Origin of the sequence: Paenibacillus sp. (assembly GCF_031177825.1) — a bacterium.
Classification (GTDB): Bacteria; Bacillota; Bacilli; order Paenibacillales; family YIM-B00363; genus Paenibacillus_AE.
Map to the genome: position 1 here is coordinate 1 of NZ_JAPSKE010000015.1, position 115,343 is coordinate 115,343.

Here is a 115,343-nt window from a genome sequence, read left to right on the forward strand (position 1 = left end):
GTGTTACTCACCCGTCCGCCGCTAAGCTGTCCCCGAAGGAACAACTCCGCTCGACTTGCATGTATTAGGCACGCCGCCAGCGTTCGTCCTGAGCCAGGATCAAACTCTCCAAAAAGGGTAGTTCAACTGAACTCGTTCACTGCTGGTCTTACTTACGCGTATATCGCTCATGTTCGGTTTTCAAGGTGCAAGCTTTCTTGCTTGTCCGGACACGTTTTTCACGGCCGAGATATTATATTAATACAAATCTCATTGCAAGAGCAAGAACTAATTTCTACCAATCGGCTGTTTCTTTTTCTAAAGACAGCCGGATGACTAATATACCCTGTTTAATAAACATAATCAAGTGGAATTTCCTGCCATCCCAAAACATAAATCCACATTTCCATCCTCCCGTTCGGGTTAGAAAAAAAAGCCAAAGCTCCTTGCAGGGCAACGGGTTTCGCATTTCAACAATGCTCTCCCAATGCGAGTTAACAGCCCCCATGACTAGAAGTGTCACCATAATAGAGCCCCATCAATTTCTGTGCAGGGTGCGACAAACAGCTTGCCAAACGGCAATGTTTTGCATAGTTTTTGTTCTTCATGGCTTGTATTTGCACTGGCGCAAAGAAAAAAGCACCCTGTTACGGGTGCTTTGTGGTTTCTGGTCATGTTAGTAAATGTCGATTCTTGCGGCGGTTTCCCGCAATTATATCAAGCGCATGAGCTGTAGAGACAAGCCGTCTCGCTTCACTTAGTTAAGTACCTTTCCGTTTGAAAATATCTTCCTGCCACGCATGGAACCCATATATAACAATGCCAAGTGCAGATCCCTAACATGTTACAGTATGCACTATGTGTTTGGTAATCATTCCAGTTAAAGGTGATTGTATAATCTGTTGCCGTTTAAGGCGGTGTATTTTTCGTTTTCGAAAATACATCTTGTGGTCAAGATCAAATCATATCTTCCCCATACAGCAAAAAAAGCCTTATGAATCAAGGCTTTTCCCACTTAAAATCTATATGGACTCTAGGGGGATCGAACCCCTGACCTCGTCGCTGCCAGCGACGCGCTCTCCCAGCTGAGCTAAGAGCCCGAAACGACAAAATCAATAATATCACGCTCGGCGGGCTCTGTCAATGCAGGATTACGTCTTGTTCAGCAGCGTCGAAAGCTCCTTCATAAACATGTCGATGTCCTTGAACTGGCGGTACACGGAGGCGAAGCGGACGTAAGCGACCTCGTCCACCTTGTACAGCTGCCCCATCATCAACTCCCCGATGTCGCGGCTCTCGATCTCGGTGCTGGCCGTCTGGCGAAGCTCCCGCTCCACCTCGTCGACGATCTGCTCCAGCCGTTCGACCGATACAGGGCGCTTCTCGCACGCCCGGACGAGGCCTCGAAGCAGCTTCTCGCGGCTGAACTCTTCCCGGCTGCCGTCCTTCTTGACGATCATCAGCGGCGCTTCCTCCACCGTTTCGAACGTGGTGAAGCGGCGCGCGCATCGCTCGCATTCTCTGCGGCGGCGGATCGATTTGTTATCGTTCACGGGACGAGAGTCGAGCACCTTCGTTCCGTCATGATCGCAGTATGGACATCTCACAACCAAGTCGCTCCTTCCGCTTCAACCTATGAATCGATTTTACCATACAATCCCTGTTTTGAACTTTAGAGAAGCGCACATAATACTATCACCAACGACGAGGAGGTGAAACACATGGGTACAGGTTCTCAAAGCTCGAACGACTTGGTCGTCCCTCAAGCGAACCAAGCGCTGGAGCAACTGAAGTTCGAAGTAGCGCAGGAGCTGGGCATTCAAATCCCGAATGACGGCTACTACGGTCACATGGCTACTCGCGACACGGGTGCGATCGGTGGTCACATCACTCGCCGCCTGGTGCAAATCGCCGAGCAGCAACTTGCCGGCCAATTCAAGTAATCTTTCGCTTCATGAAACATCGGGAGGTTGCGCGGGATACCGCGCAGCCTTTCCGATGTTTTTATTTTGGGTTCGACGTCAGTTCCGGATACGTCTGCTCGTACTTTACATAATAATAATACACTCGATGGACGTAGTGTCTCGTCTCGCCGAACGGAATATCGTCGGCTCGATCCAACGTGCCGTCCCATCGTCCTTCGGACAGCCACCGCTCGACGTTGCCCGGTCCGGCGTTATACGCCGCCGCGACGCGCGCGATCGCGTCGCGCTTCGCTTCGCCGTTCGACGCGAACTGCTGCTGCAGCGACCGCACGTACCATGTCCCGTACCGGATATTCCGCTCCGCATCCTGCAGCCGTTCCGGTTCCGCGGGCTCGTCCCCTTCCTGCTTCGCGATCCATTCGGCCGTCGGCGGCATCAGCTGCATGAGTCCGATCGCGCCCTTGGGCGACGTCTTGGTCGGGCGGAAGTTGCTCTCCACGCGGATGATCGAAGCGATCAAGTACGGATCCACGCCGTACGTCTGCGATTGCTCCACGATCTGCGCTTCGTATTGAAGCGGATACATCCACTTCCCGAGCAGCGCCCGGTCGAAGTATAACACCAGCAAAATCAAAAGCAATAAAACCGCGTATAACCTCTTCCTGCGGTACCACGCCCGTTCGCTCGTTCCGACCATTACGTCGAACCCGTCTTCCCGGCGACGTACGCTTCGACCTGCCGCTCCGTCTCGGCGAGCGAGCCGCTGTTGTCGATCACGACGTCGGCTCGCTTCCGCTTCTCCTCGATCGGCATCTGGGCGTCGATGCGTCGTTCCGCGTCCTCCCGCGACATCCCGTCCCGCGCCATGAGGCGCTCGAGCTGCACTTCGCGCGGCACATACACGACGAGCACGTCTTCGAACGCGTAGAGCTTGTCCAACCCGGACTCGTACAACAACGGAATGTCGGCGACGACGAGCCGATCGGGCTCCTTCTCGTTCCATTCCGACATCTGCCTGGCCATCTCCGCGCGAATGCGCGGATGGGTGATCGCTTCGAGCTTCCGCCGCGCCGACTCGTCGCCGAACACGATCGAGCCGAGGCGCTTGCGATCCAGCGTTCCGTCCGGCGCGATCACGTCTTCGCCGAACGTCTCTCGGATGTCGAGAAGCGCCGGCCGCCCGGGGAGCACGACCTCGCGAGCGATCCGGTCCGCGTCCACGATGGCTGCGCCGCGCGCTTCCAGCATCCGGGATACCCTCGATTTGCCGCAGGCGATGCCGCCTGTAAGTCCGACGTTCAACCGAATTTCCCCTCTACATTAATTTCATGAATCCCATCACGATCAAGATGCAGCCCGGCAGCAGCGTCAGCTTGCCGATCCATCGCCAGCCGGAGAGCAGAAAGCCCAGCTTGACGCCGATCGCGATGCACGCGCCGCATGCGGCGCCGATCATCAGCGAGGTCGCCACCGGCGGAAACCCGATCAAGGCCGCGCCGACGCCCGCGCCGAGGCTGTCGAGCGACAGCGCGATGCCGAGCAGCACCGCCTCGGAAGCGGTGATCACGCCCGAACGGTCCATGTCCGCCATCGACGGCGTGCGCCAAATGCGAATAATGAGCCCGAGCTGACGAATTTCCCACTGCAGCAGCGTCTTTTCGGCTTCTGCCGGCTCGCCCGCACCGGCCGAAGCCAGTTGGTCGGCGTCGGACGCGGATTCCCGGCGCGACGTCAACAACATCTGCACGATCGCCCACACGCCGATCGCGATCAGGATGGCCGCCCCCGTCCAACGCGCCGCCCGTTCCGGCAGCCACTCCACGAACAAGCCGCCGACCGCCATCGACCCGAACAAGACGAACGCCGATAACAACGATACGATTCCTATGGAATACGCCGGAATGCGGATCTTCCGAATTCCGTACATCATGCCGGCGCTCAAGCCGTCCAAGCTGACGGCCAGCGCCAGCGCAAGCATCGACCCAAAGGCTACCACGTTCGATCCCTCCCGAAGGCATCCGCCTATGTTGGATACCTTCACTATATGGAGAGACGCCGTCAGGTGTGCTTCGGCCCCCGGCCCGGCTTCGCGCGGCTTCGCTTCTTCGGTTGGCACCGCGGACAAATATGCGTGCCGCGGCCGCCGACGACGAACTTCTCGATGACGCCGCCGCAGCCGGCCGGACACGGTTCGCCTTCCCGCCCGTAGGCGCGCAGGCTGAACTGATAAGCCCCTTGCTCGCCCTGGCCGTTCACGTACGACTTGACGGACGAGCCGCCCGCCTCGACCGACGCGGATAACGTCGCCACGATTGTATCGTGCAGCCGCGCGAGCTCCGCGCGGGAGAGCCCGTCGGCCGGCCGCTCGGGATGGATGCCGGCGGCGTGCAGCGCTTCGTCGACGTAGATGTTGCCGATGCCGACCACGACTTCTTGGTTCAGCAGCAGCGGCTTGATTTTCGTCTTCTTCGCGCCGAGCGCCGCCCGGAACGCGGACAGCGTGAACGTCTCGTCGAGCGGCTCGAGCCCGAGCTTCGACAACGGTCCTTCCCGCGTCTCCTCGCCCGGCTTGTACAAGTCCATCGTGCCGAACTGCCGAACGTCGCGGTATCGCAGCTCCGTGCCGTCCGTGAATCGGAAGATGACGTGCGTATGAAGCTCCGTTTCGTCCTTCGCGTCGTACAAGCCGTAGCGGCCTTCCATGCGCAGGTGGGAGAGGAGCAATACTTCGCCTAGATCGAATTTCAGAAATTTGCCTCGCCGTTCGACGCCGCGGATCGTCAGCCCTTCGAGCGCTCTCGCGAACGCCTCGGGCTCCGCCGGACGGCGAATAATGCGCGGCAGCCGAACGTCGACCGACTCGATCGTCTTGCCCGCCACGAGACGCTGCAGCGTTCTTCGGACGGTTTCTACCTCGGGTAATTCAGGCATCGCTCTATCACCTCAATACCCCGATTATACCGCATGAGAGGGCTGTTAGCCTCTATTTCGCCTCGTACCAATTGCTGCCTTCGCTGACCTCGACCTTAAGCGGCACGTCGAGCGCGAGCGCGTTCTCCATCGTCTCCCGCACCATGGCGCGCATCGTCTCGAGCTCCTCCGTCGGCACCTCGAACACCAATTCGTCATGCACCTGAAGCAGCATGCGGCTCTTCACGCCCGCTTCGCGCATCCGCTCGTCGAGCCGCACCATCGCCAGCTTGATGATGTCCGCGGCCGTGCCTTGGATCGGCGTATTCATCGCCGTCCGCTCGGCGAACGAGCGGATGTTGAAGTTCGAAGCGTGAATTTCCGGCAAATACCGGCGGCGATTCAGCAGCGTAGTAACGTACCCATCCTTGCGCGCCTGCTTCTTAATGTCGTCCATGAACCGCCTTACCCCGCTGAACACGTCCAAGTATTGCTCGATGAACTGCGCCGCGTCCTTGCGGTTGATCCCGAGGTTGTTGGACAAGCCGAAGTCGCTGATGCCGTAGACGATGCCGAAGTTGACGGCCTTCGCCTGTCGGCGCATATTCGCGTCGACCGCGTCCGCGCTCACGCCGAACACGTCCATCGCCGTCTTCGTATGGATGTCCATGTCGTTCCGGAACGCTTCCTTCATCCGCTCGTCGCCCGAGATGTGCGCGAGGACGCGCAGCTCGATCTGCGAGTAGTCGGCCGCGAGAATACGCCAGCCCGGCTCGGAGGGCACGAACATCTTGCGCAGCTTGCGGCCTTCCTCGGTGCGGATCGGGATGTTCTGCAGGTTCGGGAACTGGCTGCTGAGCCGACCCGTCGCCGCGATCGTCTGACGGTAATACGTATGAATTTTGCCGGTCGATCGCACTTCCTTCTGCAGCCCTTCCACGTACGTCGACTGCAGCTTCGAGAGCGTGCGATAGTGAAGCAGGTTGCTGACGATCTCGTGGTACGGCGCCAGCTTCTCCAGCACCTCCGCGTCCGTCGAGTAGCCTGTCTTCGTCTTCTTCACCGGCGGCAACCCCAATTTTTCGAAGAGGATTTCCCCGAGCTGCTTCGTCGAGTTCAGGTTGAACTCCGTGCCGGCCTGCTCGTATATCGTCGCGACCAGCTTGTCGAGCGCTTCGGTCAATTCGACGCCGTACCGCTTCAGCTCGTCAACGTCGACCTTGACCCCTTGCAGTTCCATGCGCGCGAGCACGAACGACAGCGGCAGCTCCAGCTCGTACATGAGCGGCTCCATCTCGTGTTCGGTCAGCTTCTTGCGCTGCCGCTCGGCGAGCTCCGCCACCGCCCGCGCCTTGCGGCCGAGATGCTCCGCGATTTTCTCCGGCTCGGGCAGCTTAAACTTCGCGCCCTTGCCGAACACGTCGTCGTCGGAAGGAACCGCGATGCCGTCCTTCCCCGCGATGTCGCTTAGGGCGTGGCTCGATTCCGTCGGATCGAGCAAATACGCCGCGAGAATCGTATCGAATGCGACGCCGCGCAGCTCGAGGCCTTGCCAGGCGAGCGCGAGCTCCGCCTTATGCGCGTCGTGGATCGTCTTGCGCGCGTTCGCGTCCGCGAGCCAGGAACGGAGCGGGGCCGCCGCCTCGTCATGGACGAGGAAGGAGATCGGCGCGAAATACGTCCGCTCCTCGTCGGCGTAGAGGGCGAGACCGAGCACTTCCGCGCCGTGCGGATTTTCGCCGATCGATTCGACATGCACGCCTCGAACGTCCGGAAGCGCCGCGACGAGGGCGTCGACGGTCGACGGGTCGACCGTCGTCACCTGAATGGCGGCCGCCTCGGACGCCGCGGCAGCGGCGTCGCCTCCGCCGATCGCGAGGCGCTCCAGCAGCGACTTGAACTCGAGCTTCTGGAACATCGTCCGCATGCCGTTCGCGTCGAAGCCCTCGAACGCCAGCTCGTCCCAGCCGGCGTCATACGGCACTTCGCGGAAGATCGTCGCGATGTCCTTGCTCATGCGGGCGCTGTCCGCATGCTCCTTAATCGTCTCCTTCATCTTGCCTTTGATCTCTTCGACGTGCTCCAGCACGCCTTCGACCGAGCCGAATTGATGAAGCAGCTTCAGCGCCGTCTTCTCGCCGACGCCGGGAACGCCGGGAATGTTATCGCTCGCGTCGCCCATAAGTCCCTTCAGGTCGATGATTTGCCGCGGCGTCAATTGATATTTTTCATGGATGTATGCCGGGTCGTACATCTCCGTCTCGCTGATGCCCTTGCGGGTCAGCGCGATGCGCACGCGATCGGAGGCGAGCTGCAGCATGTCCTTGTCGCCGGACACGACGATCGTCTCGATGCCTTCCTCGTCCGCGCGCTTCGTGAGCGTCCCGATGATGTCGTCCGCTTCGTAACCCTCGATTTCGAATTGCTTCACGTTCATAGCCTGCAGCAGTTCCTTCAGCAGCGGGAACTGCTCGGACAGCTCCGACGGCGTCTTCGAACGTCCGCCCTTGTAGTCGCCGTACTCCTCATGCCGGAACGTGCGCTTGCCCGCGTCGAACGCGACAAGCAGATGGGTCGGCTTCTCCTCTTCGATGATGCGCAGCAGCATCGTGGTGAAGCCGTACACCGCGTTCGTATGGAGACCGGCTCCGTTCGTCAGCGGCGGCAGCGCGTAGAACGCGCGGTTAATAATGCTGTTGCCGTCGATCAATAAACACTTGGCCACGGAAAACACCTCAATGTGTTCGAAACTAGCTTCATCATAGCATAGCGCGAAATGGGATGCATAATTTTAGAACAAGACGAAGGAGGGGATCGAATGGTGCCGGTGCGCAAGGAAGGCGCGCGGCGCGCGGCCGCCGTCGTATGCTTCGACCTGAGCGGGACGCTGGTGGCTTGGAACGCGGCGTACGAGGCCGCGCTGCGCGAGGCGATGGGAGAGTGGGTCGGACGATGGGGCGACGAAGGCGCGGCCGAAGCGTTGATCGAAGAGGCGTTGCTACATTATAAGAAGTCCAGAAGCCGGGGGAAGAGCAAAACCGCCGGCATTCGCGACGCGGTCGCCGTGCTGCAGACCGAATCTAGCGAGCGGACGGCGCGGCATATCGCGAAAGAAGCGCGGCGGCTGCAGCCGCGGAAGGCGGCGTTCGTCTCGGGCGCGGAGGAGACGCTGCGGCAGCTCTCCGGACGCTATCGGCTGGCCATCCTCACGAACCTGGACGCGGCGACCGCCAAGGAGCTGTGGCTGCGGCTGAAGCTGCACCGGTTCGTGCAGGAGACGGACGTCTTCGCCGCGCCGGCTGGCATGAAGAAGCCGGAACAGCGCCTGTTTCGCGCCGTCGCCGCGGCGCTCGGGACGCCGCCCCGGCACTGCGTCATGGTCGGCGATTCGTACCGCCGCGACGTCGTCGGCGCGATGCGGTCCGGCTGGCAGGCGGTATGGATCCGCTCGTCGAACGCGAGTCCGGCGTCGCCGCGGTCGGCGCTCGGCCGGCAGCTTCGCATCGCGCCGTCGATTACGGCGCTGCCGCGGCTGATCCGCCCGGCGGGACGGACGGATCCGACAGGCCCAAAGGATGCATAGCGGCGATCGCGGCGGAAGCGACGGCGTTGCCGTCCTTCGCCTTCGCCTGCCGCTTGCAATCCGCGGCCGTGCGCGAGATCGCGTCCGCCGACGCGCGCGACGGATCTTCCACGCGGACGAGGGCGATCGAGACGCTTAAAGCTTCGACGTCGCGCGTGCGGCCGTACCGGTCCTGCACCGTCGTCCCTTGCGGCTGACCGTCGTAGAATGCGTCGATTCCCAGCTGAAACCGCCGGATGATCTCCTCGGCGACCGTCTCCGGCGCATTCGCGCCGGTGATGACGATGAAGTCGTCGCCGCCGATATGGCCGACGAAGTCGCGCGGGCGGCCGCAGACGGCGACCGATCGGCGGATGACGTCCGCCGTCAGCTGGATCGCCTCGTCTCCCCGTTGGAAGCCGTACAGGTCGTTGAACCACTTGAAGAAGTCGATATCGACGTACAAGACGGAGAACGGTTCCCCCTCCATGACCCGCCGCTGCAGCTCGCGCTGGATTTGCATGTTGCCGGGCAGTCCGGTAAGCGGATTCGCCACCCTCGCGTGCTCCATGCGGATGCTCGTCATATGCTCGAGGATGTCCCGCACCGTCACGACGCCCGCGAGCTCGCCGCGCTCCGTCACGACGACGAGGTCGTACAGCTTGCCCGATTCCCGCATCGTCGCCAGCGAAGACACCGTCTCGAGCGGCGTGTCGACGTCGACCGTCAACGGACTCAAGTCGGCGACCACCTTCACGGGCTTCGACCAGAACAAGGAGATGCCGTACTGGACGGACAGCTTGCGGAACAGCTCGTCCCGCATCAGCAGCCCGACGGGACGCGAGCCCTCCACGACGACCGCCCCGAACTGATCCGGATGATCGCGGAAGTACGTCGCCGCGAAGGACACCGGATCGTCCGCCTGGAACGTCTTCGCCGTCGCCGCGACGTCTCCGACGGTCCGCAGGCCCGCGATTCCCGCGAGGCGGGTCGCCGCGTAGATCGTCGCCTTCGCCTCGGGCGACACCGGCTTCAGCGCCGCGTCCGGGCGCCCTAGGTAATAGCCTTGCGCGTAATGAACGCCCAGGCGAATAAGCTTCTCCAGCTCCTCCGCTTCCTCGATCCCTTCGGCGATCACCTTGATGTTGAGCCGCTTCGCGAACCAGACGAACGTCTCCAATATGTATTCCTTCACCTTGTCCCGGTGGATGCCCTGCACGAGCGATCGGTCCACCTTAATGTAGTCCGGCTGAATTTCCGCGATCGCTTGCAGGGACGAATAGCCGGCGCCCGCGTCGTCGATCGCGATCCGGTACCCTTGACTCCGGTAGTGCTCGATCACCTTCTTCGCGGTGGAGAAATCCTCGATGGAGCTGCGCTCCGTAATTTCGAGCACGACGTTGTTCGGCGTAAGCCCCCGCCGCTGCAGCAGCGCGAGCGTCTGGCCCGGGGAAAAATCCGGATCGTGCAAAATTTGGGCCGGAATATTCAGGAAGATGCGTTGATGCCGTTCCAAGCCGTCGATGCCGAGAATCGCCTGCTCTCGCGTCAGCTTATCGAGCGCGTACAGCTTGTCCGCCCGCTCCGCCAGCTCGAACAGCTTCACCGGCGAATGGAGCGGGGAAGCGGCCGGGCCTCGGCTCAGCGCCTCGTACCCGAACACCTCGCCCCCCTCGATCGAGACGATCGGCTGGTAGACGGACGCCACATGACGGCTTTCCAGGATCGAATAAAACTCCTGCATATGCGTGATGCGCTCCGGATCGACGGTTCGCTCCCTCGCATGCCGAATCGCCTGCTTCATCGCCGTGTACATGACCGCTTCGAGCTCCCGCTCCTCCGATTCGCGGAGCAGCGCGCAGCCGAAGTCGATCCGCGCCTCGGCCGCCTCGGGGCGGTCCTGCCGGATCGTCCCTTCCAAGTCGTCGCGCAGCGCTTCGGCTATCCGTTCGAGCTCGGCGTACGCATGATGCGCCGGCACGTCGCCGAGCGCGACGTACAGGAAGAAGTCGTCGCCGAACCGCTTCTGATCGAGCACGTTCGGGAACGTCGAGCGGAGCTCGTCGATCCGCCGGCGCACGAAGAGCAGCAGCTCCTCCGCGCAGGCGCGGCCGTGTCTGCCTTCGATCCGCTCGAGCGTCGAGACGTCAAGGTAAATCAATCCGACCGCGCCTTTCGACAACCGAGACGTGATCGTCTGCAACAAGCGCACCTGCAAGGACGCTAGATGAATCAAGTGGGCCCTCTCCCCCGATGTTAAAGCTGCCGCGTTACTGGTTCAAATCCGGACGCTTGCCCATGACGAGGTATACGACGCTTTCCCCGATATTCGTCGCATGGTCGGCCATTCGCTCGAGATGGCGGCTCACGAAGCAGAGGAGCATCGCTTGGTTGATCGTCTTCGGATTGTCCGCCATCAGCCCCATCAGCTCGCGAAGAATTTGGCTGTTCAGATGGTCGACGTCGTCGTCCATCTTCGCCATGCGGTACGCCAGATCGACGTTCTCCTCGGTGTAGGCGCGCAAGCAGTCGTTCGTCATCGTCTGCACGATTTCCGTCATGCGCGGAATGTCGACGAGCGGCTTCATGAGCGGTTCGCCGTTAATGCGGCGGACGACCTTCGCGATGTCGACGGCGAGGTCCGCCATCCGCTCGAGATCGGTCGCCATGCGGAACGCGACGAGCACGCGGCGCAAATCCTTGGCCACGGGCTGCTGCAGGGCGATCAGGTTCGTCCCCATCTCGATGATTTTTTCCTCGGCTTCGTTGACCGCCTTATCGTTCGCGATGACGTCCTCCGCCATCTTCAGGTCGTTGTCCCGAAGCGCGATGACGGAATTGAGGATCGCCGTTTCCACCTTTTCCCCCATATCGATCAGAGCTTTGCGGAGCTCCTGAAGCGCTGCGTCGAATTGTTGCCGTTGTAACGCCATGTAGGTTCAAACCCCTTTATCCGAAAATGAAAAGCCTCTTGCGCCCGCCTACCCGAAGCGGCCGCTGATGTAATCCTCCGTGCGCTGGTCCCGCGGGTTGGAGAACAGCTTCACCGTCTCGTTGAACTCGACGACCTCGCCGTTCAGGAAGAACGCCGTATCGTTGGACACGCGCGCGGCCTGCTGCATGTTATGCGTCACGATGATAATCGTGTATTGATCCTTCAACTCTTGGATCAGCTCTTCGATCTTCAGCGTCGAGATCGGGTCGAGCGCCGACGTCGGTTCGTCCATCAGCAAAATTTCCGGACCGACGGCGAGCGCCCGCGCGATGCAGAGCCGCTGCTGCTGACCGCCGGACAGACCGTACGCGCTCTTCTTCAGATTCGCCTTGACTTCGTCCCAGAGCGCCGCGCCGCGAAGGCTGCGTTCGACGATGTCGTCGAGCTCCGCCTTCTTGGTTACGCCGTGAATCCGAGGACCGTAGGCGATGTTATCGTAGATCGACTTCGGGAACGGATTCGGCTGTTGAAACACCATGCCGATTTTTTTCCGAAGCAGCTCGACGTTCACCGCCGGATGGTAGATGTCGGTGCCGTCGATTTCGAGCCGGCCGGAAATGCGGACGCCCTTGATCATGTCGTTCATCCGGTTCAGCGTACGGAGCAGCGTCGACTTGCCGCAGCCCGACGGACCGATGAACGCGGTCACCGACTTCGGCTGAATGTGCATCTCTACCGACTTCAACGCATGGAAATTCGTATAGTATAAATCCAGATTCGAAATGTTTACGATCGAGTTTGCGCTCAAGGATGTGACCCTCCTATTGAATCAGGCATTTACAGTCTCTTTTGAAATTTGTTGCGCAGGATGATCGCCGCGGCGTTCATGCCGAGCAGGATCACGAGCAGTACGAGAATCGCGGCCGCGGAGATGTTCTGGAACTCGGCTTGCGGCTGGCTCGACCACGTATAAATTTGGATCGGGAGCACCGTGAACTGCGACAGCAGATGCTCCGGCGGACGAACGATGAACGCCGCCGCGCCGACGACGATGAGCGGCGCGGTCTCCCCGATCGCGCGGGACAACGATAAGATCGAGCCGGTCAATATGCCGGGCATCGACGACGGAAGCACGACGCGAACGATCGTCTGCCATCGATTCGCCCCGAGGGCGAACGACGCGTGCCGGAGACTGCCGGGCACCGCCTTGATCGCTTCCTGCGCCGCGACGATGATGACCGGCAGCACAAGCAGCGTCATCGTCAGCGCGCCGGAGAGGATGCTCTGACCGAAGGCGAAGATGCGGACGAAGATGGTCAAGCCGAGAATGCCGTAGACGATCGACGGCACGCCCGCCAAATTCGCGATGTTCGTCTGGATGATTCGCGATATTTTCGTGTCCTTCGCGTATTCCTCCAAGTAAATCGCGGTCCCTACGCCGATCACGAACGTCAACGGCGCTACGATCGCCATGAGCCACAGCGTGCCGATGAGCGCCGTATAGATGCCGGACCGCTCCGGCCTGCGGGAGGAGTTGTTCGTGAGGAAATCCCAATTAAGCCATCCGATCCCTTGGGAGACGACTTGATATATAAGCAAGACGAGAGCTACGACCCCGATCAGGGTGGAGGCGAAGAACAGCCCGTGGAATATGGCGTTTTTCCGCTTCCGGCTGGCGATCCGAAGCTCTTCTTTCGTACGCGCCATCTTAGTATTCCTCCCTGAATTTTCTAGAGATGTAGCCTGCCAATATATTCATGATCAATGTAATGACGAACAGAATGAAGCCGACGGAATACATCGTTAAATATTGCGCGCTGCCGAACGTCGTATCGCCGCTGGAGACGGATACGATATAAGCGGTCAGCGTCTGCACGCTCTGCAGCGGATTGATGGACATGCTGGGCAGCGCTCCGGCGGCGAGCGTGACGATCATCGTTTCGCCGACCGCGCGGGACAGTCCGAGCACGAAGGAGGCGACGATTCCGGAAAACGCGGCGGGCACGACGATCTGCAGCGCCACCTCGAGCCTCGTCGCGCCTAACGCGTAGGCCGCGTTGCGCAGGCTGTTCGGAACGGCGCTCATCGCGTCCTCGCTGAGCGACGAGATCATCGGAATGATCATAATGCCGACGACGATGCCGGCGCTAAGGGCGTTAAACACTTTCGTTTGGGGCAGCAGCTGTTGGATAATCGGCGTCACGAACGTAAGTGCGAAGAAGCCGTAGACGATCGTAGGAATGCCCGCCAGAATTTCAAGCACAGGCTTCAAGATCGCGCGCACCCGATCGGGCGCGTACTCGCTCAAATAAATCGCGCTGCCGAGCCCGAGCGGCAGCGCCACGATGCTGGCGATGACCGTAATGACCATCGTCCCCGTCACTAGCGGCAGCACGCCGTAATGCGGATCGGAGAAGAGCGGCGTCCACTTCGTGCCCGTAATGAATTCTAGGAACGGCACCTGCCGGAAAAACTGGAACGACTCCTCAAGCAATACGAACACGATTCCGACCGTCGTAAGAATCGAGATCGCCGCGATCAGGAGCAGCACCTTCGGCATGATGGAATCCGAGGAGAACAGGCTTCTGCGACCGGTAATGGATGAATTCTCTCTTGTATTTTCCATATTTGGCTCCAATCGTAAATTCGTTCGAACAAGTCGATAACCGTGACGAAACATGAGGTTCATGTTATCGCCACGGCTTATCCACTTCTACTTCTATCATTTATAGCTTGTTTTCACTTGAGTATTCCGGCTGTTATTGCGGAAGCAGCGCGAGGTTCGCGTCGCGAGTCGCTTGGTCGAGCGGCACGTAGCCGACTTCGCCAGCCAGCGCGGAGCCCTCTTCGCTCATGTAGAACTTAACGAATTCTTGAATCTCCGGACGCTCCAACGTGCTCTTGAGCGGGTACATATAGATGAAGCGGGACAGCGGCTTGTAAGAGAAGTCGCCGATCGTCTCGAGCGAAGGCAGGATCGCCGGCGCGTCCGCGTTTTCTTTGACCGCTACGGCCTTCAATTTGTCCATGTTCTCTTCGTAGTATGCGAAACCGAAGTAGCTCATCGCGTATTTGTCGCCTGCTACGCCTTGCACCAATACGTTGTCGTCTTCCGAAGCCGTTACGTCTTCGCGGGCGACCTTCGCTTCGCCGTTGATCGCTTCCGTGAAGTATTCGAACGTACCGGAAGCCGCGCCTGGCGCGAACAACGTGATCGGCTCGTTCGGCCAGCCTTCGCGAACGTCGGCCCACGTTTTCACCGTGCTGTCTTTCACCCAAATCTTCTTCAGTTCTTCGACCGTCATTTCCGTCGCCCAATCGTTCTCCGGGTGGATGACGACCGTGATGCCGTCGTATGCGACCGGCATTTCGACGACGTCGTCGCCCTTCGCTTTAATTTGCTCGACTTCCGAATCCTTAATCAAGCGCGATGCGTTCGCGATGTCCGCTTCGCCGTTGATGATCGCCTTGATGCCGTTGGACGAACCGGACAAGCCGACCGTCACGTTCACGCCGCCGTGAATATTCATGAACTCTTCCGCGACCGCTTGGGCGATCGGATATACCGTAGAGGAACCGTCAAGCTTGATTTCGCCGCTGATTTCCGCCGCCGGCTCGTTCGCCGGAGCTTCCGTCGCCGGCGTCTCCGCAGGCGTCTCCGCCGGGGTTGCAGCCGGAGCCGAACCTTGCGTTGCGTCATCTCCTGCATTGTTGTTGCCGCAAGCCGCGACCACGAACGCGAACGCGACCGCTAGCAGCAACATCCAACTTTTCCGCGCCAAACCTTTCGACACTCAAGACCACTCCTCGAAATAAGTTATGTTTTTGACTTCCTGTACCTAATACTAACCCCCCATTGTTAACGCTATTCCGAAGTTTTGTTAAACGATTGTAAAATCGAATCGAGCGGATCCGGGCCGATTCGACTCGTTTTGACATTGCGTTTACATTTCGTAAATCTTCCTCTAATATGCATTCGCTACAATTCTATTTGTACGAATACATAAACGATCGTCATTGGGGAGGAAGTCGGAGTGAGACGTTTTTCGCTGGCTTTGAAGTTGACGTTAGGATTTGCCATCGTGTTGTTCCTATTCACCGCCGTCTCCGTCTTTACCGCGCTTCGACTGGAACAGCTGAACGCGAAGGACACCGAGCTCCGCGCCTTGGCGGAGCGGCAGGAGACCGCTCTTACGCTCAAGAGCCTGGTCGAACAGATGGACGCCATCGCTTCCGGGTACATGATCTCGGGCAAGCCGGAGCTGGAGAAGCAGTATATGGAAAAGGTACCGGAGCTGACCCGCTTAACGGAGCTTGTCGGCGCCTCCGCCGAGACGAGGGACCAGCGCAACTGGCGCGCCCGGTTGACCATGGTGTCTCAAGAGTTCGTCGATCACTTCGAACGGTCGGCGGCCATCGTGGCCGACGCGTCGACGGACGCCGCCGCGAAGCAGCCGAAAATCGCCGCCGCCTTCAATGCGTCGCAAATCCATAAACAAGTCATCTTCGAGCTCGTTCAATCGTTCTACGACGATTACTCAAGGGCGGAAGGGGAAGCTCGAGCGGAATACAGCGCATTAATCGAAGGCACTCGCGCCGTAGCGTTGGTATCGACCGGCGCCGCCTTCGCGGTCGCGGCCGCGATCGCCGCCGTCGTCGTCCGCTCCTTGACCGCCGGCGTGAGGCGGTTGCGCCTCGGGATCGAGCGGGTGAAGTCCGGCGACTTGTCCCGGGATATCGCCGCGGCGACGAAGGACGAGCTCGGGGCGCTGAGCGACGACTTCGACGCGAGCGTCGCCGCGGTTCGCGGCATGCTCGCGCGGACGAAGGGCATCGCCGAAGCGCTGCAAGCGCACAGCGCGCGCCTACGCGACGTCGCCGGCTCGACGAAGGACGCTAACGCTTCGATCGTACGGGCGATGGAGGAAATCTCGGCCGGCTCCGCGAAGCAGGCGGAGCAGACCGAGCAGGGCGTAGCGGCGATTTCGGAGTTGGAGGAGCGAATGGACGGCGTCTTGTCCGCGACGAGCGTGTTGACGGACGCAAGCGATCGCGCCAAGACGTCTTTGCGAGACGGAGAGACGACGGTGCGGGAGCTCGAGGCGCGTTCGGAGCGGACGGGGGAAGCGCTCCGCGACATGTCGGCCGCGCTCACGGCGCTCGAATCGCGCGCGGCCGACATCTTCGGCATGACGAACGCGATCCACGACATCTCGCAGCAGACGAACATCTTGGCGCTGAACGCCTCCATCGAAGCGGCGCGCGCCGGGGAGCACGGCCGCGGCTTCTCGGTCATCGCCGAGGAGGTTCGCCTGCTGTCGCTGCAGGCGACCGAGGCGTCCCGCCGCATCGACGACATGCTGTCGCCGCTGCAGAGCGGCATGCAGGAAGCCGCGCGGTCGCTCGCGTCCACCGCCGACAGCTTCGCGGATCAGCGGCGCGCCGTATCCGACGCGGGCGCGGCGTTCGAGGGGATCGTCCGCATCCTCGGCGTCTTCGAAGCGGAGACCCGGCGGATCGGCGAACGGGTGAACGAGGCGAAGCGGAAGCAAGCGGAGTTGGTCGGCTCGGTCCACGTCGTCGCCTCGGTCGCGCAGCAGACCGCCGCCGGCGTAGAGGAGACAGCCTCCGCGGCCGCGATGCAGGACGAAGCGGTCGGCCGCGTCGCCGAGGAGGCGACCGAGCTGCACGAGCTTGCGGAGACGCTGTTCGGGGAGATCGACAAGTTCAGAGTATGACCTTGCATGTCCGCGAGTCTTTTCTAACCTGATTCCCTTGCCTCAAAACCTGAGCGGAAGACATTACGTTAGAAAGGACCGGCTAGAGCGACACCTGGTGCCCCGACTATATGTCCGAGACTCCTTTCTAACCTGATTCCCTTGCCTCAGGACCTGAGCAGACGACATCACGTTGGAAAGGACCGCCAAGAGCGACACTTGGTGCCTCGATTATATGTCCACGGCTTCTTTCTAACCTGATTCCCCTTGCCTCAGAACCTGAGCGGAAGACATTACGTTAGAAAGGACCGGCCGGAGGGACACCCGGAGCTCCCGCTCCGCGAAGCAAAAAAGGGTCTTCCCGCCGATGCGGGAAGACCCTCTTTTTTCATAATGCCGACAGCAACTCTTCGATCACCGGAAACAGGTCGTCCCTGAGCGGCTTGCCGGCGCGCTTCAAGCAGATGCACGACTTGCCGTCGAGCTGACCGGCCAGCCGATCGCGGTATGAAGCGACGAGCTCCGGACGCATGATATACAGCATGAGCCCCTTCTTCCGATGCGCGATGCCGACGACCGGCTCTCGCCGCACGCAGTAGAGGGGGAAGCCGTGCCCGAACCCTTCTTCCGCATGGGGAAGCCGTTCGAGCACCAGCTCCCGGAGGAGAAGAACGGCCCGTTTGTGATGCGGCTTCAAGTTGCCGACGTATTCCGCTACCGCTTCATGCACGCGTACGCCCCCTCCAGCCCGTTAGTTCCACACGAGCAGCGTCGCCGAACGAGCCGGCAGCGCGATCTCGGACGCCCCGCCTTCGCCGGTCGACAGCTGCGGCGTCACGCGTTGCAGCCGCTCGTCGGCCGAGAAACGATACGCCTCGGGTTGTCCCGCAAGGGCGACATTGGCGGTCAGCGAGGCATTCCGGTCGACCGTGTCCTTATTAAACAAGAGCACGTACACTTCGCCGTTCGCCCCCTCGATCGTATAGGCCCCGACCGCATCGACGTTCGACGTCGACGTCTTGACGCTCGTGCCTTCGATCTTGCCGCCTTGCCCATCGTAGTTCAGATACATCGCGAACGCGTCTTCGATCGGCGTGCCCGCCTTGAAGTTGCCGAAGCGCGTCGCCAGATCGACGCCTTCGCGGCCGAAGATGGCCAACGCCTCCGCTTGCGCGAGACCCGCCGTGAGCCCGTCGCCGTTGCCGAAGTTGTATTCGGTGATGGCGAGCTTCATGTCCGGGTTGTATTTCGCGATCATCTCCTTCATCCGGGGGATGAGTCGAATCGGTTCCTGAATCCAGGAATTGTCGACGAAGGTCGGATGATACAGCGACTTGAGCGATTGCAGACGCCGCTTCTGCACGTACGACGATTCGTTATCCTCGGCGATGCCGCCCTCTTGCGGATAGAAGTGAATATCCAAGTAGTCGACCAGCTGCGTCCCGTTCGGGTCGGAATCTTCGTAGTCTTTCACTTGCTTCAAGTACCATTCCAGGAACGGCAAGCCGTCGTGCGACTGGCGGTCCGCGCCGTCCGTGCAGTAATCCGCCGAAGAATAGAAGTATGCGCACCAGCCCCACGACACCGGACCGAAAATCTGCGCGTCCGGGTCGGCCGCCTTAATGGCCGAGGCGTACTCTTCCGTGAAGTTCCAGATGTCGTCGTACGTCGTCGGTTCCGGACGCAGGTCGCGGTGGGTGACGTACCAAATTTCCGGCTCGTTGTCGAGCGCATAGAAATTTACTTTATCCCCGTTGTTTTTCAGATGCTCGATCCACTCGACGACGAAATCCGGTCCGATCTCGACCGACGTGTCGTGCGGGTCGTTGATCGGCTCCATCCAATCGCCGTTCGGCAACTCGCCGTTGCCGGCGTCCGGACGTCCGTCCACCGCCGCCGTGCTGCGCTGCGGTCCGTACTTCTCGACGGAGAAGCCCCAGCTGACTTCGCGATCCTTGGCCGTCCAGCCGATCGTCGGAATCGTCAGCAGCACCTCGTCGCCGCGGGCGTCTACGCGATCGATCAATTGATCGGTTTCCGTGCCGTCGGAGTCGTCGTACGGAATGTTCATGAAGTACCAGTCGGAAGCGCGGTTCGTCGTATCCAGCTTCCAATTGTACCGCGTCGTATTGTTTCCGCCCCACCGCTCGACCGGGAACGGAAGCGTCGACGTCGTCGGGTGCATGTCGTCGTAATTGATGCCGTAAATATTCTCGTCGATCGGCTTCCGATCCGACGCCGTGTCGATGTCGACGGATACCGTCGGCAGCTCCGGCTGCGGGAGAGACACCGGCGACGTATTGCGCAGAAACGAGACGTCGTCGATATAGACGACCGGTTGATTTTGCTCCGTGCCGGCTTGGAATACGATGCCCGTGAACGCCCCGTCGGTTACGCCGAAGTCCGCCGCGTTCAGCGTCACTTCCTGCCATTCGCCCGCGGCGAGCGCGCCGTTCGGCAGATGGTCGTTCAGCTCGGCCGTACCGACATAGCCTTGAGCTTCGTACAGATGCACAAGGATTCGCTGCCCGCCCGTCGCGCCGCCGTGAATCCAGAATCGTACGCCGTAGGTCTCTCCGAACCGTCGCTCCTGATCCCCGTTCAGCCAGACGCCGTCCCAGCCGCCGGGCATGAACTCGATCGAGAGCCGGCCGCTGTGCGCTTCGGCTTCGCTCAAGAGGTTCTTCTCGTGCCAGCTCCAGTTCGATGCGCCGGGCTCGAGGCCGTCGCGGTACAACGGCACCTCTTCGATGTCGGCGACCTGCACGTACGCGGATGCCGATTGCGCGCCGAGCGTACCCGTAATCTTGGCGACGCCTTCGCTCACGCCGACGACGCGGCCGCCTTCCACCGACACGATGCTCGGCGCGTCGCTGACCCAGGCCGCCTGGTCGCTGACGACTTTATCCGTGCCGTCCGCATAGAACGCCGTCATCTCGAGCGGCTGCGACTCGCCGGCCAGCAGCACGACTTGATGCTTATCGAGCCGCGTCTCGACCAAGGCCGCCGGGATAATCTCCTTCGCCCGCAGCACGATGTCGTCGAGATAGACGACCGGTTGATCGCCGCCCGACGCATCCGCGATGACGAAGGCGTCGAACACTTGATCCAGCAGCCCGAGGGAGGCCAAGCTCGCCGAAGCGAGGCGCCATTCTCCGGCCGCCACGCCCTCCGGCAGCAGCGTCGAAAGCGGAACCTCGACGATCGGCCGGCCGCCGCTGAGGAACGATACCTTCAGCTGCTGGTCGCCGGCGCTGCCCCCGCGAATCCAAAACTCGAAAGACTCGTACGCTTTCCCGGCGATCGGTACGCCGGAATACAAGTACACCGCTCCGCCGTTGTCCGGCTCCATCCGGATGGAGCGTTCGCCCGTATGATAGGCGCCGGCGTAATCCAAGCTGTGTTCGGCCCAGCCGAAGTCTTGGAAGCCTGCCCCGAGCGATTCTTGGTAGACGGAGATGCCGGAGACGACTTCCGGAGCGCCGCCCGGTCCGTTCTCGCCGGGTTCTTCGCCAGGCTCTTCTCCGCCGGGCTCCTCGCCGCCAGGTTCTTCGCCTCCGGGCTCCTCGCCGCCGGGCTCTTCTCCGCCGGGCTGCTCGCCCGCTCCGGCGCCGACGAACGCGATATCGTCGATCAGAAGCGCCGGTTGGTCCCCTCCGGTGACGTCCGACAAGATGATCGTGTCCACCCAGCCGTTGTCCGGGGACGCTTCGGCAGCCGGAATCGCGATTCGAACCCAGTCGTCGGCCGGGATCCCGCCTTCGACGAGCTCGTGCAGCATCCACTCCGACTGCGGCACCCCTCCGGTTTGGAACACGAGCTTCGCCTGTTGGCCGCCGAGCCCCTCCCCTTTCACGTACATTTCGAACGTCCCGAAATCGCTCGCCGTCAAGATGCGGTCGCGATAGAAATACATCGCTCTGCCGTCGTCCGGCTCCATGCGAATGGACGTCTCGCCGCCGCGCTTGTCGCCGGCGTACGCCAGATCGACTTGCGCCCAGCTGTAATTCGCATATAACGCGTTCAGCGCGTCGCCGTATACGATCTCCCTCGCTTCCGCCGCGCTAGCGGCGGGCGGCGCCGCAGCGGGCAGCAACGCGGCGGCCGTCAGCGCCAACGCGCCGACGGCGGCGATCGGTTTCTTCAGTCCTTCACCCAATAGTCCCACGCCAATCCTCTCCTTCATGAAAAGCATAACCGGATTATAGCTTCGGTTCGGTCATTTCGCGCATGACAGGATGTCATGGATTGGCGGCCGTGGGATCATGAATCGTTCATGGGACTTTAGTACCTTGTATTCCCAAAAAAAGAATCGGCCTCCGGTCCTATCGGACCGGAAGCCTGATGTCGATACGGCAGCCTTGCTCTTGCGCGGCGCCGATCCAGAACGACCCGCCGAGCGCTTCCGCCCGCTCGCGCATCGTCGCCAGGCCGAAGCCGTACCGGCCGGCTTCGTACGCCGCTCCGTCGTTGGAGAGCGTAAACTCCAATGTGTCGCCCCGGATGCGGAGCTCGAAGTGGAACGCGCCGCAGCGGCCGTGCCGGATGCCGTTGCTTATCCCTTCCTGCAGCGCGTGAATAAGCACTTGGGCGTAGGCGGATCCGAGCGGAGGTATGTCTTCGATGTCGTATTCCGACGCGACGCCGCTCGTTCGAGACGCATCCTCCAGCAGCAGGCACAACGTCTCCCGCAAGTCGGTCTCGCCCTCGTCCTTGGCGAACCCCTGCATCGAATGCCGAATGTCTTCCAGACTCTTGCGAACAAGCTCGCCGGCGGTCGCCAGCGTCTTGAGCGCGTCGTCGGGACTCCGGCTCCACAGCATGCGCGCCGCCTCGATTTGCACGGCCGTCGTCGTGAGCGTATGCCCGACGATGTCATGGACGTCGCGGGCGTTCCGATTGCGCGCCTCGGCTAGGGAAAGATGCGCGATCGCGCCCGTCGTTTCGCGCAGCGAGGACGCGAGGCGCTCCGTCGTTTCGACGGCGTAAGCTTTCACCTGCCGGTGAAGGTCCATATATCGGTTAAACAAGACCATTCCTTTGCAGAAGACGATCCAGAACAGCCCGGCCGGCAGGCAAAACTCCGCCGCATGCGCAAGCGGCTCCGACACGCTCTGCAGCCATGGGCGCACCGGCGGAAGGAAATGCACGATCACCTGCAGCGTGGTGCCGACGTACATCCCGATCAGCCCGCTGAGGATCCAGCGTCGATCCGGGGATGGATCTCGCTTATGCAGCCGCAGCAGCGCGATGAGCGCCGCGAGCGGGAAGACGACGATCATCGTCGGAACGACGAAAGTCACCAGCACGCGGTACGCGATCGGCAGCGCGTACGCCGTCGTCAGCACGCCCGCGAATACGCCGAAGGACATCCGCTTCAGCCAGCGGAACAGCCTTCGGTAGGCGCCGTCGACCAGCTGTTCCATGAAGAGGAGCACCGAAAACACGGCCAACGATAGGAAGACGTCGGGCACATACATGAACCATTCGCCCTCGAGATACCATAACGTCGTACGGCTGATATACCAATGCCCGAGGCCGGACGAGGTCATGAACAACGCGAATGCCAAATTCAGCCGGCTTCGAACATCGTGAAGCCATAACAGAAATCCCGCGAACCCGATGAGCACGAAGACGAGCCCGATCAGAAAAATAAATTGGTCGGTCCCCAAATACGCAGCGAAAATCGCATCCTTCTGACCGTATTGGGCCGCCGCGATCCGAAGCGGAGGGCGGGAGCCGTCCGTATATACGCGAAGGTACAGCATCTTCCCGGCGTCCTCCGGGCTTAGCTTCGTGATCGTACGGCTGTGTATCAAATTCACAGCAGGCGCGGCGGGCGGCATCCGGAACCGAAGCAGCTGCTTCTCGTCAAGGTACGCTTCGAATGCGCCCAGATGCCCGAGCAGGAGATGCGGATCTCTCGGCGATCGCTCCGGCAGCCGCTGTCGAAGCCAATAATAGCCGACGTAACCGAACCGCGGCGCATCCGCTTGCAGTTCGGCGAGCGGGCGCCAATCGCCCTCGTCGAACGCCGGGACCGCGCCACGGAACGGCAAGTCGCCGACGATCGCCTCCCACGGGCCGGCGCTGACGGAATGCAAAGGTTCGACGCGGAATACGCGATCCAAGCCGTCGTTCCGATACAATATCGCGACGACGGCGACGAACGCCGTAATGACGAGCGCGAAGGACGTTACGGTGACGACGCGGGCGAGCGAAAGGCGAATGCGCATCTCTACATGAACCTTTTTAAAATATCGATCGCTTGCTCGCGGTCCTTCGTCCCGATCTTATTGTAGATTCCGCTAATATAATTGCGGACCGTCCCGTCGCTCATGAACAGCTGCGTGGCGATCTGCCGGTTCGACTTGCCGAGAATGAGCATCTCGGCGATGTCCCGCTCCCGCGGCGACAGCACGATGCCCTCGTTCTTCAGCCGGGCCGCGCTCAATCGCGCGCTGCCGCTCTTGCGATCGGTCCGCAGCAAGGAGACGAGACGGGAGGCGACGAAAGAAGGCATGATCAACTGGCCTCCCGCCGCTTCCCGAATCGACCGAATGAGCTGTTCGCCCTGGAGATCCTTCAGCAGAAAGCCGTCCGCGCCGGCCGAGAAGCTTTCGACGATGAAGTCGTCCTCGGCGAACGTCGTCAGCACGATGACCTTCGCCTCCGGGCGGACTTCCTTGATGCGCCGCGTCGACTCGAGTCCGTCCATGCCCGGCATCTTGATGTCCATCAGGACGACGTCGGGCCGCAGCTTCTCCACGAGGGCGAGCCCCTGCTCCCCGTCGCCGGCCACGCCGACGACCTCCATATCTTCCTGCACGTTTATCATGGTTTGCAGACCGTCCCGCAGCAGCGTCTGATCGTCGACCAATACAATAGAAATCATGGGCGCAGCATCCTCTTTTTCTAGTTAGCTAGCAATCTTTGGTCTTATTGTAAATGATCTTCCCGACCGTGTCGTCACCCCCCTGCATAAAAGTTACAAGTCATATGACAATCCCCTCAAGAAGTCCCGGTTGTCAAAAACCGTCATCCCTCCAAGGGAGTAATCCGGGTTCCCGATGCAAACAACTATAACGCAACGTTACACACATTCATTATCCGAAGGAGAGAGCGAATCGTTATGAAGAAAATCAGCACGCTTGCACTGACGGCCGTCCTCGCATGCAGCATGGCCGTGCCCGCGTTCGCCGAGGGCGGCAACTCCGCGGCTTCGTCGATCGGTCATGGCACGCAGAACGGCGTGAACGCGACGGGCGCGAACGGCGGCGGGATGACGACGAACCGCGCGACGACGACCGACACGAACGGCGTGAACGGCGCGAACCGTTACGGGTACGGCACTAACGCGCGCGGCGCGAACACGGGCTACGGCATGAACGGCGTCCGCATGAACAACCAGACGCGCGCGAATGCCGCCGCCAACGACGACGGCGTAGACTGGGGCTGGATCGGCCTCGCCGGCTTGCTCGGTCTTGCGGGTCTCCGCGGTCGCGAGAAGGCGAAATAATTAAGGAAGCGACGCAAACAGGCTGCCGAACTCCGTCTCCGGAGCGGCAGCCTGTTTTGTCGATCGCATTGGCGGGATGCAAGTCGTTACGGCTTCAGCGCAGCGTCCTTGAACGCTGCCGCGCGCTGCTTGTACCGGGTGTCGGTGCCCGGCAGGCCGACGTCAAGGCGCACGGCCCGTATCCAGCCGCCGAGATACGCGTCGCCTTCCTCGTCGGAAAAGCGCACGTTCGCCTTCCGCTCGATTTCCCGCAGATGTTCGATCTGCAAGTCCAAGCGCGAGAGCTGAATTTCGAGCAGCTCCGGGACGGACGGCCGCTCGGCGTGGCTCTGGATCAACCGGCGGAAGTGGGGGTGGCACAGCACTCCGCGATTGCGGTACCGTTCGCGGAATTCCTCGTCGCCCTCGAAGTAATCGACGACCGCGTCGACGTACCGCCGCTCGCAGGATTCGGTCGTCGCGCAGATCGGGCACCTCTCCTCCGACGCGAAGCTGCTTAAGTAGGCGCTCGTTTCGTCGCCGTCGGCTTTGCCGGTCATCCGGGCTTGGAGAAGCGAACGAAGCGCGTTCGATTTTTTCCGAAAGTCGCGTTGTTTTCGGCTGGTCAGGTACTTTTCCAAAGACGTCTTATGATCTTCGAGCAGCGCCCGGTAGAAGACGGCTTGCGAAGCGGGATCGCCCGACTCCTTCACCCGCCAGGCGTGCGCGTTGCAGTATCCTCTCGCCCGCACGTACGAGCCAATCAACTGACCGTCTCCGGCCCCTTCGCGCAGCAGCACCTTAATCATTCGCTCGACCCGTTCGTCCACCAACTTGCACACCGGACACTGATCGTGCTGCAGCGCATCGGCCAAGTCGTGGTACAAAATATACTTATCCATTCCCGTCCCCCCGCTTCGAAAATCCCGTTCTCGATGCGGCTATTGTCCCCCGCGGTGGAAATTACCATACCCAAACGGAACGAGATCTTTATATAATTCCAAGAGAACATAAGGAGGCGATATCGATTCACAGCTTGAACATACATAAACTCGCGGCGTCGACGGCGGCTTCGCTGCTGCTCGCGGCGTCGCTCCTGGCGCCGGCGCCGAACGCGGCGGCGAAACCGCTGCAGCCGGTCGTCGTCGACGGGACGCGGCACGCGACCGCCGCCCTGCAGCGCGAAGGTTCCTTGCTCGTTCCGGCCGTCTTCCTCCGCAAGATGGGCGTCTCGGTCCAATGGGACGAGAACAACCAAGCCGTCGTGCTACAGAAGAACGGCGTGCGCCTGTCCCTGACGGCGGGTCCGGACGGCGTCGTTCACAAGCCGGAAGGCACTTACGTTCCGTTGCGCAACGCAGCGGAGAAGTTGGGAATGAGCGTCGCCTACGACGCGTCCACGCGAACGGCCGACATTACGACGACGTCTTTCGCCGCCAAATCCGCGAGCGTCACCGATGAAGACGTTCTGTGGCTCGAGCGGATTACGGAGGCCGAAGCCGGCGGAGAAGCCTACGAAGGGAAAGTCGCCGTAGCCGCATCGATCTTGAATCGAATCGACGATCCGAACTGGCCCGATACGATCCAAGGCGTCATCTTCCAGATCGTCGAAGTCGACGGAGTGGAGTATTATCAATACTCCCCGGTGGCGGACGGGCGCATCTACGAGGCGAAGCCGAGCGAGGAGACGCGGAAGGCCGTGCGGGCGGCGCTGGACGGGAGCGATCCGACCGACGGCGCGACGGTGTTTTATAACCCCCGGAAGACGGACAATGCTTGGGTCCGGGAGCGTCCGGTTTCGAAGACGATCGGCAATCATGTTTTTTCCTATTAATCAAGCCAAATGTACCCGTTTGAAATTGTGGCTCGAGCGACGGCAACGGGACGAGCCTGACGAACCTCAAGCAAGTCGAGGAATCGTTAAAGCGCATTTCGTAAAATAGGAAAAAGGCTGCCACGTTCCGCGCGACAATCGCGAAGGAACGTTGGCAGCCTTTTTTCATAAGAACATTTATAAATATTCCTCGACGTCCGCGTTCGTCCGCTGTTCCTCCAGCCACGTCGTCGACAGCGTCGACAACGCCTCGTTCGCGAGCGTCTCCCGAATCTCTTCCTTCTTCTCCTCAAGCGTAGGCATATAAGCCGCTTTCTTCTCGGTCACTTGGATGATATGAAATCCGTTGCTCGTCTCGACCGGTTCGCTGAGCTGCCCGACCTCGAGGGAGAAAGCCGCCGTCTCGAACGGCTCCTCCATCGCGCCCTTCTCGAAGAAGCCGAGATCGCCGCCGGACTCGACCGTGCCCGTGTCGAGCGACTTCTCCGCGGCCAGCGCCGCGAAGTCTTCGCCGCCCGCGAGCCGGAGCCGAAGCTCCTTCGCTTCTTCCTCCGTCGCCACGAGAATATGCGACGCCTTCACCTGCTCGGGTTGTTCGAGCGCGGCGGCATTTTCGTCGTAGTAGGTTTGAATCTCCTCGTCCGTCACGGCGATCTGCGGCTCCAGCAGCTTCTTCAGCTGCGCTTCGAGAGCCATCTGCTCCTCCAGCCCTTCGACAGTCATGCCGTACATGGCCAGGGTCGACAGAAACTCGTCTTCGCTCGAGAACTGTCCTTTGACCGCGTCCATCCGTTCGGCGATGTCCGCGTCCGTGACCTCCACGCCCGCCGCTTCGGCCGCTTGGCGCACCAGCTCCGCGTCGATCATCGACGACAGCGTCTGTCCGCCGTCCGCGGCGAGCAGCGCGTCGAATACGTCCTGCTTCGAAATCGAGACGCCGTTGACCGAGGCCGCGGGACCGAGGTCCGCGTCCTGCTCCCGGAGGAAGGGGAACAGCGCGGCGGCGATCAGCAAGGCGAGCAAGACGAGAGATATAATTTTCCACTTCGTTGTTACGATGTCATTCATGAGTACGCTCCTTCGATTTTCGAATCATGTCGGCAAGTCCAATGCCCACATTATGCTTCGCGAACCTGAAGCGCATATGAAATTCACCTGAACGTTTCCTGAAAATGAAAAAAGGGACTCAATGAGCCCCGTAATACGCGTACTCCACCCCGCAAGGCCCGCCGTCCGGATTGGCCTCGAGATCGACCTCGCTGCCGTCCGCGCGGAACAACGGGCGGTAATAATGCGAGATTCGGGCCGCCGACGCGTTGGCGTAATGGCAGATGAACGAACGCCGGAATCGATCCTTCGTCTTGTTCCGGTACGAGCCGTGGATCAGATTGCCGTTGAAGAACAGCACGTCCCCCGCCGCGAGCGCGACCGGGACCGCCTTCATCCCCTCCGGCGGCTTCACGTAGTGGTTCGTGAACGACTCCTTCGCGTCCGCTTCGTCCGGACAGACGATCTCGTGCGCGTTCGTCTTCGGCACGACGAGCAATCCGCCGTTCTCCTCGTCCGCCGGGTCCACCGCCGTCCACGCGGCGATGCAGTTGCCCGGCTCGACCTTCAAGTAGAAGTTATCTTGATGCAGCGCCTGGCCGCGAGAGCCCGGCGGCTTGTAATAAAACATACTCTGCGCCGCCAGCGCCTCTTCTCCGAACAACGACTCGAGCGCCTCCAGAACGGGCGGGTGCAGCATGTAGCGCTTGGCGGTCGCGTCGAACCGATGCGGATGCATCACTCTAGGATACCGCTTCAGCGGATCCGTCCCGTCCGCCGCGAAATCCGGCTCGAAGTGGCCCGGCACCGTCCGCCGGCCGATCTCCTCGAACGTCCGCTCGATCTCTTGCAGCTCCTCCTTCGCGAACAATCCTTTCACGACAACATAGCCCTCTTCCTCGAATCGGCGCCGCTGCTCCTCGCTCAACGATCCCCTTCGTTCCGTCATCACACGATTCTCCTCTCGTTTTTTGAAGTGTTAGAGTTGATTTTCCTTTATTTTAGAGTAGAATCGCTCCTATAATGAAGTATGGAAACCGCTGAACAATCACACGATTCTGCTATTCATGGGAGGGGGCACTCGGAAAATGGAGCAACGCCTTGAGGCCTACGGCGGCGAAGCCAAGGGCCTTGCGATCGCCGGACGATTCCGCGTTCCGGACACTTACGTCGTCGACCGGCCGACCGGCCGCGACGAAGACGATTGGATTATCGTTTACACCCTAGAGGGCGCCGGTTACGTCCGGACGACGGGTCAGGAGCATCGGCTCGGCCCCGGCGATATCCTGTTGCTGAACGCGTCCGTGCCCCATGCGTACGGCACTTGCGCCGGGGAGATCTGGGGCTTCGTCTGGGCCCACTTCTCTCCGGAGCGCATGGACGCGAGCTTCCTGCCGACGGAGACGGCGACCGTCGCTCCGATCGCGGACGCCTCCGCCCGCCGGCGCATCGTCCGCGCGTTCCGACGCGTGCTGATCGACGCTAGGGATCGCGGCGACTTCTGGAACGAGCTGTGCTACGGGGCTCTGCAGGAGGTGCTCGCGATCGCCGCCCGCCAGATCGCCCGGCGCATCGACCCGCGCATCGAGGAAGCCCGCCGCCTGCTGGCGGCGAACATGCGCGAGCCCGTCCGCATCGAGGCGTTGGCGAAGGCGGTCGGGCTGTCGCCGTCGCGGCTGTCGCACCTCTTCAAGGAAACTACGGGCCAATCGATTGTCGACGCGTTGAACGCCATGCGCGTGCGGCAAGCGGCGCTGCTGCTCGAGCATACGCGCCGAGGCGCCGCGGAAATCGCCTACGAAGTCGGCTTCCAAAACTATAACCACTTCCTCGCTCAGTTCCGCCGAAGATTCGGCGCCAGCCCCACCGGCTATCGTCGCGGGCTGCGGCTCGAGTAGCTGCGCCCTCCCCTGCCTCTCCCCCTAGTTCATTGCGCATTCTAAGGCGATTTCCTCGATTCAGGGACCATGGAGTCGACCCTTTCTCGCCAGACTCTCCGGGGCGGGGATTCGCTAGCGGGCTCCTTTCTAAGGTGATTCCCCCTAGTCAGGACCACGTGTCGACGCTCTCCGCAGGCTCCTTTCCAAGCGGATTTCCTGGAAATTTTCTATTGATTTTAGAACGTATGTTCGGTATAATAAGGAAAAGGAGGCGGCGTTCATGGATCAAGCGGAACAGGTGGCGTATTTCTTCCGGCGGCGGTGGCCGAACGGGTTTTCCTGCCCAAGCTGCGGGTACGGGGCGTATTATACGATCTCGACGCGGCAGCTCCCGCTCTATGAATGTCGCCTGTGCGGCCATCAGACGTCCGTGACGGCCGGCACCGTCATGGCCAAGACGCGCACGCCGCTCGCCAAGTGGGCCGCCGCCATCGAGCGGCTCGCCTCTACGAACGGCGTGAACGCGAAGCGGCTCGCCGCTCTCATTGACGTAAAGCACAAGACCGCGTGGCGCATGCTGCGCAAATTCCGGCAGGCGATCGGAGAAGCGGAAGACGCCTTCAAGCTGCAAGGGACCGTACATACCGGGCTTCATTTCTTGGCGCCTAAATCTATTTTCATCTTCCTGCCCCACCGGCACTACCGCTGCGAACGCGTCGTCTCCGTCTCCGCATCCATCGGGACGAACGGCAGGCCGACCGCGCTGAAGCTCGGATTCGTACCACGGGACCGTCTCGTCCGCGGGTTCAAGGAACCGACCTCGCACGGGAAAGCGCGTATCCTCGAAGAACACGTCGATCCGAGCGCGGACGCGTTATGGCTCAATTCCGATCGGATGCACCGAAGCCCGCTGCGGGATTGCCTGCTAGAGGCCCGCGGTTGGATGAACCGGCTGTTCAACGGCGTCGGCACGAAGTACCTTCAGAGCTACCTCGACGAATTCTGCTACCGTTGGAATGCCGCCGCCAAGGGAATCTCCTTGCGCGACGAGTGGGACAAGCTTTGCTTTCGCGCCGAAAGACGCTCCGGGGAGGCGCGCCTCTTCGCCTGAGCTCATAGGAAGGTCCGGCGAGGGTCTCCCCCATGAGGCAGTCAAACACGCCGGTTCCCTGAGCAGAGGAAATTAAGTTAGAAAGAAGGCACGCACAGGATCCCCCTCCTCGGAAGCGTCTCGTCGCGAGCGTCAGCCTTCGATTCGCCGTCGTCGGGCACGTCCGCTTTTCCCCGCACCTGAGCAGACGAAATCAGTTTAGGAAGAAGCACGAAGAGTGAGAGTCCTCCGCCCCTCTCGAGTGGAGTGATGTGCGGAAGCATATAAAAACCCAGAGCAATCCTGCCCTGGGTTACTTAAGCTTCTTATTTATATTGCGGGAGCCAGTCGCCGTGCGCTTCGATCAAGTCGTCGCACATCGCGATGATGTCGTCCATGGACAGCTCCGCCGACGTATGCGGGTCGAGCATGGCCGCGTGGTAGATGTGCTCCTTCTTGCCGGTGATCGCGGCTTCGATCGTGAGCAGCTGCGTATTGATGTTCGTGCGGTTCAGCGCGGCGCATTGCGGCGGCAGATCGCCAACGTACGTCGGCGTCACGCCGCTCCGATCGACGAGGCACGGCACTTCGACGCACGCCTCGCGCGGCAGGTTCGTGATAAGGCCGGTGTTCATGACGTTGCCGCCGATCTTGAACGGCACGTTCGTCTCCATCGCCTCGAACATGTACGACGCGTATTCGTGCGACCGCTGGTGGTTGAGGTTCGCGTCGTTGACGAGCTCGTCGCGCATTTTCCCCCATCTCTCGATTTGGTTTACGCAGCGGCGCGGATATTCGTCCAGCGGAATGTTGAAGCGCTCGATCAGCTCCGGATAGTTCCGCTTGATGAAGTACGGGTGATATTCCGCGTTATGCTCGGACGACTCCGTAATGTAGTAGCCGAACTTCAGCATCATTTCGAGGCGCACCATGTCGCCGTGCTTTTCCTTTTGCTTCTCGACCGCGCGACGCTTGATTTCCGGATACAGGTCGACGCCGTCCTTCGTGACCTCGAGCAGCCATGCCATATGGTTGATGCCCGCGATCTTCGCTTGTACGCCTTCCTTGTCGATCCCGAGGTTGTCGAACAGATGCGGGATACACGCCTGCACGCTGTGGCACAAGCCGACCGTCTTCACGCCGCCGTACGTGTTCATGACGTTCGTGAGCACGGCCATCGGGTTCGTATAGTTGAGGAACCATGCGTCCGGGCATACTTCCCGAATATCCTTCGCGAAGTCGAGCATGACCGGAATCGTCCGCAAGTTCCGGAAGATGCCGCCGATGCCGACCGTGTCCGCGATCGTCTGGCGCAAGCCGTACTTCTTCGGAATTTCGAAGTCCGTGATCGTGCAAGGATCGTAGCCGCCGACCTGAATCGCGTTGACGACGTACTTGGCGCCGCGGAGCGCTTCCTTCCGATCGTCGTACGCCTTAATGACGCATGTGCTGCCGGTCGTCCGCTTCAGGTTGTTGAGCATCATCTCGGAATCTTTCAATCGTTGCTTGTCGATATCGAACAGGGCCAATTCGAAGCCCTGCAGCGCAGGCGTCATCATCGTGTCGCCCAAGACGTTCTTCGCAAATACCGTACTTCCCGCGCCTAGAAACGTAATCTTCGTCAACGTTACCCCTCCAGATCAATGTGCGTTACTCCTCTTCAAATATAGGCGAATTCCATAGGACTGGGTATGGAGGAAACGAAGACACATATGGATATTTGTAGTGCGATAGAGTACGATGAGAGGAAACGGATAGGGGGATCGACGGATGTTTCCCGAACATTACAGCTTCGCGAGTTACGTCAATCCGGAGAAGAGTCGGGGCGAAATTACGGTGTTATTCAGCGGCGAAGCACGTCCGATGGAGCTGCATAACACGGGACCCGGCGTTCATGATTACTATTTATTTCATACCGTTACCGCAGGGAACGGAGACTTTATGTTGGATGGCAAGCGTTACATTTGTGGTGCGGGAGACACCTTCATGATCTTCCCGGGCTCGCTTCATCAATATGTCGCCGCCGCGCGGCATCCATGGGAATACGTGTGGGTCGCTTTCCAAGGGCATCGATGCGAGCCGCTGCTGCAGCAGCTTGGCCTCACGCCCGAACGCCCGGTCGTCCGGGGGAGCGCGACCCGCCATGCGCTTGCTCTATACCGCCGGCTCAGGAGCTCGCTGCGCGACGCGGAGCATCCGGCGCTCGCCGACCTGGAGGCGGCGGGCTGCCTGCGTCTTCTGCTGCGCGAGCTCGCGCTCGCCGAGCCCGATCGGCTGCCTGCGCCTCCGACCGCAGGCACGGCCGCGCGGCGCCAGGTCGAGCAGGCGATGCGCTGGCTCGAGCTGCAATACGCCCAACCGATCTCGATCGAGCAGCTGTCGAAGTCGCTCGGCTACCACCGTACGCACCTGTCCAAGATGTTCAAGGACGCGATCGGCCTGTCGCCGATGCAGTTTTTGATGCAGATCCGTCTTGAACGGGCGAAGTCGCTGCTGCGGAGCCATTGGTCCGTAGAGCAGGTCGCGTCGTCGGTGGGGTTCGCGGATGCGTTGTACTTTTCCAAGCAATTTCGGAAGAGGTTCGGCATGTCGCCTACGGAATACCGCCAGCGGCAATGACGGATGAACGGTCAGTCCGATGATCACCGTCCAGTCGGAACTGTGATATGATCTCCTCTGTAGAACCCTACAGAAAGCGTGCCGATCGCTTACGAACTGCTAACGAAGCTTCGCAAATCCCGAATCGAGGAAGCTGTATAATCAATGAGGTGAGAATGTGACCGTGATTCACGACAAGAAACGGCAAATCATCGAAGCGGCGCTCAAGCTTTTCGCCACCAAGGGGTTCCACGAGACCTCGATCCAAGATATCGCGGAATCGGTCGGCATCGCCAAGGGATCCGTGTACCTTCACTTCAAGTCGAAGGAAGATCTTCTCGTCTCCGCTTTGAAGCATACCGTGCACCGGATGTTCGAGGAAGTCGCCTTGGCGTCTACCTCCCCCGGCTTGTCCCCAAGGGAACGGCTCGTCCGCAAGCTGGAGAGCCAGCTTCGGTTCGGTTACGAGCACAAAGCGTTCTTCACGATGCTGCTTAACGAACGTTCGGTTCACGTCAACGAGGAACTGAAGAAATTCATGATGGATCTGCGCGTCCGCTCGGTGCAATGGTCGCTTGCGGACATCCTGGATGTCTATGGCGAAACGATCGGTCCTTATGCGATGGACGCCGTCGCCGCGCTGCAGGCGCTGGTGGGGCAATACACCGGGTACTTGATCCTCCACCAAGTCGAAATCGACATCGCCGCGTTGGCCCCGTTCCTCGCGGATCGGCTGGAAGACGTCGTGGACGGGATGCTGAAGAAGGGCCGACCTCCAATGCTGACGGAACGTATGCTGTTAGGCCCCGCGGCCGCCCCGGCCGCCGGCGAGGACGAGCGCGACGCCCGCGTCGACCTGCGGGCGCATTGGATCCGCATCCTCCGGGAGACGATCCGGGAATCGACCCTTGACGAGGCGAAACGGGAGGAGCTGCACAGCTACGCCGTCGTGCTCGAACACGAGCTGCGAAAGCCGGACCCGGCCGATGCCGTCGTCCAAGGCTTGCTGGCGCATCTGCGCGCCGCGGAGCCGCCGGCGATCGGCGCGGTGGTCCGACAGGTGGAGCAGGAGCTCGCGCGCATATCCCGTTAATTATTTAACATCTAAGTTGATAAAGTTATCCAAGTGCATCATAATAGGGAAAAGAACGACCTATTCATCCATGGAAGGGGTAGAAACCTATGTACGACATCGCTATTATCGGCGCCGGACCCGCAGGCGCCAGCGCCGCGATTTTCACGGCGAAAGCAGGCAAGAGCACCGTCGTGATCGATAACGACAAGGGCGTTACGAGACGCGCTTGGTTCGAGAACTTCTACGGCATCCCGGAAATCGACGGCCCTTCGCTCGTGGACATCGGCGTCGCGCAGCTGAAGAAGCTCGGCGCGGAGTACGTCCTTGACGAAGCGAAGGACGTCTCCGCCGTCGAAGGCGGCTTCGCGATTACGACCGCCGGCGGCGCGAGCTATCAAGCGAAGCACGTCGTGCTGGCGACCGGCTTCTCCGTCGAGTTCGGCGAGAAGCTCGGCGCCGCGACGAAGCCCGGCACGGAGCCTCGCGTGAAGACGATCTTCGACGTCGACGCCGACGGACGGACGAGCGTGCCCGGCGTATGGGCGGCCGGTACGGCTGCGGGCGTCAGCGTGCACGGGATCATTACCGCCGGCGACGGCGCGAAGGTCGCGATCAACTTGATCAGCGAGCTGAACGGCGACCGGTACGTCGATCACGACGTCATCAAGCCGAAGGAATAGGACGCAAAAAAAGGAACCCCGCCGGGACGAGCGACCGGCTGCGGGTTCCTTTTTCCTGATTCGGGGCACTTACGAGCGGATCAACTCGGGTCGGTTTTCCGCTTGCGGCGGTTCTTCCATCCATCCTTGCTTGATCATCAGCTTGCCGCCCTCTTGCGCGTAGTTGTACACCCTCGTCATCAGCGCCGTCAGCTTGATCGGCAGGTCGCTGCGCAGGCTGAACGACGTGCCGAGCGCGTTGCCGCCGAGACCGAAGCTCGTGAGGATGTTCGTGCAATACATCATCAGCTTGTCCGAGAATGCCGGCGTCGTCGATTCCGAAGCGCGGCCGGACGAGGAGGGCGAAGGATTCATGTCGCTCTCCATGAAGACGGCCCGAATCATATCGACCGTATCCCGCGCCAGTTCGCGGCCGGATTCGAAATACCGCTTTACCTCCGGCTCGAGGGCGGTTTGCGCGAAGCCCGTCATCAGCTCGAAGCCGACGACGTTCGTCTCCAACTGTTGGTACAGATGCGCCGACTCGACCAGATTGATCGGGCGCGCCTTGCGCAAGACTCCTTGCCCCTTCATATATTCGAGGTCCTGCACGAATTCGTTCTCGCGAGGCGGCGTTACGATCGGAGGGCGGGAGAGCAGCCCTTGCGCGAGCAGCAGCTCCGTCGCGTCGCCGTACGCCCGCTGCGAGCTGACCGACATGTCTTGGATCAGTCTGCGAATATCCTCGCGATACGACATCGTCAGATGCAGCGCGCTTAGCCCGGACGTAATCTTTGCGAAGACGCGGACGAGGGCGATGCTGAACATCCCGCTAAACAGTGCGGGAGCCCGCTCGTTGACATCCTCTTCTCCGAAGCCGACGGGGATGACGACGCCTTCCTTCCGGAACAGTTGACGGATGCGGTCGCTAAACCCGTTCACGTCCGCATGCGCGCGGGTCAGCAACTCTTTCTCCTCGTCGCCCTGCGCGTGACGGATGAAGTACCGCAGCATCCGGTCGCTCATCGTCTTCTCCAGATACGTCATCCACAAAATTCCGATCTCCGAAGATGCAAGCGGGGGATTCGAGGTATTGCTACTCATAGCTGTCGCACTCCTATAGGAATATTATACAGCTATGGTATCCCGTAGGCGGCCGTTTTATGTGCCGGAAATCCCGCGAAAGCGGAACGCATGCTCGTACGTACGGTCCGAAGGCAGCGTATATTCCGGATGCGCCTTCGCGCCCCAGCTGTCGTCGCCGCCGACGCCCATCTGTCGGAAGTTCGCTCGCACGACCGTCTTGCCGGCGAACGCCGGCAACTGAAACGGATAGCTGCAGCTCTCGAGCTCGATCGGCGTATACGGCAGGGCGCTCCACTCCATCGTCGGCTCGCCGGCGAATCGGAGTCCGACGCCGTTCTCGTCCGTTACGGACGCCCATCGCACTTCGGTCTTGTTGCCGCTCTCCTGCGGCCGCAAATACGGCGCCGGCTGCTCGCGGACAAACCCTTCATAGACGCCGAGCTTCGCCCCGTTCATCCGATCCCAGTACGTCTCGTGCGGGCCGTTGCCGTACCAGCGCACGCGGTCGAAGCGGCCGTTCAGCACGAACAGCATGCCGATCTCCGGAATTTCCGCCAGCCCTTCGCCGGGCGTCAGCGTCTCCCTTACCTCGACCTCGCCGTTCGGGTGCACGGTATAGGCGATCGTAACGGTCGTCTTCGACGAAGCGGCGGCGGCCGGCATCGGCATAAGCAATTCGTAGACCGCTTCGACGAACGCCGCCGCTTCTAACGTCTCGCTGCGGAACGACTTCATCTGCCGCGACGCGCCGGCCAGCCGCCACGGGGCGCAGCGGACGTGATGGAAGCTGCCCCGGTCGTTGTCCGTGTACGCTCTCCAGAAGTTCGGCGCCGGCGGGACGGTCACGAGGTCTTGGCCTCGGTACCGATATCTCGTCAGATGTCCCGAGCGCTTCTCGAAGGAGACGCTGAAGTCCGCGCCGCTCACCTGCAGCGTGACGACATTTTCCGCGACCGTCAGCGGAGCGTCGGAGATCGCGGCGGCGCTTGCGGCAGCGGCCGAGGCCGCGTCGGTCGGCAGCTCGAGCGCGAGCTGGCCGAAGGCGACCTCATGCCCCGCGTCCGCCCACCGCTCGTCGCGGCGCAGCGCGAAGCTCGCCGTCAGCACGTACTCTTCGCCCGGCCGGACGCTCTCCGGCAGCGCGAACGGCGGGCGGACGTCCGCCCGCTCGCCCGGCGCCGCCGCGACCGACGCGATCGCGCGCTCGACCGGTACGCCGTTGTTCGACAGCGTCCAGACGAGGTCGAACGCGTCGAGGTTCGTGAACAGGAACCGATTCGTCAGGCGGAACGCGCCCGTCTTCGCGTCGAGCGGTTCGAACGCGACGTTCTGATAGCACGCCTTCGCCTCGTGCAGCTTCGGCGAGACGGACCGGTCGGCGAAGACGAGGCCGTTGCCGCAGAAGTTGCCGTCGTTCGGGAAGTCGCCGAAGTCGCCGCCGTACGCGAGGTACGTCGACGTCCCGTCCGGCGTCGGCTTGCGCAGCGCCTGATCCATCCAATCCCAGATGAAGCCGCCCTGAAGGATCGGATAACGATAGAACAAGTCGACGTACTTATGGAGATTGCCGAGCGAATTGCCCATCGCATGCGCGTATTCGCACAGCACGAACGGCTTCTTGTTCGGCTCGGCGGACTCCGCGTATTCGTACAGATCCGGCAGCTTCGAATACATGCGGCTTTCGACGTCGGACGCCGCCTCGGAGGCGCGGTACATCGTTACGCCTTCGTAATGGACGGGGCGCGTCGGATCCGCGGCCTTGAGCAGGTCCCGCATCGCAAGGAAGTTGTCCCCGCCGAACGACTCGTTCCCGAGCGACCACATGACGATGGACGGGTGGTTCTTATCCCGCTGCAGCATCGAATTGGCGCGGTCGAGCACGGCCGCCTTCCATTCCGGCTTGCTGCCCGGCAGCGCGCCGCCTTCGCCCTCTTGGCCGTAAAACCAAGAGCCGTGCGTCTCGAGATTCGTCTCGTCGATCACGTATAATCCGTATTCGTCGCACAGATCGTACCAGAGCGGATGGTTTGGATAGTGCGAGGTCCGGACCGCGTTCATGTTGTACGCCTTCATCAGCCGAACGTCGGCGAGCATGTCCTCGTACGTCACCGCGCGGCCCCGGTCGCAATGGAATTCGTGTCGGTTGACGCCTTTGAACACGATCCGTTGTCCGTTGATCTTCATCAGCCCGCCGTCGATCTCGAACGTGCGGAAGCCGACGCGACAGCTGACCGTCTCGAGCAAAGCGCCGTTCGCATCGCGCAGGGCGAGCGCTAACGTGTACAAATGCGGATGCTCGGCGCTCCACTGCAGCGGCCGCTCGATCGCGCGCGCGAACGACAGCTCGAGCTCCGACACGCCGTCCTCGAACGCGACGCCGAGCAGCGCCTCGGATCCCGGCACGACGCGCCCGTCCTTATCGTATAGGGCCGCCTCGAGCGTCGCCGCCTCCGGCGCGCCGCCCGTTCTCGTCACGAGCGCCTTCACCTGCAGGCTGCCGTGCTCGTAGTTCGCGTCGAGCGTCGCGGCCGCGAAGAAGTCGTACACGTGCAGCGCCGGCGTCGCGTACAAATACACCTCTCGGAAGATGCCGGACAGCCGCCAGAAGTCTTGGTCCTCGAGCCAGCTCGCGTCGCACCAACGGTACACTTCGACCGCGAGCTTGTTCTCGCCGGTGACGAGGTATGGCGTCAGATCGAACTCCGCCGGCGTGAACGTATCCTCGCTGTAGCCGACGAGACGGCCGTTCACCCATACGTAAAACGCCGATTCCACGCCCTGGAAGCTGAGATATACCGGCTTCCCGACCCACGCTTCGGGCACCGTGAAGGTGCGGACGTACGACCCGACCGGGTTGAACTCCGAGGGAGCGAACGGCGGATCGAGCGTCTCCTTCCCTTCCCACGGATATTTGATGTTCGTATATTGCGGGGCGTCGTACCCATGCAGCTGCCAGTGCGACGGAACCGGAATATCGTCCCACGCCGAACAATCGTAATCCTCGCGGTAAAACTCCCGTTCCCTCTCTTCCGGACGCTCCGCGTACCGGAACTTCCAAAGCCCGTTCAACGATTGAAAATACGGCGACGTGTACCGATCCCCGGCCAGCGCCGCTTCCACCGTATCGTACGGCATCAGGGTCGCGTGCGCTTTCATGCGATTCACTTCGAATAGGTCGGGATTGTTGTTCCATTCCGGAAATCCGTTCGCCGGCGGCGTATAACGCAGCATGCTTCCAACACCTCTGAATTAGTAGAATCAATAGTTCAAATCGAATCTCGCGATCTCGTACGGCTGTATTTCGAATGCGATCGCTCCGTCCTCTTGGGACGAAACAGGCGCTTCGGCGCCCTCCCGGTTCGCGGCGAAGCCGACGGCGCCAGGCGCCTCCAGCCGGACCGCGCGAGGCTCGTCGCTCACGTTCGCGACGAGCACGCGCATGCCGGCGTCACTCAGCAGCGCGAGCGCCTCGACGCTGGCATCGGCGCACGGTACGGCGCTGAGCGGGGCGCCCCGGTACGGCGCGAGCGCCGCGAACAGCCGGCGGTACGCGGGCGTCGGCACGGACGCGCCGGACGCGTCGGTCGCGACGAGCCCGCTCTCGCCGACGGCGTCGCCGAAGACGATCGACGCCGCCCCCGCCTCCGCGAGCCGCCGCAGGCTGCCCAGCGTCCAGGCCGCCGCGAACGGCTCCCGTTCCCGCGGATCGTGTTCGCGCTCGCCCACCTCGCCGGTCGCCGCCGCGTTCACCCGCTGGGTGAACGTCACCGGCCCGGCATGGATCGGCGCGCCGCCGGCGGCCTCGCGGGCATCCGCGACGACGAGCGCCTGCATCGGCAGCGTCTCGACGATCGACGCCCGGTCGAACACGTGCACCTGCGGATTCATCGCGAGGCACACCCCGTCGAGCCGCTCGTACGGCATCGTCCCCGCCGCCGCGGCGCGGTTCAGCTCCGCGTAGTTTGCCCGCGAGCCGCCGAGCAGCGGCACCGCGCCGTATCCGGCGGCGTCGAGCGCCGTCCGCGCCGCCTCGGCCCGCGCCGCCGTCGTGACGGCGCCGGCCCCGAACGCGGCGAACGCGCGCAGCCGCGTCTCCGATCGGGCGAGCCGCGCGCAGCACGCCGCGAGCCGCTCCGCGGCGCGCTCGTCCGCCGCGGCCGTCGCCGCGATCGCGAGCGGCAGCCCGAGCGCGGCCGCCCCGGCCGCCGCGCCGTCGACCGCCGCTTCCCACGCGGCGGCGTCCAACGACACCGCCGCGTACAGGAAGTCGATCGGCAGCGCTTTCAATAATGCGGCGGCGTCAGGTCCGATGATGCCGTCCGCGGCCGCGTCGTACAGGAGCCCGAGCGGCGGCAGCTGTCCGACGGCCCGGCGCTCCGCCCGCAGACGGACCGGCGCCTCCTGCGCCGCATCGCCGCCGGCACCTTCGTCCGCCCCGCTCACCCGGACCCGGACGGCCTGCTCGACGACGTCGCCGCGCCGCACCTGCGCCGGGAACGGGCGCGAGAGCGGCGTGCAATACGTCTTGAACGAGGCGTCGGTCCAATTGCGCTGGTCCTCCATCTCGAACAGATCGCCTTCGAAGCCGATCTCCACCTCGAGATCCGGCGCGCCGGGCACCCCGTGGCGCAAGGCGCGCATGCCGAAGAACGGCTGATGCGGGGAGATGCGCTCCGGGAACGCTCCCTCCGTCTCCCCGTCCTCCGACGCGACGACGACGCGTTCGCCCGCGAGCGTATCCGGATGCAGCACGCAGAAGCCGATCCGGTTGCGCAGGAAGTCGGACCGAGCCTCGCCCCGCATCCGAAACTCCAATGCGCCGTCGGCCGTCCCGGTCATGACGCCCTCCCAGGCGAAGTCGATGTCGCCTTGCACCGTCTCCGCCGCGAGGCGCGCCTCGAACCCGTCCGCCCCTTGGCGGACGTCGTACGCCGTAAATCGGGGAGGCACGGTGCCCCAGTTCCGGTCTCTCACCGCGACGTATACCTGTCGCACGACCTCCCGGCCGCCGGCCCGCACATACCGCAGCGTCCCATCCTCCAGCGCCACCGACAACGGTCCCGCGCGAAGCTCATGCCTCATCGCGTTCGCCTCCCGCTCCTTCGATCAAGATCGCCCGATGCTCCGCGGCGCTCTCGTACGTACCGAACGTCATCCGCAGCGTGACGAGATTGTCCTCGCCGCTCGTCTGGAACGCCGCGCCCGTCTCGAGGCATTCCACGAAGTGGGATTGCAGCCGGAAGTGGCTCTCCTCATGGTCGAGATGCGTCGACTCCGCGATCGTCCGTTCTTCGGTCCCGTCGCGGTGGACGATCGTAATGCGGCCGTCCGTATACATCTTGATCGTCCCGTTCTCCCCGTCGATCGCCATCTGCTCCAGATGGACGGGCTGGACGGCGTCGCCGAGCGGCCGATCGAGCTTCTGCCGCGTCGCCCAGCTCATGTCGAGGAAGCCGTAGAAGTCGTCGTACCCGAGCACGACGACGCCGGAGTCTTCGCCGGCGATATGCGGGCTGATCGTCGTCGTCTCGGCGTATAATCGCTTCGGCGTGCCGAACAAAAACCGCCACGTGTCGAACCAATGCACGCCCATCTCGTAGAACAGCAGCTTCGGCATGTCGCGGAAGAACGGCTGCGGAATCGCGACGCTCGGCGCGAATCGGGGCGTGTAATAGTCCGTATGTATATACCGGGCGGCCTTGACCTTCCCGATCGTTCCCTCGTCCAACGTCCGCTTGATCAGCTGGAACGGCATGAGCCAACGCCAGTTCTCCGTCACCATCAGCCGCACCCCGGCGTCCCGCGCCGCCGCGACCATCCGCTCCGCGTCCTCGAGCGTCGGCGCGAAAGGCTTCTGGCACATGATGTGCTTGCCGGCCGCGGCCGCCTTCGTCACGAATTCGACGTGCGTCTCCGGCCCCGTCACGATATCGACGATATCGATGTCGGCGTCTTCCAGCATCTCCTCGATCGTACCATACAATCGATTTTCCGGCACGCCGAATTCCGCCGCCCTCGCCTCCAGCTTGTCGCGGCTGCGATTGCACAGCGCGGCGATCTCGACGCCTTCGATGCGGCTCCACGCCTTCAGATGCTTGTCGGACCAGTAGCCGGTGCCGACGAGGCCGACCTTCCACCTTTTCGTCATAGGTTTCTCCTCCTTCTTATAACGACTCGAGCTTCGCCGGAAGCTTCTCCGGATGCAGCATGACGTCGATCTGATCGTACACCCGGTCCGGGTCGTAGAGGTCCTTCCAGTTGTCCTTCAGCATCGCTTTCTTGCCGTATTCGATCGCGACGAGGCAGGCGTCCGAGAACGGGTTCGTCTTTTCGAAAACGATCGCCAGCTGCACGTTAATATGTCCGAGCATGAAATCCTTCGCCGCCTCGTACGGCACGCCGCGCTTCACCGCTTCGTCCATCGCTTCGCCGAGCACCGTCACCATCGTCGACGAGATCGTCTCCGCCATCGTCGGCTCGAGCATCGCCATCTGCTCCACCGTAATGCGGTGCGTGCGCAGGATCGGCGCGTACATCGCCTGCGCGACCGCCTCCCCGACGGCGTATTGCGCTTCCGGGCCTTGCATGAGCGCGCAGACGATCGCCTGCTTCGCCGCCACGCCGCCGAAGAAGTCGCGTTTCGCCTCCGGCGTCGTCTCGTCGTTAAACACCGGCGGATGGCATGGATGCGTCACGAAATACGCGACGTCCTCGCGCTTTGGCAGCTTGCCGAGGTACGCCGCGGCCGGGTCGAGCACGATCAGCATCGCGCCGGTCTTCATCGCCGGCACGACGCTTTCCGATACGTTGCCGATCGCGACGTCCGGTATCGCGAGAACGACGACGTCGGCGTTCGGCACCGCATCGGCCTGCGGCGTCGCGGCCAGCCCGCGTTCCGCCAAGTTGGCGAGGCCCCGTTCGCTGATTTCTACATAATAAACGGGATCCGTCCCCTTCCTCAAATTGTCCGTAATGCGGCAGCCCATCTTCCCGCCTGCGCCGATTAACGCGATGGTCGTCATGCGAAAATTCCTCCTAGCAAAAGGTTATGAATCATATTATATACGGATTGTATACAATGTGTATTGACTTTTCAATCGGTCGCAACGATAATTTTGATACCAACCCCTTTCCCTTGGGAGGAATCATATGAAGCTCGGCATCGGCAGTTACACGTTCGCCTGGTCGATCGGCGTGCCCGCGTACGGCATGCCTTCCGTTCCCGTCACCGCCTTCGACCTGATCCGCATCGCGGCGGAGCACGACCTCTCGCTCGTTCAGATCGCCGACAACATCCCGCTGCATCGCTGGCCGGAGAACGAACGACGACGGCTGAAGCGCGAAGCCGACTCGGCCGGCGTAGCTCTTGAAGTCGGGACCCGGGGCACCGACCCGGCGCTGCTGCTCGAGTACCTCGCGATCGCCCGCGAGCTCGGCTCCCCGTTCGTGCGCACGCTCGCCGCGACGACCGACCTGGCGCTCGTCCGGGAGCAGCTGTCGGCGGCGCTGCCCGCGTACGAATCGGCCGGCATCGCCATCGCGTTGGAAAACCACGGCCTTCATACGACCAAGCAGCTCGTCCGGCTGTTCGAAGACGTCGGCAGCCCTTCTCTCGGATGCTGTCTCGATACCGTCAACTCGTTCAGCGCGCTCGACGCCCCGGATCGCGTCATCGCCGACTTGACGCCCTATGTTATGAATCTTCATATTAAAGATTTCGATATTACGAGAATCGACCATCAGATGGGGTTCGTCGTCTTGGGCGCGCCGGCCGGATATGGTAAATTGGATATACCGCGCCTGCTGACGACGATTCGCGAGCAGGGCAAACGGCCGAACGCGATCCTCGAGCTGTGGCCGCCTTACCAAGGCTCGGTCGAGGACACGGTCGCGCTGGAATGGGAATGGTTCCGGCAAAGCGTCGTTTACCTTCAAAGCTTGCCGGAATTCCAGAGGACATAAGGGGGCTGCCGTTCATGACGGCCGTTACGTTGAAAGAGAAAGCTTATATCGAGCTCCGCAAGTCGATCCTGAACGGGGAGCTGAAGCCCGGCGACTTCTTAACGGAGCGCATGCTCGTCGAGCTGCTCGGCATGAGCCGCACGCCGATCCGTTCCGCGCTGGAGCGGCTGGACGTCGAGGGGCTCGCCAAATATACGCCGAACAAGGGGCTCATCGTCACGGAAATTTCGCTGACGCAGGTCGTCGACATTTTCGACTTCCGCATCGCGATCGAGTCGTATATCGCGAAGCGGCTGGCGACGCGGGCTTGGAGCGTCGATGACGTCTCGTGGTTCGAGGACAATTTGCGCGTGCAGCGGGAATGCATCGAGGTCAACGACCATGCGCGGTTTACGGAAGCGGACACCGCGTTCCACACCAAGCTGGCCGACGTGTACGATAATTCGGAAATCGCGCGAACGATGGAGCGGCTGCAGGACATGCTGTACCGCATCGCGCTGCGCGTGCTGCGGAAGGACGTGAACCGCATCCGCTCCTCTTACGAAGACCATCTGCGCATCTTCGAGCTGATCCGGGAAGGCCGCGGTCCCGAAGCCGCATCGCAGATGGAGGAGCATCTCGAATACGGCAAGCGAATTTTGTTGACGTAAGGCAGCGCGCCAAGAAGCCTCGCCTTCCGCCGGAACCCGGCTGTGGAGGCGAGGCTTCTCTACTTCCGCTTCCCGCTCTTCGTCCTCCACTTCCCTCGGCTCAGCTAGTCATGCGTAGCCGGCGGGAGGGCGCATAGCGCGCCCCCTTTCCCGCCTTTTTCGCACTCGGTACCCGATGAAAGCCCCTCCCCTATCTGCCTACCCCGCCCCGACGGGACGCTCCGCGTTCTGAAGCAAATACATGCGGTAGTACCGCCCGCGCAGCGCCATCAGCTCGTCGTGCGTGCCGCGCTCTTCGATGACGCCGCGGTGCAGCACGAGGATCCGATCCGCATCGCGAATCGTAGACAGCCGATGCGCGATGACGAACGTCGTTCGCCCATGGCGAAGCACGTTCAGCGCATGCTGGATGACCTGCTCCGTCTCGCTGTCGATGCTGGCCGTCGCCTCGTCCAAGATGAGGATGGCCGGATCGTAAGCGAGCGCCCGCGCGAAGGAGACGAGCTGCCGCTCCCCTGCGGACATCGTGCTGCCCCGTTCGACGACGGGCTCCGCGAGCCCGTTCGCCAGCCGATCGACGAACGGGCCGGCCCCGACTTCGGTCAGCGCGCGGCGGGCCGTCTCTTCGCCGATCGCCTCGTTATAGAGCGACACGTTGAACTTCACGTCGCCCGTGAACAGGAACGGGTCCTGCAGCACGATGCCCATATGGCGCCGCAGCGCCTGCTTCGACATCGTCCGAATATCGACGCCGTCGATGCGGATGGCGCCGCCGGTCGGCTCGTAGAAGCCAAGCAGCAGATTCATAATCGAGCTTTTGCCGGAGCCGGTATGGCCGACGAGCGCGATCGTCTCGCCCCGCTTCGCCTCGAACGAGATCCCCTTCAGCACGTTCTCGCCCGGCACGTACGCGAACGTGACGTCGTCGAACTCGACGCGGCCTTCCGGCCTGGGCGTCGCGGGCGCCTCCTCGTCTTCTTCCACGGCTTCCCCCTCCCGATCCATCAGCGCGAATACCCGCTCCGCCGAGACGAACGCCCGCTGCGCATTCGTCATCTGATCGAAGATACCTACGATCGGCTCGTAGATCCGACCCAAATAATCGACGAACGCATACAGCGCCCCGAACGAGACGACCCCGCCGGCCCCGAGCGACCGAGCTCCGAAATACCACAGGATGAACGCGGTCAGCAGCCGGCTGACGAAGTAAACAACGTTCCGGCCGGAGAAGGCGGTAATCCGAAACTGCGCCACTTGACTCCGATACCGCTCCTCGTTCAACCGGCCGAATTCCCGCTTCATCGTCTCTTCCCGGCGAAACGCTTGCACGATCGGCATGACGTGAATCATCTCGTTCAGCATGGCGTTCATTTCGGCCAGCTTCGCTCGAATGATCTGCACGTACTTCTTGGAGATTTTCAAATGCAAATAGAGCAGCGCAGCGAATAACGGCAGGATGATCGCGCACAGCAGCGCGAGCCGCCATTCGAGAAACAGCAGCGCCGCGAAGACGCCGACGATGTTCAGCCCGCTGACGACGAACGTCGCGGTAAAGCTGATGTACAGCTCCTTGATGTTTTCCGTGTCGTTGGCGACGCGCGAGACGATCTGCCCGATCGGCGTCTTGTCGAAGAACGCGACGGGCAGCCGTTGGAGATGCCGGAACAAGTCCATGCGCATCCGCTGCACGATGCGCTGCGCGGACGACTGCAGCAGATAGCTCTGCACGTACGTCAGCGCGCTGCCGACGACGGTCAGCGCGACGATCAGGGCGACGAGGCGGAAGATCGGCGCGACGTCGTGCCGATAGAACGCCGTCACCTCCGCCCCCGTCAACCCCACGGCGCCGTACGCCGGGCTGTCCAGCGTGAAGCCGCCCCCCTCGCCGGCGCGGAATCGCGCGACGGACTCCGCAGCCGGCGGCGGGGCGTCTGCCGGCAGCCAATCGCTCCGGACGTACGCCCGCTCCCGGAACGGCACCGACAAGGCGCCTTCCGGGACGACGTCCGACTCCAGTTCGTACCAATCGAATTGGATGGCGAGCAGATGGTCGTCGATGATCGTCTTCGTGACGATCGGTCCCGCGAGCTGCGCGCCGAGCGCCAGCACCAGGATGAGCAGCGCGACGGCGACCTGACGCCGGAACAGCAGCAAGTAAGCGAGCAGCCGCTTCGCGACGGCCCCTTCGCGCACGTTATCTTGTTCGATCATGGGTTCACCGCCCTGTTCGTTCCGTTCGTTCCATCCTCCAGGAGGCTCTCCTCCAGCTGTTGACGTTCGTATTGCCGCTTATACCAGCCGTCCCGCTGCATCAGCTCTTCGTGAGCGCCCTCCTCGACGATCCGTCCGTCGTCCAGCACGACGATGCGCTGCGCATGCTTTACTGCGGACAGCCGATGGGTGGCGATGAACGTCGTCTTCCCCGCCCGGCTCCGCCGCACCGCATCCAAAATAGCGGCTTCCGTCCGCGCGTCGACGGCCGACAACGCGTCGTCCAGGATCAAGATGTCCGGCCGCACCAAGAGCGCCCGCGCGATGCCGATTCGCTGCTTCTGCCCGCCGGAGAGCATGACACCGTTTTCCCCTACGATCGTATCCAGCCCTTCCGGCATCCGCTCGAGATCCTCGGTCAGGAACGCCATCCGCGCCGCCTCCAGCACTTCCTCTTCGGTCGCCTCCGGCTTGCCGAGCGCGATGTTGTCCCGGATCGACCGGGAAAGCAGCAGATGCTCCTGCGACACGTAGCCGATCCACCCGAGCAGCCGATCGAGCGGAATCCGATCGATCGGCACCCCGGACACCGTCACGCCGCCCGCAGGAATCGGATACTGCCGCAGCAGTTGCTTCAGCAGCGTGCTCTTGCCGCTCCCCGTCTTGCCCACGATGCCGATCGTATCGCCGCGACGAGCCTCGAGCCGAATGTCCTTCAGCCGGTCGACGTCGGCCCCCGGATAACGGAACGTCAGCCCGCGGAACGCGACGTCCCCCGCCGCCTCCGGGCGGATCGGATCGGCCGGATCCGTCACGTCCGGCTGCTGCGCGAGGCTCTCCTCGATTCGATTCACGGACGCGTTGCCGCGCTGCAATATATTAATGAAATCGCCGAAGGCGATCATCGGCCAGACGAGCAGCCCGAGATAAATATTGAAGGTAACCATCTCGCCGAGCGTGATCTCGTTATGGACGACCAGATAAGAGCCGTACCCGATGGCGATCGCGAAGCTGATGCCCGTGATCGCCGAGATGGCCGGCATAAACAGCGAGTTCGTCTGCGCGACGCGAATGTTTTTCTCCATCACGTCCTTCGTCACGCGGTCGAACGCCGCCAGGTCGCTCTTCTCCTGCACGTAGGAACGCAGCACGCGCTGCCCGGAGATCGACTCCAGCACATGGTCGTTCATGACCCCGAACCGCTGCTGCGCCGCGGTGAAATGCGCCCGCATTCGCCGGCCGAGCACGTTGATGGCCACCGTAAGCAGCGGCATCGGCAGCAGCGCGGCGATCATCAACCGCACGTCGATGAAGTAGATCATCGACGCGACGACGACGATGACGCCCATGATCGTGTTCGTGATCGTCACGACGCCGAAGCCCGCCGTGTTGCTGACCGCCTCGATGTCGTTCGTCGCGAGCGCCATCAGCTCCCCGGAGCGGTTCCGCTGGAAGAACGACGGACGCATGCGCGTCCAATGCGCCAGCAGCCGATCCCGCAGCTGCTTGTTCAGCAGCGCGGAGCTGCCGAACAACGCGTTGATCCAAACGTAGGTAGTGACGTACATCGCGACGGCGATGCCGAGCAGCAGCCACAGCGTCGACGATAGACCGGCGCGCGTCAACGTGCCGTTCAGCATGCTGTCGATCGTCTGCCCGACCATGCGCGGCGCGACGGTATTCATATAACTATTGGCGGAAATCAGCAGCATCGTCGCTACGTAAAACGGCCAACGTTTGCGAAAAAACCAACTCAATCGGCGAACGAAAAGCAACGGCGGTCCCCTCGGCTTTCCAGCGATATCGATATTTTCCCATTGTAATCCATCCCTCCCGGAAAAATCGATACCGGTGACGGAACTTTGGCGAAAAGGTGAAATTTTTTTGAACGCTTCCGTCAAATTTGTGATACAATAATGACACGAAAGCTCTTACAAGGATGTGGGACGAATGCTCTCCAACAACTACATGAACAACCGTTCCGGCGGGTCGGAACGCAGCGTACAGAAGCTTGTGAAGTGGATGACCGCGGCCTCGTGGACGACGCTTCTCATCGGCCTCGCGCTCTCCCTCGCGAACTTGAGCCACTTCAGCGAACAGAACGCCTCCCTGATGGTCGGAATCGGCTTTATGGTCGGCAGCGTTCACATTTATGTCATCCGCACGGCGATTCATCTCGTGCATGCGCGGGCGCCGCACTTGTTCGGCAATCGCGACTAAATCGAGTACATTCAACGTTTCGAAGCCTCCAAGAGAGAAATCTTGGGGGCTTTTTTGCGTGCGTGCGCTTCTTTTCGTCCAAAGCGTGACTACAATTTTAACGAAATGGGGCGAGAATTTGACGGATTTGCAAAGTGGGGTCCGGGCGAGCGCAGAATCTGATATCTTAATGGAGAGGCAAGTGAAATTCATCACAAAGGCAGTCTCGACATAAAATTAGAATTCCATCTAAGGTTACAGGAGGACCGTCCCATGAGAAAACGTACCTTCAAATTCGGCTTGGCGCTGCCGGCGATGCTGCTGCTGACCGCGGCGCTTCTGTCGGGCTGCGGCGACGCGATGGTGCTCGACCCGAAGGGGCCGATCGGCGCGCAGCAGAAGGATCTCATCTATATTTCGACGCTGCTGTGCGTCGTCATTCTCGTCCCGGTGCTCGCGCTGACCGCGTACATCGTGTATCGCTACCGCGATCGGAAGGACAACGACGCGCCGTACGAGCCGAACTGGTCGCACAGCACGAAGCTGGAGATCGTCTGGTGGACGATTCCGATCGTCATTATCGCGATTCTGGCGGTCGTCACCGTTCGGTACACGCACGCGCTGGAGCCTTCTAAGCCGATCGTTTCGGAGAAGAAGGAGCTTGTCATTCAGGTCACGTCGCTCGATTGGAAGTGGTTGTTCCAATATCCCGAACAGGATATCGCGACCGTCAACTATCTCTATCTCCCCGAGGACGTGCCGATCCGCTTCGAGCTGACGTCGGACGCGCCCATGAACTCGTTTTGGATTCCGCAGCTCGGCGGACAGATTTATACGATGTCCGGCATGGCGATGACGTTGTATCTGCAAGCCGACGAGCCCGGCACGTATTACGGCTCCGGCGCGAACTTCAGCGGCGAGCACTTCGCCGACATGACGTTCTACGCGACGGCCGTGCCGCAGGAGGAGTTCGACGCTTGGGTCGACCAGGTGAAGGCGACGTCCGAACCGCTTACCTTAGAAGGTTATGAGACGCTGCGTCAACCGGGCACGTCGCAAGTGCAACAGTTCGCAGACATTCCGGAAAGCTTGTTCCACGATACCGTTACGAGATACGTCGTCGACGGACATAACCCGCACGCCGGTCACGGCGCCGCGGCGCCCGAGCCGCAAGCGCCGGCCGAGACGGACGCGAAGACGACGAACGCGACCGAGCACGGCCACGACGCTCACGGCGCCCATTAACGAAGCCAAGAAAGGAGATCCGCTATGGATACCATCAAGCAATTCGCATCCGAGTTTTTCGTGACCGGCGATCCGCTCATCCTCGGCGCGCAGGTCAGCATCGGTCTCACGATGGTCGCCCTGGTGTTCGTCCTGTCCTATTTTCGAAAATGGGGCTGGCTGTGGCGCGAGTGGTTGACCACCGTCGACCATAAAAAGATCGGTATTATGTATATTGTGTGTTCCATTCTCATGTTATTCCGCGGCGGGGTCGACGCCCTGCTCATGCGGACGCAGCTCGCGTTCCCGGGAATGGAATTCCTGCACGCGGACCATTATAACGCCATATTCACGACGCACGGCGTCATTATGATTTTGTTCATGGCGATGCCGCTCATGTTCGGTCTCTTCAACATCGTCGTGCCGCTGCAGATCGGCGCGCGCGACGTGGCGTTCCCGTTCCTGAACTCTCTAAGCTTCTGGTTGTTCTTCTGGGGCGCGATGCTGTTCAACATGTCGTTCGTCATCGGCGGCTCCCCGGATGCGGGCTGGCTCGCCTATCCGCCGCTGTCGGGGCTCGAGAGCAGCCCGGGCGTCGGACAGAACTTCTATATATGGGGCATTCAGATTTCCGGCATCGGGTCGCTCGCGACGGGCATTAACTTCATCGTGACGATTTTGAAAATGCGGGCGCCCGGCATGGGCCTTATGAAGATGCCGATGTTCACATGGTCGGTGCTGTCGAGCTGCATCACGATCATTTTCGCTTTCCCGATTTTGACGGTGACGCTGTTCCTGCTCTTTATGGACCGTTACTTCGGCGCTCACTTCTTCACCTTGGACGCCGGCGGCAACCCGATGATGTATATCAACCTCATTTGGATGTGGGGGCATCCTGAAGTATATATCGTCGTCCTTCCGGCGTTCGGCATCTTCTCGGAGATCGTCGCCACGTTCGCGAAGAAGAAGCTGTTCGGCTATACGTCGATGGTCGTCGCGATGATCAGCATCAGCGTCACCTCGTTCTTCACGTGGGCCCACCACTTCTTCACGATGGGCTCCGGCGCGAACGTCAACGCGTTCTTCGCCGTCACGACGATGATTATCGCCATTCCGACGGGCGTCAAAATTTTCAACTGGCTGTTCACGTTGTACCGCGGCCGCATTCGGTTCACGACGCCGATGCTGTGGACGATTTCGTTCATCCCGTGCTTCGTCGTCGGCGGCATGACCGGCGTCATGCTGTCCGTCGCGCCGGCCGACTTCCAGTTCCACAACAGTTACTTCCTGATCGCGCACTTCCATCAGGTGCTGATCGGGGGCGTCGCGTTCGGTTACTTCGCCGGTCTTTCGTACTGGTGGCCGAAAATGTTCGGCTTCACGCTGCACGAAGGCCTCGGCAAGTGGGCGTTCTGGCTGTGGAACATCGGCTTCTACGTCTGCTTCATGCCGCAATACTTCCTGGGCCTCGACGGCATGACGCGCCGGATGTACACGTACGACTTCGACATGGGCTGGGGTCCGCTCAACCTCGTATCGACGGTCGGCGGGTTCCTGATGGGCATCGGCTTCTTGTTCCAGGTGTGGCAGATCGCGCACTCGATCAAGTTCATGAAGAAAGATACGACCGGGGATCCTTGGGACGGCCGGACGCTCGAGTGGTCGATCCCGTCTCCGGCGCCGCTGTACAACTTCGCGACGGTTCCGACCGTCGCGGAGACGGACGATTGGTGGGAGACGAAGCAGCGGCGCGCGGCCGGCATTCCGGACGCTCCGACGCCTGCGATCGAGCCGATCCACATGCCGAAAAACTCGGCGATCCCGTTCATCAAGTCGTTTTGCTGGTTCGTCGCGGGCTTCGGCTTCGTGTTCGACTGGCTGCACTTCGCGATTCCAGGCCTGATCGGCGTCGCGATCTGCATGATCGTTCGCTCGTTCACGTACGATACGGATTATTATATTCCTGCAGATGAAGTTCGCCGCACGGAGGCGGCGTTGAGAGGGGTGAAGGCGTAATGGCGGCAACGCACACGCACGGCGCGCATGACGCGCACGCCGATCACGGGCATCATGACCAGGAAGGCCTCAAGACGTTCGGCTTCTGGCTGTTCCTGATCACCGACGTTATCCTGTTCGCGACTTTGTTCGCCACGTACGTCGTGCTTAGAAACAACACGGCCGGCGGCCCGACGGGGGAAGAGCTGTTCAACATTCCGATCGTGATCGCCAGCACGTTCATCCTGCTGACGAGCAGCTTCACGAGCGGACTCGCGGTGCTGTCGATGCAGAAGGGGCACCTTAAAGGTCTGATCGGCTGGCTCGTCGTCACCGCGGCGCTCGGAGCGGCGTTCATCGGGCTCGAAGCGTACGAATTCCTGCACATGGTCCATGAAGGCGCCACGCTGCAGACGAGCGCCTTCCTGTCGGCGTTCTTCACGCTCGTCGGCGCGCACGGCTTGCACGTGACGATCGGTCTCGTCTGGATGATCGGCCTCATGCTGCAGTTGGGTCGTCGGGGCATTACGGCGGTGACCGAACGCAAGGTGAACAATCTCAGCTTGTACTGGCACTTCCTCGACGCGGTGTGGATTTTCCTCTTCACCGTCGTCTACCTGATGGGGGTGATGTAAGATGGCGAATCTTAAGAACGCTAGCCACGGGCACGAGGCGAACAGCGCCGGCGAGCACGGCAATCACGGCTCGTTGAAGTCCTACGTCATCGGCTTCGTCCTTTCGATCGTGCTGACGATCGTACCGCTCGTCGCGGTGCTCGGCGCCGATCTCGGACAGACGACGACCTTGATCGTCATCTTGGCCGCGGCGGTGCTCCAGTTCGCGATACAGCTGCTGTTCTTCATGCATCTGCGCGAAGGCGAGAACGCCCGCTGGAACGTGATGTCGCTGCTGCTCGGGATCTTGATCTTGGTCACGATCGTCGGCGGTTCGATTTGGATCATGACGTACAACGCAGTCGCGCATTAACGATAAGAAAGACCATACTCTCGGCTCGCGAAGATGCCGAAGGTATGGTCTTTTTTTCGGGTGGCGTTACTTCCGAGATACGCTCAACCTTTGCCATTCGCGGGCGGCGGCACCGCCGTCACTCCCGCTTCTGCATCGTGTTCTTTACGCCGGAGTACGCCCCGATCGCCGACAGCCCCATGACGACGCCCGCAAGCGCCGCCTGCCGCCAGTCTCCCGGCGCGACATAGACGAAGCCGGCAACCAATCCGAGCGCGATCGCTACGGCGGGCAGCACTCTCGCAGGGACGCCCATTCTCCCGATCAAGCCGACGAGCGCCACGATCAACGGAATCAATGCGACGTCATACGCTTGGAATTCCATAACTTCCTCACCTCCCTCTCCTTCACCATATGCCCGTCCTAACCGTGTTGCGCGGGCTAAGATGTTTTGGAAGGAGCGAGAGGTAGCTGCGGACGTGGTTCGGGCGCGGACAATAGGGTCAAATTTGACTTTATTCGCGGCATGAGGGTTCCCTTAACCGCCGACTCTACGAAAGGAAATCGAGGGAAAGGAGCAGCGGGACACTCTCCCCTTTGAACACGCGGTTGAAGTGGCGCACGTGGCGGAAGCCGGTCCGTTCGGCGACTTCCGTCACGAGGGCGTTCGTCGCGGCGAGCAGATGCTTCGCCGCCTCGACGCGGATCGCGGTGAGCCGTTCGACGAACGTGACGCCGGTCTTCTGCTTGAACAACGCGCTGAAGTACGCGGGATTCAGATATAACATCTCCGCCATACTGCCGAGCGTGATCGGCTCGGCATAATTCGCCTCCATGTACCGAATCGCCTTCGCGACCGCGTCCGCCGGACGATCCGCGCCGGCGGCGGCGACGCAGCCGGCCAGCCGACCGAACAGCGAGCCGCACAGGTCGGTCAGCTCGTCGCTGGCGGAAACCGAGCAGACGTCGAACAGCAGCTCGCGCACGTCCTTCTCGCCGAGCCACGCTTTCGCGACGCCCCATTCGGAGGACAGCTCATAGCAGCGTATGACAAGCTTGCAAATATGGCGATGCACCGTCTGCGGCGTCGGCGCCTTCCGGCACAGCTCCGCGGCGGCTTCGCGCGCCCGTTCCTCCGCCTCGGCGGGACGCCCGTCGGCGATCGCCCGCTCGAGCGCCTCCCACGACCACTCGCGCGGCTCCGCATGCGCAAGCGTCGCGCCGTCCTCCTCCGTCCGCTCGTAGGCGAGCACCTTGTCGCCGCCGACGATGAGCCGGCGCAGCAGCGCGATCTCCGCCTCTCGGTACGAAGACGCAAGCGACTCCGCGCCCGGCGACAGCCGTCCGACGCCGATCGTGACGGTCAGGTCGGAGAGCGACTTGATTTGCAGCCGGATCGACTCCGCCATCTCGAGGTGCTTCCGCATCGCGTCGGCGCCGCCCTCCCCGTTCAGCATGGCCACGACCTCCGAGTCGTTCGGCACGAAGCAGAACCCCGTCGTTCGCCGATCGATGACCTCCTGCACGAACTGTTGAATGTACAGCTGGAAGAGCGACGGATCCGCCCGCCCGTACCGTTCCGAGCCGACCGACCGCTTATCTAGCTTCACGATCATGCACGCGTAGCAAGGCGCGTCGAACCGGAGGCCGAGCTCTTCCTCCAGCTGCCGGATGTCGTCCGCGCCGACGACGCCTCGCGCCAACGCCGCCGCGAGATGCTCGGAAGCGCGTTCCCGCGCGCGGCGCTGGTCGCCCTTCGCCGGCCCCGGCGCCGCGCTTCGGCGCGCCGCGCGCTCCCGCACCTCCGCCTTCAATCGGTCGAGCAGCTTCGCGAGCTCCTCCCGCTCGATCGGCTTCATCAAGTAATCCTTCGCGCCATGCTGCATCGATTGCTTCACGTAGGCGAAGTCCTCGTACCCGCTGACGACCGCGCTGACTACATCCGGGAATCGCTCCCTGGCGATCTTCTGCAGCTGCAAGCCGTCCATGCGCGGCATCCGAATGTCCGTCAGCATAACGTCGGGACGCCGCTCCTGCAGCAGGTCGAGCGCTTCGTAGCCGTCCCTGGCATCCCCGACCACGCGCCATTCGGCGTCGAGCGAAGCGATCATCGAGCTGAGGCCCCTCCGGAATATGGCTTCGTCGTCCACGATTACGATGTTAGGCATCGACTTCCCCCTTCGGCGCCGCCGCGTCCGAAGCGCGGATCGCCGGCAGCGTTAGAATGACCTTCACGCCTTGGTACGGCATGCTCTCGAGCGTGATGCCGTAAGGCTCGCCGAAATGCAGCCGAATTCGCCGATGGACGTTGAGCAGCCCGTTGCCGGTCGTACCGCCGACGTCTCGCGCCGAGCGAAGCCGCTCTTGCAGCGCCTCGAGCAGCTCGCTCGAGAGGCCGATCCCGTCGTCCTCCAGCGTCAGCCGCAGCACCCCGTCCGCCGCGCCGCCGCCGAGGCGGACGCGACCGACGCCGATGCCCTTGTCGAGACCGTGGTTCAAGGCGTTCTCGACGATCGGCTGCAGGAGCAGCGGAATCATCCGGCAGTCCAGGGCGGCCGGATCGATGTCGCAGGCGTAGTCGATCCGATCGTCGTAGCGCAGCTTCTGGATCGCCATATACCCGTTCACGTGCTCGAGCTCGTCGCGCAGCGTGACCATCTCCTTGCGGCTGCTCAGCGAATAACGCAGAAGCCGGCTCAAGCTGTTGGACATGAGCACGATCTCCCGATTCCCTTCCAGCTCCGCGTACATGCTGATCGAACCGAGCGTATTGTATAGAAAATGCGGATTGATCTTGCTCTGCAGCGCCGCGATCTGCGCGTCCTTCTCGCGCAGCTCCGTCTCGTACAGCAAGTAACCGAGCTGGCTGAGCTTCGAGACCATCGTATTGAACGCATGCCCGAGCCGGCCGACCTCGTCGCCGCTCGACACCGGGAAGGCGACCTGCAGGTCGCCCCGCTCCACCTTCCGCATCAGACGGCTCAGCTTGCGCAGCGGCTTCGTCACGCCGAACGCGAACGCGACGGAGACGACCATCGCGAGACCGACGAACACGACGCCGATCAGCACGATGGAATTGCGCACGATGACGCTGTCCTCCATTAACTCCCTTACCGGCACCGCGCTGACCGTCGTCCATCCCGTCACCGACGAAGTGACGTGGGAGACGAGCAGGCTGCCGACGTTCGGTACGTCGAGATGCCGCACGCCTTCCCCCTCCAAGCGCCCGATCGACGCCGGATCGCCGACGCCGAGCGTCGAACCGATGACGAGGCTCCCGCTCCGGTCCGCGATGTACAGCGTCTCGTGCTCGCCGAGCTTCACCTGGGACAAGATGTTGCGGACCGCCGCCGGATCGATGTCGATCACGATGTAGCCGAGCGTCAAGCCGGTATCGAAGCTGCGCAGCTCTCTTGCGATCGAGAACACTTGGTAGACCGTCCCGCTCGTCGAAACGATCTCGTGCGTCGTAATGAACGTCGGCTGTCCGAACTTCCCCTTCGCCCGCTTCAGCCACTCGGCGTCGTCGTCCAGCTTATACGATGTGATGTACTGACTCTCCGGCAGCACGACGTACGAGGCGCCGCGTTCCCCGTACAGCGACACGCCCATAATGTCGACGCGCCCGTTGATGAACACCTTCGAGACGAAGCCGTTCAGCTGCTCGATCTCGTCGAGCGTGAGCGGTTGGCCCTCCTTCCGCTCCGACCCGAGAAAGTCAAGAATCTCCTCGTATTGATAAGGCATGAGGGACAGCCGGTTCAGCTCGTTCATGTACGTATCGATGTTGAGCGTCACCTGCTTCAGCGTCTGCAGCTGGTAGGCGCCTACGTTACGCTCCATCGTCCGCTCGAAGCCGCCGTACGCGAACCAGGCCATGGCGCCGAGCGGCACGACGATGAGGACGCAGTTGACGACGATCAGTTTTTTGGCGAGCTCCTGGTCGGTAAACCGCCGGAGCAGGGTGCGTATCCATGACATGATGTATCTCCCTATCATTGCCGCAGCTCGGCGTCGATCGTCTCCTCGGCGCGGCGCAGCGCCTCCGCGGGCGTCTGGCGCTTGTAGATCATCCGCTCGAACTCGCGAATGAGCACCTCGATCATCGCCCATTGCTTCACGTGTCTCGGCCAATACGCGACGTAATCGGCCGTCGCCGCGTAATCGCTGCGATATTTCATCGCGCCGAGCGCCTCGCCTTCGACGACCTTCGTCAAGCTCGGCACATGGCCGGCCGCGGCCCACATCTCGCCGTGCTCGACCATCCAGCGGGCGAACGTAAGGATGGCGTCCCGCTTCCCGTCCTCCATATCGTGGCGCGTCGGGATCGCGAGCGTATGCGTGTCGCCCCACACCGCAGGACGGTCGTACAAGACCGGTACCGGCACGACGCCGAAGTCGAGCGCGGGCGCATTTTCGAAAGCGCCGGTCCCCCACATCCCCGTAATGAGCACGGCCGCCTTCCCGTCGTAAAACAGCTTGAACGCGTCGTTAATATCCGGCGGGATGAGACGCTTCTCATACAGCCCGTTCACGAACTCCAGCGCCTCGAGCGCCTTCGGGTTGTTCAGCGCCGCGGCCGTCGCGTCCGCGTTGTAGAAGACGCCCCCGCCCTCCATCTGGTTGTACAGGCTCCACCAGAGCCAGACGGAATCGATGCGCGTGCTCGGCTGCGCCATCGGCGCGACGTCCGGCGGAACCGCATCCCGGATCCGGGACAGGAACGCCTCGAAGCCTTCCGGTCCGCTCCCGACGACCGGCCTTCCTTCCGCGTCCAGCGCGCCGGCCGCCGCCAGATGCGCCTTGTTGTAATACATGACGAGCGCATGCGTGTCGAGCGGCACGGAATACAGTCGGCCGTCGTACGTCGCGGCGTCCGCGATATTCGGATTGAATTCGCTCGGGTCGAGTCCGGCGCGCTTCGCGGGTTCGGACAGATCCTCGACGTACCCGTTCTGCACGAATTGCGGCAGGCTCGTCGTATGGATGATCGCGACGTCGGGGGCGTTGCCCGCGAGAATCGCCGTGCGCAGCCGCTGGTAGTAATCGTCCAGCCGGGAATTCGTCTGTTTCACCTGAATGTCGGGATGCTCCGCGTTGAACCGGTCGACCATCTCGGTCATGAATCGATTATCGCCGCCGCTGAACGGCGTCCAATATTCCAATTGGTGCGCCGGCGCGGGGACGGCGGCCGCCTCGGGCGAGAGCGGCTCCTCGCCGCCGGCGCAGCCCGTCAGCAGGACGAGCGCCGCGGCGGGCAGCCAGGAAGCGAGCCGTCGATGGATACATCCGGTACGGTTCACCGGGCACTCCCCCTACTGTCGTGATGTCGTCTCGATCGCGTCGAACGTAAGCGGCCCCGATGCCCCGTCCAGAACGATGTCGTTCGCGCCGGCCGCAAGCTTCACCCGAGCCTCGACGGGCGCGAAGCGGCTGCGCTCGCCCGGCGCGGCTTCGACCTCGGCGGCGTCGCCGCCGTTCGCGCGGATGCGGAACCGCGCCGGCGCATCGGAACCGTTGGAGACGTACGCCGTTACGACGTACGTGCCCGATACGGGCACCCGCACGTTCGCGAACCGGATCGCCGCCGCTTCCTCGCCCGCGGGCAGCTTCGCGACGCCCCAGCCCGTCGCGAACGGGTTCGTCTCGGCCAGCGCGCCGCCCTCCGCCTGCGCGTTCTCCGCTTCGTACCGCGGCAGCTCGATCGCCGTCACGCGCCAGCCGTCGCCGCCGGCGCGAATCGCGATCGCGTTCGCGCCTTCCTTCAGCGGCACGCGCGCGTACGCGTAGCCCGTCTCGCCCGCGGCGGTCGGCGGCAGCGTCGCCTCGCCGGCGTCGTCGCCGTTCGCCGACAGCGCCGCGGGAACGGCGGCTCCGCTCTCGTTCGTATAGTGCACGAGCAGCGCGGCCGTCGTCTCGACGCTCGAAGCGATCCCCTCGAACGTCAGCGCGCCGCCTTCGAGGACGGCATGCTCGGCGCGGAAGACGCCGGCGCCCGACGGCGCCGCGATCGCCGTATCGAGCGACGGCGCCGGCTCGAACGAAGGCATCCCGTCCGCAGACCATTCGACCTTCTGCGCGCGCGCCTTCCGGTTATTCCAGCCGTCGGATATGCCGCTCGTCGCGTGGTACACGATCCAGTCTTCGGTACCGTCCGGCGATGTCGTGAACGAGTTATGACCCGGCCCGTATACGCCGGCTTCGTCGTTCATCGTCAGCAGCGGCGCTTGCGACTTCTTCCAGTTTTCCGGAACGAGCGGGTCGGCGCCGGCCGCAAGCGTCAGCATGCCGATGCTGTAGAACGGCGTCCAGCTGCCCGCGCCGGAATAAAACAGGAACGTGCGGCCGTTCTTTTTCAAAATCGCTTGCCCTTCGTTAATGTAAGGCGGTCCGCCCGCGCGCTCCCAATCGAGCTCGGGCTTCGACAGCAGCACCCGCGGCCCTTGAATCGTCAGCGGATCGCGCATCGGCGCGATGTACGTGTTCTGCGCGATGTTGACGTCGCCCTCCCACCCCGACCAGACGAAGTACAGCTTGTCGTTCAGCTCGAGCGCGAGGCCGTCGATCGCCCACTTGTTCGTCTCGTCCGCGATCGGCCCGCGGAACGTCCACGACCCCATCGGGTCGTCCGTATCCGCTTCGAGCGCGTACATGCGGTGATTGTCGTTGAGGCCGTTGTCGGCGGCGAAGTAGATGTACCATTTTCCGCGTAAAAATTGGATTTCCGGGGCCCATAGATTGGCCGAATACATCGTGTCGACCGGCGGATACCAGACGACCTTGCGCTCCGCCCCGCGGAAGTCGAGCGTGCGCGATTTCATGACCATGACGTCCGCGCCGTTGTGCGTGAACGTCATATAGTAAAACCCGTCTTTATATACGACGCTGGGATCCGGCGTGTCGATCTCCGCCAGCGTGTTCTTGAACGTACCGCCGTGCCCCGCGTAATCCGCCGCGACCTCCGGCGCCTCCTCGTTCGAGCGCTGCATGATCATCCACCCTCCTCCGATCGCCAACGCCGCGACGGCCGCGACGATGACGGTAACCGCTTTCTTACTTCTCCAACGGTCCATTCCGTTCCTCCCCGCTCGTTGATTACCTTACTTGTTGATTGCCCTTATTTGATGCCGGACTGCGTAATGGCCCGCACGAACGACCGTTGTCCGAAAATGAACACTAACAACACCGGCAGCGCCGCGATCGTCGTCATCGCCATCAGCTTGCCATACGCTTGAGTATAACTGCCGTGAGCCATCATGGCGATCCCCGCCGTAATCGTTCGCATCTCCGGCGACGTCGTGGCGTACAGCGGCCAGACGAAATCGTTGTACACGCCCATGAACGTGAAGATGCCGAGCGTCACCATGATCGGAACGGAGGACGGCAGCAGGACGCTCGCGTACACCTGCCACTTGTTCGCGCCGTCGATGCGGGCGGCCTCCTCGATTTCTCTCGGGAACGAAACGAAAAATTGGTACAGCAGGAAGACGCCGAACGCGTACGCGGTGTACGGCAGCACCAACGCGTAATACGTGTTGATGAGGCCGAACTGGTTAAACTCCAAATACATCGGCAGGAACGTGAGCACGCCTGGAATCATGAGCGACGCCACGAATATGGATAACAACGACTTCCGCAGCGGAACGTCCGGCAGCCTGGCGAGCGCGAACGCGGCCATCGAGTCGATCCACAGCACGAGCGCGGTGCCCGCGGCGCCGGCGAACAGCGAATTGAAGATCCACCGGGTGATCGGCACGTTCATGAGCTCCCCCGTCAAGCCGTCGACGAAGTTGTCGAGCGTCGGCTTCTTGGGAATGAAGTTCATTTGGCCGGCCAACGCCTCGAAGTCGTTTTTGAATCCCGTGGACAGCATCCACGCGAGCGGCAGCAAGAAGACGACGGCCGCCGCGGAGGCGATGAGGACGAGGAGGACGGTTCTGATTTTCTTCAGGTTCATGTTCATGTTCATGGCGGCTACTCCTTCCTTCCGTAGGTCAGGCGGTATTGAACGACCGACACCGCCATGATGAGCAGCGCCATCAGGACGGCCATGGCGGACGCGGAGCCCAGCTCCTTGCGGATGAACGCCTGGTCGAGAATGTTGATGAGCAGCACCTTCGTGCTGTCGCCGGGGCCGCCGCGCGTCAGCAGGAACGGTTGGGCGTAGATGTTGAACGACGCGATCGTCGACGTGATCAGGACGAAGAGCATGACCGGGCGGATCGACGGAAGCGTAATGGCGACGAATTTGCGCCACGCGTTCGCGCCGTCGATCGAGGCTGCTTCGTAGTGGTCCTCCGGCACCTCGTTGAGCGCGTTGATGAAGATGACCATATTAAAGCCGATCGTCCACCAGAGCGTCGCCAGCACGAGGGCGATCCACGCCCACGGCCGGCCGGTCAGCCACGGCGCCGGGTCGAGGCTGAGCTTGGCTAAGAAGCTATTGATGAAGCCGGCGTTCGTATCGAACATCATGAGCCAGATGACGGCCATCACCGACGCGGACAGCGCGTACGGCAAGAAGTAGAAGGTGCGGAACAGCCCCCGGATGCGTCGGGGCAGCGCGTTCACGAGCAGCGCCAATGCGAGCCCGAGCGCGATCAAGAGCGGGACGGAATATAACACGAACTGGAACGTCGCCCACAGGCCGTTGAAGAACAGACTGTTCAGGTACGTTCCGGGGGTAAAGATACTTGCATAGTGCTGAAAACCGACGAACGGATGCTCCTTCGAGAGCAGTTCGAATTCATGAAGACTGATATAAATGCCATACAGAATCGGGATAAGCAAAAACAGCGCGAAGCACGCCAAATACGGCAGCACGAACAACGACGAAGTAAACCGGGATCGCCAGGACGCCCTCAGCAAAACCGCCGCCTCCTTTATTTGAGTTTGATGGGGAAAAAGACGGGAGATTCGTTCGCTCTCCCGTCTTCTTCGAATCATGTCGTTCGGTTACTTGCCGATCGCCTGCTTGGACTTCGCGACCGCGTCGTCCATCGCCTGCTGCGGATCCTTCTCGCCGAGCAGCGCGCTGCTGAGCTCGCCCCAGATCGGCTCGGAGATCGTCGGCCAATTGAGCACGTTCGGCGCGAACTGCACGTGCGGGAAGCTCTCTGCGATCGCGCTGTTCGGCAGCGCCTTGAACTCCGCGCTTTCGAGCATCGGCTTCGACGCGAGCGCCTGGCCCGACTTCGCCCACTCGATCGAATTCGACGCCACGTACTTGAGGAAGTCGCCGACCGCATCGATCGTCGCATCGTCCGTCAGGCTCGCCGGGATGACGAAGTTATGCGAGCCGCCGAAGACGGCTTGCTTCGCCTTGCCGAGCTGCGGCATCGGCGCGAGGCCGTAGTTGATGCCGGCTTCGTCGAACTGCCCCTTCATCCACGGGCCGTTGAATTGTATCGCGTTCTTGCCCTGAAGGAACAACGTGTTTTCGCCGTCCTGCTGCACGTTGCCCGGGGAGATGCCGCGGTCGACGAGGCTGCGCATCCACTTGACCATCTCGACCGCTTCCGGCGAGTTGTACGCGACGTCGCTGCCGTTCCACAGCTCGCCGCCGTTTTGCCAGACGAGCGTCGGGAAGATGAACTGCTGCGGCCAGAGCGTCGGCAGCACGTACCCGTAGACCCCGGCGTTCGCGTCCGTCAGCTTCGTCACCGCCGCTTCGAACTCTTCCATGTTCGTCGGGGGAGCGGCGATGCCGGCCTTTTCGAACAGGTCCTTGTTGTAGTACATGACCAGAGGGTGAATGTCGAGCGGGATGCCGTACCATTTGCCGTCGATCGTCGAGTATTCGACCGGCGCTTCGACGTAGTCCGCTTTGTCGATGCCCGCGGCGTCGGCCAGCGGCTCCATCGGTGCGAGCTGCCCCTTGCTGACGTAGGTCGGGATTTGGTCCACGTGCATGATCATCAGATCGGGTCGTTCGCTCTCCGTGCTGAGCGCCACGTCGAGCTGCTTGTAATATTCGCCGTTCGGCTGGATGACGAACTTGACCTTCACGCCGTCCTGCGACGCGTTGTATTTGTCCACCATCTCCTGCATGAACGGACCGTCCGCGCCCGAGAACGGCGACCAGAACAGCACCTCCGTCGTGCCGCCGCCCCCGCCGCCTGTACTGCCGCCGGACGTGGACGTGCCGCCTCCGGATTCCCCGCCGCTGCCGCCCGTACCGCCTCCTCCGCCGCCGGAGCAGGCCGAGACGGCCATTGCTCCGGCGATCAGCAGCGCCGTTAGACCGAACTTTCGTTTGTCGTTCATTTCCTGTTTCCCCCTTGAATCGAATGCAAAACGCTTTCTTGCCTCTCATGTTACCGGGCGGACGAGGGCGGAAGAATGGCGTTTTTTTGGGGGGACCGGACATTTTTTTAGGAAATTCCTTACCTGCCGCTGCGGTCGCCGGGCCGGCCGGGATTGTGCCCCGGCTTCGGACTCGCATTCGGATTTTGAGAAGCTCGCTCCACCTTAAATTTCCAAATCTGCGAAAACGACTTCGCGCCGTATTCGTCTTCGGCGATCGCGTACCATTCATAAACGCCGGAAGCTAAGCCCTTCCAAAGAACCGACGCCTTCGCGCCGCTCTTCTTGCCGGTCTCCTCGCCGATTTTCTGATCCGTATATACGTTCACGGCGAAGTAATCGGTCGCGACCCGCTTCGTTTTCGGCTGCAAATCCAAATCGAGCGAAAACTCGTCTTTATTCGGGTACTGCTCGGGATCGTAAAAATTATAATCGTCGAGATAAGGCGAATACGTCTTGATGTGCAGCTTGTTGTTGTCGATGTCGAACTGCATGAGCCGGATGTAGCCTTGCCCGCCTTCCGGACCGCCTTGATAATCCGCTAGCATCTGGTACACGTTGCGGTCCGGCGTGCCGTCCCCGTCGTCGTCGATCGCGTCGACGAGCAATTCGGCGTCGTGATAATGCCCGGACAGCACTGCGACCACGTTGCGGTTCGGCACGACGACCTGCTCGTGAATTTTGTCCGCGATCGGCGCGCGGTTCCCCGATACGAGCAAATATTCATGGAAGTTCAGCACGGCCATCCGATCCGGGTATTGCTTCAACACTTGGTCCATCCACGCGATTTCCTCGTCGCCGATGCCCCAGCCCATGTATACGAAAATGTAGTCGTTCCCATGGGAAGAAACCAAGTCGTAATGGCCCCGGTTGTTGTCGTAAGAGCCTCCGAACGTATCCTGCGACTTGAACCGGTCTTCCCCGAAATACGTCCAATACTGGTCGTACGCGGCCTGCTTGCCGGCCACGTCGTGGTTGCCCGCCAACACGCCGTACGGAATGTTCGCGTCCTCCAACACCTTCATGTTGTCCGAAGCGACGGCCCACTGGTACGGCTTGTCGGCTTCGTCGACCAAATCGCCCGTATGCGTCACGTATTTAATTTTCATCGTTTCTTTGTTATCGGCGATCCAATCGACGATGTCTTCGTAAATATGAGGATAGCTTTCCGAGTAATATTGCGTGTCGGACATCCACACGAACGAATAATCGTAGTCGTCCGGCGTCGGCGGAATTTCGTCCTGCACCATCAGCTTGACCTTGCGTTCCGCCGCGTAGTCCCCCGCCTTCACCTCGGCGGTCAGCTCGAAATCGGCCGTCCCCGCGACTTGCGAATCCAGCGCGTCCCAAATTTGCTCGGCGGGATCCCAAGCGTACAGCGTCACCTTGCGCCCTTCGAGCGAGTTGCCCTTCCACTCGACGCGAACCGAATCCGTGCCTTTCACGGACGGGTCCAACGTCACCTCGAAGCGCTGGTACGGGAACTTGTCGACGGCGTCGGTAATCAAGTATTCGCCGTCGGACGCAGCGATCTTCGCGTAGTCGTCGTCGCCGAACGCCTGCTCTCCGGCCGGAGCGGCGTCTCTCGGAGGCTCCCGATCCACCGCGTTGAAGAAGCCGGTGAAATACTCCCGCACGCCCGCAAAATATGTAAACCCTCTCCAGAACGATACGTTCATCTTGTCTTCCGTCGGATCGACGACCTTCACGCTCAACTGCGCGTTCGGCGAACGCACGGTTTCTCCATCGGTCGGACGGTCTACCGCGGGCGGCGCCGGCGTTTCTTCCGGTACCGAGAACGCGACTTCCTTCACGGCTTCGTTCCCGACCTTATCGCTAGCCGCGACGCGAAGCGTATGCTCTCCCGCGTTCAGCTTCCAGGATGCCGTCGCATAGGGAAGCGCGATCGGCTCGCCGTCCAGAGACGCCTCGAACGATTCGACCCCCGCGAGGGCGTCGGTCACGTTCGCCTCGATCGTGAACGCCCCGCGGTACGTCTTCCCGTCTTCGATGGACGGCTCGATGACCGGAGCGGTATTGTCTACGACGACGTCGGACGCCGCGGAGCCGTATGCCGGATGGCTGACCGTTACGGTATGCGCCCCGTCGGAAACGGCCGTCGTATCCCATGCATACGCCTTGGAAGTCAGCTTCTCGAAGGGAATATCAAACTGGAAGTCGACGACCGGATGCTTGCCGGCGCTGTCTCCCATCTTGATCGCCAGATCCCGGGTCGAAAATTCAGGACGCGCGTCGTACAGCTCGGTGCCGTCGGCCAACACAAGGCGCACGTTGCGAACGTCGAAGTCGTCCTTGTTTTCCTCGACGCGATCGTCGAACGGAGACGCCTTGGATCCGGCCCGGATCGAAATCGTATTGACCCCGCCCTGCAGGCGGTCCGCGTCGATCGGGACGGTCAGCGTCGTCCACGAGTTGATCGTATCGTCGAAAATGCGCAAGATGTCTTGGCCCATCACGACGCCGTTTTTAAAGTAGAAGTTCACGCCCGTCGTTTCGTACGCGAAGTACGCGTCGTTTTCCAGCGCTTCGTACGCACCTGAGGATATGTCCGTCCCGTCGATCGCAAGCGAAAGTTCTCCGGCCGGCGCATGCTCCCCCGTTCCCTTAACGATCCGGGATCCCGACAGCACGTCGCCGTCCTTCACATTCAGCCGTAGGTCGGACGTATCGCGGCCGCCTTCGATGCGGACCCGGAACGTCTCGCTCGTCCGCTCGTTGATGCCGTCGGAAAACTCGAAGTAGTAATCGATATATTCGCGGCCGATCATCTCCGGCGAATAGATCAAATGATGATACATCGAATCGTTGAAATCTTCCTTCAAGTAGCGCTTCGTATATTCCGTCTGTTGGTTCGTCTTGTAATACAGCGCTACGGTTCTCACGAGACGATCGTCGCGAATGTCCGCGATCAAGTCCAGGTTCTCGGATTGATCGATCGCCGCGACCCCCGTCTCGTTCGCGAACGTAGGCGGCGTCGCGTCGGCCGGCAGCGATGCCGGTACGGCCGGCACTTGCGCTTCGTCGACGCGGCCCGGCGTTGCGGGGAGCAAGCCGGCGCTATGTTTGACCATCGTCGTGCCGCCATCCAGCGGGTATTTGTAGAAAATGCCTAGATTCGCCTTCGTCTCCTCATCCGTGTCGTAATACGCCGCGGACAGCTCGAAGCGGGTATTCGTCGCGACGACGACGCCGCGCTTGCCGCCGTTCGCCATGCCGCCGGAGTACATGCGGAAGAGGGATTCGTTTTCGACCAAATTCGTCTGATAGTTCTTATTGAAGTCCGCCGCCGTCAGATGTCCGTTCGCCGCGTTGATCACCCAGAACACGAACGTGCCGCGGGCCGGGATGATCATGTCCTCCCGGTCGGTCGGCCAGACGACGTCCGCGTCGGGACCGGAATCGGTGTAACGGTACAAAATCTTGTAATCCTTCAGATTGATCGGATTGTCGGTATTGTTGTAGATTTCTATAAACTCGTACCCGTCGGCGCCGCCCACGTTCGTCGAGTCCGGTACGAGCTCGGTCACGAGCAGCGGCGCGATGCGGTCATAATCGAAGTCGCTCGGCTGAATGAGCACGGTGTAGATGTCCGTCTTCACCGTGGACTTGCTGTCGGACGCCTCGATGTAATACTGGACGGACGCTTCGGACAGCGCGGACACGGGGATGGATGCCGTATATGCGTCGCCCGTTCCTTTCGTCATCGCGACGGACTGGAACTCGGCCGCCGAAGCTCTTTTGAAGTACAGCTTGGCCGAGACGTTATCGTTACCCGCGGCTTGCTCCTCGTTCGCGATCTCGGCCGAAATCGAAATCGCTTGATCCGACTTCCCTTCGGTCGCCGGCGTATGGGTAATGACCGGCGCATGATTCACCGGGGTCGGCTGTCCGGACGTCCGAACCGGCACTTGCGAGTCGAGGACCGTCCCCGGCGTCGCCGCTTCCGTCCCTGCGCTGTACTTCACCATCCGGTTCGTCGCGTCGACCGGATACCGGTAGAAGATTCCTTTGTTCGGCTGCGTTTCCAGGTCGTTGTCATAGGACGCTTCGGACAGCTCGGTCCCGTCCTTGGCGGCGAAGACGATCTTCCGTTGTCCGCCGTTCGCCATGCCGCCTCCGCCCTGAACGCGGATGAGGTCGACGTTCTCCCGCAGCGACGTCCCGTAGTTCGCGTTGAACTGTTCGATCGTCGCCGTTTGGTTTTGTTCGTTCAGCACCCACAGGACCATCGTCCGCTTGGAGGGAAGGGGAATTTCGGCAAGCGGGGTCTCCCACGTCCACTCCGTCTCCGACGGCGAATTCGTAAAACGATATAAGATCTTATAATCTCTTACATCCATCGTTTCATCCGTATTATTATAGATTTCAATAAATTCATACCCGTCCGCCCCGTTGATATTCGCCGAATCCGGCACCAGCTCGGTGATCAACACCTCGGGGAGGAGGCCATAATCGAAGGCTTCGGTTTGCACCACGACCTGGTACACCGGAGTCGTCTCTACGAGCGAGCCGTTCCGGGCTTCGATATAGTATTGATGCCGCTCCTCCGCGAGGGCTATGCTCGGGATGAAGGCGGTATATGCGTTCCCGCCGCTCGACGCAGGCGACATCGGAAGCGCCTGGAACGCGTCGTCCGACGCCGTCTTATGGTACACGGCGGCCGTTACCGCGTTCGCGTACACGGATGCCGTTACGCTCGTCGAAATCGATGCGGCGAGCGCGAGGCCGTCCTCCGCCCTGGCTTCTGCCGCGGGCGCATGCGCGATGACCGGCAGTCCGGCGAGCGGCTGCTTCGGATCGACGGAGCCCGGCGTCGGGCTCGCTTTGACGGCTTGCTTCAGCGTCGGGACGCCGGCTTCGGGCAGCCGGAAATGAACGCCCAACCCTTCGCCGATGTCCTCGGCCAAATACGAGGAAGACGAAATTTCTTCGCCGGCGCCGTTCCGCACGATGATGCCCCGCTCGGCGGAATTGGAGAAGCCGTCGAACCCGCTCACTTCGACGACGTCGGCGGCGGACAAGCCGACCCCGTAAGCCGCGTTGAACGCATCCAGCGTATTGCCGCCGTTGTTATACCAAAACACGAGCGTATCCCGCGGCTCCACGGTTTTATTTTCGAACGTCAACATCTTGTTGGAGGCCGGGTTCGGATATCGATAAATAAACTGATAATCGCTAAGGGAAATCGGTCGATCCGTATTGTTGTACACCTCGAAAAATTCGAAGTTATCCGCCCCGCTTACGTTCGGATGAATTTCCGTCACGAACAGCTCGGGCTCGGCCGCCGCGGCGACCGCGGGGACGTCGCCCCGCGCCGGAGCGACCGTTCCGCATAAGACGACGGCTGCGAGCGTCGCTGAGATCCATTTTCGAAATCTCATGATTTCCTGCTCCTCTCTATCCTATGTTTTCTATGATTCTTTCAATAAACCAATACAGACCGAACGCGCCGACCGCTCCCGAAGCGTACCGGGGCCAAGCCGTTCGACCGGCGTAACGCCGTGCCGCCCACAATATTGGCAGCGCCGCGGCAACGACGGCGAGCTGCCCGATTTCGACGCCGAGATTGAAGGAAACTAACGGCAAGGCGATGTTGCCGGATAATGCGCCGTGTAAGATCTCTGCGAAACCGAAGCCGTGAACGAGGCCGAAGAGCGCGGTCACCTGCAGGCGGCTGCGCGTAGGCTTGTCCCGGAGCAAGTTTTCGGCTGCGACGTACAGGATGCTTAAGGCGATGAGCGGCTCTGCGACGAACGGAGACAGCGACGCCAGCTCCAGAGCGGATAAGACGAGCGTCACGCTGTGTCCCAGCGTAAACGCCGTAATCGTTGCAGCGAGAGGCTTCCATCCGCGGACGTTCAAGAGCAGCGCCAGGACGAAGAGCATATGGTCGAGACCGCCCCAAATATGTTCCATTCCCATGCCGACGTAGGTGCCGAGCGCGGCCGTCCAGGATGACGCCGCATGCGTTCCGTCGGAAGCGGATGCGGACGCGTTCGCCCCTCCGATTTGCAGAATCGTATTGGAGGCGTTGATCACTTGGTCGATCGAATGATCCCCGACCCGAATCGAAGCGAAGTTCCGGTGGTCGGGATGGGTGTCGAACAGCAGCCCGTATTGGATCATATACCGTTCCACGGGCTCGTCGAACGCGTAGCGGATATCGATTCGGATCATTCGCGTCTTCGCCCTCTCCGCGAACGCCGCAACTTCGATTTCCCCCGACCGAAGCGTTCCGTCCCCGGTTACGGCGATACCGTCGCTTACGAGCGCGCGAGCGGCGCCGATGCCTGCGCGCAACTCCGCGTCCGACAGTTTCCCGTCCCGGTCAGCATCCGTCGCCGGGTTCGCCTCGAGCCAATCGGGCTCCGATACGTACAGCCCATACTGGAGCCCCTGTTCCTCGACGACGATGTCCGAAAACGCCGCAGACCCGGCATGCGCCGACGCCGAGCCGCTCGCAAGGGAAGATGCGGCGAACCCGACGGCCGCGATGACAAGCCCTATGGTTCTAACGAAGCGATAACCCTCTATCTTGATCGGTCCCCCCTCCTCGTATGTTTCAACTTGTCCAACGTACAGGATCCTTGTAAACGAGAGATTAATAGGACGTAAAGATGTTATGAAGAAGCATGAAAGGCAAAGAAAGACAAAAAAAGACACCGCCGGGTCGGCAGGCGCCTTGAAATTGAAACGAGGGGAGAATCGAAAGCTGGACATCCGCAAAATATAGTATAATCAAGTCCCGTAAACTCCACTTTCATCATGACGAAGGATGTTGGGAATGATTTATTTATTGCCTTTAATGCTGGAACGGGTCGGACTTCTTCTGATCTTCGGATTTTTGCTCTCGAGGATGAGATCGTTCCGCCAGATGATTCACCAGCAGCACAGCCTTAAAGAAAAAACGCAGCTGATCGCGGTATTCGGAGCTTTCGGAATCCTTAGCAACTATACGGGGATCGAAATTCAGAACGACTTGATCTCGACCGAGGTGTGGCAGACGACCGTAGACGCCGACGGCGCTCTGGCCAATACAAGGGTCTTAGGGGTTGTCCTGGGAGGGCTGCTGGGCGGTCCGCTCGTCGGAACGGGCGTCGGCCTGATCGCCGGGTTACACCGCTTTACCCTAGGCGGATTTACGGCGGTCGCCTGCGGGATATCCACCATCTTTGCGGGAATCGTAACCGGTTTCCTCAGCGCCCGCCTTCGCAAGAAAGGCAGCATCACGGTCTCGCGGGCGGTGCTGATCGGCATCGTCATGGAATGTATCCAAATGGGGATTATCCTGGCCGTCGCCAAACCCTACGAAGCGGCCCTGGAGCTTGTCCAATTGATTAGCATTCCCATGATCACCATGAACGGATTCGGAACGCTTCTTTTCGTATTGATGATCCAGTCGATTTTGCAGGAAGAGGAACGGACGCGCGCGTTACAGACCAATAAGGCGCTTTATATCGCCGACCAGACCCTCCCCTTCTTCCGTCAGGGATTGAATGCCCGCTCTTCCAAAGAAGCGGCGGAAATCATTCTGCGCCATACCCATGCGGACGCCATCGCCATTACGAATAAGCACCAAGTGCTGACGCACGTCGGGGCGGGCTTAGACCACCATGTTCCGTTGCAGAGCCTATCGACGCAGTTAACGAGAGACGTGATCGAACGGGGAAAGACGATTAAGGCGAGGTCGGCGGAGGAAATTCAATGCTTCCACCCGAACTGTCCCTTACAGGCGGCCATCGTTCTTCCGCTTAAGGTGCACCAGGAGACGGTGGGCACGCTAAAACTTTATTTTACGGACACGAACCGGATGGATAAGGTGGAGCAAGAGCTCGCGGAAGGCTTGGGAAAGCTGTTCTCCACGCAATTGGAGATGGGCGAAGCGGAGCTGCAGAGCAAACTCTTGAAGGATGCCGAAATCAAGGCGCTGCAAGCGCAGGTTCACCCTCATTTCCTGTTTAACGCCATCAATACGATTTCTTCGCTATGCCGAACCGACCCGGAGAAAGCGCGGGAGCTCCTGCAGCGATTAGGCGTATTTTTTCGGAGCAACCTTCAAGGCGCGCGTCAGACGCTCATTCCTCTGTATAAAGAAATCGAGCATGTGGAAGCGTATTTGACCCTGGAGAAGGCCCGTTTTCCCGATAAATATACGGTCGCTTTCGATATGGATCCGACGCTGGAAGAGGTGCTCCTTCCGCCGTTTACCCTTCAACCGTTAGTCGAAAATGCAATCCGCCATGCGTTCCCGAACCGCAAGGGGCATGTTTCGATCCGGGCCTACCGGGAACTAGGCGACATGGTGCTGATCACGGAGGATAACGGGATAGGGCTGCCGGCCGATTTGCTGGACTCCCTTGGGAAGAACGCCGTCAAATCGGCGGTCGGGACGGGTACGGCCCTTCATAATATCCGCATGCGAATGAAGGAAATTTACGGAGAAGACGGCGCGTTTCGGATCGAAAGCGAATGCGGCGCCGGTACGAAAGTCATTTTAAAGGTACCTATCGACTATAAGAAGTGGGATGAGAACCATGCTGAAAGCTTTTATCGTTGACGACGAGCCGCTGGCCCGGGATGAATTAAGCTATCTTCTTCGACGCAGCAAGAAAGTGGAGATCGTGGGGGAAGCGGAGTCGATGGAATTGGCTCTGGCAAAAATACAGGACCTAAAGCCCGACGTAGTTTTTGTGGACATCCAGCTTGCCGAAGGCAACGGCATGGAATTGGCGGGACGGCTCGCGGACCTTGACGGCGGCCGGCCCGATATCGTGTTCGCTACGGCTTACGACGAATATGCGTTGAAGGCGTTCGAGCTGAACGCCGCCGATTACATTTTAAAGCCTTATGACGAGCGCCGGATTGTCCAGACGGTGAAGAAACTGGCGAGCAGACAGGAATACCGAGAAAGACGGGAAACGCTCCCCTTTCGGCGGAACGCCGCCGCGTCGGAAAAGATCGAAAAATTGGCGATTACCGTGGAAGACCGCATTCTCTTGATCCATACGGGAAAGATTACTTATATCAACTCTGAGGAAGGAAAAACCGTGATCGCCACGGAGGATAAGCAGTATAAAGTGAACGAACCGCTGACGAATTTCGAACAGAAGCTCGCGAACGCCTCCTTCGTGCGCGTCCATCGGGCGTATCTCGTCAATTTGGATTATATCGTCGAGATTCAGCCTTGGTTTCATTCCACTTATAACTTGATCATGAAGGACGGGCGCAGCGTACCCGTGAGCAGGACCTATTTGAAAGAGCTGAAACAACGAATCGGATTTTAAAGTCTACGGACATTTCGTGAAAACGCTTGCGATTTAATCGTTTCTTTTTGCCGTTCACCCCCTGATCTTTGCGTTTTATCTTGAAAACCTCATGCGATTGATTTCATGAATTATGATAAGAGCAATGATGACATCAGGGAGGGGATTGAAATGAATGCGATTACAATAGTAATCGGTTCGATTTGCATTTTGATGATCGCCTACCGCTTGTATTGTACGTTTGTGGCGGTTAAAGTTTTGAAACTGAACGATTCCGTCCCGACGCCGGCCCATGCGTTGCAAGACGGCAAAGACTATGTTCCCACGAACAAATGGGTCACCTTCGGACATCATTTCGCGGCCATTGCGGCTGCGGGCCCGCTGGTCGGACCGATTTTGGCGGCGCAGTTCGGGTATCTTCCGGGCTTACTGTGGCTGTTGATCGGCGCCGTGATCGGCGGAGCGGTGCATGACGCCGTCGTCCTGTTCGCCTCGATGCGGAAGCAAGGGAAGTCCTTGTCGGAAGTCGCCAAAGAAGAACTGGGTCCGATCGCCGGTTTCTGTACGGGCCTCGCGATGCTGTTCATCATCACGATCACGATGGCAGGCTTGTCCATGGTCGTTCTGCACGCATTGGAACGCAACCCTTGGGGGACGTTCGCCGTCGGGATCACGATCCCGATCGCCATGGGCGTCGGTCTTTTCTACAAGAAAACCGGCAATCTGAAACTAGCTTCCACTATCGGGTTTCTTCTTATTATGATCGGCGTGTTTGCGGGCCCTTCGATTCAAAACACCGTGATCGGAGAATGGTTAACGTTCGATTATAAGACGCTTGCGGTGATTTTGCCTGTATACGCTTTCTTTGCGGCGGCTTTGCCGGTTTGGCTGCTTCTCGCGCCTCGCGACTATTTGAGCAGCTTCATGAAGGTCGGCGTATTTATCGCGCTCATCGTCGGGGTGTTTATTATCAATCCGACGATTCAGTTTCCTGCTTTGACCGAGTTCATCCACGGCGGCGGCCCGATCGTCGCGGGTCCGGTATGGCCGTTCATCTCGATTACGATCGCCTGCGGCGCCATCTCCGGGTTCCATGCCTTCATCGGGTCCGGCACGACGCCGAAGATGCTGGACCGTTGGAGCGATATCAAGATCGTTGGCATGGGGGCGATGTTGGTCGAATGCGTCGTCGGAATCATGGCGTTGGTCGCCGCGACCGCGCTTCACCCGGCCGACTATTTCGCGATCAATTCCAAGCCGGAAGTGTTCCAAACGTTGGGCATGAACGTGGTCGACTTGCCGAAGCTCTCCCAAGCAATCGGATTGGATCTGGAAGGAAGAACCGGCGGCGCCGTAACGCTCGCTGTCGGCATGACTTATATTTTCACCAAAATTCCGTGGTTCAGCACGCTTGCGCCTTACTTCTATCAATTCGTCATTATGTTCGAAGCCGTGTTTATTTTAACGGCGATCGACGCGGGAACCCGCGTGTCCCGCTACCTCATCCAAGATTTCTTCGGCGAGCTATATAAACCGTTGAAGCGTATGGACTGGATTCCGGGAACGATCTTTGCGAGCGCCTTGGCCTGCTTCTTCTGGGGGTATCTGCTCCTGTCGGGCGATATCAGCTCCGTCTGGACGCTGTTCGGCGTCTCTAACCAGTTAATGGCTTCCATCGGATTGATCGTCGGCGCTACCGTCATCTTGAAAATTGCGGATAAACGCCGTTATATGCTGACTTGTCTCGTACCGCTCGCCTATCTGTTCGTGACGGTCAACGTTGCGGGATATTGGATGATCAAGAACGTATATCTCAACCCGAGCGCGGCCGGCTTCAACATCGTGAACGGCGTGCTGTCGATTATGATGTTAGCGTTAGGCATTATTATTCTGGTCGCTGCGATGAATAAATGGGTTTCCCTGCTGCAATCGCCGCAAGCTCGAATGAAAGCTACGAACGCATAAAGGAGCTTTAATAGGGTAGGGGCTGTCCGGTTTACGGACAGCCCCTTTCTACGCTTCCAGCTCCAACGTAATTTGAATCCATTCGCTGCGGCTCCCGATGCGGATCGGCGGGCCCCAGAAGCCGTAGCCGGAGGAGACGATCGCATGGAACGCGCCCCGCGAGACGTAGCCCCAATCCAGATCGAACAATCTTCGCGTGATCAGATGGCCCGGCGCCAGCTGCCCGCGATGCGTATGGCCGGACAGCATCAGATCGACGCCGGCCGCCTCCGCCTCGGCGAAGCCGAGCGGCTGATGGTCCATCAGCACGACCGGGCGGCGGCGGTCCGCCCCCGCCAGCAGCGGCTCGAGGTCCGCCCGGCGAAGGCCGTACCGGCCGGCGGACCGATCGAGCCGCCCGACGAGCGTCAGCTCGCCGCCGACGTCGAGGGTTTCGTCCATCAGCATGCGGATGCCGGACGACGCCATCGCCTCGGCGAACGCGGCGCCCCCGCTCCCGCCGAACGGATCGTGGTTGCCCGTCACCGCATAGACGCCGAGCCTCGCCCGGAAGCCGCGGAAGACGTCCGCCAGCTTGTCCTTGACGAACGGGGCGAGATCGTCGTCGAGCAGATCGCCGGGCAGCAGGACGAGATCGGGCTCGAACGCGTTGACGTCGCGGACGAGCCGCCTCAGATGCCGGCGACCGACCAGGGCGCCGAGGTGCAAATCGGACGCGACGGCGATGCGCAGCGTCCCCCGACCCGCGGCCGGCTTGCGGACGCGAAGGCGGAACTCGCGCGCGACCGGCCGCCAGGCGTTCCACGAGCCGTAGCCGATCAAGCCGACGAGGGCGACGACGACGCACCAGCCGACGAAGAGCGCGGGCGACTTCGCCCCCGCGAGGCCGAGCAGCCAGACGGCGAGATCCGCGGCGGGCAGCATCAGAATCAAGTACACCATCGCCGCCATCCAGTAGGCGCCGAGGCGCATCAACGCGCGGAGCGGCGCCGCGTCGAAGCGGACGGACAGCACGCGCCCGATCAGATACGCGTAAGCGAGCAGCGCGAACGGCAGCCAGAACGCCGCGCCGCCGGCGCCGGGGAACAGCTGCCGCAGCCATGCGGCGCCGTGCCAGCCGATCCCCCATTGCAGCAAGGAGTAGATCAATAGAAAGATGGCGATGGCCGCCGCGATTCTCCCTTTCATCGATTCGTTCCTCCGGACAGTAAGTTTCTGTATAAACTCAAGGGTATGCTATAATCGCAATCAGATCAAATTCGGTACACGGAGGCGTCTCACTCATGCTCGACTTCGAACGCAAGCTCGCCGTCTTCTCTTCCTTCCCGGAGCTCGTCCGCAAGGACGTATCGCTCGGCCGGGTCAACTTCCATTACGAACAAAGCGTCTACGAAAAGAAAACCGTCGGCTTCCACCTGCATCCGAACGGGAACGGCTACGTGTATGCCGCCCTGATCCCGGGCGCGGAAACCGATGCCAAAGGCTTCGTCAACGTGCGCGACGCGTCCGAAGACGAGCTGCGCGAGTGGATCGCCGCCTCGATTCGGTCGCTCTCGACGCGGCCGGACGGCGAGGCTCGGGCCGCGACGGCGCCGAGCCCCGAGCCGCAAGCCGCCGCTCCCGCGTCCGCCGAAAGCCGTTGGGGCAACGACGAAGGCCAGACGCTGCGGCTGACGTTCGAAGACGACCTCTGGTACGTCTTCGCCGGACAACACTTGGAGTCCGCCTTCGAGACGTACGACGAAGCCGAAGCGTACATGCGCGAGGAAGGCTTCCGAAAGCTTCCGTAACGAAACAACGGCGGAGCCGGGATCCTGTCCCGCTCCGCCGTCGCTATGTCCGCCGCTTCCCGACCACCGTTCGATTCCGACCTTCGTTCTTCGCGCGATACATCGCCTCGTCCGCCGATTCGAACAGCGCTTCCGCCGACATGCCGGACCCCGGATAGGCCGCGATGCCGATCGACAGCGTAACCGGCCGACCGGCCGGACTGTCCGTCGCTTCGAACGTCCGGCGAATCCGCTCCGCCGCAGGGAACGCCGCCGCCGCGTCGGAGCGCTCCAACAGGACGACGAACTCCTCGCCGCCGAACCGGAAGCAGAAGTCGGTAGGGCGCAGCGCCGACTGCACGGTCCTCGCCAAGAAGCGAAGCACATCGTCCCCCACCGCATGACCGAACGTGTCGTTGATCGACTTGAACCGGTCGATATCCATCACGAGCAGGGCGAACGGCTCTTCGGCGAGAAGCATTCGCTCCATAGACTCGTTCATCGCCCGTCGGTTCGGCAGCCCCGTGAGCGGATCCGTCATCGCTTCGCTCGTCAATTGGTCGTTCTGCTTCTGCATCGTGCGAATCGCCATCCGCATCGAGTCGCTGAGCAGGTCGGCCTCTCGGTTCCAATGGCCGGGCAGCATCGCCTCCGGCACGCGTTCGCCGCGCGACAGCTTGCCGGCCACCTCGGAGAGGAAGACGATCGGCGCCGCGAGCCGGCGCGCCAAGTACACCGCGGCGAGAAGCATGAGCAGGCAGGCCGGCAAAATGAACATCAACCGATTCCACGTATGGTGCCGCAGCTCCTTCTCCACCGATTGCAACGGCGTCTGCGCCACGATCCCCCAGCCGTTCTCCTCCACATGCGCATATCCGGCCAAAAACTCGATGCCCCGCGTATTGACGACGCGCATTCGGCCGTTCCGGCCTTCCATCAAATGCTGAACGGCCGGATTCGCGCTGACGTCTTCCCCGAGCCGCGAAGGGGAAGGATGAAACACCAGCTCCCCGCCGCTGTCCACGATATAGGCGTACGTTCCGGAGACGTCGAGCAGGTCCGAACCGAACACGTCGTTGAATACATTCGTCTGATGGAGATACAACGTCCCCGCCAACAGACCGAGATAGGCGCCGTCGTCGGCGAAGATCGGCTCCGACATGATGACGATCAGGCGTCCGGTCGCGCCGACGTAAGGCTGCGAGAAGAAAGGCGCCCGCAGCCGATGCGCCTCCGCTAGCGTCTCCGAGTAAATGTTCTTCCCTTCGATCCCGACGGACTGCGGAGAGATGCTCCTTACGACCCCCTCCTCGCTCACCGCCAAGATCGAATTGAACATCCCGCCGCCCCCGTGGAGCAGCATGTCCAGCGGCTCCCGAAGCTCGCCGTCGTCGTCCCAGTGATGGGCCGCTTGCCGCGCCCCGTACTTCAACGTCGACCGCATCGAACGGAGCAGCGCCTCCATCGTCGTCGCCATCTTATTCGCGGTGGACTGATTCAACTCGAGGGTCGTCTCGTATAAGAGTCTCTGCTCCGCTCGATACCCGGCAACCAACTGAACGATCGTCGTCGTCACGACGGCAAAAACAACAAGTCCACCGAATAAGATCGTTAAGCTGATCCTACCAGTGGAACGCCATTCCCGCATAAACATGCAATGTACCCCTCTAATTATCCGTCCGACGCTTCGTCCGCGCGCTCGGAGTCGAGCCCCGCTCCGACGATCGCCGGGGCCTTCCCCCTGCGTCTCAACTCGCGCTCGAGCATCTCGATAAAATCTTGATCCAAAGTGTGCTTGATCGAATCCCGGTAAGCTTGAAGCAGTATTTCGTCAGTCATCTGCCGTATCATCTTTCACCCTCCTTGGAAGGTTTCCCCCCTTACTTTAACGTAAATTGATCGAGCGTACCATGAAAGTTGACGCGCGTCATTTTCCGGACGGGCCCGCATGGTTACGCAGAAAAAAAAGGCGTCCGCCGCTCCGAAGAGCCCGCGAACGCCGCCTGCTTTATCATGATTTCTTAGAGACGACCAGCTTATACCCGACGCCCCGAATCGAATCGATCTGGACGCTCTGCTGATTCATCTCCAGCTTCTTGCGCAGCGAGGACACATGCACGTCTACGGTCCGCTGTCCTCCGACGTAATCGAAGCCCCACACGACGTTCATCAGATCGTCGCGCGTGACGACCATCCCCGGCCGCTGCACCAAATATAACAGCACCTCGAACTCTTTGGGTCGGAGTACGATCGATTCCCCGCCTAAGGCGACCTCGTACTTCTCCGGATAAATCCGCAAGTCGCCGACGGAGATCACCTTCTCCTGCACGGTCTCGACAGCCGCCGGTTCGCCGTCCTTCGGCTGCGTCCGCCGCAGCACGGCGCTAACTCGCGCGAGCAGCTCCGCGACGCCGAACGGCTTCGTCATGTAGTCGTCCGCGCCGAGCTTCAGCCCTTGCACGACGTCGTTCTCGGCGTTGCGCGCCGTAAGGATGATGATCGGCGTGCGATCGCCCTGCTGCCGCAGCTTCGTCAGCACCTCGAACCCGCTCAGCCCGGGCAGCATAATATCGAGCACGATCAGATCGTACCGCCGCCCCGTCGCCGCCGCCAATCCGTCGCTCCCGTTGTCCGCCGTATCGACCGTATAGCCTTCTTGCGACAGGTTATAGGTCAACAGACGGGACAGCGTCGGCTCGTCCTCGATGACCAGAATGTTGTGCGGCATGGGAACCCCCCGTCCATCGAATGATCTTTCCTTCATAGTAGCATATCTTTCGGAAAATGAAACCGCGCTCCCGCCTCATTGCAGTACCGGCAGCTCGATGATGAAGCGCGTCCCCATCCCGAGCTCGCTCTCCACCCGGATCGTCCCCTTGTGCAGCTCCACGAGATGCTTCACGATGCTGAGGCCCAGCCCCGTGCCGCCGGAGACGCGCGTGCGCGCCTTGTCCACGCGGTAGAACCGCTCGAAGATGCGGGGCAGGTCCTTCTTCGGAATGCCGACCCCGTAATCCTGCACCGTGATCCGCACGCGCTCGTATTCGTCCGGCCGCGCCGCGTCCTCGAGGATCGGATCCACCAGCACGCGCAGCCGGCCCCCGTCGTGCGAATACGTAATGCCGTTCGACAGCAGGTTGACGAGAATTTGCTGCAGCCGGTCTTCGTCCGCTTCGATATACACGTCCTGATCGACGGCGGCTTCCAGCGCAATCCCTTTTTTCTTCGCTTCCGTAGCCATCATGTGGAAGATGCGCTCCACGAACGTCTTCATCTCCACCGGGGAAAACTGCAGCGGCACCCGCTTCGACTCGATCTTGGACAAATCCAAAATGTCGCCGATCAGCCGGTTGAGCCGTTCGCTCTCGTCGTAGATGATTTGCAGGAACGATTTCGTCGTCGCCGGATCGCTCGCCGCCCCGCCGAGCAGCGTCTCGGCGAACCCTTTCACCGCCGCGATCGGCGTTTTCAGCTCGTGCGACACGTTCGCCACGAATTCGCTGCGCATCCGCTCGAGCCGCCGGATGGCGGTAATGTCGTGCATGACGACCAGAATGCCGGCATAGGCGTCTTCCGCGATCGTCATCGGCACGGCGTGAATATCGAGCGTCCGTTCTTCGGGATAGTGGAACACGACTTCGCCCCGGAGCGGCTCTCGCCGCTGGAAGCATTCGGCGATCATCCGGGTCAGCTCCTGCTGCGTCTTCGTCAGCGTATAACGCTGACCGAGCAGCTCGGCGGACGAGAAGCCGAGGAACTCCTCCGCGGATCGGTTGAGCAGCACGACCTTCCCTTCCCGGTCCACCATGACGACGCCGCTCGTCATGTTGTCGAGCACGCTCTTCAGCCGGCTCTCGTCTTCTTGGATCTGGTTCATCTGGTACTGCAGGCTCTCGGACATCTTGTTGATCGCGTGCCCGAGCTGGCCGATTTCGTCTTTGTTCGGGATCGCGATCCGCGCGCGATAATTCATATTCGTAATCTGGTAGGCGACTCGCGTCATCTTCTCGATCGGACCCGTCAAGCTGAGCGACATCCGGTACGCGATCAAGGCGGTGACCATCAAGATGACGATCAAGCCGAGGCCGAGATACGACGCGATGCGGCGCGTCTCGGCGTCGAGCGGCTGCATGCTCTCCCCGAATCGGACGTACCCGACGCCCGCCTTGCCGAACGACGCCGGCATCGCCACGTACATCGTCTGCGCTTCGGCGGACGGCTCCCGGCGGATGTGCACGCCGGGGGCGCCGCCCTTCGCGCGGGCGATCTCCGGCGGCAGCCCGTCGCCCGCCGGCGCCCCGGCGCCGCCGGAATCGCCGAGCGCGACGCCGTCCTCGTCGAAGAACGTCACTCGGGCGCCCGTCTTGCGCGCCATGCGAGTCGCTTCCTTGCGGAACATCTCCCCGCCGACGGAGTTCTCGGACACATAATCCCAGTCCACCGTCGCGAGATACATCTCCAGCCGCTCCTCGAGCCCTTCCTCGAGCGCGTGGATTTGCGAATCTCGCATTACCGAAATCGTAAAGATGCCTGCCGCGATATTCGACAGGCCGATGAAAAATATGAAAATCAGCGTCAGCCGATGCCGGAACTTCAGCATTAGCGGAATACCGGCTCCTTGAACGACTCGAGCTTCTCGAAGGAGCTCTTATCGACGTCCGCATGCAGGCTGTTGCCGTGCGAATCCATCGTGACGATCGCCGCGAAGCCCTCCACGTTCAAGTGCCACATCGCTTCCGGAATGCCGAACTCCATGAAGTCGACGCCTTCTACGCCCTTAATCGTCTCCGCGTAATATTGCGCCGCGCCGCCGATCGCGTTCAGGTATACGCCGCCGTGCTCCTGCAGCGCCTTCAGCGTCTTCGGCCCCATGCCGCCCTTGCCGATGACCGCGCGAATGCCGAACTTCTTGATAATGTCGCCTTGGTACGGCTCCTCGCGAATCGACGTCGTCGGTCCGGCCGCCTTCACATGCCAGCCCGCTTCGTCCTTCAGCATGACCGGTCCGCAGTGGTACAGCGCCGCCCCGTTCAGATCGACCGGCGCGTCGTGATCCATCAAGTGCTTGTGAATCGCGTCGCGGCCCGTGTACATGCGTCCGTTCAAGATGACGACGTCCCCGACGCGGAGCTGCCGCACTTGCTCTTCCGTGATCGGCGTCGTCAGGACGACTTCGCGGCGCTCCGGCTGCGCCTCGGCGGCTTCCGCGGCCGCCTGCTCCTCGCTCATGGCGAGCGCCGTTCCGCGTTCGTACACCCATTCGTTGATCTCGCCGGTCGCGGCGTCGATCAAGACGCCTTGGCGGCGGAACGCCCAGCAGTTATACGCGACGGAGACGAAGTAGCTCGCCGGCAGTCGATTCGCGACGCCGATCTTGCAGCCGAGCAGCGTCACCTCGCCGCCGAAGCCCATCGTGCCGATGCCGAGCTTGTTGGCGTTCTCGAGCACGTAGTCCTCCAGCTTCCGGAGGTCTTCGTGTTCGTTCACGTCGTCGACCTTGCGGAACAGCTGCATCTTCGCCAGCTCGTAGCCCGTCGTGCGGTCGCCGCCGATGCCGACGCCGATGAAGCCGGCGCTGCAGCCTTGGCCCTGCGCCTGGTACACCGCGTGCATGATGCACTTGCGGATGCCGTCGAGGTCGCGGCCCGCCTTGCCGAGACCCGGCAGCTCCGTCGGGAGGCTGTATTGGATGTTTTTGTTTTCGCAGCCGCCGCCCTTCAGGATCAGCTTCACCTCGATATCGTCGCGCTCCCACTGCTCGAAGTGAATGACCGGCGTCCCGGGGCCGAGGTTATCGCCCGTATTGTCGCCCGTCAGCGAATCGACGGAATTCGTCCGCAGCTTGCCGTCCTTCGTCGTGCGCGCGATCGCCGAACGAATCGCCCGCTTCATCTCGATCTGATTGGCGCCGACCGGGGTGTGCACGATGAACGTCGGCATGCCGGTATCCTGGCAGATCGGAGACACGTTCGTCTCCGCCATCGTAATATTGTTCGCGATCGTCGCCATCGACAGCGCGGCGCGGGTGCCCGCGCTCTCGCGCTTCGCCCCGGCCTTGATGGCGCGGCGCACGTCCGCGGGCAGGTTCGTGGAAGTCTCAACGATGAGATCGTATACGCTTTGCTCGAATTGTTTCATAGATCGTACGGTTCTCCCCTCGAATGCTTGATCTAAATATATCTCTATCATATCATATCGGACGGCATGAAAAGAACCGCAGCCCGGCGTCTTCCCCGACGCGAGCTGCGGTTCTCCTCTTTATGGTTCCGTCCCGACGATCTCGTCGAGCGTCTTCTCGAACGACGGCGCCATCGTCGACAGGAAATAATCGACCTCCGGCATGTTCAGCTTCTTCAACGACTTCTCGAGCTGCGCTTTGGCGACCGCGAATTCGCGGTTGCCCGCCGTCAGCTCGGACAACGCCTTCAAGTACGCGTCGAGCAGGTCGGCGGCCTTGACCCAGACGTACAGCGCGTCGTCGTGCCCGTGCACGAGCGGCTCGTACACGTCCCGGAGCGGCTCCGGAATCATGCGGACGATCGTGTCGGCGGCCGTCTTCTCGATCTCGCGGAAGCTGCGCCGCACATCCGGATTGCTCGCCTTGACGGGGGCGGCCACGTCGCCGACGAACACCTCCGTCGCATCGTGGAACAGCGCCATCGACACGACGCGATCCGTCGGCACCGCCTTGCCGAACGCCTCGTTCGCGATCGTGCAGAGCAGATGGGCCAGCGCCGCCACATAATACGAATGGACGGCAACCGACTCCTTATGCGTGTTCCGCATCAAGCTCCAGCGGTCGATATAGCGGAGGCGGTACAAATACGAGAAGAAATGGCTCTCCATCTGTGCTTAGATTAAATCGAAGTACTTCATGATCAGCAGCGCGAGCAAGAGCAGAGCCGCGATCCCGCTGAACGTCGACAGCTTCGACGCGTCTTTCGACTCGGCCGCCTTCCCTTCGCCGCCGTTCGCGATGATCCGCTTCAGCGGACCCGCGATCATGCCGGACATCGCGCCGATCCCGAGAAACAGCACGATGACGACGACCATCCACGGAACGGATTTGTCGTACTGGCTGATCAGATAGCCGCCCGTCAAAAATTGCGCGATCAACAGCCATTGCCCGATGCGGTTCAGGCCGAAGAGCACCCGCGCGAAGCCGACCTGCGCCTGCGGGTTTAAGCCGGCTAACCGACTCGCCATGAACGGCAGCAGCAAATAAAATCCGACCGTCAGCGCGCCAAGCGCGTGCAGAAATAACACAATGCCTACCATGAGAGGTTCCTCCATCCGTTGCTAGAATGTTCCAACCTTAAGTATAGCCTATCCGATCCGCGTTTACCAACGGGGAGAGACGATTCGAAGGCTTAAAGCTTCTTGGGAAGGAACGCTCCGGAATGTTCACGGGGCGGGACAAATATGCCCTGATCCCGCGCGGCGAGGACGTCACTTTTTTTCCAGCAATGCGTCGCGGTCGATGGCGCCGGGCGGCTGCTCCATCCACCCCATCCGGATCAGCAAGTTCACCCCGTCCTCCGCGAGCAATCCCATCTCGGCGATCAGTTTCGCGTACTGCACGGCGATATCCCGCCGCTGCGACACCGACAGCCCCGCGCCGTAGAACGCCGCGGACGCGGAAATCAGCGTGACGACATGGAACAGCATCAGCTTGTCGGAAAACGGAGGCGTCGTCGAACTCGTTACTTCGGACTCCCATTTTCTCGGCGGGGGCAGGTCGTCTTCGGCCAATCGCTTCTCGAGAGCCATGAACTGTTCCTGACAGAGCTTCACGCCGCGCTGCATGTAATTACGAACCTCGTCGGACTGGACGACTTGACTGAACGCCATTTCCAAGACGGTTTTCAATTCGATCTTCACCATATTATAGAACACGCTGCTGACCTCGATGGCGTTCAGCGGTCTTTCCTTGCCGAACCAGCCGTTCAGGTAGCTTTGCTTTTCGACGAAATCGACGGGCTGCGCCGCGTGTAGTATCGCCGGCCGGACATAGAGTCCCTTCCCGACCAACGCGTCCACGATTCGATTGAACAGCTCTGCCGTCTCCGCTTGGCATAACGTGAAATATTCGCGTTGGTCCCGTCGCGCCGAGGTGGATAACGCGCCGGCGTAACTCGTCAAGCCCAACAGTCCCATCACGTAGAAGTAATTCAACAGAAAGTCGTCGGAAAATAAAGCCGGAGCACTCGCGTTAATGATATCCTCTTCGGTAAACCCTTTCGGAACCGCATAGCCTTCCCGGCTTAGGAATTCTTTCACCTTGCCGACATGCGTCCTCGACAACTCGAGCGCGAACTCCAGTATGGCGCGGACCTCTTGATCTTTCGCGTTCGCTAGGGAATGGGTGATGAAACAAATCGCTAACGTGTCGTTCGTATATTGCGTCCAGAGGTTCGCGACTTCGGCCGACGTCAGCCTAGCGCTGTTCTCGATCGGCGGTTCCGTCCGGAGCTTCGTCTCTAGGTGTATGGTCATGTCGATTCATTTCCTCCTTTATGGAAACCGAGTCCTTCGCGCACGCGATCGCCTCGACTAGCTATTATCATGGGTAGTTCTCGGAATGTTATACATTAATCTCCAAGGAAAAAAGGCCGCCCGCGGAGCAGCGAACTGCTTCGAAGGCGGCCTCTTGCCCGTCGGTCGACGTCGAACGGACGGTTACCCTTGCACGATCTTGATGACATTGCGGACCGATTCCGCGGACTTGTCGAGCGCCGCCTTCTCTTCCGGCGTCAGCTCGATCTCGATGATCTTCTCGATGCCGTCCCCGCCGAGCACGGTCAGGACGCCCATGAACAAATTTTCGTACCCGTACTCGCCTTGAAGCAGCGCGATCGTCGGCAGGATGCGCTTCTTGTCCTTGAGAATGGCTTCCGTCATCTGTACGAGCGACGCCGCCGGCGCGTAGTATGCGCTGCCGTTGCCGAGCAAGCCTACGATCTCGCCGCCGCCCGTGCGCGTGCGCTGCACAATGGCGTCGATCCGCTCCTTCGAGATGAGCTTCTCGATCGGCACGCCGCCGACGGACGTGTACCGCACGAGCGGCACCATATCGTCTCCGTGACCGCCCAGCACGACCCCGACGACGTCTTCGACGGAAACGTTCAGCTCCTGCGCGATGAATGTGCGGTAGCGCGCCGAATCCAGCACGCCGGACTGGCCGATGACGCGGTTCTTCGGAAAGCCGAGCGTCTCGTTCGCGACGTACGTCATCGCGTCGACCGGGTTGGACAGGATGATGACGTACGCGTTCGGGCACTTCTCCTTCACTTGCTCGCACACCGACTTCACGATGCCTGCGTTCGTGCTCACGAGATCGTCTCGGCTCATGCCCGGCTTGCGCGCGATGCCGGCCGTAATGATGACGATGTCGGAGCCCGCGGCGTCTTCGTAGCTGGACGTACCGACGATGTTGCTGTCGAACCCTTGCACGGGGGACGCCTCGAGCATGTCGAGCGCCTTGCCCTTCGTCGGGTTCTCGAGCTGCGGGATGTCGACGAGCACGACGTCCCCGAGCTCCTTCTGCGCGAGCATCAATGCCGTCGTCGCGCCGGTGAAGCCCGCGCCTACGACCGTGATTTTGTTGCGACGAATCGCCATAAGTTAATTCCCTCCTAAATAGTTCATATGGAAAAACGGGCAAATAAAGAACATCGCTGTTCGATATTTGCCCGATAAGTGAAACCGATATTAGCCCATGTTTTTGATGAGAAGGTTCGCGAACTCGGACGTCTTCACTTCCGTCGCGCCTTCCATCAGGCGAGCGAAGTCGTACGTTACCGTCTTATCGGCGATCGTCTTCTCCATGCCCTTGTAGATCAGGTCCGCCGCTTCCAGCCAGCCGAGGTGCTCGAGCATCATAACGCCGGAGAGCGTTACGGAGCCCGGGTTCACGACGTCGAGACCGGCGTACTTCGGAGCCGTGCCGTGCGTCGCTTCGAAGATCGCGTGACCCGTGACGTAGTTGATGTTGGCGCCCGGCGCGATGCCGATGCCGCCGACTTGCGCCGCGAGCGCGTCGGACAGGTAGTCGCCGTTCAAGTTCAGCGTCGCGATGACGTCGAAGTCGGTCGGGCGCGTCAGCACTTGCTGCAGCGCGATGTCCGCGATCGCGTCCTTCACGATGATCTTGCCTGCCGCTTCCGCAGCCTTCTGCGCCGCGTTCGCCGCGTCCGCGCCTTGCTCTTCCTTAATCCGGTCGTACTGCGCCCACGTGAACGTCTTGTCGCCGAACTCGGCTTCCGCCAGCTCGTAACCCCAGTTCTTGAACGCGCCTTCCGTGTACTTCATGATGTTGCCCTTGTGCACGAGCGTTACGCTCTTGCGGCCGTGCTTGATCGCGTATTCGATCGCCGCGCGCACGAGGCGCGTCGAGCCTTCTTTGGATACCGGCTTGATGCCGATGCCGGACGTCTCCGGGAAGCGGATTTTCTTCACGCCCATCTCGTTCTGCAAGAACGAGATGACCTTCTGCACGTCCGCGCTTTCCGCTTGGTACTCGATGCCCGCGTAGATGTCCTCCGTGTTTTCGCGGAAGATGACCATGTCGACGAGCTCCGGACGCTTCACCGGCGAAGGCACGCCCGCGAAGTAACGAACCGGACGCAAGCAAGTGTACAGGTCGAGCTCTTGGCGCAGCGCGACGTTCAAGGAACGGATGCCGCCGCCTACCGGCGTCGTCAGCGGACCCTTGATCGCGACGATGTACTCGCGGATCGCCGTCAGCGTGTCGGCCGGAAGCCAGGAATTATATGTATTGAACGCCTTCTCGCCGGCGAACACTTCGTACCATGCGATTTTCTTCTCGCCCTTGTACGCCTTCTCTACCGCCGCATCGAGGATGCGCTTGGAAGCGTTCCAGATGTCCGGGCCCGTTCCGTCGCCCTCGATGAACGGGATGATCGGGTTGTTAGGGACGTTCAGCTTGCCGTTCGCGTCGATCGTAATGCGTTCGCCTTCCGTCGGAAGGGCGTATTGTTCGAATTGTACCATCTTGATTGTTCTCCTCCTGATATACGATATTAGTCGCTTATTTCATAAGCGGAGCGGGATATTCGACGGCTCTCCGTCGAACGTCCCGCCCTCGCCGCTGCCGCTGCGTGTGAGTTCGCGTCTTACTTTCGCTGATCGATCGGCACGACCTTCTGGTCCGTCGGGCCGACGTACTCGGCGCGCGGACGAATGAGACGGTTGTTCTCGTATTGCTCGAGAATGTGCGCCGTCCAGCCCGATACGCGGGATATCGCGAAGATCGGCGTGAACAAGTCGCGCGGAATTTCGAGCGCGGTGTACACGGACGCGGAGTAGAAGTCGACGTTCGGCTTCAGGCCCTTCTGCCCCGTGACGATATCTTCGATTTGAATCGACATTTCGTACCACTTCATGTCGCCCGTCAGCTTGCCGAGCTCGCGGGACATCTTCTGAAGATGCTTCGCGCGCGGATCGCCGTTCTTATAGACGCGATGACCGAAGCCCATGATTTTCTCTTTCTTGTCCAGCTTGTCCTGAACGTAAGCCTCTACGTTATCCATGCTGCCGATGTCTTCGAGCATCGCCATGACGGCTTCGTTCGCGCCGCCGTGCAGCGGCCCGCGAAGCGCGCCGATCGCCGACGTCACGCCGGAGTACATGTCGGACAACGTCGCGACCGTGACGCGCGCCGCGAACGTCGATGCGTTCAGCTCGTGGTCCGCGTGAAGGACGAGCGCCTTGTCGAGCGCTTCGATCGCGACCGCGTCCGGCTCTTTGCCGGTCAGCATATACAAGAAGTTCTCCGCGACCTTCGCTCCCGCCTTCGGGGCGATCGGCTCGAGGCCTTGGCGAACGCGGGCGAACGCCGCGACGATCGTCGGCAGCTTCGCCTGCAGGCGAATCGCGATGCGCTTGTTCGTGTCGATGTCGAAAGCGTGCGCTTCGGCGTCGAACAGGGCGAGCGCCGATACCGCCGAACGGAGCGCCGCCATCGAGTTCGCTTCCTTCGGGAAGCTGCGCAGCAAGTCGACGACTTGTTGCGGGATCGAAGCGTTGTCGCTAAGGTCTTTCAATAAGCCGTTTAATTCCTCGCGGTTCGGCAGTTTGCCGTTCCAGAGCAAGTATACGACTTCTTCGTAGCTGGCGTTCTCCGCCAGGTCGTCGATATCGTAACCGCGGTACGTGAGGACGCCGTCTATGATGGAACTGACCGAGGATGTCGTTGCGACGATGCCTTCGAGCCCTTTGGTGACCGTCATGGGTTACACGCTCCTTTTTCCGTAAAGATCATGATTACTATTGCAGCATCTTATTTCCATGATACCGGACTTGATGCCAGAAGGAAACAAAATACGGCATAAAACTTCATTATCACGATCATAAAGCATTTTTCGCGAACATTTCCTTCCCGCGCAAACTCGGTTACAATATTGCTAATGTTTGCTCCGCCGCACACGAAATTCGAGGAGGATGGCGCTCATGGAACGCATTGGCATCATCGACATCGGCTCCAACTCGATCCGCCTGGTCGTCTACGAATGCACGGCGTCTGGCGCGTACCGCGTCATCGACGAAACGAAAGAATCCGCTCGCCTCAGCGAACGGTTGGATAAGGACGGCCGCATCGCGGAGAGCGATATGCAATACATTACCGACACGCTTCGACGGTTCCAGCTGCTGTGCGAGCACCATGGCGCTTCTCGCATTCGCGCCGTCGCAACCGCCGCCGTGCGCAACTCCCCCGACAGCGCGAGAATCGCTCGCGAGCTGACGGAACGGACGGGCCTCGCCGTCGAGGTGCTCTCGGGCGCCGAGGAAGCGCGGCTCGGCTTCATCGGCATGATCAACGCCATCGACATCAAGGACGGCTTCGTCATCGACATCGGCGGCGGTAGCACGGAAGTGCTGTTGTTCCGGGACCGCGCCGTCTTGAAGAGCGTCTCGTTCCCGTTCGGCGCCGTCAATACGATGAAGCGGTTCGGGAAGAACGGCGACATCGACGAAGCCGCCGCCCAGGCCATCGTACGGACGGTCGAGGACGCGGCTCGGGACGAGCCGTGGATCGCCTCGGCGCCGGGCTTGCCGCTCGTCGGTCTCGGCGGCACGATCCGTTCGTTATGTAAAGTCGATCAGCGCGATCGCAAGTACTCGCTTCCGATCACCCATCATTACCAGATGACCGAGGAATCCGTGGACGAATGGCTGTCGCGGCTCGCCGGCGCGAAGCTCGAGCAGCGCAAGCGGATAGAAGGACTTTCCAAAGACCGCGCGGACATTATTGTACCCGGCCTGCTGATTCTCCATACCCTGTTCCGCTTATGCGGAGCATCGCACTACGTGATCAGCGGTTCGGGGCTTCGCGACGGCGTCTTCTTCGAGACGTTCCGTCCGGAGGCGCCGCAGTTCACCGACGTGCTGGAGCACAGCGTGCACAATCTGCTCGCCCTGCACCCTTCCGTCTCGCTGAAGCATGTGGTGCATGTGGAGCGGCTCGCGATGAAGCTGTTCGCGGACTTGACCGAGGAACACGGCTACGGCGCGCGGGTCGGCACGTATCTGCACGTCGCCGCTCTCTTGTACCGCATCGGCATCTCGATCAATTACTATAACTACTACAAGCACACCTACTACTTGATGGCCCACTCGCGCGTGAACGGCTTGACGCATCGCGAGATTCTGTTATGCGCCTTGATCGCGTCGTTCAAGAGCGAAAAGCGTCTGAAGCCGTTGTTCGCGGCGCATCGCGACCTGCTCGCCGAAACCGACTTCGGCTTGATCGTCCGGCTCGGCGCGCTGCTGCAGGTCGCCGTCGCGCTCGATCGCAGCGGGACGCAGCCGATCGCGACGCTTTCCGCCCGGGCGATCGGGCGGGAGCTGCGCCTCGTCGTGAAGCCGCGACGCGCGTGGGACATCGAGCGGCGCGAGCTGCAGTCGCTGACGAAGGACTTCGGCAAGTCGTGGGGCCTCACTCTGCAAATCGTCGAATCCCCGTCTCCATAAACTCCAACCGGTTCCCGAAGGGGTCGTTCGCGAAGAAGCGGACGACCCCTTCGCCCGCTCTGGCGTCGTCGTCGATCGTCGCGACGCAGCTCTTCGCGAGATGCTCGCGCAGCGCGTCGATCCCGGCGACCGCGAACGCAGGGTGCGCCTTCGCGGCCGGGACGAAATCCGCCTGCACCCCGATATGGACTTGATGTCTTCCGCATTGAAACCAGACGCCGCCGCGCCCCTTGAGCGCTTCGGGCTTCGGCAGCTCGGTCCAACCCAGGATGCCGGAGAAGAACGAACGCGCGGCTTCCTCGCATCCCGCCGGCGCGGCCAACTGGATATGGTCGATGCCCTCGAAGGAAAATGTCACGTGGGCCACCTCCTCGTTTCATGTAGCGAAACATCGTTTCATAAATTATACCACATTTTTCCCGATTGCAACATCGCAGACAGCCCCGCCGATTTCGCGCCTCAGTTTGGGCCTACGTTATGCTCAATTTGAGCTCATCCTGCTCGACTACTCAAAATTTGATACCATTTCGCTTAACCGCTCAAAATTCGACGCGATCGCGATCGCTGCCGACACGTTCGCCGAAACGCAGAAAACCCGCTCGGCTTCGGACCGAGCGGGTTCCCCATCGAAACAACCTACCGCACCTTCCACTTCTCGATCTTCAGCGCCTCGAACTGGCTCCGCAGCGGCGCGCCGCCGCCCTTCACCCTCGCATACGCGCCGTTCGGGAGCAGCTCCCGCGCCTTGACGTTGTCCCGGAGCGCCAGCTCCAGCAGATGAATCAAGCTTTGCCGGATTTTTCGGTCGAACACCGGGCACATCAGCTCGATCCGGCGCGTCAAGTTGCGAGTCATCCAATCCGCGCTGGCGATGTACACCTCGGGGTCGCCTCCGTTTTCGAAATAAAACACCCGCGAATGCTCGAGGAACCGGTCCACGATCGAGATGACGCGCACGTTCTGCGACAGCCCCGGCACGCCGGGACGTAAGCTGCAGACGCCGCGCACGATCAAGTCGATCTTCACGCCCGCCTGGCTCGCCTCGTACAGTTCGTCGATGATCTCCTGATGCGACAGCGAATTGATCTTCGCGATCATGCGAGCCGGCTTCCCCGCGCGGGCGTTGTCCGCCTCCCGGCGGATGAGCCGGAACAGCTGATCGCGCAGCCCGTTCGGCGCCACGCTGAGCGCCTTCCAATCCCGCGGAGCCGAGTAGCCGGTCATCTCGTTGAACAACGCCGACGCGTCCTCGCCGATGACGGCATGGCTCGTGAACAAGCCGACGTCCGTATACAGCTTCGCGGTCGCGTCGTTATAGTTGCCGGTGCCGACATGAACGTACCGGCGCAAGCCGCTCGACTCCTGCCGAACGACGAGCAGCAGCTTCGCGTGCGTCTTCAGTCCGACGAGGCCGTAGACGACGTGACAGCCCGACTGCTCGAGCCGGCGCGCCCATGCGATGTTCCGCTCCTCGTCGAACCGCGCCTTCAGCTCGACGACGACCGTCACCTGCTTCCCCGCCTCGGCCGCCTGCGCCAGCGACTGCACGAGCAGCGAGTTGCCGCTCACCCGATACAGCGTCATCTTGATCGCCAGCACCTTCGGATCGTGCGCCGCCTGCGAGACGAAGTCGGTGACGGTGTCGAACGACTCGTACGGGTGATGCACGAGCACGTCCTGCTTCGTGAACGCCGCGAACAGATCGCCGCCCGCCTTGCCCTCCTCGTCGACGAGCTCCTTCGGATAGGCGGGCTTCACCGGCGGATACCGCAGTCCGTCGTACCCCGGCAGCGTCGCCGCGAATTTCATCAAGTACGTCAGATCGAGCGGTCCGTCGTATACGAAGACGTGATCGTCGACTTCGAATTCTTCTTGCAGCATCTCGAGCGCGTACGGGTGCATGCCCTTCTCGATTTCAAGCCGGACGGGGGAACCCCAGCGGCGTTTGCGGAGCTCCTTTTCGATTTCCTCGAGCAAGTCCTCCGCGCCTTCCTCGTTGAGCGTCATATCCGCATTGCGCGTCAGACGGAACGAATGGACGGCGATCGGCACGTACCCCGTAAACAGCGAATGAATATGCCGCTTGATGATCGTCTCCATGAGGATGAATTCGAGCTTCTTGCTGTTTTGCCGGCGGGGCAGCTGCACCGTCCGCTGCAAGATCGAAGGCACTTGCACGATCGCGAAATACGGCTCCTCGTCGGTGTCGCCGTCGCGCCGCAGCACGACCGCGAGGTACACGCCGAGCGTATGCACCAACGGGAACGGACGGCTCTGATCGACCGCCATCGGCGTCAATACCGGAAACACGATGTCGTGATAAAACTGATCCATCGCCGCGCGCTGCGTCGCGTTCAAGTCGTCGTACTCCGAGACGTAGCAGATGCCCTCCTTCGCAAGCAGCCGCATAAGCTCCCGGTACGTCTTATATTGATCGTGCACGAGCTCGCCCGTGCGCTTCATGATGCGCTTGACGAGGCCGGAAGGCGTATAGCCGGAGAAATCCTTTTTCTGATACCCCGCCTTGATCTGATCGATCATGCCCGCGACCCGCACGCTCACGAATTCGTCGAAATTCGACGAGACGATCGACAGAAATTTCACCCGCTCCAGCAGCGGCGTATCCGGGTCCTGCGCTTCTTCCAGCACTCTTCGATTGAATTGCAGCCAGCTTAAGTCGCGATTGACGTAGCGATTGCTTACATCTCTAGCCGCATGGTCTTTCTTGGTCACGCCGTACCACCCTCCGCGCCGAATCCTGTTCACCTTCATCGTACCGCTTCTCCCGGCTCCAATCATGTTAAGGTTTTGTAAAGACGCGAATTATCGGTAGAATCGCAGCTCGCCCCGGTCGATTTTCCGCTTGATGAACTTCAAGAGCGCACTTTTGAAAATGAACCTCGTCCCCGGAAACACCAACACGATCCCGACCGCGTCGGTTAGGAACCCGGGGGTCAGCATTAGCAAGCCGCCGGCGAAAATGCAAATGCCGTCCAGAATCGACGACGTCGGAACGATTCCGCGCGACAGCTCCACTCTCGCGTATTCGAGCACGCGCCGGCCTTCCCGCTTCGCGAGGTACGCGCCGGCGAAGCCCATGATCACGATCAAAGCGAACGTCTGCCAGCCGCCGATCAAGCGCCCCGTCTCGAGCAAAATCCAAATCTCGAGCGCGGGTATGAGCACCATCAGGAGCACCATCCATCGGAACATCGGCTATTCCCTCCTCTCGGCGGCTCGGGACAACGCCTCGTAGACGTCCGGCGCCGCCTTGGACAGCCGCACCGGTTTCCACTCGCGATCGACCCATACATGCATGGACGTTCCCGTCACGAGGAGACGATCCGGTTCGTCCGCGAGAGTGATTTCGTATTCGAACGTCAGGCGCACCGGCCCCAGCTCCTTGATTCTGCACCGGACGACGACCTCGTCGTCGTAGCGCGCAGGGTGCTTATATTGAATCGCAAGATCGACGACCGGCAGCAGCAGCCCCCGCTCCTCGATCGCGCGGTACGCGTAGCCGTGCGCCCGCGTCCAGTCGGTGCGCGCGATCTCGAACCATGTTACGTAATTGCCGTGGTAGACGACGCCCATCGCGTCCGTCTCCTGATATCGCACCCGGACCGTCACCGCATGCCAGGACATGCTTCGCTCCCCTCTCTTCTTCGCCGACGACGACAAGGGCGGCGCCGGACGGCGCCGCCCGAGCAGCGTGCTTGTAAGTCGGTTATTCTTTTATAATACGTTCGACTTGCCGGAATAAATGACTCCGAGTTCCGCGTATACGGATACTTCCGCGCCTTCCTGCAAGAGGGTCGTCGCGTCTTTCACGCCGACGATGACCGGCTTGCCGAGGCTGAGCGCCACGACCGCCGCATGCGACGTGATGCCGCCGGATTCCGTAATGACCGCGGACGCGCGTTCGAACGCCGGCACATAGTCCTTATCGGTCGAGATCGTCACGAGAATGTCGCCCGTTTGCGTCTTCTCGAGCGCTTCCTTCGCGCTCTTCGCGACGACGACCTTGCCGCTCGCGCTCTGCGTGCCGATGCCTTGACCCTTGGCGATCATCTGGCCGATCTGATGGATCTTGATCAGGTTCGTCGCGCCCGAGCGGCCGACCGGCACGCCCGCCGTAATGACGACGAGATCGCCGAGATTGACAAGGCCGCCGCGCTGCGCCGCCGATACCGACATGTCGAACAGCTCGTCCGTATTCGCGGCTTCCTCGCCCTTCACCGGGAACACGCCGAACACGAGGTTGAGGCGGCGCATGACGGACTCGTCCGGCGTGACCGCGATGATCGGCGCCTTCGGACGGTACTTCGACACCATGCGCGCCGTGTAGCCCGTCTCGGTCGGCGTAATGATCGCCTTCGCGTCGAGGTCGAGCGCCGAGTTGGCGACCGCCTGCGAGATCGCTTCCGTCACGCTCGTCTGCTGCGCGTTCGCTTGGCGAAGGAAAATTTCGCGGTATTCGAGCGCGGATTCCGCCCGCTCGGCGATGCGCGCCATCGTCTGCACCGACTCGACCGGATATTTGCCCGCCGCCGTCTCGCCGGATAGCATCGTCGCGTCCGTGCCGTCGAAGATCGCGTTCGCCACGTCGCTCGCTTCCGCGCGCGTCGGGCGCGGCATGCGCTGCATCGAGTCGAGCATCTGCGTCGCCGTAATGACCGGCTTGCCGGCGCGGTTGCACATCTCGATCATGCGCTTCTGCACGAGCGGCACTTCTTCCGCCGGAATTTCGACGCCGAGATCGCCGCGCGCGACCATCAGGCCGTCGGACACCTCGAGAATTTCGGCGAGGTTGTCCACGCCTTCTTGGTTTTCGATCTTGGAGATGATCTGGATATGCTGCGCGTTATGCTCCTCGAGAATGGCGCGAATTTCCATGACGTCGCTCGCCTTGCGGACGAACGATGCCGCGATGAAGTCGATGCCTTGCTGGATGCCGAAGCGGATGTCCGCCGCGTCCTTTTCCGTAATGCCCGGCAGGTTGATGCGCACGCCCGGTACATTGACGCCCTTGCGGCTCTTGATCGGACCGTTGTTCACGATGCGGCAGACGATGTCCGTGCCCTTGATCTCCTCGACGCGCAAGCCGATGAGGCCGTCGTCGATCAGGATCGTAGAGCCGACATGCACGTCCTGCGGCAGCTGGTTGTAGCTGACCGGGACGCGATTGCGGTCGCCTAAGATTTCTTCGGTCGTCAGCGTAATCGTCTCGCCTTGGACGAGCTCGATCGGCTCTTCCTTCAGCTTGCCGAGCCGGATTTCCGGGCCCTTCGTATCGAGCAGGATGGAGACCGTCTTGCCGAGCTCCTCGCGAACCTTCTTAATGTTCGTAATGCGTCCGCCGTGCTCCTCGAAATCTCCGTGCGAAAAGTTCAGCCGAGCGACGTTCATGCCGGCGAGCACCAGCTTCTTCAGGTTTTCCGGCGATTCCGATGCGGGGCCGATCGTACATACGATTTTTGTCTTGCGCATGGTTTTTGCTCCTCCCTATTTACCAACACATACTGCTTTTATCTACAACGCCGGAAGGGTTGTCCCATCCGACGAATCGAACGTTCGTTTACTTCGCAACAATTCTAAACGCACAAAGAACGCCGGGATGTGAGCTTCGTCACGCCGGCGATCCTTTGCTGCAGGTCAACGCGGGATATAAGTAAACTTTCCAATTTTCCGGAATTTATGATATCGATCCTCGCGCAGCTGCTCCGGCGTCATCTTCCTAAGTTGTTCGAGATGTTCCCATACGGCTTGCTTGATGCTCGCCGCCTGCTCGGCCACGTCGCGATGCGCGCCGCCCTTCGGCTCGGGAACGACCGCCTCGACGATCTCGAGCTCGAGCATGTCCTTCGCCGTAATGCGCATCGCTTCCGCGGCTTGGTCCGCCTTGGTGGCGTCCTTCCACAGAATGGAAGCTGCGGCGTTCGGCGAGCTGACGGAATAGATGGCGTTCTCGAGCATGAGCACGCGGTTGCCGACGCCGAGCGCGAGCGCCCCGCCGCTGCCGCCTTCGCCGATGACGACGCAAATAATCGGCACGCCGAACTTCGCCATCTCCATAAGATTGCGCGCGATCGCTTCCGACTGATTGCGTTCCTCGGCGGCACCGCCCGGATACGCTCCAGGCGTATCGATGAACGTCACGATCGGACGGCCGAACTTGTCCGCCTGGCGCATGAGCCGAAGCGCCTTGCGGAACCCTTCCGGATGCGGCATGCCGAAGTGGCGCGCGATATTGTCTTTCGTGTCTTTGCCCTTCTGATGCCCGACGACCGTCACCGGCACGCCGTTCAGCTTCGCGATGCCGCCGATGATCGCCAGATCGTCGGCATACATCCGATCGCCATGAAACTCTATGAAATCCGTGAAAATATGCTGGATGTAATCGACTGTCGTCGGCCGCATCGCGTGTCGCGCCAACTGCATGCGTTCCGCCGGTCTCATGTCCGTGTACAACTCCTGCTCGAGTTTGGAATAACGCTCCTCGAGTCTAGCGATTTCGTCCGTGAAGTCGATCCCGCGTTCGGCGCTGAACGCCTTCAACTCGTCGATCTTCTGGCGGAGCTCCACCAAAGGTTTCTCGAAATTCATCTCACCCGGCATCGGACGTACCTCCCCTCACCGCGTGCAAGTCGAGCAGTTGGATTAATGTTTGGCGCATGTCCTTCCGGTGCACGACCTTGTCGATCTGGCCGTGGGCCAAGTCGAACTCCGCCGTCTGGAAGTTTTCCGGCAGCTTCTGGCGGATCGTCTGTTCGATGACGATACGGCCGGTGAAGCCGACGATCGCGCCCGGCTCCGCGAGAATGACGTCGCCGAGCATCGCGAAGCTCGCCGAGACGCCGCCGAGCGTCGGGTCGGTGAACACCGACACGAAGAGGCCCCCTGCTTGGTTATGCTTCTCGAGCGCCGCGGACGTCTTCGCCATCTGCATAAGGCTAAGAATGCTCTCTTGCATTCTAGCTCCGCCCGACGTGGAAAAGATGATCAGCGGGTAGTTTTTCTGGGTAGCCTTCTCGATCGCTCTCGTAATCTTCTCGCCTACGACCGATCCCATACTGCCGCTGAAGAAGTCGAAGCTCATGACCGCGAGCACGACGGGAAAGCCCCCGATCGTCCCTTCCCCGGTCACCACGGCATCGAGCAAGCCGCTTTTCTCCTGCTGCTGCTGCAGCTTCTTCGCATAGCCTGGGAACTCCAGCGGATCTTCCGAAATCATGTCGGAGTCGTACTCAAAAAGACGGCCCTCATCCATCGTCAGCTCGACGCGCTCGTAGGCGTTCAGCTTCTGGTGATGCCCGCAGGAGGCGCATACCTTGAGGTTCTTCTCGACCTCTTTGCTGAATTGAATGTGGCCGCATTTCGGACATTTATTCATTAATCCTTCAGGGATCTCATGCTTGGCATTCGGAGAGGGAATCGTGGCGTATTTCCGTTTATGCGAAAACCAATCTCTTACGTTCACAAGCACACCTCACAGAAGCGAAATTCGTTGCATGCGGCAAGCCCGCAATTACATATGAAGAATGGTCGTCAGCACTTCCTGTACGTCGCCCACTTCGCCTTCGGGGACCAAGATCTCGAACTGCTGTTTCGTCAAGTTGATCGGCCGGACTTGAACCAGAAACCCTTCGTCCGTCAGCTTCTGTCGGATCCGTTCCGCGATTTTTGCCGTGGGAGCGATGTAGATGACCGTCCACATGGTGGCAACCTCCTGACGCGTATTAAAGCCTGTACCACAATCGGGCGCGTTCCGCCCGTATGAAGGTAAATGATAGCATAAGCAATGAGAACATCATAGCATAATCGTTGAATTTCGGGCAAGGAAGCGACCTTCGGTCGCCGCAAGCTCAGGCTCGGCATGTCCGCGTCAGGCATGTCCGTTAACCATTGTATGCCGTTCGTACGTCGATATGTCTCTGCGCGAAGGCGGCGATGCCTGTCAGGGATTCTCCATGGTCCCTTAATTACACAGGAGTCCTACCCTACAACGTATTCCTGTACTTTAAAGTGGATGGGCGTTGAAGGTGTACGCGAAGGAGGAGTGTAAGAGGTTGTATGAGGATTTGCCGCACATCAAAGAAAAACGCGCTGCCGGCCATCGCCGACAACGCGTCTCTTCCCTTGCGATTATTCGCTTATCCGGCAAGTATCCGCTAACGGTTACCCCGTCCCATACTCCTTCGCGTTCGGGTCCTGGTGCGCGATACGCGCCGAAGCCGCGGCCGCGAGGCCGGACACGAGGTCGTCCAAGAACACATGGATGCCCTTCGATCGATCGTTCAGCTCGCCGATAATCCCGGGTTTGACTTTATCCAGATAACCGAAGCTCGTAAGTCCGATCATGCCGTACACGTTCGTAATGCCCATCGCGAGCGTCTCGTCGACGCCGTACAGCGATTCGTCGTTCTCCATCAAGCTTTGGAGCGGTTCGGGCAGCTGTCCCTGCTCCGCCAGCATATCGAGCGCGATGCCCGTGATGAACACGTATTGCACTTCGCGCTTCTCCAACACCGACAACACGCTCTCTAAGCAATCTTGCAGCACGAGCTTGGGGTTGTACGGTCTTTGCATTTGCAACACGATTTCGGCGACTCGCTCCAAGGCGATTCCACGGGAGGCAAGCGCGTTCAAGATCCATTCCGGCGGCATCCGATCTCCTCCTTCGTCGCACGCGGCTATTCCGCCGTCCGAGCCCCGACCTGAAACGCGCGACTCGCGTACGCGGACAAGCTCGATTCCGGTGGGAATACCAATATATGCGACGACGATGGAAGGTATGAAAAAAATGTGCGCTTACTTCCGCTTCACCGCGCCTTCGCCGAGCAGCCGCTCCAGCTGCTTCGTCAGCACGGTCGTCACATCGACGCGGTAGTCGACGTTCAGCTCCAGCAATCGAGAGCTTCGTTCGTAGAACAGCGCCACGCTCGAGCGGCCCGGGTGTTTCTTCAGCAGCGACTGCAGCCGATGCAGGATGCTCGGCGTCTCCTTGTCGGGCGCGATCTTCAGGAACAATGTGCCCTCGTCCACCGTTCGCGTCGGCGGCGGCGCCGGCTTCGTCGCGCCCCCGCCGGCAGCCCGCGGACGTGCAGCCCCGGTACCGGTCCCGGCACTCGCGCCCGTACCCGCTGCACCGCCGCGCGGGGATCCGCCGCGGCCTTCGTACCGTGGCCGACCTCCGCCGGCCGGCAGCCGGCGCACCGCGCCGCCGCTGCGCAGGCGGGCCAGCAGCGCCTCGTCGTCCATCGCGAACAGCTGCGACGCGATCAGCTTCACGTCTTCGTCGCCGTGCTGCACCTTCGCGAGCAGCGCGCAGACGATCCCCTTCCCCGCGAGAGAATGGTTCGCTTTCCACGTCTCGGGGAACAACACGACCTCGACCTTATGCACGCGATCCTCCACCTCGAGGAACGCCATCTGTTGACCCTTGCGCGTCACGATCTGCTTCACGGACAAGATCATGCCGAAGACGACGACCTCCGTCCCTTCTTCCAGCTCCTGCAGCCGGTGGATCGGCACCATGTCGTACGCGTCGTACCAGTCGGCGTACTGATCCAACGGATGTCCGGTGACGTACAACCCCAACAGCTCCCGCTCCTGCTCGAGCATCTCCATCCGCGGCATCGGCCGGATGTCCGGCATCTCGATCGTCCAGTTCGTGCTCTCCGACAAGCCGAACAGCTGAATTTGCAAGTCCTCGCGTTCCTTCTTCCACTTCGACGCCGCTTCGACGGCCTCGTCCAGCACCGCGAGCAGCTGGGCCCGATGGCCGGGCAGCTCGTCGCAGGCGCCGGCCGACACGAGCGACTCGAGCACCCGCTTGTTGCACACCCGCAGATCGACGCGACGGCACAGATCGACGAAGTCGCGGAACGGACCGCCCGATTCCCGGGCCGTCAGAATCGACTCGATCGCCTGCGTGCCGACGTTCTTGACCGCGGCGAGTCCGAACCGGATCGCGCCCCCCGACGTCGGCGTAAACAGCACGCCGCTCTCGTTCACGTCCGGCGCCAGCACCGGGATGCCCATGCGCCGACATTCGTCCACGTATTCGGCTACCTTCCGGTGATTGCCCATGTTCGCCGTCAGCATCGACGCCATAAACTCCACCGGGTAATGCGCCTTCAAATAGGCGGTTTGGAACGCCAGCACCGCATACGCCGTGGCGTGCGCGCGCGGGAAGCCGTAATCGGCGAAGCGCACGATCATGTCGTACACCGCGTTCGCGTCCGCTTCGGTATAGCCGAGTCGCAGGCTGCCCGCCACGAACGCCGCGCGCTGCTCGTCGAGCACCTCGCGCTTCTTCTTCGACACCGCGCGCCGCAGCAAATCCGCCTCGCCGAGCGTAAAGCCCGCCATCGTCGAAGCGATCTGCATGATCTGCTCCTGATAGACGATAATGCCGTACGTGTCCCGAAGCATCGGCTCCAGCGAAGGATGCGGGTATTCGACCTGCACCTTGCCGTGCTTGCCGGCGATATATTTCGGAATGAACTCCATCGGGCCCGGGCGATACAACGCCAAGACGGAGATGATGTCTTCGAAGTGCGTCGGCTTCAACTCGCGAAGCACCCGGCGCATCCCCGTAGACTCGAGCTGGAACATACCGGTCGTCTCGCCGCGTCCAAGCGCTTCATACGTTAAAGCGTCCTTGTCCGACACCTCGCGCCAATCGACGACGACGCCGCGGGACTCCCGCAACCACCCGAGCGTCCGCTCGATGATGGACAACGTGCGGAGCCCGAGGAAGTCCATCTTAAGCAAGCCGAGCGCTTCGAGATGCTCCATCGAATATTGCGTCAGCGCCGCTTGCAACGTGCCCTCCTGCAGCGCGACCACGTCCGTGAGCGGCTCCCGCGAGATGACGACGCCGGCGGCGTGCGTCGACGCGTGCCGGGGGAAGCCCTCCACCTTGAGCGCCATGCCGACCAACGCGCCGACGCGAGCGTCTCGCTCGCTCCACTCCTTCAGCTCCGGAACGAGCCGCAGCGCTTCCGCGATCGTCATGCCGAGATGGTTCGGGATGAGCTTCGCCACCCGGTCGACGTCGCCGAACGGCACGTTCATGGCCCGACCGACGTCCCGTACCGCGGCCCGCGCCGCCATCGTTCCGAAGGTAATGATCTGCGCCACGCGGTCGGGGCCGTACTTCCGAACGACGTAATCGATGACCTCGTCCCGCCGCTCGTCGTTGAAGTCGATATCGATATCGGGCATCGTCACGCGCGCGGGGTTGAGGAACCGCTCGAACAGCAAGCCGTATTTGATCGGATCGACGTCCGTAATGCCGAGCGCGTACGCGACGAGGCTGCCTGCCGACGACCCCCGCCCCGGTCCCGTCATGATGCCGCGCTCATGCGCGTACCGGATGAAATCCCATGTGATGAGGAAATAATCCGAATACCCCATCCGCTGAATCGTGTCGAGCTCGAATCGAAGACGCCGTCGAAGGACGTCCTTGAACGCCTCGTCTTCCCATCGGTCCGCGTACCGGCGCCGAATCCCTTCCACGCATAACGACTTCAAATATTCCGGGCCGTCCATGCCGTCGGGGAGCGGGGCGAACGCCGGCAGGGCGGTGCGCCCGAGCTCGAGCTCCACGTTGCATCGCTCCGCGATCGCGGCCGCGTTGGCGACCGCCTCCGGCGCGTACGCGAACAGCGCCGACATCTCGTCCGCGCTCTTCAAATACAGCTGATCCGTCGTATACTTGAACCGCTGCGGATCGTCCACCGTCTTGCCCATGCCGATACACATGAGCACGTCCTGCACGGCCGCGTCTTCGCGAACGGCATAGTGGACGTCGTTCGTCGCGACGAGCGGGATCTGCTTTTCCCGGGAAATATCGACAAGCTGCGACAGCAATTTCCGCTGCTCCAGCAGTCCGTGATCCTGCAGTTCAATGAAATAATCGTCGCCGAAAACCGACTTGTAGCGTTCCGCGATCGCCATCGCCTCGTCGACTTTGCCGGCCAGCAGCTTCTGCGCCACCTCCCCCTTCAGACAGCCGCTCAGCACGATCAAGCCCTCCGCATGCTTCGACAGCAGCGCGAAGTCGATCCGCGGACGATAGTGGAAGCCTTCCAGATGCCCGGCCGAACAGAGCCGGAGCAAATTGCGGTACCCCTCCAGGTTCTTCGCGAGAACGGTTAGGTGGTACGTCGGATTGTCCTCCCGCGCGCTCTTGTCGCGCATGGACACCGCCGCCACGTAAAACTCGCAGCCGAGAATCGGCTTGACGCCCGCTTCCCGGCACGCCTTGTAGAACGGCACCGCCCCGTACATGACGCCGTGATCCGTAAGCGCCAACGCGGGCATGCCGAAGTCGGCGGCCCGCTTCGCCAGATCGGAGATCCGGGCGGCGCCGTCGAGCAAGCTGTATTCGCTATGAACGTGCAAATGCACGAAAGCATTCGTGGAACTCATATTCGCATCACCTCAGGATCAACGGCTTCATCGTCCGCTCCGGACGATTCTCCGTTTGCCGAAGACGACTCAGGCGTTATTTTTATGGGAATATACGTTCTGATCGTCGAAAATATTGTATCATATCGCGCGCGTCTTGTCCCATACATATAAAAGAGATGCGAAAAAAGGGAGGTCGGACCCGATGGCGGTATCCGAATTTTTGTCGAAGGCGATTCAAGATTTCTTTGTGGCGTTCGGGGTCGTGTTCGGTGCGTCGCTGCTCGCCGGCATGAGCTCCATCGTCACGATGCAGCCCCCCGGACCGGCGGAGACGATGCGCCAGCTATCCGAGAACTTAAAAATTTGGGCGGTCGTCGTCGCCATCGGCGGTTCGATCGATCCGATCCGATTCATCGAGCATTCGGTGTCCGCGGGCTACTTCTCCCCGGCGGCGAAGCAAATTTTGTTGATCCTGTGCGCGTTCCTCGGCGCCCATTCCGGCACCGAGCTCATTCGCTGGATCGTCGCGCCGAGGTAGCCGGGCATGCGCGTACCGGATTTGCAGCGTTCCCCTTCGTTCATGCAGGGCCTCGGCCTCTTCCTCGGCGGCGTCGTTATCGGCTGCGCGGTCATGACGGCCATATCCACCCGCACCGTGCAGGAGCTGCAGTACGACATTCAAGACCTCTCGGCGTCGAACCGGGTGCTCGCCGATCAGGTCGCCGCTTTCGAAAAGGGGAAAAACCGCCGGAACGTCATCGATCGCACCGCCGTCCGGTGGGATGCCGAGCAGAAGGACCTCGGGAAGGCGACGCTCGGCGAGCTCGAGAGCCGCATCGCCGCCGATCTGCTCAAGATCGTCGGCAAGCAGGTGCAGCCGGACATGTACGACATCTACCGCGGGCTGATCGACGGTAAGGTATACTACAACGTCAATGGAACGGACTACCGAATCCACATTACGGTTCTGTCCGTCATCGGTTCCGAGTACGTCGTGTACGTGCGGGCGGAGTCGTTCGTGCCGGACCGGAGCAATTGATTTTGCCGGGGAAAAAGGGTACAGTGGTCTCGCGACCCTATTTTCCCGGAAAGTCAGGTGTTTTTCGTCAAATGTTATTCGTATTCTACGCGGCGATCGCCGCCGCTTGCGTGCTGTCCGTCGTGTTCAGCTTCCGCTCCCGCCGATCGACCGATCCGAAGTCCCGCGGCTTGAACGCGGCGCTCATGAACTTATCGATGGGCGCGCTGCTCATCCTCGCTTCGCTCGTCCAAGTCGTCCTGTTCGAGCCGGACACGGTTCGCATTATCGTCGGCGCGATGTTCCTTCTCATCGGCCTGTTCAACCTGTTCGCGGGCTTCCGCAACTACGGCCGATTCTCCCGGATGCGTTAGACTCGCGACTACATCTGGTCGATCAATTGCGCCGTCAGAATCGCCTTCGCGACGAGCGACGCGCCGTGGTGCACCTCGACGTCGACCTTGCCGAACTTGCGGCTTAGCTCGATCAGCTGCGGACGAATGACGATCTCGTTGTCGATCTGAAGCGGCTTCAGGAAGAACGTCGACATGCTGTCGAGCACGAGGTCGCCCTTCTTCACCAACTTGATCGCGCGGAACGACGCCTGCGACATGAGCGTCGTTAACACTCCTTCGGACACCGTGCCGAACGACGACGTCATCTGCGGCGTAATCGTCCCCCGGAAGGCGATCCTGCCGTCCGCTTCCCGCTCCTCCTCGAACGACGCCAGAATTAAATCCTCGATCGTCTCGCCGATTTGCGGCTGCTTCTGAATGAACTGCATCCCCTTCAGCACGTCCTGCCTCGAGATGATGCCTAGCAGCTTGCGTGCGCTGTCCGTCACCGGCAGCTGCTCGATGCCTTCCCATACCATCATGTGCGCGGCCGACGCCACCGACGTGCGCGCGCCGACCGTGATCGGATTTTTGGTCATGACTTTGTCGATCCGCTCCCCCGGGGACGCTCCGACGACGTCTTTCGACGTGACCATGCCGATCAAGCGATGATAATCGTCGACGACGGGGAATCGGCTATGACCGGTCCGCTCCACGGTGGCGTTCCAATCCGACACGGTCATGTGGCCTTTCAGCATGTCGGTCTCGCTGCTCGGCGTCATAATGTCCTCGACGAGCAAAATCTTCTTCTTAATGAGGCGATCGTAAATCGCCCGGTTGATGAGCGACGCGACCGTGAACGTGTCGTACGAGCTTGAGATGATCGGCAGCGCAAGCTCGTCCGCTTGCTTGCGCACCGCCGGGCTCGCGCCGAAGCCGCCGGTGATGAGCACGCCCGCGCCGAGCTCGAGCGCCGTCGCATGCGCCCGCTCCCGGTTGCCGACGATTAACAGGCTGCCCGCGTCGATGTATTTCACCATCGCTTCGAGCTGCATGGCGCCGATGACGAACTTGCCGAGCGTCTTGTCGAGCCCCTCCGCCCCGCCGAGCACCGCGCCGTCCACGATGTTCACGACCTCCGCGAACGTCAGCTTGTCGATGTTGTTGCGCGCCTTCGGCTCGATCCGGACGGTGCCGATCCGCTCCTTCGTCGCGACGAGGCCCGACGCTTCGGCGTCCTTGATCGCCCGGTAGGCGGTGCCCTCGCTGACGCCGACGTCCTTCGCGATTTTTCGGACCGAGATTTTGCTGCCTACGGCGAGCGCCCCGATATATCGTAATATCTGTTCATGCTTCGTAACCGTTTCTTGCGGCGTCAATTCCATGGACTGTTGCACCTCGACTTCCGCGATCTGTATTACTCTGTATTATAGCGCTTGCGGAAGCCCCCGGACAAGAAGAAGCCTGAGAGCGCGTCGCAAGACGCGGCCCCGGGCCTCGTTTACAGGATGGCAGCGCTCGGATTCAGCGCGCGGAACACGGCGAAGCTGCGGTCGGCGCACGCCGAGATCGCGATCGGGTGGAAGCCTTTCACCTCGGAGTACAACGTATCGTTCAGCGGCTCGATCCACCCGCTCGGCAGCCGGCCGGCGCCGAGCGAGGCGCCCATGATCGAGCCGACCGTGGCGCCGTTGCAATCCGTATCCCAGCCGCCCAGCACCGCGGTCGCGATCGCCGTCTCGAAGTCCCCCTTGGCGAACACGAGCGATGCCGCGACCAGCGCCGCGTTGTTGTTCGTATGCACGGGATGGTAGTGATTGAACGCGTCCCATATCCGTTCGACGAGCTCGAGCTGCGTCGCGGACGAGCGGGCGATGTCGACCGCCTGCAGGACGTCGCGCGCCAGCCGGCTGTCGCGCGGAATTTCGCTGAGGCCGATCTCGACGACTCTCTCCATATCCGGCTCGACGAAGGCGGCCGCGATCATCGCGGCGGCGAACATCTCGCCGTAGATGCCGTTCTTCACGTGCGAGAACGAGGCGTCGCGCCACGCGAGCTCCGCGGCCAGCTCCGGGTGGCCGGCGGCGCCGTAGGCGAACCCGTCGGCGCGAATTTGCGCGCCGATCCATTCCCGGTACGGGTTCAAGTGCGTGCGCACCCACTCCCGCTTCTCCTCCCAATAGGCCGTCTCCCGTGACTCGCGATACCAGATCGAAGCGAAATTATAATACGCCTGCGTCTCCGCCGTATACACTTGCCCGAGCGGGAGCATCTCCAGCCACAGCTCGCCGATGTCCCGCGGACCGAACGACAATCCCTTGCGCTCCAACAGCAATAATCCAAGCACCGTGTACCGGAGGTCGTCGTCCGACTCCATGAACCGGATGACTTCCCGTAAGCTCTTGCTGTCCTGATTCACCTCTATACCGTACCGCTCCCTCGCGCCGGAGTCGCTCGGCGCGTAACCCCGGATCGGCCAAGCGTCCGCGCCCTCGAACCAGAGGCGGATGTTTTCCCACCCCGGCCGACCGCCGCTGCCGCCCATGAACGGCCCCCGCTCGAGCGGCTTGCCGAGGGCGCAGCCCGCGCAGCGCCCGAGCCACGCGCCCAGAAACTTATCGCGCCATTGCGCCTCGGTCAACGACCGGGGCAGCAGGCGAGGGCCGTCCGGCCGCTCGGCGCGGATCGCGTCCAAATCGTTCGGCTCGCGGAAACCGAACCCTTCCGCGATCGGCAGCGCCATCAGCGCTTCGTAGACGTCCATTAACGCCCGGTCGTCTTCCCCGGCCGCTTCGATGCGCTCCGCGTAGCCATCCACGTCGCAGCCTTCCTCTCGCCGCTGGATCAACTCGTCCTTCAAGAGCGCCGCCAACATCGGAACCCGCGCCATGCTCCACACTCCTTCGTCCCATTCGGAATTTATCTTCAGTATAGGGGGAGGAACGGGCGGAATCTTCCCAAATCACGGCGCCGGATTCTCAAAAATTGCGGAAACCCGATGCCGCTCCCGATAGACGGAAGGCGGCATGCCGGCTTCGGCTTGGAACGCGCGATAGAACGTCGCCGCACTTTGGAAGCCGCTCGCGAAGCAGACGTCGAGCACATCCTGCTCCGTCGTCATTAGCAGCCGCTTCGCTTCGTTCAATCGCAGCTGCTGCAAGTAGTCCTTGAACGTCTTCCCCGTCGCGTCCTTGAACGCATGGCTCAGCCTCGAGGCGCTTACGCCGAGCTCGAGCCGTTCGGCGACGCTCCTTAAGTCGAGCGGATCCCGGAACCGTTCCTCCAGGAACGAGAGCACCGGCCGAATCTTGGCGAAGTCTCGGACGAGCTGCCGCCATTGCGCCTGGGCGACGGGCTCCGATTCGCGGCGCAGCAGCAGCACGGACAGCTGGAGCAGCGCGCTCTTGACCATGCTCCCATAGCCCTCCCGCCGATCCCGAAGCTCCTCCCATACGGTGCGGATGAGCGGAGCGAGCCGTCCCGCCAGAGGGTCGTCGCCGGGGATACGATTTCGAAACCGGTCGGGGGAGTACGCGAACGGAAGCAGCAGCTTCACGTCCTCCGCCAGCAAATAATTCGGGTCGAAATTCAGGAAAATGTATGTGCTCGGCTCCGCTTCGTCCGATTGCGCGATATGCAGCTCTTGATTGTTCACGACGAAGATATCGCCGGGTTCGGCGCGATACCGCTTCTCGCCGAAATAAAACCAGCCTCCCCCGGACACGCAAAGCCCGATCTCGAGGCTCGTATGCACGTGCAGCGGCTCGAGCCTCGCCTTCGGCGTCCACAAGAAGGCGTTCACCGGCACTTCCGGATGCTCGTAGGTGATCTTGAGGCGCATCGCTCCACGCCCTTCCGTTTCGATTCGCCCGGCGCTCCCGACGGCGGCTTGGGCCTCTTGCCGTGAGTGTAGCACGGGGCCTCCCGCCACGCTACTACATTTCTGATATATCGACGATCACCTACGAAAAGCGGCCGAACCGGTTCCCCCGATTCGGCCGCTCCATTACCATTCGACGACGAGACCGTCGTACGCGCACAACGCGCCGAGCGCCGCGACCTTGCCTTCGAGCTCGTCATGCGGATAAGCGCCTTGATGCGAGAAGTGGGTCGCGACGACGCGCGTCCGCTCGGTGACGGCGCCGATGCTCCGCAGCTTCTCCAACATCCTGCGGAAATCTCCTTCGTTCAGATGCTCCTTGCCCGCCGGATGCCGCCAGATCGTACCTTCCAGGACGACGGCGTCCAACGCGCGTCCCTTGAGCTCTTCCCACGCCGCATCGGCGTAGTAGCCGCTGTCGGACGCGTACAGCAGCGAGGAAGCGCCGTCGCTGACGATATAGTTCATCGCGTCGCCGACCTTCAGATGATGCATCGCCTCGATCGCGCGGACCGTGTACGGCCCTAGTTCCACGGTGCGGCCGGGCAAGATCGGCACGCGACGGATTTCCGCGGCGCGGTCGCTGCCGCCGGCGTCCCACTTCGTCCAGACCGACGGCCCGGCGAGCATCGTCAGCTCGGGCAGCTCGGTCGCGAGACGGAACGCCTTGCCCCGCAGAAGCAGGTTCCCGGGATCGAAATGGTCCATGTGGCTGTGCGTGACGAGCGCGTAAGGAACTTTCGTAAGGGACAGTCCGAGCGCCGCGCAGGAAGCGAACAGATCCGGCCCCATATCGATCAGCAAATCGTCGTTGACCAGCGCGCTTTGCCGTCTTCGCACGTTCCTGCCTCCGCGCGCGCGAGCGTACGCGCAAGTTTCGCAATCGCAGAACGGGGAGGGGACGCCTTCGGCAGCCCCGGTTCCAAGGAAGGTCAACTTCATATACGATCGTCCTTTCCTTCGTGTCGGATATAGATTATGGGGTCATCGGCTCCGCGGGCTCGGCGGAGGTAAAGCGGAAATGATCGAAATACAGCGTTACCGGCGCGCCCTGCCTCCACATCCACAGCTCGATGCCGCGCATCCGGGTCAAATCCAAACCGACTTGACGCAGCGGAATGCGGATCGTCTCCGCGCTTCCGGCGCGCACGTACTGCATGAACGAGTCGTCGGACTTCCCGTCAATTTGACTGAACTTTACATAAAATTGCACCGTCTCGCCAGGATTGTATACGTCGAATTCCACCGTCTCGAAAGCCGACCAGTCCGCGCTGCGGAAGCCCGTGCCCGCATGCCACAAACGAAGGTTCGGGAAATTCACGTTCGCCCGGAACTCCGCTTTCATCGAAGCGTCGCCTTGCGTCGCGTACTCGTTCGACGCGCTGACTCTTACCGTCGACGTCGCGAATCGGCCGACGTCCTCCGCCGTCTCCGCTTCGTTCAACGCGATCGCATGCGGCGCGGCGGTTTCGTACACGGCAAGCGTGCGTACGATCTCGCGGACGCGCCCGTCCTTCGTCACGACGATGCGGATCTCGTGCGCCCCGGGAGACAGCGCCAGCGTCGCCGTAAACTTGTCGTGCCCGGCCCCCTGCGCCGCAAGGGCGAGCGGCGAGCCGTTCAACGTCGCGCTCGCGCCCGGCTCGACGTAGACGGTCACCTCCCGGCTGCCGTCGGCGGGGGTTCGGACCGCCGCGATCGCGGGCAGCTCGAGCGGTTCGGCGACGATCTCTCGCGCCAGCGCCGACCGAACCTCGCCCACGAGCGCCGGATTGTCCTCCTCGTACGCTTTAATATCGTCGTACAAGCGGTCGTAGAACGGCCGAATCGCGTCTCGATACGGGAACGCTTCGTCGAGGCCGAGCCGTTCGCCCGTCTCGCGCAGGCGCTGTTCATACAGCCAGAGGTATTCGTAATCCTCCATGCTCTCGCGCAGCGCCTCGAGCCGGATCGTGCCGATCGGACCGTCGACGCCGACCTCGGTGCCCGGGTAGAACAAGTATCCGTCGCCGTTCGCCCCGGGGAACGCCAGCGGATCCGTCCACACGTCGCGGCTCACGTACTGATACGTCCCGTTCACGGAAGCATACTTCTGGAACTGCGTCGTCGCCCAATACAGCGTACCCTCCACGCCGTAGTCGTGCTGCATCCAAGCCAGCAGGCGCGTGCCGACCAAGTCGTCGTCCAGATGGTACGACGGGAACGGATGCGTCGGCTTCACGTACGTGTACCACCATACGCGATCCCCGGCCGCCTGACGCTCCTTCGCGAAATCGGGGTCGAACTTGTCGATGGACGGCACCCAGATGTCCAGATCCCCGACCAGCTCGTCGACCGGCTGGATCGTCACGAGATGCGGCACGTCCGGCGCGGCTTGCTCCAGCGCGGCGGTAATGTGACGCACGCGGCCGTACTTCGCGGCGGTCGGCTCGTCGATTTCGCCGACGTAGAAGTACGCCTTCTCGAGCAAGCCTTCCGCCCGCAAGCGATCGACGACCGCCTTGATCTTGGCCGTGTCCGGCTCGCCGTCCGCCGTGCGGTAATACGGCAGCCGATACGCGGAAACCCGTGAATCGTTAATATACTTAGGCGCATGCGTCGCGTAATATTCGATGTCCGCGTCGGGGATCGGCAGGTAGCCGGGCGTCAGCCGATGCTCGACGGATGCCCAATAATACTTTTCGATATACCTCCAAGCCTCTTCTCCCTGAACGTTCCCATGAGCTTCTTGAATCGGACCGCCCCATACGCCGAAGTTCGTCTTGGCATGGCTCTCGTCGGTCAGCTCGAAATCCCACACCGTCAGCTCCACGGGAACGCGGACGGGCGCCTCCGTTTCATGCAGGAGCAGCTCCCCGGTATAGACCCCCGCCGGCTGGCCCTTGGGTACGTACACCTTCACCCAAATGCCCTGGTTTCGCCCCGCCTCCACGGTCAGCATCCCGTCAAGCGGGATGAGCGCGTCCGGATACCACCCCTTCGGATACGCCGCGGTCGTCGACGTCTTCACCTCGATATAATGCTGCCGGAACAGCTCGATATGCTCCGCGCCGATTTTCTCCGGGCCGTCCGTCCGCTTCAAATCGCCGATGGACACCTGCAGCTTGCGCAGACCGTCCGTCCCCGCCTTGACGATCACTTGTCCGCTCTCGTATTCGTTGCGAGCGGCCTCGAGCGTAAGGACCGCGGCAGCCTCGCCTCCGGGGAACGGCTGATCTCGCATCACCTTCTCCGTATTCGTGGGCGCCCATACCTTGAACTGGGGGGTATCCCCTTCGGAAAAGCCGGACAGCGTCAAGAGCGCAAGCAGCAGCAGGAGCGCCGGAGCGGCGGCTCGCAGTGCGTAACGGTTCATCATGTCATCCTCCTCGCATGATAAAAACTCGGGATCCAAAAACGAACTCCCCGTACCACAGGTCGGGATCCGGGGAGTCGTTCTTAGATGCTGAAGCAGCGTATGAATTATTGCTTGTAGCGCTCGTAGGCCGCCGTATAAAGCTCTAAGTAATCCTTCAAGCCCATGCGCTCGATCGTAGCGACGTAGTTGTCCCATTCGCTGAACGGCAGATCGCCGGTAATGAACTTGTCCGTGCTCTCGCTGACGTACTTGTCGATGTCCGTGTGCAACGGGGTGAACCGCGTCAGCTCTTCCGCCGTATACAAGAATTGCGGCCATACCTCTTCCGGCCAGTACGGCTTCACTTTCTCGGCCGCGGCCATGCTCTCCGGCGAAGCTTCTCCGCCCTTGAACGTCTTGGCGGTCAGCATCGCCGGATACCATCCGCCGGCCCACGACACGAACTTGGAGGAGTCCTTCAAGTATTCCTCGGTATACTCCAGCGTCCCGTCAGGCTGTTCGGTATAGCTCAAATCCTTGATGCCCATGAAGAACAGCTTGCTGCCCTCCTCGCTGTAGAAATAATCGATCCACCGCACCGTCGCTTCGGGATGCTCGTTCTTATCCGTAATGACGAAGGCGCCCGGGTCGATGAGCGGCGAGCGCGCCCGCGAGAAGATGCGGTCGCCGTGCGGCCCGCTCAAGGCGGGAGCGCCGACGAAGTGCTCGATCGTCACGCCGCCGATCGCATGCGGGCTGTTGGTAACGGACGAACCGACGAGCCCCTCGTCCATCAGGGCGTTGACCTCCGGACCTTTGATCGTCAGCAAATTTTCGACCAGCAGCCCTTCCGCATATAAGTTGTGCATATATTCCAACAGTTCCTTGTACCGCGGATCCTTCGGAATGTACCGCAGCGCGTTCGTCTGCGGGTCGATATCGACGCGGTTGTGGACGTTCCCGCGGTTGCCGAGCCCCCAGGCACCTTTCAATTCGTCGAGCAAGGAGCCGTACCCGCTCGCCGCGTACGGAATTTCGTCGGCTTGGCCGTTGCCGTTGATATCCGTCGACTTGACGGCCTTCAAGTATTGATAAAATTCATCGGTCGTCTCCGGCTCCTTCAGGTCGAGCGCGTCGAGGAACGCTTGGTTGTACCATAGCTTCGAGCCGATCAGCACGGAGGTGAAGTCAGGATCGTAGAACGTCGGGAAGCCGTAGATGTTGCCGTCCGGCATCGTCAGCCCGCGCTTCACCTCCGGGTATTGCTCCAGCAGCTTCTTGAAGTTCGGGGCGTACTTGTCGATGTAGTCGTTCAGCGGAATAAAGATGCCTTGCTGCCCATAGTTCATCAGGTCCGCCGTCGACAATCGGGCCGTGTGGAAGGCGTCCGGATAATCGCCGCCCGCCAGCACCAGGTTCCGCTTCTCCGCCAAACTCTCCGCCGGCGTCAACTGGAAATCCACTTCGACGTTCGTCATCTTCGCGTACTCCTGCCAGACGGGCAGCGCGTTCCAATCCGCCGGCGCGGACGCCGCCTTCCCGGCGAAGAACGTCAGCTTGATAGGCTCCTTAACGATCGGGAACCCGCTTTCGCTGACGGCGGAGGCGCCTTGCCCTTCGGTCGCTTGCCCTTCGGTCGCTTGCTCGCCGGACGGCGCGGCTTCTCCCGGCGGCGGCGTCCCCGCGTCGTTCGAGCATGCCGCGAGCAAGCTTGCCGTCATCACGCTCGCGAACATGGCGCGAGTCCAACGTTTCGTATTCATCTTTCCTTACCTCCCTGACCTGAATTGAACATGCTATGTGCGAACAAAGGCTTGCCTAGGATTAGCCCTTGAGAGCGCCGATCATCATGCCTTTCACGAAATATTTCTGCAGGAACGGGTACAGCAGAAGCACCGGTACGTTCGCCACGAGTACGATCGCGTATTTGATCGCTTCCGCCTCCATCAGATACGTCTGGGTCGACGCGTTCATGCTGCCGGCCATCTGATCGACCTCGGACTTGATCAAGATTTCCCTCAGGAACAGCTGCAGCGGATACAGCTCGCGATCGTTCAGATAGATCAACGCGTTGAAGTAAGAATTCCAGTGACCGACGCCGTAAAACAATATCATGACCGCGATAATCGGCATCGACAGCGGAAGCACGATTCGCCAGAGCGTCTGGAAGTTGGAGCAGCCGTCGATCGACGCGGATTCCTGAATTTCGTTCGGAATGCTGGTCTGGAAGAAGGTCCGCATAATGATGATGTTCCAGACCGAGACGGCTCCCGGGACGATCAGCGCCCACATCGTGTTGACGAGTCCGAGATTCTTAACGAGCAAATACGTAGGGATCAAGCCTCCGCTGAAAAACATCGTAAAGACGATGAAGGCGGTAATCGCGTGGCGCCCCGTGAAATCCTTGCGGGACAGCGGGTAGGACGCCAAGACGGTCATGACCAAGTTGAGCGAGGTGCCCAGCGCCGTGTAGAGTATCGTATTGCCGTACCCGGTCAAAATCTCCCGATTGGCGAAGATGCGTTCGTACCCGACGAACGACAGCTCCTTCGGGAACAGCCACATCTCCCCGCGCAGCACCGCAAGCGGGTTGCTGATCGAGGCGCTGGCGACGAAGACGAGCGGATATAAGACGATCAGGAGAATGACGGACAAGACGGCATAAATGAAAATCCCTACGATTCGGTCGGATAACGTGTCGCGCATCGGCGTCCCCTCCTTACCAAAGACTCGTTTCGTTCACTTTGCGCGCCGCCTGATTCACGAGGACGAGCAGAATGCAGTTGATGACGGAATTGAACAGGCCGACGGCCGCGGAGAAGCTGTACTCCGCTCCGATGATGCCGCGCTGGTATACATAGGTGGAGATGACGTCGGAGCTTTCCAAGTTCAGAGAATTTTGCATCAAGTAGATTTTCTCGAAGCCGATCCCCATAATGCTGCCCACGTTCAAGATGAGCAGGATGACGACGGTGGGCAGAATGCCCGGCAGATTGATGTGCCAGATGCGCCGCAGCCGGCTGGCGCCGTCGACCCTCGCCGCCTCGTGCAGCGTCGGGTCGATGCCCGCGAGCGCCGCGAGGTAGATGATCGAGCTCCAGCCCATCCCTTGCCAGACGCCGGAGAAGACGAAGATCGTCTTGAACCACTCGGGCTCCGTTAAGAAGGAGATCGTTTCGCCGCCGAACGCGCGAATGACGTGGTTGACGACGCCGTATTGCGGATTCAAGAAAATGAAGACCAAGCCCACCATCACGACGGTCGACAGGAAGTGCGGCGCGTAGGTGACGGTTTGGACGAGCCGCTTGAAGAACGTGCTTCGGACTTCGTTGATCAATAGCGCAAGGAGGAGCGGAACCGGAAATCCGACGGCCAGCTCGTATAAGTTGATGCCGATCGTGTTCTTGATCAATCTCCAGAAGTAGTAGCTGTCGAAGAACCGCACGAAATGATCGAAGCCCGTCCAAGCGCTTCCCCAGATGCCCTTGGCGGCGACGAAGTGCTTGAACGCGATCTGAACCCCGTACATCGGGACGTAGTCGAAAACGACGAAATACGCGATCACCGGAGCGATCATGACGTATAAATCCCAATTTTTCCGCAGCGACCTGCGGAATACCGCTAGTTTCAATTGATCGTCCCCCCTTGTTCGCAGGCGATTCGGAAGTCCGCCCGCTACGCGTCGAGCATCCAAGCTTCGGGAGGCTTGACCCGGACGACGCCGCCCCCCTGCCGAATCGATTCGGTCGCGGCGCAGCCGACCGCGATGCTCATGCGTCCCGCGACCGGCGGGGCGGCGGGCGGCTTGCCCTCCAGGATCATGTCGACGAAATCCTCGCAAATTATCGGATCCGCCCCGTTGTGAGAGCCTTCGGCCTTCTTGATGTCGTACACTCGGTCCGACAAGTCCTTCCACGTGTTCGACTTGCGCGTCCGCAAATAGACCTTCTGCTCTTCTTCGTTGTTTTCGATCCGTCCGTGCGTGCCGATGACGGTGTAGTTCCGCTGATAATCCGGGGTGAACAAACATTGA

At 61.2% G+C, this 115,343-nt stretch carries 93 protein-coding genes, 1 tRNA gene and 1 rRNA gene (1 of these 95 running past the window's edge); 25 read left to right on the plus strand and 70 right to left on the minus strand.

The genetic code is table 11. The annotated features are described in order from the left end of the window. The 3 genes from RIN49_RS17265 to nrdR all read right to left on the minus strand — a co-directional run. Window positions 1-115 (minus strand): 16S ribosomal RNA (locus RIN49_RS17265); the annotation flags it as partial. An 891-nt stretch (window positions 116-1,006) separates the two neighbouring features. Continuing rightward, a tRNA-Ala gene (locus RIN49_RS17270) sits at window positions 1,007-1,079 on the minus strand. A gap of 51 nt (window positions 1,080-1,130) precedes the next feature. Continuing rightward, a complete protein-coding gene (nrdR, locus tag RIN49_RS17275) occupies window positions 1,131-1,586 on the minus strand; it encodes a transcriptional regulator NrdR (RefSeq protein ID WP_138198153.1) in 456 nt (151 codons plus the stop codon). Between the two features lie 114 nt (window positions 1,587-1,700). Between nrdR and RIN49_RS17280 the strand changes: the two genes are divergently transcribed. Further along, window positions 1,701-1,922, plus strand: coding sequence for an alpha/beta-type small acid-soluble spore protein (locus tag RIN49_RS17280; protein ID WP_309121402.1), 222 nt, complete (start codon window positions 1,701-1,703; stop codon window positions 1,920-1,922). A 61-nt stretch (window positions 1,923-1,983) separates the two neighbouring features. On the opposite strand, the gene RIN49_RS17285 is transcribed toward RIN49_RS17280, so the two are convergent. The 5 genes from RIN49_RS17285 to polA all read right to left on the minus strand — a co-directional run bounded on the left by RIN49_RS17285 (window position 1,984) and on the right by polA (window position 7,539). Continuing rightward, the gene (locus tag RIN49_RS17285; RefSeq protein ID WP_309121403.1) at window positions 1,984-2,601 is read right to left on the minus strand and encodes a lytic transglycosylase domain-containing protein; all 618 of its coding nucleotides are present in this window, start codon (window positions 2,599-2,601) and stop codon (window positions 1,984-1,986) included. Then, the gene (gene coaE, locus RIN49_RS17290; RefSeq protein ID WP_309121404.1) at window positions 2,601-3,206 is read right to left on the minus strand and encodes a dephospho-CoA kinase; all 606 of its coding nucleotides are present in this window, start codon (window positions 3,204-3,206) and stop codon (window positions 2,601-2,603) included. The genes RIN49_RS17285 and coaE overlap by 1 nt, the downstream gene beginning before the upstream one ends. Window positions 3,207-3,219: 13 nt before the next feature. After that, window positions 3,220-3,900: a sporulation membrane protein YtaF gene (gene ytaF, locus RIN49_RS17295; protein ID WP_309121405.1), complete on the minus strand. Its 681-nt coding sequence runs from the start codon at window positions 3,898-3,900 to the stop codon at window positions 3,220-3,222. A 62-nt stretch (window positions 3,901-3,962) separates the two neighbouring features. Beyond that, window positions 3,963-4,835, minus strand: a complete 873-nt coding sequence (gene mutM, locus RIN49_RS17300; RefSeq protein ID WP_309121406.1) for a DNA-formamidopyrimidine glycosylase — start codon at window positions 4,833-4,835, stop codon at window positions 3,963-3,965. A 52-nt stretch (window positions 4,836-4,887) separates the two neighbouring features. Continuing rightward, window positions 4,888-7,539 (minus strand): DNA polymerase I, encoded by a 2,652-nt coding sequence (gene polA, locus RIN49_RS17305; protein ID WP_309121407.1) that lies wholly within the window; start codon window positions 7,537-7,539, stop codon window positions 4,888-4,890. A gap of 93 nt (window positions 7,540-7,632) precedes the next feature. Between polA and RIN49_RS17310 the strand changes: the two genes are divergently transcribed. Beyond that, window positions 7,633-8,397: an HAD family hydrolase gene (locus tag RIN49_RS17310; protein ID WP_309121408.1), complete on the plus strand. Its 765-nt coding sequence runs from the start codon at window positions 7,633-7,635 to the stop codon at window positions 8,395-8,397. Here the strand turns inward: RIN49_RS17310 and RIN49_RS17315 are convergent. From RIN49_RS17315 to RIN49_RS17340, 6 genes are all read right to left on the minus strand, one after another. After that, entirely contained in the window at window positions 8,330-10,612 is a 2,283-nt protein-coding gene (locus RIN49_RS17315; protein WP_309121409.1) for a GGDEF domain-containing protein, read from the minus strand. The two genes, RIN49_RS17310 and RIN49_RS17315, sit on opposite strands and share 68 nt — an antisense overlap. Window positions 10,613-10,646: 34 nt before the next feature. Next, entirely contained in the window at window positions 10,647-11,309 is a 663-nt protein-coding gene (gene phoU / locus RIN49_RS17320; protein ID WP_309121410.1) for a phosphate signaling complex protein PhoU, read from the minus strand. A 48-nt stretch (window positions 11,310-11,357) separates the two neighbouring features. Then, on the minus strand, window positions 11,358-12,119 hold the full coding sequence (pstB, locus tag RIN49_RS17325; protein ID WP_309121411.1) for a phosphate ABC transporter ATP-binding protein PstB: 762 nt from the start codon (window positions 12,117-12,119) through the stop codon (window positions 11,358-11,360). A gap of 29 nt (window positions 12,120-12,148) precedes the next feature. Next, window positions 12,149-13,018, minus strand: coding sequence for a phosphate ABC transporter permease PstA (pstA, locus tag RIN49_RS17330; RefSeq protein ID WP_309121412.1), 870 nt, complete (start codon window positions 13,016-13,018; stop codon window positions 12,149-12,151). Window position 13,019: 1 nt separating this feature from the next. After that, entirely contained in the window at window positions 13,020-13,937 is a 918-nt protein-coding gene (pstC, locus tag RIN49_RS17335) for a phosphate ABC transporter permease subunit PstC (protein ID WP_309121413.1), read from the minus strand. A 133-nt stretch (window positions 13,938-14,070) separates the two neighbouring features. After that, window positions 14,071-15,105, minus strand: coding sequence for a PstS family phosphate ABC transporter substrate-binding protein (locus tag RIN49_RS17340; protein WP_309121414.1), 1,035 nt, complete (start codon window positions 15,103-15,105; stop codon window positions 14,071-14,073). A gap of 240 nt (window positions 15,106-15,345) precedes the next feature. Between RIN49_RS17340 and RIN49_RS17345 the strand changes: the two genes are divergently transcribed. After that, entirely contained in the window at window positions 15,346-17,049 is a 1,704-nt protein-coding gene (locus RIN49_RS17345; RefSeq protein WP_309121415.1) for a methyl-accepting chemotaxis protein, read from the plus strand. A gap of 367 nt (window positions 17,050-17,416) precedes the next feature. Here RIN49_RS17345 and RIN49_RS17350 read toward each other — a convergent pair whose 3' ends face one another. The 4 genes from RIN49_RS17350 to RIN49_RS17365 form a co-directional block, all read right to left on the minus strand. Then, complete coding sequence (locus RIN49_RS17350; protein WP_309121416.1) at window positions 17,417-17,758, minus strand: hypothetical protein; 342 nt, start codon at window positions 17,756-17,758, stop codon at window positions 17,417-17,419. A gap of 21 nt (window positions 17,759-17,779) precedes the next feature. Next, on the minus strand, window positions 17,780-21,196 hold the full coding sequence (locus tag RIN49_RS17355) for a glycoside hydrolase family 44 protein (protein ID WP_309121417.1): 3,417 nt from the start codon (window positions 21,194-21,196) through the stop codon (window positions 17,780-17,782). A 157-nt stretch (window positions 21,197-21,353) separates the two neighbouring features. Beyond that, window positions 21,354-23,264 carry a sensor histidine kinase gene (locus RIN49_RS17360; protein ID WP_309121418.1) on the minus strand — a complete coding sequence of 637 codons (1,911 nt, stop codon included), beginning with the start codon at window positions 23,262-23,264 and terminating at the stop codon, window positions 21,354-21,356. A gap of 2 nt (window positions 23,265-23,266) precedes the next feature. Further along, on the minus strand, window positions 23,267-23,923 hold the full coding sequence (locus RIN49_RS17365; RefSeq protein ID WP_309121419.1) for a response regulator: 657 nt from the start codon (window positions 23,921-23,923) through the stop codon (window positions 23,267-23,269). Window positions 23,924-24,160: 237 nt separating this feature from the next. On the opposite strand from RIN49_RS17365, the gene RIN49_RS17370 reads away from it, so the two are divergent. Then, entirely contained in the window at window positions 24,161-24,547 is a 387-nt protein-coding gene (locus RIN49_RS17370) for a WGxxGxxG family protein (protein WP_309121420.1), read from the plus strand. Between the two features lie 86 nt (window positions 24,548-24,633). Here the strand turns inward: RIN49_RS17370 and RIN49_RS17375 are convergent, their stop codons facing one another. Then, entirely contained in the window at window positions 24,634-25,428 is a 795-nt protein-coding gene (locus tag RIN49_RS17375; protein WP_309121421.1) for a DUF6062 family protein, read from the minus strand. Window positions 25,429-25,562: 134 nt separating this feature from the next. On the opposite strand from RIN49_RS17375, the gene RIN49_RS17380 reads away from it, so the two are divergent. After that, entirely contained in the window at window positions 25,563-26,360 is a 798-nt protein-coding gene (locus RIN49_RS17380; RefSeq protein ID WP_309121422.1) for a cell wall hydrolase, read from the plus strand. 177 nt (window positions 26,361-26,537) lie between these two features. Here RIN49_RS17380 and RIN49_RS17385 read toward each other — a convergent pair whose 3' ends face one another. Beyond that, entirely contained in the window at window positions 26,538-27,428 is an 891-nt protein-coding gene (locus tag RIN49_RS17385; RefSeq protein WP_309121423.1) for a peptidylprolyl isomerase, read from the minus strand. A gap of 118 nt (window positions 27,429-27,546) precedes the next feature. Continuing rightward, on the minus strand, window positions 27,547-28,356 hold the full coding sequence (locus RIN49_RS17390) for a phytanoyl-CoA dioxygenase family protein (protein ID WP_309121424.1): 810 nt from the start codon (window positions 28,354-28,356) through the stop codon (window positions 27,547-27,549). Window positions 28,357-28,495: 139 nt separating this feature from the next. On the opposite strand from RIN49_RS17390, the gene RIN49_RS17395 reads away from it, so the two are divergent. Both RIN49_RS17395 and RIN49_RS17400 read left to right on the plus strand, forming a co-directional pair. Then, on the plus strand, window positions 28,496-29,305 hold the full coding sequence (locus RIN49_RS17395; protein ID WP_309121425.1) for a helix-turn-helix domain-containing protein: 810 nt from the start codon (window positions 28,496-28,498) through the stop codon (window positions 29,303-29,305). A 262-nt stretch (window positions 29,306-29,567) separates the two neighbouring features. Next, the gene (locus tag RIN49_RS17400; protein WP_309121426.1) at window positions 29,568-30,398 is read left to right on the plus strand and encodes a transposase; all 831 of its coding nucleotides are present in this window, start codon (window positions 29,568-29,570) and stop codon (window positions 30,396-30,398) included. A gap of 305 nt (window positions 30,399-30,703) precedes the next feature. On the opposite strand, the gene melA is transcribed toward RIN49_RS17400, so the two are convergent. Next, window positions 30,704-32,002, minus strand: coding sequence for an alpha-glucosidase/alpha-galactosidase (gene melA / locus RIN49_RS17405; RefSeq protein ID WP_309121427.1), 1,299 nt, complete (start codon window positions 32,000-32,002; stop codon window positions 30,704-30,706). A gap of 145 nt (window positions 32,003-32,147) precedes the next feature. Here melA and RIN49_RS17410 point away from each other — a divergent pair, with 145 nt between their 5' ends. The 3 genes from RIN49_RS17410 (at window position 32,148) to RIN49_RS17420 (ending at window position 34,730) form a co-directional block, all read left to right on the plus strand. Beyond that, window positions 32,148-32,996, plus strand: a complete 849-nt coding sequence (locus RIN49_RS17410) for an AraC family transcriptional regulator (protein WP_309121428.1) — start codon at window positions 32,148-32,150, stop codon at window positions 32,994-32,996. Between the two features lie 157 nt (window positions 32,997-33,153). Next, on the plus strand, window positions 33,154-34,068 hold the full coding sequence (locus tag RIN49_RS17415; protein ID WP_309121429.1) for a TetR/AcrR family transcriptional regulator: 915 nt from the start codon (window positions 33,154-33,156) through the stop codon (window positions 34,066-34,068). Between the two features lie 89 nt (window positions 34,069-34,157). Next, a complete protein-coding gene (locus RIN49_RS17420; protein WP_309121430.1) occupies window positions 34,158-34,730 on the plus strand; it encodes an FAD-dependent oxidoreductase in 573 nt (190 codons plus the stop codon). A 69-nt stretch (window positions 34,731-34,799) separates the two neighbouring features. On the opposite strand, the gene RIN49_RS17425 is transcribed toward RIN49_RS17420, so the two are convergent. From RIN49_RS17425 to RIN49_RS17445, 5 genes are read right to left on the minus strand one after another with little or no spacing between them, the layout of a single operon-like run. Further along, complete coding sequence (locus RIN49_RS17425) at window positions 34,800-35,813, minus strand: DUF3231 family protein (RefSeq protein ID WP_309121431.1); 1,014 nt, start codon at window positions 35,811-35,813, stop codon at window positions 34,800-34,802. Window positions 35,814-35,870: 57 nt separating this feature from the next. Beyond that, on the minus strand, window positions 35,871-39,026 hold the full coding sequence (lacZ, locus tag RIN49_RS17430) for a beta-galactosidase, LacZ type (protein ID WP_309121432.1): 3,156 nt from the start codon (window positions 39,024-39,026) through the stop codon (window positions 35,871-35,873). 27 nt (window positions 39,027-39,053) lie between these two features. After that, a complete protein-coding gene (locus tag RIN49_RS17435; RefSeq protein ID WP_309121433.1) occupies window positions 39,054-40,877 on the minus strand; it encodes a D-apionate lactonase family protein in 1,824 nt (607 codons plus the stop codon). Then, on the minus strand, window positions 40,867-41,943 hold the full coding sequence (locus tag RIN49_RS17440; protein ID WP_309121434.1) for a Gfo/Idh/MocA family protein: 1,077 nt from the start codon (window positions 41,941-41,943) through the stop codon (window positions 40,867-40,869). Before RIN49_RS17440 ends, RIN49_RS17435 begins: the two co-directional genes overlap by 11 nt. A 16-nt stretch (window positions 41,944-41,959) precedes the next feature. Further along, window positions 41,960-42,817: a phosphogluconate dehydrogenase C-terminal domain-containing protein gene (locus RIN49_RS17445; protein ID WP_309121435.1), complete on the minus strand. Its 858-nt coding sequence runs from the start codon at window positions 42,815-42,817 to the stop codon at window positions 41,960-41,962. Between the two features lie 127 nt (window positions 42,818-42,944). On the opposite strand from RIN49_RS17445, the gene RIN49_RS17450 reads away from it, so the two are divergent. Beyond that, entirely contained in the window at window positions 42,945-43,757 is an 813-nt protein-coding gene (locus RIN49_RS17450) for a sugar phosphate isomerase/epimerase family protein (RefSeq protein WP_309121436.1), read from the plus strand. 14 nt (window positions 43,758-43,771) lie between these two features. Next, entirely contained in the window at window positions 43,772-44,407 is a 636-nt protein-coding gene (locus tag RIN49_RS17455) for a GntR family transcriptional regulator (RefSeq protein ID WP_309121437.1), read from the plus strand. A gap of 198 nt (window positions 44,408-44,605) precedes the next feature. Here RIN49_RS17455 and RIN49_RS17460 read toward each other — a convergent pair whose 3' ends face one another. Next, window positions 44,606-46,618 carry an ABC transporter ATP-binding protein gene (locus tag RIN49_RS17460; protein WP_309121438.1) on the minus strand — a complete coding sequence of 671 codons (2,013 nt, stop codon included), beginning with the start codon at window positions 46,616-46,618 and terminating at the stop codon, window positions 44,606-44,608. Then, window positions 46,615-48,393, minus strand: a complete 1,779-nt coding sequence (locus RIN49_RS17465) for an ABC transporter ATP-binding protein (protein WP_309121439.1) — start codon at window positions 48,391-48,393, stop codon at window positions 46,615-46,617. The genes RIN49_RS17460 and RIN49_RS17465 overlap by 4 nt, the downstream gene beginning before the upstream one ends. 175 nt (window positions 48,394-48,568) lie before the next feature. Here RIN49_RS17465 and RIN49_RS17470 point away from each other — a divergent pair, with 175 nt between their 5' ends. The 5 genes from RIN49_RS17470 to cyoD all read left to right on the plus strand — a co-directional run bounded on the left by RIN49_RS17470 (window position 48,569) and on the right by cyoD (window position 53,023). Then, window positions 48,569-48,838: a hypothetical protein gene (locus RIN49_RS17470; RefSeq protein ID WP_309121440.1), complete on the plus strand. Its 270-nt coding sequence runs from the start codon at window positions 48,569-48,571 to the stop codon at window positions 48,836-48,838. Window positions 48,839-49,090: 252 nt separating this feature from the next. Next, window positions 49,091-50,062: a ubiquinol oxidase subunit II gene (gene cyoA / locus RIN49_RS17475; protein ID WP_309121441.1), complete on the plus strand. Its 972-nt coding sequence runs from the start codon at window positions 49,091-49,093 to the stop codon at window positions 50,060-50,062. A gap of 24 nt (window positions 50,063-50,086) precedes the next feature. Beyond that, complete coding sequence (locus RIN49_RS17480) at window positions 50,087-52,057, plus strand: cbb3-type cytochrome c oxidase subunit I (protein WP_309121442.1); 1,971 nt, start codon at window positions 50,087-50,089, stop codon at window positions 52,055-52,057. Continuing rightward, entirely contained in the window at window positions 52,057-52,671 is a 615-nt protein-coding gene (gene cyoC, locus RIN49_RS17485) for a cytochrome o ubiquinol oxidase subunit III (RefSeq protein ID WP_309121443.1), read from the plus strand. The genes RIN49_RS17480 and cyoC overlap by 1 nt, the downstream gene beginning before the upstream one ends. A 1-nt stretch (window position 52,672) precedes the next feature. Further along, window positions 52,673-53,023: a cytochrome o ubiquinol oxidase subunit IV gene (cyoD, locus tag RIN49_RS17490; RefSeq protein WP_309121444.1), complete on the plus strand. Its 351-nt coding sequence runs from the start codon at window positions 52,673-52,675 to the stop codon at window positions 53,021-53,023. Window positions 53,024-53,141: 118 nt separating this feature from the next. Here the strand turns inward: cyoD and RIN49_RS17495 are convergent, their stop codons facing one another. The 10 genes from RIN49_RS17495 to RIN49_RS17540 form a co-directional block, all read right to left on the minus strand. Continuing rightward, window positions 53,142-53,387, minus strand: a complete 246-nt coding sequence (locus RIN49_RS17495) for a hypothetical protein (protein ID WP_309121445.1) — start codon at window positions 53,385-53,387, stop codon at window positions 53,142-53,144. A 166-nt stretch (window positions 53,388-53,553) separates the two neighbouring features. Then, on the minus strand, window positions 53,554-55,170 hold the full coding sequence (locus RIN49_RS17500; RefSeq protein ID WP_309121446.1) for a response regulator: 1,617 nt from the start codon (window positions 55,168-55,170) through the stop codon (window positions 53,554-53,556). Beyond that, complete coding sequence (locus RIN49_RS17505; protein WP_309121447.1) at window positions 55,163-56,983, minus strand: cache domain-containing sensor histidine kinase; 1,821 nt, start codon at window positions 56,981-56,983, stop codon at window positions 55,163-55,165. The genes RIN49_RS17500 and RIN49_RS17505 overlap by 8 nt, the downstream gene beginning before the upstream one ends. 14 nt (window positions 56,984-56,997) lie before the next feature. Continuing rightward, a complete protein-coding gene (locus tag RIN49_RS17510) occupies window positions 56,998-58,305 on the minus strand; it encodes an ABC transporter substrate-binding protein (protein WP_309121448.1) in 1,308 nt (435 codons plus the stop codon). 12 nt (window positions 58,306-58,317) lie between these two features. After that, entirely contained in the window at window positions 58,318-60,075 is a 1,758-nt protein-coding gene (locus RIN49_RS17515) for a family 43 glycosylhydrolase (RefSeq protein ID WP_309121449.1), read from the minus strand. A 44-nt stretch (window positions 60,076-60,119) separates the two neighbouring features. After that, window positions 60,120-60,971 (minus strand): carbohydrate ABC transporter permease, encoded by an 852-nt coding sequence (locus tag RIN49_RS17520; RefSeq protein ID WP_309121450.1) that lies wholly within the window; start codon window positions 60,969-60,971, stop codon window positions 60,120-60,122. A gap of 5 nt (window positions 60,972-60,976) precedes the next feature. Further along, window positions 60,977-61,870 carry a carbohydrate ABC transporter permease gene (locus tag RIN49_RS17525; RefSeq protein ID WP_309121451.1) on the minus strand — a complete coding sequence of 298 codons (894 nt, stop codon included), beginning with the start codon at window positions 61,868-61,870 and terminating at the stop codon, window positions 60,977-60,979. Between the two features lie 87 nt (window positions 61,871-61,957). After that, on the minus strand, window positions 61,958-63,268 hold the full coding sequence (locus RIN49_RS17530; RefSeq protein ID WP_309121452.1) for an ABC transporter substrate-binding protein: 1,311 nt from the start codon (window positions 63,266-63,268) through the stop codon (window positions 61,958-61,960). 119 nt (window positions 63,269-63,387) lie between these two features. Then, window positions 63,388-68,709, minus strand: coding sequence for a lamin tail domain-containing protein (locus tag RIN49_RS17535; protein WP_309121453.1), 5,322 nt, complete (start codon window positions 68,707-68,709; stop codon window positions 63,388-63,390). Between the two features lie 16 nt (window positions 68,710-68,725). Further along, window positions 68,726-69,628 carry a HupE/UreJ family protein gene (locus tag RIN49_RS17540; RefSeq protein WP_309121454.1) on the minus strand — a complete coding sequence of 301 codons (903 nt, stop codon included), beginning with the start codon at window positions 69,626-69,628 and terminating at the stop codon, window positions 68,726-68,728. 484 nt (window positions 69,629-70,112) lie between these two features. On the opposite strand from RIN49_RS17540, the gene RIN49_RS17545 reads away from it, so the two are divergent. The 3 genes from RIN49_RS17545 to cstA all read left to right on the plus strand — a co-directional run bounded on the left by RIN49_RS17545 (window position 70,113) and on the right by cstA (window position 74,556). Continuing rightward, complete coding sequence (locus RIN49_RS17545; protein ID WP_309121455.1) at window positions 70,113-71,885, plus strand: LytS/YhcK type 5TM receptor domain-containing protein; 1,773 nt, start codon at window positions 70,113-70,115, stop codon at window positions 71,883-71,885. Continuing rightward, window positions 71,863-72,612, plus strand: a complete 750-nt coding sequence (locus tag RIN49_RS17550; RefSeq protein ID WP_309121456.1) for a LytR/AlgR family response regulator transcription factor — start codon at window positions 71,863-71,865, stop codon at window positions 72,610-72,612. Before RIN49_RS17545 ends, RIN49_RS17550 begins: the two co-directional genes overlap by 23 nt. 150 nt (window positions 72,613-72,762) lie before the next feature. Continuing rightward, window positions 72,763-74,556 (plus strand): carbon starvation protein CstA, encoded by a 1,794-nt coding sequence (gene cstA / locus RIN49_RS17555; RefSeq protein WP_309121457.1) that lies wholly within the window; start codon window positions 72,763-72,765, stop codon window positions 74,554-74,556. A 48-nt stretch (window positions 74,557-74,604) separates the two neighbouring features. On the opposite strand, the gene RIN49_RS17560 is transcribed toward cstA, so the two are convergent. After that, entirely contained in the window at window positions 74,605-75,744 is a 1,140-nt protein-coding gene (locus RIN49_RS17560) for a metallophosphoesterase (RefSeq protein ID WP_309121458.1), read from the minus strand. 95 nt (window positions 75,745-75,839) lie between these two features. Between RIN49_RS17560 and RIN49_RS17565 the strand changes: the two genes are divergently transcribed. Continuing rightward, window positions 75,840-76,346: a hypothetical protein gene (locus RIN49_RS17565; RefSeq protein ID WP_309121459.1), complete on the plus strand. Its 507-nt coding sequence runs from the start codon at window positions 75,840-75,842 to the stop codon at window positions 76,344-76,346. A 43-nt stretch (window positions 76,347-76,389) separates the two neighbouring features. Here RIN49_RS17565 and RIN49_RS17570 read toward each other — a convergent pair whose 3' ends face one another. The 11 genes from RIN49_RS17570 to citZ all read right to left on the minus strand — a co-directional run bounded on the left by RIN49_RS17570 (window position 76,390) and on the right by citZ (window position 88,576). Beyond that, a complete protein-coding gene (locus RIN49_RS17570) occupies window positions 76,390-77,979 on the minus strand; it encodes a sensor domain-containing diguanylate cyclase (protein WP_309121460.1) in 1,590 nt (529 codons plus the stop codon). Window positions 77,980-77,996: 17 nt separating this feature from the next. Beyond that, window positions 77,997-78,176: a sporulation histidine kinase inhibitor Sda gene (gene sda, locus RIN49_RS17575; RefSeq protein WP_309121461.1), complete on the minus strand. Its 180-nt coding sequence runs from the start codon at window positions 78,174-78,176 to the stop codon at window positions 77,997-77,999. A gap of 160 nt (window positions 78,177-78,336) precedes the next feature. Then, complete coding sequence (locus tag RIN49_RS17580; protein ID WP_309121462.1) at window positions 78,337-79,053, minus strand: response regulator transcription factor; 717 nt, start codon at window positions 79,051-79,053, stop codon at window positions 78,337-78,339. Between the two features lie 75 nt (window positions 79,054-79,128). Continuing rightward, a complete protein-coding gene (gene pnpS, locus RIN49_RS17585) occupies window positions 79,129-80,925 on the minus strand; it encodes a two-component system histidine kinase PnpS (RefSeq protein WP_309121463.1) in 1,797 nt (598 codons plus the stop codon). Further along, window positions 80,925-82,463 (minus strand): fumarate hydratase, encoded by a 1,539-nt coding sequence (locus RIN49_RS17590; protein WP_309121464.1) that lies wholly within the window; start codon window positions 82,461-82,463, stop codon window positions 80,925-80,927. The genes pnpS and RIN49_RS17590 overlap by 1 nt, the downstream gene beginning before the upstream one ends. 120 nt (window positions 82,464-82,583) lie before the next feature. Then, window positions 82,584-83,171 (minus strand): 5'-deoxynucleotidase, encoded by a 588-nt coding sequence (gene yfbR / locus RIN49_RS17595; protein WP_309121465.1) that lies wholly within the window; start codon window positions 83,169-83,171, stop codon window positions 82,584-82,586. Window positions 83,172-83,177: 6 nt separating this feature from the next. After that, complete coding sequence (locus RIN49_RS17600) at window positions 83,178-83,603, minus strand: hypothetical protein (RefSeq protein WP_309121466.1); 426 nt, start codon at window positions 83,601-83,603, stop codon at window positions 83,178-83,180. A 171-nt stretch (window positions 83,604-83,774) separates the two neighbouring features. Beyond that, the gene (locus RIN49_RS17605) at window positions 83,775-84,821 is read right to left on the minus strand and encodes a DUF3231 family protein (protein WP_309121467.1); all 1,047 of its coding nucleotides are present in this window, start codon (window positions 84,819-84,821) and stop codon (window positions 83,775-83,777) included. A gap of 183 nt (window positions 84,822-85,004) precedes the next feature. After that, a complete protein-coding gene (gene mdh / locus RIN49_RS17610; protein ID WP_309121468.1) occupies window positions 85,005-85,946 on the minus strand; it encodes a malate dehydrogenase in 942 nt (313 codons plus the stop codon). A gap of 90 nt (window positions 85,947-86,036) precedes the next feature. Then, window positions 86,037-87,338, minus strand: a complete 1,302-nt coding sequence (gene icd, locus RIN49_RS17615; protein ID WP_309121469.1) for an NADP-dependent isocitrate dehydrogenase — start codon at window positions 87,336-87,338, stop codon at window positions 86,037-86,039. A gap of 122 nt (window positions 87,339-87,460) precedes the next feature. Continuing rightward, window positions 87,461-88,576 (minus strand): citrate synthase, encoded by a 1,116-nt coding sequence (gene citZ / locus RIN49_RS17620; protein WP_309121470.1) that lies wholly within the window; start codon window positions 88,574-88,576, stop codon window positions 87,461-87,463. A gap of 220 nt (window positions 88,577-88,796) precedes the next feature. Here citZ and RIN49_RS17625 point away from each other — a divergent pair, with 220 nt between their 5' ends. After that, window positions 88,797-90,317 (plus strand): Ppx/GppA phosphatase family protein, encoded by a 1,521-nt coding sequence (locus tag RIN49_RS17625; RefSeq protein WP_309121471.1) that lies wholly within the window; start codon window positions 88,797-88,799, stop codon window positions 90,315-90,317. On the opposite strand, the gene RIN49_RS17630 is transcribed toward RIN49_RS17625, so the two are convergent. From RIN49_RS17630 to RIN49_RS17675, 10 genes are all read right to left on the minus strand, one after another. Continuing rightward, the gene (locus RIN49_RS17630; protein WP_309121472.1) at window positions 90,283-90,675 is read right to left on the minus strand and encodes a VOC family protein; all 393 of its coding nucleotides are present in this window, start codon (window positions 90,673-90,675) and stop codon (window positions 90,283-90,285) included. The two genes, RIN49_RS17625 and RIN49_RS17630, sit on opposite strands and share 35 nt — an antisense overlap. Before the next feature lie 278 nt (window positions 90,676-90,953). After that, complete coding sequence (ppk1, locus tag RIN49_RS17635) at window positions 90,954-93,089, minus strand: polyphosphate kinase 1 (RefSeq protein ID WP_309121473.1); 2,136 nt, start codon at window positions 93,087-93,089, stop codon at window positions 90,954-90,956. 51 nt (window positions 93,090-93,140) lie between these two features. Beyond that, window positions 93,141-93,530, minus strand: a complete 390-nt coding sequence (locus RIN49_RS17640) for an FxsA family protein (RefSeq protein WP_309121474.1) — start codon at window positions 93,528-93,530, stop codon at window positions 93,141-93,143. A gap of 3 nt (window positions 93,531-93,533) precedes the next feature. After that, window positions 93,534-93,962, minus strand: a complete 429-nt coding sequence (locus RIN49_RS17645) for an acyl-CoA thioesterase (RefSeq protein ID WP_309121475.1) — start codon at window positions 93,960-93,962, stop codon at window positions 93,534-93,536. A gap of 90 nt (window positions 93,963-94,052) precedes the next feature. Next, a complete protein-coding gene (pyk, locus tag RIN49_RS17650; protein WP_309121476.1) occupies window positions 94,053-95,807 on the minus strand; it encodes a pyruvate kinase in 1,755 nt (584 codons plus the stop codon). A gap of 165 nt (window positions 95,808-95,972) precedes the next feature. Then, window positions 95,973-96,935: an acetyl-CoA carboxylase carboxyltransferase subunit alpha gene (locus RIN49_RS17655; RefSeq protein WP_309121477.1), complete on the minus strand. Its 963-nt coding sequence runs from the start codon at window positions 96,933-96,935 to the stop codon at window positions 95,973-95,975. After that, window positions 96,925-97,797 (minus strand): acetyl-CoA carboxylase, carboxyltransferase subunit beta, encoded by an 873-nt coding sequence (accD, locus tag RIN49_RS17660; RefSeq protein WP_309121478.1) that lies wholly within the window; start codon window positions 97,795-97,797, stop codon window positions 96,925-96,927. Before accD ends, RIN49_RS17655 begins: the two co-directional genes overlap by 11 nt. Before the next feature lie 48 nt (window positions 97,798-97,845). After that, the gene (locus tag RIN49_RS17665) at window positions 97,846-98,034 is read right to left on the minus strand and encodes a glutamate decarboxylase (protein ID WP_138195395.1); all 189 of its coding nucleotides are present in this window, start codon (window positions 98,032-98,034) and stop codon (window positions 97,846-97,848) included. Between the two features lie 461 nt (window positions 98,035-98,495). After that, window positions 98,496-98,984 carry a phosphatidylglycerophosphatase A family protein gene (locus tag RIN49_RS17670; RefSeq protein ID WP_309121479.1) on the minus strand — a complete coding sequence of 163 codons (489 nt, stop codon included), beginning with the start codon at window positions 98,982-98,984 and terminating at the stop codon, window positions 98,496-98,498. A 144-nt stretch (window positions 98,985-99,128) separates the two neighbouring features. Continuing rightward, on the minus strand, window positions 99,129-102,758 hold the full coding sequence (locus RIN49_RS17675) for a DNA polymerase III subunit alpha (protein ID WP_309121480.1): 3,630 nt from the start codon (window positions 102,756-102,758) through the stop codon (window positions 99,129-99,131). Window positions 102,759-102,942: 184 nt separating this feature from the next. Between RIN49_RS17675 and RIN49_RS17680 the strand changes: the two genes are divergently transcribed. The 3 genes from RIN49_RS17680 (at window position 102,943) to RIN49_RS17690 (ending at window position 104,132) form a co-directional block, all read left to right on the plus strand. Beyond that, window positions 102,943-103,278, plus strand: coding sequence for a YtrH family sporulation protein (locus RIN49_RS17680; RefSeq protein ID WP_138195402.1), 336 nt, complete (start codon window positions 102,943-102,945; stop codon window positions 103,276-103,278). Window positions 103,279-103,284: 6 nt separating this feature from the next. Continuing rightward, the gene (locus RIN49_RS17685) at window positions 103,285-103,779 is read left to right on the plus strand and encodes a sporulation membrane protein YtrI (protein WP_309121481.1); all 495 of its coding nucleotides are present in this window, start codon (window positions 103,285-103,287) and stop codon (window positions 103,777-103,779) included. A gap of 71 nt (window positions 103,780-103,850) precedes the next feature. After that, window positions 103,851-104,132: a YtpI family protein gene (locus RIN49_RS17690; protein WP_309121482.1), complete on the plus strand. Its 282-nt coding sequence runs from the start codon at window positions 103,851-103,853 to the stop codon at window positions 104,130-104,132. Window positions 104,133-104,140: 8 nt separating this feature from the next. Here the strand turns inward: RIN49_RS17690 and RIN49_RS17695 are convergent, their stop codons facing one another. From RIN49_RS17695 to RIN49_RS17735, 9 genes are all read right to left on the minus strand, one after another. Continuing rightward, complete coding sequence (locus RIN49_RS17695) at window positions 104,141-105,478, minus strand: DRTGG domain-containing protein (RefSeq protein WP_309121483.1); 1,338 nt, start codon at window positions 105,476-105,478, stop codon at window positions 104,141-104,143. Between the two features lie 116 nt (window positions 105,479-105,594). Further along, complete coding sequence (locus RIN49_RS17700; RefSeq protein ID WP_309121484.1) at window positions 105,595-106,983, minus strand: ADP-ribosylglycohydrolase family protein; 1,389 nt, start codon at window positions 106,981-106,983, stop codon at window positions 105,595-105,597. 72 nt (window positions 106,984-107,055) lie between these two features. Beyond that, window positions 107,056-107,934: an AraC family transcriptional regulator gene (locus RIN49_RS17705; RefSeq protein WP_309121485.1), complete on the minus strand. Its 879-nt coding sequence runs from the start codon at window positions 107,932-107,934 to the stop codon at window positions 107,056-107,058. A 165-nt stretch (window positions 107,935-108,099) separates the two neighbouring features. Continuing rightward, window positions 108,100-108,813, minus strand: coding sequence for an MBL fold metallo-hydrolase (locus RIN49_RS17710; RefSeq protein WP_309121486.1), 714 nt, complete (start codon window positions 108,811-108,813; stop codon window positions 108,100-108,102). Window positions 108,814-108,949: 136 nt separating this feature from the next. Next, window positions 108,950-111,328: a DUF4091 domain-containing protein gene (locus tag RIN49_RS17715; protein ID WP_309121487.1), complete on the minus strand. Its 2,379-nt coding sequence runs from the start codon at window positions 111,326-111,328 to the stop codon at window positions 108,950-108,952. A gap of 107 nt (window positions 111,329-111,435) precedes the next feature. Then, a complete protein-coding gene (locus RIN49_RS17720; RefSeq protein WP_309121488.1) occupies window positions 111,436-113,073 on the minus strand; it encodes an extracellular solute-binding protein in 1,638 nt (545 codons plus the stop codon). A 61-nt stretch (window positions 113,074-113,134) separates the two neighbouring features. Continuing rightward, window positions 113,135-114,016 (minus strand): carbohydrate ABC transporter permease, encoded by an 882-nt coding sequence (locus RIN49_RS17725; protein ID WP_309121489.1) that lies wholly within the window; start codon window positions 114,014-114,016, stop codon window positions 113,135-113,137. 13 nt (window positions 114,017-114,029) lie between these two features. After that, window positions 114,030-114,887, minus strand: a complete 858-nt coding sequence (locus tag RIN49_RS17730; protein ID WP_309121516.1) for an ABC transporter permease — start codon at window positions 114,885-114,887, stop codon at window positions 114,030-114,032. 98 nt (window positions 114,888-114,985) lie between these two features. After that, window positions 114,986-115,343, minus strand: partial view of a Gfo/Idh/MocA family protein gene (locus RIN49_RS17735; protein ID WP_309121490.1) — the end only. Its footprint extends 797 nt past the window's final position; 358 of the gene's 1,155 nt are visible here — the last part of the coding sequence; its start codon lies beyond the right edge, outside the window — the gene reads right to left on this strand; it ends in the stop codon at window positions 114,986-114,988.

Coding starts and splice junctions, on each gene's coding strand:
- RIN49_RS17280 (WP_309121402.1), top strand. CDS start 1,701: ATGGGTACAGGTTCTCAAAGCTCGAACGACTTGGTCGTCCCTCAAGCG.
- RIN49_RS17285 (WP_309121403.1), bottom strand. CDS start 2,601: ATGGTCGGAACGAGCGAACGGGCGTGGTACCGCAGGAAGAGGTTATAC.
- mutM (WP_309121406.1), bottom strand. CDS start 4,835: ATGCCTGAATTACCCGAGGTAGAAACCGTCCGAAGAACGCTGCAGCGT.
- RIN49_RS17310 (WP_309121408.1), top strand. CDS start 7,633: ATGGTGCCGGTGCGCAAGGAAGGCGCGCGGCGCGCGGCCGCCGTCGTA.
- phoU (WP_309121410.1), bottom strand. CDS start 11,309: ATGGCGTTACAACGGCAACAATTCGACGCAGCGCTTCAGGAGCTCCGC.
- pstA (WP_309121412.1), bottom strand. CDS start 13,018: ATGGCGCGTACGAAAGAAGAGCTTCGGATCGCCAGCCGGAAGCGGAAA.
- pstC (WP_309121413.1), bottom strand. CDS start 13,937: ATGGAAAATACAAGAGAGAATTCATCCATTACCGGTCGCAGAAGCCTG.
- RIN49_RS17360 (WP_309121418.1), bottom strand. CDS start 23,264: ATGCGCATTCGCCTTTCGCTCGCCCGCGTCGTCACCGTAACGTCCTTC.
- RIN49_RS17365 (WP_309121419.1), bottom strand. CDS start 23,923: ATGATTTCTATTGTATTGGTCGACGATCAGACGCTGCTGCGGGACGGT.
- RIN49_RS17370 (WP_309121420.1), top strand. CDS start 24,161: ATGAAGAAAATCAGCACGCTTGCACTGACGGCCGTCCTCGCATGCAGC.
- RIN49_RS17375 (WP_309121421.1), bottom strand. CDS start 25,428: ATGGATAAGTATATTTTGTACCACGACTTGGCCGATGCGCTGCAGCAC.
- RIN49_RS17385 (WP_309121423.1), bottom strand. CDS start 27,428: ATGAATGACATCGTAACAACGAAGTGGAAAATTATATCTCTCGTCTTG.
- RIN49_RS17390 (WP_309121424.1), bottom strand. CDS start 28,356: ATGACGGAACGAAGGGGATCGTTGAGCGAGGAGCAGCGGCGCCGATTC.
- RIN49_RS17395 (WP_309121425.1), top strand. CDS start 28,496: ATGGAGCAACGCCTTGAGGCCTACGGCGGCGAAGCCAAGGGCCTTGCG.
- RIN49_RS17400 (WP_309121426.1), top strand. CDS start 29,568: ATGGATCAAGCGGAACAGGTGGCGTATTTCTTCCGGCGGCGGTGGCCG.
- RIN49_RS17410 (WP_309121428.1), top strand. CDS start 32,148: ATGTTTCCCGAACATTACAGCTTCGCGAGTTACGTCAATCCGGAGAAG.
- RIN49_RS17420 (WP_309121430.1), top strand. CDS start 34,158: ATGTACGACATCGCTATTATCGGCGCCGGACCCGCAGGCGCCAGCGCC.
- RIN49_RS17425 (WP_309121431.1), bottom strand. CDS start 35,813: ATGAGTAGCAATACCTCGAATCCCCCGCTTGCATCTTCGGAGATCGGA.
- lacZ (WP_309121432.1), bottom strand. CDS start 39,026: ATGCTGCGTTATACGCCGCCGGCGAACGGATTTCCGGAATGGAACAAC.
- RIN49_RS17435 (WP_309121433.1), bottom strand. CDS start 40,877: ATGAGGCATGAGCTTCGCGCGGGACCGTTGTCGGTGGCGCTGGAGGAT.
- RIN49_RS17440 (WP_309121434.1), bottom strand. CDS start 41,943: ATGACGAAAAGGTGGAAGGTCGGCCTCGTCGGCACCGGCTACTGGTCC.
- RIN49_RS17445 (WP_309121435.1), bottom strand. CDS start 42,817: ATGACGACCATCGCGTTAATCGGCGCAGGCGGGAAGATGGGCTGCCGC.
- RIN49_RS17450 (WP_309121436.1), top strand. CDS start 42,945: ATGAAGCTCGGCATCGGCAGTTACACGTTCGCCTGGTCGATCGGCGTG.
- RIN49_RS17455 (WP_309121437.1), top strand. CDS start 43,772: ATGACGGCCGTTACGTTGAAAGAGAAAGCTTATATCGAGCTCCGCAAG.
- RIN49_RS17460 (WP_309121438.1), bottom strand. CDS start 46,618: ATGATCGAACAAGATAACGTGCGCGAAGGGGCCGTCGCGAAGCGGCTG.
- RIN49_RS17470 (WP_309121440.1), top strand. CDS start 48,569: ATGCTCTCCAACAACTACATGAACAACCGTTCCGGCGGGTCGGAACGC.
- cyoA (WP_309121441.1), top strand. CDS start 49,091: ATGAGAAAACGTACCTTCAAATTCGGCTTGGCGCTGCCGGCGATGCTG.
- RIN49_RS17480 (WP_309121442.1), top strand. CDS start 50,087: ATGGATACCATCAAGCAATTCGCATCCGAGTTTTTCGTGACCGGCGAT.
- cyoC (WP_309121443.1), top strand. CDS start 52,057: ATGGCGGCAACGCACACGCACGGCGCGCATGACGCGCACGCCGATCAC.
- cyoD (WP_309121444.1), top strand. CDS start 52,673: ATGGCGAATCTTAAGAACGCTAGCCACGGGCACGAGGCGAACAGCGCC.
- RIN49_RS17495 (WP_309121445.1), bottom strand. CDS start 53,387: ATGGAATTCCAAGCGTATGACGTCGCATTGATTCCGTTGATCGTGGCG.
- RIN49_RS17500 (WP_309121446.1), bottom strand. CDS start 55,170: ATGCCTAACATCGTAATCGTGGACGACGAAGCCATATTCCGGAGGGGC.
- RIN49_RS17505 (WP_309121447.1), bottom strand. CDS start 56,983: ATGTCATGGATACGCACCCTGCTCCGGCGGTTTACCGACCAGGAGCTC.
- RIN49_RS17515 (WP_309121449.1), bottom strand. CDS start 60,075: ATGGACCGTTGGAGAAGTAAGAAAGCGGTTACCGTCATCGTCGCGGCC.
- RIN49_RS17520 (WP_309121450.1), bottom strand. CDS start 60,971: ATGAACATGAACATGAACCTGAAGAAAATCAGAACCGTCCTCCTCGTC.
- RIN49_RS17530 (WP_309121452.1), bottom strand. CDS start 63,268: ATGAACGACAAACGAAAGTTCGGTCTAACGGCGCTGCTGATCGCCGGA.
- RIN49_RS17535 (WP_309121453.1), bottom strand. CDS start 68,709: ATGAGATTTCGAAAATGGATCTCAGCGACGCTCGCAGCCGTCGTCTTA.
- RIN49_RS17545 (WP_309121455.1), top strand. CDS start 70,113: ATGATTTATTTATTGCCTTTAATGCTGGAACGGGTCGGACTTCTTCTG.
- RIN49_RS17550 (WP_309121456.1), top strand. CDS start 71,863: ATGCTGAAAGCTTTTATCGTTGACGACGAGCCGCTGGCCCGGGATGAA.
- cstA (WP_309121457.1), top strand. CDS start 72,763: ATGAATGCGATTACAATAGTAATCGGTTCGATTTGCATTTTGATGATC.
- RIN49_RS17560 (WP_309121458.1), bottom strand. CDS start 75,744: ATGAAAGGGAGAATCGCGGCGGCCATCGCCATCTTTCTATTGATCTAC.
- RIN49_RS17565 (WP_309121459.1), top strand. CDS start 75,840: ATGCTCGACTTCGAACGCAAGCTCGCCGTCTTCTCTTCCTTCCCGGAG.
- RIN49_RS17570 (WP_309121460.1), bottom strand. CDS start 77,979: ATGTTTATGCGGGAATGGCGTTCCACTGGTAGGATCAGCTTAACGATC.
- sda (WP_309121461.1), bottom strand. CDS start 78,176: ATGATACGGCAGATGACTGACGAAATACTGCTTCAAGCTTACCGGGAT.
- RIN49_RS17580 (WP_309121462.1), bottom strand. CDS start 79,053: ATGCCGCACAACATTCTGGTCATCGAGGACGAGCCGACGCTGTCCCGT.
- pnpS (WP_309121463.1), bottom strand. CDS start 80,925: ATGCTGAAGTTCCGGCATCGGCTGACGCTGATTTTCATATTTTTCATC.
- RIN49_RS17590 (WP_309121464.1), bottom strand. CDS start 82,463: ATGAAACAATTCGAGCAAAGCGTATACGATCTCATCGTTGAGACTTCC.
- yfbR (WP_309121465.1), bottom strand. CDS start 83,171: ATGGAGAGCCATTTCTTCTCGTATTTGTACCGCCTCCGCTATATCGAC.
- RIN49_RS17600 (WP_309121466.1), bottom strand. CDS start 83,603: ATGGTAGGCATTGTGTTATTTCTGCACGCGCTTGGCGCGCTGACGGTC.
- RIN49_RS17605 (WP_309121467.1), bottom strand. CDS start 84,821: ATGACCATACACCTAGAGACGAAGCTCCGGACGGAACCGCCGATCGAG.
- mdh (WP_309121468.1), bottom strand. CDS start 85,946: ATGGCGATTCGTCGCAACAAAATCACGGTCGTAGGCGCGGGCTTCACC.
- icd (WP_309121469.1), bottom strand. CDS start 87,338: ATGGTACAATTCGAACAATACGCCCTTCCGACGGAAGGCGAACGCATT.
- citZ (WP_309121470.1), bottom strand. CDS start 88,576: ATGACGGTCACCAAAGGGCTCGAAGGCATCGTCGCAACGACATCCTCG.
- RIN49_RS17625 (WP_309121471.1), top strand. CDS start 88,797: ATGGAACGCATTGGCATCATCGACATCGGCTCCAACTCGATCCGCCTG.
- ppk1 (WP_309121473.1), bottom strand. CDS start 93,089: ATGAAGGTGAACAGGATTCGGCGCGGAGGGTGGTACGGCGTGACCAAG.
- RIN49_RS17640 (WP_309121474.1), bottom strand. CDS start 93,530: ATGTTCCGATGGATGGTGCTCCTGATGGTGCTCATACCCGCGCTCGAG.
- RIN49_RS17645 (WP_309121475.1), bottom strand. CDS start 93,962: ATGTCCTGGCATGCGGTGACGGTCCGGGTGCGATATCAGGAGACGGAC.
- pyk (WP_309121476.1), bottom strand. CDS start 95,807: ATGCGCAAGACAAAAATCGTATGTACGATCGGCCCCGCATCGGAATCG.
- RIN49_RS17655 (WP_309121477.1), bottom strand. CDS start 96,935: ATGCCGGGTGAGATGAATTTCGAGAAACCTTTGGTGGAGCTCCGCCAG.
- RIN49_RS17665 (WP_138195395.1), bottom strand. CDS start 98,034: ATGTGGACGGTCATCTACATCGCTCCCACGGCAAAAATCGCGGAACGG.
- RIN49_RS17670 (WP_309121479.1), bottom strand. CDS start 98,984: ATGCCGCCGGAATGGATCTTGAACGCGCTTGCCTCCCGTGGAATCGCC.
- RIN49_RS17675 (WP_309121480.1), bottom strand. CDS start 102,758: ATGAGTTCCACGAATGCTTTCGTGCATTTGCACGTTCATAGCGAATAC.
- RIN49_RS17680 (WP_138195402.1), top strand. CDS start 102,943: ATGGCGGTATCCGAATTTTTGTCGAAGGCGATTCAAGATTTCTTTGTG.
- RIN49_RS17685 (WP_309121481.1), top strand. CDS start 103,285: ATGCGCGTACCGGATTTGCAGCGTTCCCCTTCGTTCATGCAGGGCCTC.
- RIN49_RS17690 (WP_309121482.1), top strand. CDS start 103,851: ATGTTATTCGTATTCTACGCGGCGATCGCCGCCGCTTGCGTGCTGTCC.
- RIN49_RS17695 (WP_309121483.1), bottom strand. CDS start 105,478: ATGGAATTGACGCCGCAAGAAACGGTTACGAAGCATGAACAGATATTA.
- RIN49_RS17700 (WP_309121484.1), bottom strand. CDS start 106,983: ATGGCGCGGGTTCCGATGTTGGCGGCGCTCTTGAAGGACGAGTTGATC.
- RIN49_RS17705 (WP_309121485.1), bottom strand. CDS start 107,934: ATGCGCCTCAAGATCACCTACGAGCATCCGGAAGTGCCGGTGAACGCC.
- RIN49_RS17715 (WP_309121487.1), bottom strand. CDS start 111,328: ATGAACCGTTACGCACTGCGAGCCGCCGCTCCGGCGCTCCTGCTGCTG.
- RIN49_RS17720 (WP_309121488.1), bottom strand. CDS start 113,073: ATGAATACGAAACGTTGGACTCGCGCCATGTTCGCGAGCGTGATGACG.
- RIN49_RS17725 (WP_309121489.1), bottom strand. CDS start 114,016: ATGCGCGACACGTTATCCGACCGAATCGTAGGGATTTTCATTTATGCC.
- RIN49_RS17730 (WP_309121516.1), bottom strand. CDS start 114,887: ATGATCGCTCCGGTGATCGCGTATTTCGTCGTTTTCGACTACGTCCCG.